Origin of the sequence: Streptomyces albireticuli (genome assembly GCF_021228125.1) — a bacterium.
In the GTDB taxonomy this organism is placed as follows: Bacteria; Actinomycetota; Actinomycetes; order Streptomycetales; family Streptomycetaceae; genus Streptomyces; species Streptomyces albireticuli.
On record NZ_JAJQQS010000020.1, the window covers coordinates 56,776 to 170,893 of the forward strand.

The 114,118-nt window shown below is 71.6% G+C and carries 99 protein-coding genes and 8 pseudogenes (2 of these 107 running past the window's edge); 56 read left to right on the plus strand and 51 right to left on the minus strand.

What is annotated here, in order from left to right; genetic code table 11:
- From LUZ64_RS37300 to LUZ64_RS29775, 3 genes are all read left to right on the plus strand, one after another.
- Window positions 1-206, plus strand: the 3' portion of a protein-coding gene (locus LUZ64_RS37300; RefSeq protein WP_269755753.1) for a hypothetical protein. It extends 3,673 nt beyond the left edge of the window; 206 of the gene's 3,879 nt are visible here — the last part of the coding sequence; its start codon lies off the left edge, out of view; its stop codon occupies window positions 204-206.
- Window positions 203-1,711 (plus strand): ricin-type beta-trefoil lectin domain protein, encoded by a 1,509-nt coding sequence (locus LUZ64_RS29770; protein WP_095582677.1) that lies wholly within the window; start codon window positions 203-205, stop codon window positions 1,709-1,711. Before LUZ64_RS37300 ends, LUZ64_RS29770 begins: the two co-directional genes overlap by 4 nt.
- Window positions 1,712-1,904: 193 nt before the next feature.
- Window positions 1,905-2,576, plus strand: coding sequence for a DedA family protein (locus tag LUZ64_RS29775; RefSeq protein WP_095582678.1), 672 nt, complete (start codon window positions 1,905-1,907; stop codon window positions 2,574-2,576).
- Between the two features lie 133 nt (window positions 2,577-2,709).
- Here the strand turns inward: LUZ64_RS29775 and LUZ64_RS29780 are convergent, their stop codons facing one another.
- On the minus strand, window positions 2,710-2,931 hold the full coding sequence (locus LUZ64_RS29780) for a response regulator transcription factor (RefSeq protein ID WP_087930780.1): 222 nt from the start codon (window positions 2,929-2,931) through the stop codon (window positions 2,710-2,712).
- A gap of 313 nt (window positions 2,932-3,244) precedes the next feature.
- On the opposite strand from LUZ64_RS29780, the gene LUZ64_RS29785 reads away from it, so the two are divergent.
- From LUZ64_RS29785 to LUZ64_RS29800, 4 genes are all read left to right on the plus strand, one after another.
- Window positions 3,245-4,522, plus strand: a complete 1,278-nt coding sequence (locus LUZ64_RS29785; RefSeq protein ID WP_095582679.1) for an MFS transporter — start codon at window positions 3,245-3,247, stop codon at window positions 4,520-4,522.
- Entirely contained in the window at window positions 4,519-7,881 is a 3,363-nt protein-coding gene (locus tag LUZ64_RS29790) for a type I polyketide synthase (protein ID WP_232390440.1), read from the plus strand. The genes LUZ64_RS29785 and LUZ64_RS29790 overlap by 4 nt, the downstream gene beginning before the upstream one ends.
- The gene (locus tag LUZ64_RS29795; RefSeq protein WP_232390439.1) at window positions 7,878-15,347 is read left to right on the plus strand and encodes a non-ribosomal peptide synthetase; all 7,470 of its coding nucleotides are present in this window, start codon (window positions 7,878-7,880) and stop codon (window positions 15,345-15,347) included. The genes LUZ64_RS29790 and LUZ64_RS29795 overlap by 4 nt, the downstream gene beginning before the upstream one ends.
- Window positions 15,348-15,430: 83 nt before the next feature.
- Window positions 15,431-16,204 carry an acyltransferase gene (locus LUZ64_RS29800; protein WP_095578926.1) on the plus strand — a complete coding sequence of 258 codons (774 nt, stop codon included), beginning with the start codon at window positions 15,431-15,433 and terminating at the stop codon, window positions 16,202-16,204.
- Between the two features lie 398 nt (window positions 16,205-16,602).
- Here LUZ64_RS29800 and LUZ64_RS29805 read toward each other — a convergent pair whose 3' ends face one another.
- Window positions 16,603-17,520 carry a class I SAM-dependent methyltransferase gene (locus LUZ64_RS29805; RefSeq protein WP_095578925.1) on the minus strand — a complete coding sequence of 306 codons (918 nt, stop codon included), beginning with the start codon at window positions 17,518-17,520 and terminating at the stop codon, window positions 16,603-16,605.
- A gap of 77 nt (window positions 17,521-17,597) precedes the next feature.
- Here LUZ64_RS29805 and LUZ64_RS29810 point away from each other — a divergent pair, with 77 nt between their 5' ends.
- Complete coding sequence (locus LUZ64_RS29810; RefSeq protein ID WP_095578924.1) at window positions 17,598-18,224, plus strand: helix-turn-helix domain-containing protein; 627 nt, start codon at window positions 17,598-17,600, stop codon at window positions 18,222-18,224.
- Here the strand turns inward: LUZ64_RS29810 and LUZ64_RS29815 are convergent.
- Window positions 18,121-18,708, minus strand: coding sequence for a GNAT family N-acetyltransferase (locus tag LUZ64_RS29815; RefSeq protein ID WP_095578923.1), 588 nt, complete (start codon window positions 18,706-18,708; stop codon window positions 18,121-18,123). The two genes, LUZ64_RS29810 and LUZ64_RS29815, sit on opposite strands and share 104 nt — an antisense overlap.
- A gap of 86 nt (window positions 18,709-18,794) precedes the next feature.
- On the opposite strand from LUZ64_RS29815, the gene LUZ64_RS29820 reads away from it, so the two are divergent.
- Complete coding sequence (locus LUZ64_RS29820) at window positions 18,795-19,421, plus strand: YigZ family protein (protein WP_232390438.1); 627 nt, start codon at window positions 18,795-18,797, stop codon at window positions 19,419-19,421.
- Window positions 19,422-19,488: 67 nt separating this feature from the next.
- Here the strand turns inward: LUZ64_RS29820 and LUZ64_RS29825 are convergent, their stop codons facing one another.
- Together LUZ64_RS29825 and LUZ64_RS29830 are read right to left on the minus strand one after the other, a co-directional pair.
- Window positions 19,489-20,376 (minus strand): polysaccharide deacetylase family protein, encoded by an 888-nt coding sequence (locus tag LUZ64_RS29825; RefSeq protein WP_170116927.1) that lies wholly within the window; start codon window positions 20,374-20,376, stop codon window positions 19,489-19,491.
- A gap of 98 nt (window positions 20,377-20,474) precedes the next feature.
- Entirely contained in the window at window positions 20,475-21,722 is a 1,248-nt protein-coding gene (locus tag LUZ64_RS29830) for an ATP-grasp domain-containing protein (RefSeq protein ID WP_095584269.1), read from the minus strand.
- Window positions 21,723-22,201: 479 nt separating this feature from the next.
- On the opposite strand from LUZ64_RS29830, the gene LUZ64_RS29835 reads away from it, so the two are divergent.
- The 6 genes from LUZ64_RS29835 (at window position 22,202) to LUZ64_RS29860 (ending at window position 27,586) form a co-directional block, all read left to right on the plus strand.
- Window positions 22,202-24,031 (plus strand): hypothetical protein, encoded by a 1,830-nt coding sequence (locus tag LUZ64_RS29835; protein WP_170116926.1) that lies wholly within the window; start codon window positions 22,202-22,204, stop codon window positions 24,029-24,031.
- Between the two features lie 83 nt (window positions 24,032-24,114).
- On the plus strand, window positions 24,115-24,390 hold the full coding sequence (locus LUZ64_RS29840; protein WP_170116925.1) for a Rieske (2Fe-2S) protein: 276 nt from the start codon (window positions 24,115-24,117) through the stop codon (window positions 24,388-24,390).
- A gap of 49 nt (window positions 24,391-24,439) precedes the next feature.
- Entirely contained in the window at window positions 24,440-24,703 is a 264-nt protein-coding gene (locus tag LUZ64_RS37595; protein ID WP_095584268.1) for a ferredoxin family protein, read from the plus strand.
- Window positions 24,700-25,272 carry a cupin domain-containing protein gene (locus LUZ64_RS29850; RefSeq protein ID WP_232390437.1) on the plus strand — a complete coding sequence of 191 codons (573 nt, stop codon included), beginning with the start codon at window positions 24,700-24,702 and terminating at the stop codon, window positions 25,270-25,272. The genes LUZ64_RS37595 and LUZ64_RS29850 overlap by 4 nt, the downstream gene beginning before the upstream one ends.
- A gap of 74 nt (window positions 25,273-25,346) precedes the next feature.
- Complete coding sequence (locus LUZ64_RS29855; protein WP_095583200.1) at window positions 25,347-26,174, plus strand: DUF3050 domain-containing protein; 828 nt, start codon at window positions 25,347-25,349, stop codon at window positions 26,172-26,174.
- Window positions 26,171-27,586 (plus strand): aldehyde dehydrogenase family protein, encoded by a 1,416-nt coding sequence (locus tag LUZ64_RS29860; protein ID WP_095583199.1) that lies wholly within the window; start codon window positions 26,171-26,173, stop codon window positions 27,584-27,586. Before LUZ64_RS29855 ends, LUZ64_RS29860 begins: the two co-directional genes overlap by 4 nt.
- Before the next feature lie 66 nt (window positions 27,587-27,652).
- Here the strand turns inward: LUZ64_RS29860 and LUZ64_RS29865 are convergent, their stop codons facing one another.
- The gene (locus LUZ64_RS29865) at window positions 27,653-28,423 is read right to left on the minus strand and encodes a class I SAM-dependent methyltransferase (RefSeq protein WP_170116854.1); all 771 of its coding nucleotides are present in this window, start codon (window positions 28,421-28,423) and stop codon (window positions 27,653-27,655) included.
- A 68-nt stretch (window positions 28,424-28,491) separates the two neighbouring features.
- Window positions 28,492-29,733 carry an ATP-grasp domain-containing protein gene (locus tag LUZ64_RS29870; RefSeq protein WP_107426664.1) on the minus strand — a complete coding sequence of 414 codons (1,242 nt, stop codon included), beginning with the start codon at window positions 29,731-29,733 and terminating at the stop codon, window positions 28,492-28,494.
- Between the two features lie 317 nt (window positions 29,734-30,050).
- Between LUZ64_RS29870 and LUZ64_RS29875 the strand changes: the two genes are divergently transcribed.
- The 4 genes from LUZ64_RS29875 (at window position 30,051) to LUZ64_RS29895 (ending at window position 37,749) form a co-directional block, all read left to right on the plus strand.
- Window positions 30,051-31,334: an MFS transporter gene (locus tag LUZ64_RS29875; RefSeq protein ID WP_095583196.1), complete on the plus strand. Its 1,284-nt coding sequence runs from the start codon at window positions 30,051-30,053 to the stop codon at window positions 31,332-31,334.
- 327 nt (window positions 31,335-31,661) lie between these two features.
- Window positions 31,662-32,810, plus strand: a complete 1,149-nt coding sequence (locus LUZ64_RS29880; protein ID WP_095583195.1) for a L,D-transpeptidase family protein — start codon at window positions 31,662-31,664, stop codon at window positions 32,808-32,810.
- 686 nt (window positions 32,811-33,496) lie between these two features.
- Window positions 33,497-34,663 carry an exonuclease SbcCD subunit D gene (locus LUZ64_RS29890; RefSeq protein WP_095582085.1) on the plus strand — a complete coding sequence of 389 codons (1,167 nt, stop codon included), beginning with the start codon at window positions 33,497-33,499 and terminating at the stop codon, window positions 34,661-34,663.
- A complete protein-coding gene (locus LUZ64_RS29895) occupies window positions 34,660-37,749 on the plus strand; it encodes an AAA family ATPase (RefSeq protein ID WP_232390436.1) in 3,090 nt (1,029 codons plus the stop codon). The genes LUZ64_RS29890 and LUZ64_RS29895 overlap by 4 nt, the downstream gene beginning before the upstream one ends.
- Window positions 37,750-37,919: 170 nt before the next feature.
- Here LUZ64_RS29895 and LUZ64_RS29900 read toward each other — a convergent pair whose 3' ends face one another.
- Window positions 37,920-38,366 carry an Lrp/AsnC family transcriptional regulator gene (locus LUZ64_RS29900; protein ID WP_095580877.1) on the minus strand — a complete coding sequence of 149 codons (447 nt, stop codon included), beginning with the start codon at window positions 38,364-38,366 and terminating at the stop codon, window positions 37,920-37,922.
- 94 nt (window positions 38,367-38,460) lie between these two features.
- On the opposite strand from LUZ64_RS29900, the gene LUZ64_RS29905 reads away from it, so the two are divergent.
- Window positions 38,461-38,964: a rhodanese-like domain-containing protein gene (locus LUZ64_RS29905; protein ID WP_170116714.1), complete on the plus strand. Its 504-nt coding sequence runs from the start codon at window positions 38,461-38,463 to the stop codon at window positions 38,962-38,964.
- 38 nt (window positions 38,965-39,002) lie between these two features.
- On the opposite strand, the gene LUZ64_RS29910 is transcribed toward LUZ64_RS29905, so the two are convergent.
- On the minus strand, window positions 39,003-39,626 hold the full coding sequence (locus tag LUZ64_RS29910; protein ID WP_095580879.1) for a LysE family translocator: 624 nt from the start codon (window positions 39,624-39,626) through the stop codon (window positions 39,003-39,005).
- A gap of 110 nt (window positions 39,627-39,736) precedes the next feature.
- On the opposite strand from LUZ64_RS29910, the gene LUZ64_RS29915 reads away from it, so the two are divergent.
- The 4 genes and pseudogenes from LUZ64_RS29915 (at window position 39,737) to LUZ64_RS29930 (ending at window position 42,058) form a co-directional block, all read left to right on the plus strand.
- Window positions 39,737-40,750: a LysR family transcriptional regulator gene (locus LUZ64_RS29915; protein ID WP_095580880.1), complete on the plus strand. Its 1,014-nt coding sequence runs from the start codon at window positions 39,737-39,739 to the stop codon at window positions 40,748-40,750.
- 99 nt (window positions 40,751-40,849) lie between these two features.
- Window positions 40,850-41,220: pseudogene (locus LUZ64_RS29920) on the plus strand (IS5/IS1182 family transposase); the annotation flags it as partial.
- 147 nt (window positions 41,221-41,367) lie between these two features.
- Window positions 41,368-41,692, plus strand: a pseudogene (locus LUZ64_RS29925) (IS110 family transposase); the annotation flags it as partial.
- Between the two features lie 123 nt (window positions 41,693-41,815).
- Window positions 41,816-42,058 carry a hypothetical protein gene (locus LUZ64_RS29930; protein ID WP_170116713.1) on the plus strand — a complete coding sequence of 81 codons (243 nt, stop codon included), beginning with the start codon at window positions 41,816-41,818 and terminating at the stop codon, window positions 42,056-42,058.
- Window positions 42,059-42,403: 345 nt separating this feature from the next.
- Here LUZ64_RS29930 and LUZ64_RS29935 read toward each other — a convergent pair whose 3' ends face one another.
- Window positions 42,404-42,691 (minus strand): hypothetical protein, encoded by a 288-nt coding sequence (locus LUZ64_RS29935; protein ID WP_095580881.1) that lies wholly within the window; start codon window positions 42,689-42,691, stop codon window positions 42,404-42,406.
- A gap of 302 nt (window positions 42,692-42,993) precedes the next feature.
- Between LUZ64_RS29935 and LUZ64_RS29940 the strand changes: the two genes are divergently transcribed.
- Together LUZ64_RS29940 and LUZ64_RS29945 are read left to right on the plus strand one after the other, a co-directional pair.
- On the plus strand, window positions 42,994-43,362 hold the full coding sequence (locus tag LUZ64_RS29940) for a hypothetical protein (RefSeq protein ID WP_095580882.1): 369 nt from the start codon (window positions 42,994-42,996) through the stop codon (window positions 43,360-43,362).
- A 378-nt stretch (window positions 43,363-43,740) separates the two neighbouring features.
- On the plus strand, window positions 43,741-44,136 hold the full coding sequence (locus tag LUZ64_RS29945) for a transposase (protein WP_107426597.1): 396 nt from the start codon (window positions 43,741-43,743) through the stop codon (window positions 44,134-44,136).
- A gap of 72 nt (window positions 44,137-44,208) precedes the next feature.
- Here the strand turns inward: LUZ64_RS29945 and LUZ64_RS29950 are convergent.
- Window positions 44,209-44,608: pseudogene (locus tag LUZ64_RS29950) on the minus strand (transposase); the annotation flags it as partial.
- Here LUZ64_RS29950 and LUZ64_RS29955 point away from each other — a divergent pair.
- Window positions 44,561-46,054 (plus strand): hypothetical protein, encoded by a 1,494-nt coding sequence (locus LUZ64_RS29955; protein ID WP_143593082.1) that lies wholly within the window; start codon window positions 44,561-44,563, stop codon window positions 46,052-46,054. The pseudogene LUZ64_RS29950 and the gene LUZ64_RS29955 sit on opposite strands and share 48 nt — an antisense overlap.
- A gap of 114 nt (window positions 46,055-46,168) precedes the next feature.
- On the plus strand, window positions 46,169-47,332 hold the full coding sequence (locus LUZ64_RS29960) for a hypothetical protein (protein ID WP_095580885.1): 1,164 nt from the start codon (window positions 46,169-46,171) through the stop codon (window positions 47,330-47,332).
- A 15-nt stretch (window positions 47,333-47,347) separates the two neighbouring features.
- Here LUZ64_RS29960 and LUZ64_RS29965 read toward each other — a convergent pair whose 3' ends face one another.
- Entirely contained in the window at window positions 47,348-48,394 is a 1,047-nt protein-coding gene (locus tag LUZ64_RS29965) for an aldo/keto reductase (RefSeq protein ID WP_095580886.1), read from the minus strand.
- A gap of 99 nt (window positions 48,395-48,493) precedes the next feature.
- Window positions 48,494-49,582, minus strand: a complete 1,089-nt coding sequence (locus LUZ64_RS29970; RefSeq protein WP_095580887.1) for an isoaspartyl peptidase/L-asparaginase family protein — start codon at window positions 49,580-49,582, stop codon at window positions 48,494-48,496.
- Window positions 49,583-49,741: 159 nt separating this feature from the next.
- Between LUZ64_RS29970 and LUZ64_RS29975 the strand changes: the two genes are divergently transcribed.
- Both LUZ64_RS29975 and LUZ64_RS29980 read left to right on the plus strand, forming a co-directional pair.
- A complete protein-coding gene (locus tag LUZ64_RS29975) occupies window positions 49,742-49,972 on the plus strand; it encodes a type II TA system antitoxin, ParD family (protein WP_087929195.1) in 231 nt (76 codons plus the stop codon).
- The gene (locus LUZ64_RS29980) at window positions 49,972-50,343 is read left to right on the plus strand and encodes a toxin Doc (protein ID WP_087929196.1); all 372 of its coding nucleotides are present in this window, start codon (window positions 49,972-49,974) and stop codon (window positions 50,341-50,343) included. The genes LUZ64_RS29975 and LUZ64_RS29980 overlap by 1 nt, the downstream gene beginning before the upstream one ends.
- Before the next feature lie 128 nt (window positions 50,344-50,471).
- On the opposite strand, the gene LUZ64_RS29985 is transcribed toward LUZ64_RS29980, so the two are convergent.
- The 9 genes and pseudogenes from LUZ64_RS29985 to LUZ64_RS30025 form a co-directional block, all read right to left on the minus strand.
- On the minus strand, window positions 50,472-52,157 hold the full coding sequence (locus tag LUZ64_RS29985) for a DUF885 domain-containing protein (protein WP_095580939.1): 1,686 nt from the start codon (window positions 52,155-52,157) through the stop codon (window positions 50,472-50,474).
- A 75-nt stretch (window positions 52,158-52,232) separates the two neighbouring features.
- On the minus strand, window positions 52,233-53,624 hold the full coding sequence (locus tag LUZ64_RS29990) for a GNAT family N-acetyltransferase (RefSeq protein ID WP_095580888.1): 1,392 nt from the start codon (window positions 53,622-53,624) through the stop codon (window positions 52,233-52,235).
- A 346-nt stretch (window positions 53,625-53,970) separates the two neighbouring features.
- Window positions 53,971-54,588, minus strand: a complete 618-nt coding sequence (locus tag LUZ64_RS29995) for an MFS transporter (protein WP_095580889.1) — start codon at window positions 54,586-54,588, stop codon at window positions 53,971-53,973.
- Window positions 54,585-54,818: a hypothetical protein gene (locus LUZ64_RS37600; protein WP_095580890.1), complete on the minus strand. Its 234-nt coding sequence runs from the start codon at window positions 54,816-54,818 to the stop codon at window positions 54,585-54,587. The genes LUZ64_RS29995 and LUZ64_RS37600 overlap by 4 nt, the downstream gene beginning before the upstream one ends.
- Before the next feature lie 176 nt (window positions 54,819-54,994).
- Window positions 54,995-55,135 (minus strand): annotated as a pseudogene (locus LUZ64_RS37605) (MFS transporter); the annotation flags it as partial.
- A 168-nt stretch (window positions 55,136-55,303) separates the two neighbouring features.
- On the minus strand, window positions 55,304-55,441 hold the full coding sequence (locus LUZ64_RS30010) for a hypothetical protein (RefSeq protein ID WP_232390434.1): 138 nt from the start codon (window positions 55,439-55,441) through the stop codon (window positions 55,304-55,306).
- A gap of 26 nt (window positions 55,442-55,467) precedes the next feature.
- Window positions 55,468-56,265, minus strand: a complete 798-nt coding sequence (locus tag LUZ64_RS30015; protein ID WP_232390433.1) for a thioesterase II family protein — start codon at window positions 56,263-56,265, stop codon at window positions 55,468-55,470.
- A gap of 23 nt (window positions 56,266-56,288) precedes the next feature.
- On the minus strand, window positions 56,289-63,758 hold the full coding sequence (locus LUZ64_RS30020; protein ID WP_232398984.1) for a type I polyketide synthase: 7,470 nt from the start codon (window positions 63,756-63,758) through the stop codon (window positions 56,289-56,291).
- Between the two features lie 288 nt (window positions 63,759-64,046).
- On the minus strand, window positions 64,047-64,748 hold the full coding sequence (locus tag LUZ64_RS30025) for a hypothetical protein (protein WP_170116715.1): 702 nt from the start codon (window positions 64,746-64,748) through the stop codon (window positions 64,047-64,049).
- 53 nt (window positions 64,749-64,801) lie between these two features.
- On the opposite strand from LUZ64_RS30025, the gene LUZ64_RS30030 reads away from it, so the two are divergent.
- Entirely contained in the window at window positions 64,802-65,206 is a 405-nt protein-coding gene (locus LUZ64_RS30030; RefSeq protein WP_232398986.1) for a hypothetical protein, read from the plus strand.
- A 250-nt stretch (window positions 65,207-65,456) separates the two neighbouring features.
- Here the strand turns inward: LUZ64_RS30030 and LUZ64_RS30035 are convergent, their stop codons facing one another.
- Complete coding sequence (locus tag LUZ64_RS30035) at window positions 65,457-66,086, minus strand: type III effector protein (RefSeq protein WP_095580894.1); 630 nt, start codon at window positions 66,084-66,086, stop codon at window positions 65,457-65,459.
- 128 nt (window positions 66,087-66,214) lie between these two features.
- Between LUZ64_RS30035 and LUZ64_RS30040 the strand changes: the two genes are divergently transcribed.
- From LUZ64_RS30040 to LUZ64_RS30055, 4 genes are all read left to right on the plus strand, one after another.
- Window positions 66,215-66,646 (plus strand): Hsp20/alpha crystallin family protein, encoded by a 432-nt coding sequence (locus tag LUZ64_RS30040; RefSeq protein WP_095580895.1) that lies wholly within the window; start codon window positions 66,215-66,217, stop codon window positions 66,644-66,646.
- A gap of 109 nt (window positions 66,647-66,755) precedes the next feature.
- Window positions 66,756-67,151, plus strand: coding sequence for a DUF2267 domain-containing protein (locus tag LUZ64_RS30045; protein WP_095580896.1), 396 nt, complete (start codon window positions 66,756-66,758; stop codon window positions 67,149-67,151).
- Window positions 67,152-67,211: 60 nt separating this feature from the next.
- Window positions 67,212-67,655 carry a DUF2267 domain-containing protein gene (locus tag LUZ64_RS30050; RefSeq protein ID WP_095580897.1) on the plus strand — a complete coding sequence of 148 codons (444 nt, stop codon included), beginning with the start codon at window positions 67,212-67,214 and terminating at the stop codon, window positions 67,653-67,655.
- Between the two features lie 386 nt (window positions 67,656-68,041).
- A complete protein-coding gene (locus LUZ64_RS30055; RefSeq protein WP_170116716.1) occupies window positions 68,042-69,754 on the plus strand; it encodes a hypothetical protein in 1,713 nt (570 codons plus the stop codon).
- 301 nt (window positions 69,755-70,055) lie between these two features.
- On the opposite strand, the gene LUZ64_RS30060 is transcribed toward LUZ64_RS30055, so the two are convergent.
- Window positions 70,056-70,559, minus strand: coding sequence for a hypothetical protein (locus LUZ64_RS30060; RefSeq protein ID WP_143593083.1), 504 nt, complete (start codon window positions 70,557-70,559; stop codon window positions 70,056-70,058).
- A gap of 214 nt (window positions 70,560-70,773) precedes the next feature.
- Here LUZ64_RS30060 and LUZ64_RS30065 point away from each other — a divergent pair, with 214 nt between their 5' ends.
- The 3 genes from LUZ64_RS30065 (at window position 70,774) to LUZ64_RS37610 (ending at window position 72,523) form a co-directional block, all read left to right on the plus strand.
- Window positions 70,774-70,974 carry a hypothetical protein gene (locus tag LUZ64_RS30065; protein ID WP_143593084.1) on the plus strand — a complete coding sequence of 67 codons (201 nt, stop codon included), beginning with the start codon at window positions 70,774-70,776 and terminating at the stop codon, window positions 70,972-70,974.
- A gap of 22 nt (window positions 70,975-70,996) precedes the next feature.
- A complete protein-coding gene (locus tag LUZ64_RS30070) occupies window positions 70,997-71,170 on the plus strand; it encodes a hypothetical protein (protein ID WP_170116717.1) in 174 nt (57 codons plus the stop codon).
- Between the two features lie 237 nt (window positions 71,171-71,407).
- Entirely contained in the window at window positions 71,408-72,523 is a 1,116-nt protein-coding gene (locus tag LUZ64_RS37610; RefSeq protein ID WP_232390430.1) for a barstar family protein, read from the plus strand.
- A gap of 274 nt (window positions 72,524-72,797) precedes the next feature.
- On the opposite strand, the gene LUZ64_RS30080 is transcribed toward LUZ64_RS37610, so the two are convergent.
- The gene (locus LUZ64_RS30080; RefSeq protein WP_095580901.1) at window positions 72,798-73,376 is read right to left on the minus strand and encodes a suppressor of fused domain protein; all 579 of its coding nucleotides are present in this window, start codon (window positions 73,374-73,376) and stop codon (window positions 72,798-72,800) included.
- 320 nt (window positions 73,377-73,696) lie between these two features.
- On the opposite strand from LUZ64_RS30080, the gene LUZ64_RS30085 reads away from it, so the two are divergent.
- The 3 genes from LUZ64_RS30085 (at window position 73,697) to LUZ64_RS30095 (ending at window position 76,327) form a co-directional block, all read left to right on the plus strand.
- Window positions 73,697-73,924 carry a hypothetical protein gene (locus LUZ64_RS30085; protein WP_095580902.1) on the plus strand — a complete coding sequence of 76 codons (228 nt, stop codon included), beginning with the start codon at window positions 73,697-73,699 and terminating at the stop codon, window positions 73,922-73,924.
- Window positions 73,925-74,218: 294 nt separating this feature from the next.
- A complete protein-coding gene (locus LUZ64_RS30090) occupies window positions 74,219-75,847 on the plus strand; it encodes a C40 family peptidase (RefSeq protein ID WP_232398988.1) in 1,629 nt (542 codons plus the stop codon).
- Window positions 75,848-76,027: 180 nt separating this feature from the next.
- On the plus strand, window positions 76,028-76,327 hold the full coding sequence (locus tag LUZ64_RS30095; protein ID WP_095580904.1) for a hypothetical protein: 300 nt from the start codon (window positions 76,028-76,030) through the stop codon (window positions 76,325-76,327).
- A 341-nt stretch (window positions 76,328-76,668) separates the two neighbouring features.
- Here LUZ64_RS30095 and LUZ64_RS30100 read toward each other — a convergent pair whose 3' ends face one another.
- From LUZ64_RS30100 to LUZ64_RS30140, 9 genes are all read right to left on the minus strand, one after another.
- Entirely contained in the window at window positions 76,669-78,753 is a 2,085-nt protein-coding gene (locus LUZ64_RS30100) for an NACHT domain-containing protein (RefSeq protein ID WP_170116718.1), read from the minus strand.
- A 632-nt stretch (window positions 78,754-79,385) separates the two neighbouring features.
- Entirely contained in the window at window positions 79,386-79,643 is a 258-nt protein-coding gene (locus tag LUZ64_RS30105) for an IPT/TIG domain-containing protein (protein ID WP_143593085.1), read from the minus strand.
- 719 nt (window positions 79,644-80,362) lie between these two features.
- Window positions 80,363-80,746, minus strand: coding sequence for a phosphotransferase (locus LUZ64_RS30110; protein WP_308251460.1), 384 nt, complete (start codon window positions 80,744-80,746; stop codon window positions 80,363-80,365).
- A gap of 628 nt (window positions 80,747-81,374) precedes the next feature.
- Complete coding sequence (locus LUZ64_RS30115; RefSeq protein WP_095580908.1) at window positions 81,375-81,782, minus strand: hypothetical protein; 408 nt, start codon at window positions 81,780-81,782, stop codon at window positions 81,375-81,377.
- A gap of 455 nt (window positions 81,783-82,237) precedes the next feature.
- Window positions 82,238-83,281, minus strand: coding sequence for an iron-containing redox enzyme family protein (locus LUZ64_RS30120; protein ID WP_095580909.1), 1,044 nt, complete (start codon window positions 83,279-83,281; stop codon window positions 82,238-82,240).
- Complete coding sequence (locus LUZ64_RS37860; protein WP_095580941.1) at window positions 83,278-83,394, minus strand: CDGSH iron-sulfur domain-containing protein; 117 nt, start codon at window positions 83,392-83,394, stop codon at window positions 83,278-83,280. The genes LUZ64_RS30120 and LUZ64_RS37860 overlap by 4 nt, the downstream gene beginning before the upstream one ends.
- Before the next feature lie 238 nt (window positions 83,395-83,632).
- Entirely contained in the window at window positions 83,633-84,331 is a 699-nt protein-coding gene (locus LUZ64_RS30130; protein WP_232390429.1) for a HemK2/MTQ2 family protein methyltransferase, read from the minus strand.
- Window positions 84,332-84,402: 71 nt separating this feature from the next.
- Window positions 84,403-85,227: a 2OG-Fe dioxygenase family protein gene (locus tag LUZ64_RS30135; protein WP_170116719.1), complete on the minus strand. Its 825-nt coding sequence runs from the start codon at window positions 85,225-85,227 to the stop codon at window positions 84,403-84,405.
- A 73-nt stretch (window positions 85,228-85,300) separates the two neighbouring features.
- Window positions 85,301-86,533: a carboxylate-amine ligase gene (locus LUZ64_RS30140; protein WP_095580911.1), complete on the minus strand. Its 1,233-nt coding sequence runs from the start codon at window positions 86,531-86,533 to the stop codon at window positions 85,301-85,303.
- Between the two features lie 776 nt (window positions 86,534-87,309).
- Here LUZ64_RS30140 and LUZ64_RS30145 point away from each other — a divergent pair.
- Window positions 87,310-87,639 carry a hypothetical protein gene (locus tag LUZ64_RS30145; RefSeq protein ID WP_095580913.1) on the plus strand — a complete coding sequence of 110 codons (330 nt, stop codon included), beginning with the start codon at window positions 87,310-87,312 and terminating at the stop codon, window positions 87,637-87,639.
- A gap of 189 nt (window positions 87,640-87,828) precedes the next feature.
- Window positions 87,829-87,981: pseudogene (locus tag LUZ64_RS37865) on the plus strand (NF041680 family putative transposase); the annotation flags it as partial.
- A 49-nt stretch (window positions 87,982-88,030) separates the two neighbouring features.
- Here LUZ64_RS37865 and LUZ64_RS37310 read toward each other — a convergent pair.
- On the minus strand, window positions 88,031-88,162 hold the full coding sequence (locus LUZ64_RS37310) for a hypothetical protein (RefSeq protein ID WP_267897168.1): 132 nt from the start codon (window positions 88,160-88,162) through the stop codon (window positions 88,031-88,033).
- A 219-nt stretch (window positions 88,163-88,381) separates the two neighbouring features.
- Here LUZ64_RS37310 and LUZ64_RS30150 point away from each other — a divergent pair, with 219 nt between their 5' ends.
- The 3 genes and pseudogenes from LUZ64_RS30150 to LUZ64_RS37870 form a co-directional block, all read left to right on the plus strand.
- Entirely contained in the window at window positions 88,382-88,810 is a 429-nt protein-coding gene (locus LUZ64_RS30150; RefSeq protein ID WP_095580914.1) for a hypothetical protein, read from the plus strand.
- Window positions 88,811-89,114: 304 nt separating this feature from the next.
- Window positions 89,115-89,441, plus strand: a complete 327-nt coding sequence (locus tag LUZ64_RS30155; RefSeq protein ID WP_211304986.1) for a hypothetical protein — start codon at window positions 89,115-89,117, stop codon at window positions 89,439-89,441.
- Between the two features lie 123 nt (window positions 89,442-89,564).
- Window positions 89,565-89,849: pseudogene (locus tag LUZ64_RS37870) on the plus strand (transposase); the annotation flags it as partial.
- Between the two features lie 333 nt (window positions 89,850-90,182).
- Here the strand turns inward: LUZ64_RS37870 and LUZ64_RS30165 are convergent.
- The 7 genes from LUZ64_RS30165 to LUZ64_RS30195 all read right to left on the minus strand — a co-directional run bounded on the left by LUZ64_RS30165 (window position 90,183) and on the right by LUZ64_RS30195 (window position 95,615).
- The gene (locus LUZ64_RS30165; RefSeq protein ID WP_232390427.1) at window positions 90,183-90,389 is read right to left on the minus strand and encodes a hypothetical protein; all 207 of its coding nucleotides are present in this window, start codon (window positions 90,387-90,389) and stop codon (window positions 90,183-90,185) included.
- 97 nt (window positions 90,390-90,486) lie between these two features.
- Window positions 90,487-91,848, minus strand: a complete 1,362-nt coding sequence (locus tag LUZ64_RS30170) for a UDP-N-acetylmuramoyl-tripeptide--D-alanyl-D-alanine ligase (protein ID WP_248288990.1) — start codon at window positions 91,846-91,848, stop codon at window positions 90,487-90,489.
- Window positions 91,826-92,497, minus strand: a complete 672-nt coding sequence (locus LUZ64_RS30175; protein ID WP_095580918.1) for a C39 family peptidase — start codon at window positions 92,495-92,497, stop codon at window positions 91,826-91,828. The genes LUZ64_RS30170 and LUZ64_RS30175 overlap by 23 nt, the downstream gene beginning before the upstream one ends.
- Before the next feature lie 16 nt (window positions 92,498-92,513).
- Window positions 92,514-93,482 carry a D-alanine--D-alanine ligase family protein gene (locus LUZ64_RS30180; RefSeq protein ID WP_095580919.1) on the minus strand — a complete coding sequence of 323 codons (969 nt, stop codon included), beginning with the start codon at window positions 93,480-93,482 and terminating at the stop codon, window positions 92,514-92,516.
- Between the two features lie 178 nt (window positions 93,483-93,660).
- Complete coding sequence (locus LUZ64_RS30185; protein ID WP_170116720.1) at window positions 93,661-94,188, minus strand: NUDIX hydrolase; 528 nt, start codon at window positions 94,186-94,188, stop codon at window positions 93,661-93,663.
- 287 nt (window positions 94,189-94,475) lie between these two features.
- Window positions 94,476-94,658, minus strand: a complete 183-nt coding sequence (locus tag LUZ64_RS30190) for a hypothetical protein (protein WP_095580921.1) — start codon at window positions 94,656-94,658, stop codon at window positions 94,476-94,478.
- Between the two features lie 543 nt (window positions 94,659-95,201).
- Window positions 95,202-95,615, minus strand: a complete 414-nt coding sequence (locus LUZ64_RS30195) for a DUF6415 family natural product biosynthesis protein (RefSeq protein WP_095580922.1) — start codon at window positions 95,613-95,615, stop codon at window positions 95,202-95,204.
- Window positions 95,616-95,942: 327 nt separating this feature from the next.
- Here LUZ64_RS30195 and LUZ64_RS30200 point away from each other — a divergent pair, with 327 nt between their 5' ends.
- Both LUZ64_RS30200 and LUZ64_RS30205 read left to right on the plus strand, forming a co-directional pair.
- Window positions 95,943-96,845, plus strand: coding sequence for a helix-turn-helix domain-containing protein (locus LUZ64_RS30200; protein ID WP_095580923.1), 903 nt, complete (start codon window positions 95,943-95,945; stop codon window positions 96,843-96,845).
- A 53-nt stretch (window positions 96,846-96,898) separates the two neighbouring features.
- Window positions 96,899-97,048 carry a DUF397 domain-containing protein gene (locus LUZ64_RS30205; protein WP_232390426.1) on the plus strand — a complete coding sequence of 50 codons (150 nt, stop codon included), beginning with the start codon at window positions 96,899-96,901 and terminating at the stop codon, window positions 97,046-97,048.
- Window positions 97,049-97,237: 189 nt separating this feature from the next.
- Here LUZ64_RS30205 and LUZ64_RS30210 read toward each other — a convergent pair.
- Both LUZ64_RS30210 and LUZ64_RS30220 read right to left on the minus strand, forming a co-directional pair.
- A pseudogene (locus tag LUZ64_RS30210) lies at window positions 97,238-98,237 on the minus strand (NAD(P)H-dependent glycerol-3-phosphate dehydrogenase).
- 52 nt (window positions 98,238-98,289) lie between these two features.
- Window positions 98,290-98,862 (minus strand): class I SAM-dependent methyltransferase, encoded by a 573-nt coding sequence (locus LUZ64_RS30220; RefSeq protein WP_170116721.1) that lies wholly within the window; start codon window positions 98,860-98,862, stop codon window positions 98,290-98,292.
- Window positions 98,863-99,007: 145 nt separating this feature from the next.
- Here LUZ64_RS30220 and LUZ64_RS30225 point away from each other — a divergent pair.
- Window positions 99,008-99,397 (plus strand): annotated as a pseudogene (locus LUZ64_RS30225) (transposase); the annotation flags it as partial.
- A gap of 116 nt (window positions 99,398-99,513) precedes the next feature.
- Here LUZ64_RS30225 and LUZ64_RS30230 read toward each other — a convergent pair.
- The 6 genes from LUZ64_RS30230 to LUZ64_RS30255 all read right to left on the minus strand — a co-directional run bounded on the left by LUZ64_RS30230 (window position 99,514) and on the right by LUZ64_RS30255 (window position 105,648).
- The gene (locus LUZ64_RS30230) at window positions 99,514-100,611 is read right to left on the minus strand and encodes a hypothetical protein (RefSeq protein ID WP_095580925.1); all 1,098 of its coding nucleotides are present in this window, start codon (window positions 100,609-100,611) and stop codon (window positions 99,514-99,516) included.
- A 66-nt stretch (window positions 100,612-100,677) separates the two neighbouring features.
- Window positions 100,678-100,992 carry a hypothetical protein gene (locus LUZ64_RS30235; RefSeq protein WP_095580926.1) on the minus strand — a complete coding sequence of 105 codons (315 nt, stop codon included), beginning with the start codon at window positions 100,990-100,992 and terminating at the stop codon, window positions 100,678-100,680.
- Window positions 100,993-101,184: 192 nt separating this feature from the next.
- Window positions 101,185-103,251, minus strand: coding sequence for an ATP-binding protein (locus tag LUZ64_RS30240; protein WP_095580927.1), 2,067 nt, complete (start codon window positions 103,249-103,251; stop codon window positions 101,185-101,187).
- Between the two features lie 20 nt (window positions 103,252-103,271).
- Window positions 103,272-103,772, minus strand: coding sequence for a hypothetical protein (locus LUZ64_RS30245; RefSeq protein ID WP_095580928.1), 501 nt, complete (start codon window positions 103,770-103,772; stop codon window positions 103,272-103,274).
- A 2-nt stretch (window positions 103,773-103,774) separates the two neighbouring features.
- A complete protein-coding gene (locus LUZ64_RS30250; protein WP_095580929.1) occupies window positions 103,775-104,308 on the minus strand; it encodes a hypothetical protein in 534 nt (177 codons plus the stop codon).
- 1,037 nt (window positions 104,309-105,345) lie between these two features.
- Window positions 105,346-105,648: a helix-turn-helix domain-containing protein gene (locus tag LUZ64_RS30255; RefSeq protein ID WP_232390425.1), complete on the minus strand. Its 303-nt coding sequence runs from the start codon at window positions 105,646-105,648 to the stop codon at window positions 105,346-105,348.
- 163 nt (window positions 105,649-105,811) lie between these two features.
- Here LUZ64_RS30255 and LUZ64_RS30260 point away from each other — a divergent pair, with 163 nt between their 5' ends.
- Together LUZ64_RS30260 and LUZ64_RS30265 are read left to right on the plus strand one after the other, a co-directional pair.
- A complete protein-coding gene (locus LUZ64_RS30260) occupies window positions 105,812-105,994 on the plus strand; it encodes a hypothetical protein (protein WP_095580931.1) in 183 nt (60 codons plus the stop codon).
- Window positions 105,995-106,287: 293 nt separating this feature from the next.
- Window positions 106,288-108,072: a zeta toxin family protein gene (locus tag LUZ64_RS30265; RefSeq protein ID WP_232398990.1), complete on the plus strand. Its 1,785-nt coding sequence runs from the start codon at window positions 106,288-106,290 to the stop codon at window positions 108,070-108,072.
- On the opposite strand, the gene LUZ64_RS30270 is transcribed toward LUZ64_RS30265, so the two are convergent.
- On the minus strand, window positions 108,030-108,338 hold the full coding sequence (locus tag LUZ64_RS30270; protein WP_143593086.1) for a hypothetical protein: 309 nt from the start codon (window positions 108,336-108,338) through the stop codon (window positions 108,030-108,032). The two genes, LUZ64_RS30265 and LUZ64_RS30270, sit on opposite strands and share 43 nt — an antisense overlap.
- Before the next feature lie 215 nt (window positions 108,339-108,553).
- Here LUZ64_RS30270 and LUZ64_RS30275 point away from each other — a divergent pair, with 215 nt between their 5' ends.
- The 5 genes from LUZ64_RS30275 to LUZ64_RS30295 all read left to right on the plus strand — a co-directional run.
- Entirely contained in the window at window positions 108,554-111,247 is a 2,694-nt protein-coding gene (locus LUZ64_RS30275) for an ATP/GTP-binding protein (RefSeq protein WP_095580933.1), read from the plus strand.
- Window positions 111,248-111,702: 455 nt separating this feature from the next.
- The gene (locus LUZ64_RS30280; RefSeq protein WP_211304987.1) at window positions 111,703-112,434 is read left to right on the plus strand and encodes a hypothetical protein; all 732 of its coding nucleotides are present in this window, start codon (window positions 111,703-111,705) and stop codon (window positions 112,432-112,434) included.
- On the plus strand, window positions 112,431-112,973 hold the full coding sequence (locus tag LUZ64_RS30285; RefSeq protein ID WP_095580934.1) for a flavoprotein: 543 nt from the start codon (window positions 112,431-112,433) through the stop codon (window positions 112,971-112,973). The genes LUZ64_RS30280 and LUZ64_RS30285 overlap by 4 nt, the downstream gene beginning before the upstream one ends.
- A gap of 140 nt (window positions 112,974-113,113) precedes the next feature.
- Entirely contained in the window at window positions 113,114-113,911 is a 798-nt protein-coding gene (locus tag LUZ64_RS30290) for a hypothetical protein (protein WP_095580935.1), read from the plus strand.
- A gap of 139 nt (window positions 113,912-114,050) precedes the next feature.
- Window positions 114,051-114,118: the 5' portion of an IS1182 family transposase gene (locus LUZ64_RS30295; protein WP_095580936.1), read on the plus strand. The gene runs 1,582 nt beyond the window's last position; 68 of the gene's 1,650 nt are visible here — the first part of the coding sequence; the start codon lies at window positions 114,051-114,053; the stop codon falls past the right edge of the window.

Here is a 114,118-nt window from a genome sequence, read left to right on the forward strand (position 1 = left end):
CCTGGGTGGAGAGCGCCACCGGCGATCAGTGGACCGAGGCCGGCACCCACGCCACCGACGGCGAGGCGCACCACCCGCACCCCGTCCCCGCCCTGCGCACCGGCCGCCTCACCCTGCGCCCCACCCGTGCCGACGAGACCGCCGCCGAGCCCGCTGACGAGACCGCCGCCGAGACCGCGGCCCAGACCCAAGGAGACCGCCGATGACCGACGCGCCCCGAGCGGACCAGGCCACCCTGCTCACCTACGCCCTGACGACCGTCCCCAACCCGCTCACCACCAGCCCGCCGGACGTCAAGCCGGGCAACGAGGACGAGAACTCCTACGCCGACATCGACCTCGTCATCTCCAACAGCGGCAGCACCCCCGTACGGTGCAGCAAGATCGCCATCGTGCTGCCGGTCGGCACCCTCGCCCAGGACCTGGCGCTCACGGGCGAGGGTATCTCCGCCTACGTCGAGCCCGACTCGGGCTGGACCGTCGTCGACGTCCAGTCGGACGTCCTGCTCGCGGTGCCGACGGCGGAGACCGCGGTGTTCCCGGCGGCCGGTGCGGAAGGCTCCTCGAAGGTGCGGTTCAGTCTCGCGCCGCAGAGCGGGGAGAGCGAGGTCACCGTCGACGGGCTGTACCTCACGCTCCGCCGGATCATGGTCAGCGACAAGGCGGGCGTCGCCCGGATCGGGATCGAGGAGTGGGCGACGCAGGAGGGGCCGATCCCCGGTACTCCCAGCACCACGACCCTGGACGTCGCGAAGTTCCCCTTCCGCAGCGGGGCCGACCCGGCCCCCGGCATCGGCCGCGCCCTCGTCGCGCTCACGAGCCAGGGCGGCCCGCCGGCCACCCGCGTCGCCGCGAACGCGCCGGTCCGCCTGGAATGGCACCACCTCCGGGGCGACAGTCACGAGCTGTACATGGACGGCAGCCGCGTCACCGACGCCGGGATCGCGGGCGGCAGCAAGTACGACGTCCCGGCCGACACCGTGCGGCGCGACACGGCGTTCGCCCTGAAGACGGTCACGCCCACCCCGGACGGCGGCTTCGTGGTGCGCTGGGACCACCTGACCGTGTGCGTCACGGACCAGACGCTGGACGCGCTGACGGTGAGCGGGGCCTTCCAGGCGAACGGCAGCCTGACGACGGGCAGCGCCGGTGAGACGAAGTTCAACCACCCGGTCTCCGTCCTGAACGCCAAGAAGCTCACCGCGACCGGCGAACTGCGCGTCGACGGGAACGCCTCGGTCGGCGGCACCGTGGGGATCACCGGGAAGCTGACGGCGGACGGGGACGTCCAGGTCAACAAGACGTTCAAGACGGGCACCGCCGGGGAGTCCGTCTTCTACCACAACGTCACGGTCTATACGCCTGCCAAGCTGATCGTCGGCAAGGACATGCAGGTCAACGGCAGCGTCACCGGGACCCTCAAGGTCACGGGCGCGGTGAACGCCGGTGGCGACATCACCCGGGGCGGCAAGGGGGTGCTCGCCCACTACGACACGATCAGCATGAGCAATACGGAGAAGGGGGGCTATCTCTACGCGCCGGTCATGGACTATGACGGTGACCGCGGGTACATCTTCCGCTGGAAGCCGGGCGGTCCGGTCAGCAACGGCTACTGGAAGATCGAGCGGAACCGTACGACCGCCGAGGCGGCCCCGGACCTCCCCTCCGCCGAGGACACCCCCGCCGCCACGGAGCCCCCGGCCGGGGGGTGAGCCGTATCCGTGTGGTCACGGTGAGTGTTCGGTTCCGCCCGCAAGGTCACCGTACCGACTTGTGACCGAACCGTCGCCACCACGATCGCAACCCACGCGCCACTGAGGGAGTCCTCCCCTCCAGTAGGCTTCCCGGCGTGCGTCCCCGAGGGGCGCGCGCCGGGCAGAGGTCGTCAATCGGGAGGAACCGGCGTTGCACATCCAGGAATGGCTAGAGACAGTACCGGCGGTCGCCGTCTACCTTCTGGTGGGCGGGGTCATCGGACTGGAGAGCCTGGGCATCCCGCTCCCCGGTGAGATCGTCCTCGTCAGCGCCACGCTGCTGGCCGCCACGCAGGACCACATCAACCCCTACGTGCTCGGCGCGTGCGCCATCGCCGGCGCGATCATCGGTGACTCGATCGGCTATCTGATCGGCCGCAAGGGCGGCAAGCCGCTGCTGGAGTGGCTCGGCCGGAAGTTCCCCAAGCACTTCGGCCCGCACCACGTGGCCACCGCCGAGCGCTCCTTCCAGAAGTGGGGCATGTGGGCGGTCTTCGTCGGCCGCTTCATCGCCCTGCTGCGGATCTTCGCCGGCCCGCTGGCCGGTGTGCTGAAGATGCCGTACTGGAAGTTCCTCATCGCCAACGTCCTGGGCGGCATCGTCTGGGCCGGCGGCACCGTCGCGGTGATCTACAGCGTCGGCAAGGTCGCCGAGGAGTGGCTGAAGAAGTTCTCCTGGCTCGGCCTGGTCGCCGCCGTGCTGTTCGGCCTGGGCTCGTTCGTCGTCATGCGGGTCAAGGCCAAGAAGGCCGCCCGGGCCGCCGAGGCCGAGGCCGCGGTCGCCCCGCGTCCGGAGACCGAGGCGGTCGCCGCCGCCGAGTGACGGCGGAGCGCGGTCGTCCGGCCGTAGGAGAAGGCCCCCGGGTCTCCCACGTGGGAGACCCGGGGGCCTTCTCGTGTGCGGGCGTGTACGTGGGTCCGTGAGCGGGCTCGTATGCGGGAGAGGAAGCTCCGGTTCAGCCGTTCGCCTGGGTGATGCTCAGCCGGACCAGGTCGGCGAGGGTCGGTGCCGAGCGCTTGGCCCGGATGCGCCGGGTGTACGTGCCCACGGTGTGCACGCTGATGCCGAGCCGCCTTGCGATCTGGTGGTAGGTCAGACCGGCGCCGATGTGCGCCAGCACCTCGCGCTCGCGGGGTGACAGGCTGGGCGGCCCGCTCTGCGCGGTGTGGCCGGGCATCATCTCTCTCCATGGGTGTGGGGGTGGAGCCGGCGCGCCGTGCCGGGCGGCCCGCCCGGCTTGTGGCCCGGCCCGGCCGTGTGCACAGCGCAATCCCCTTGTGACACACAACGATCTAATCACGAGACCGGTGAAAAGCAAGCAAAAAGTGGCGCCGCCCACTTCTCACCGGCCAACTCCCGTGAGATAGGCCAAAGGGAGGATGTCAAGTCCCCAACTCGCGTGGCTCCAGACACGCTTCGAACCGGGCGACTGTGGACGCGGCCTCCGCCGACCGCGGCGCCCATCGGAGGCCGACTGGAGGGGGACGCGCGTGGGGCACTTCCGGCTGCTCGTCGTCGGGAACGGAATCTCGGCATACGGCAGCTACCTGAACATGGTGGCGCTGAACGTCTTCGTCTACCACGTGTCGGGCAGCGCGCTCGTCGCCGGCCTCTTCATGGCCGTACGCCTGGTGACGAACGTGCTGGCGGGCTTCGTGGCCGGGCGGCTGGTCTCCGGGCACGACCGCAAGCGCCTGATGGTCGGCGCCGATCTCACCCAGGCCGCCGCGCTGCTGCTCCTGCTGCTGTCCCCGGACGCCGGCCGGGTCCCGCTGCTCTTCGCGCTGGCCGTGGTGACCGGTGCCTGCTCGACCCTGTCCCAGGTGGCGCTGCGCAGCAGCGTCCCGGAGATCGTCGGCCCGGACCTCCGCACCAGGGCCAACGGCCTGCTGGTCACCGGACGTTCGCTCGCCATGATCGCCGGATTCGCGTCCTCCGGCGTGGTCGTCGCCGGGCTCGGCTACCACTACGCCTTCGCGCTCGACGCCGCCACCTTCGTCGTCTCGGCCACGGTCCTCTTCCTGCTGCCGATCCGCACCCGCGCCACGGCGGAACCGGATGTTCCGGAATCGGAGGGCAAGGGCGCCGCCGAGTGGGGCGTCCGCTTCCTGCTAAGGACGGCACCGCTGCTGGCGGTCATGATCGCCGTCCGCGCCGTCGACGGACTGGGCTCCTCCTCCCACAACGTCGCCCTGCCCATCTACTCGGACAGCCTGAACCCCGGGCATCCCGCCACGTTCGTCAGCCAGTTCTGGGCCACCTGGGCGCTGGGCAACATCGTCGCCCAGCAGCTGTGCGGCCGGTTCATGACCAAGGGCCGCCGCTCACCGGGGGAGCGCGCCTTCGCCGTCGGCTCCTGTGTGATGTCGGCCGGGTTCATCCTCGTCTTCTGCGGGCTGCCCACCGTTCCCGCCATCGCCGCCGCGCTGATCGCCGGGGCGGCCGACGGCTTCACCGAGATCGTGTACGTGACCCGGCTCCAGGCGGCCCCCGACGCGCAGCGCGGCCGGCTCTTCGGACTCTCCGCCTCCGCGGAGAACACCGGCTTCGGCCTCGGCATGGTCGTCAGCGCCTTCCTCCTCGACCACTTCGCCCCCCTGCCGGTGGTGTCGGTCTTCCACGGCTGCGCGATCGTCCTCTGCCTCGTCCTCCTCGCCGTGCTGTTCCGGCGCGGGCCCGAGCTCGCACGGCGCGGGAAGAACGGCGACGGCGCGCGGGGGACGACGGCCGGCCGGGACCTGCCCACCGCGGAAGGACACAGCGCATGAGCACGACCACCCCTCCGGCCGCCGCCGACCCGGCCATGGCCGTCGTCGGCATGGCCTTCCGCCTTCCCGGCGGGGCCGACACCCCCGAGGCGTTCTGGCGCGTCATCCGCGACGGCACCGACTGCGTCACCCGCTTCACCGAGGAGGAACTGGCCGCCGCGGGCATCCCCGAGGAGAAGTACCGCGCCCCCGACTTCGTCGGCGCCGCCGGGATCCTGGACGACCTCGCGGGCTTCGACGCCGCGCACTTCGGCATGAGCGCCCGCGAGGCACAGCTCACCGACCCGCAGCACCGGATGTTCCTGGAGTGCGCCCAGCACGCGCTGGAGGACGCCGGCTACCCCGGCGAGCGCGACGGCACCCGGATCGGCGTCTGGGCCACCACCGGCTACCACCTGTACTCCATGGAGAACTACCTGCTCAACAACGTCCTCACCGGCGCCACCGGTGACGACTGGCTCTCCCGGATGCAGATCATGGTCGGCAACTACACCGACTTCACCGCCACCCGAGTCTCCTACCGGCTGGGCCTCACCGGACCCTCCGTCAGCGTCCAGACCGGCTGCTCCGGTTCGCTGGTCGCCGTGCAGCAGGCCGCCCAGGCGCTGCTCCTCGGCGACTGCGACGTCGCCCTCGCCGGCGCCACCGCCGTCCACGTGCCGCAGGTGCTCGGCTACCGCTACGTCAAGGGCTCCATCCTCTCCAGGAGCGGCCGGCTGCGGGCCTTCGACGCCGCCGCGGACGGCACCGTCGGCGGCACCGGCGTCGTGGCCGTCGTCCTGAAGCGCCTGGAGCGGGCGGTCGCCGACGGCGACACCATCCACGGAGTGATCCGCGGCTGGGGCGTCACCAACGACGGCGCGGGCAAGAAGGCGTACGCGGCGCCCAGCGCCGAGGGCCAGCGGGCCGCGATCCGCCGGGCCCTGGACCGGGCGGGCGTCGGCGCCGACACCATCGGCTATCTGGAGACCCACGGGACCGGCACCCTCAAGGGCGACCCCATCGAATTCGACGCCGCCACCGCCGCGTTCCGCGAGGACACCACGCGGACCGGCTACTGCGCGCTCGGCTCGACGAAGGCCAACATCGGCCACCTCGACGTCGCCTCCGGCCTGGCCGGCCTCGTCAAGACCCTGCTGGTCCTCCGGCACGGCGTCATCCCGCCGATGGCGAACTTCAGCACCCCCAACCCCCTGCTCGACCTGGCCGGGAGCCCCTTCCACATCCCCCGCGCCGCCACCCCCTGGCCGCGGGGCGCCACCCCCCGCCGCGCGGGCCTCACCTCCCTCGGCGTCGGCGGCACCAACGTCCACCTCGTCCTCGAAGAGGCGCCGGAACCCGCGCCCCGGACCGGCCGTACCCGGCCGCCCGGCGTGGCACTGGTCTCCGGCAGCGACGCACAGGCCCTCGCCGACGGCGCCCGCGCCCTCCGCGACCACCTGCGGCGGAACCCCGGCACGGACCTCGCCGACCTCGTCACCACCACCGCCCTCGGCCGCGTCCACGGCCGGCACCGGCTCGCGGCCCGGGGCACGACCACCGCCGAGGTCGCCGACGCCCTCGACGCGTGGCTCACCGACCCGGCCGCCGCCCGGGCCGTCACCGGCACGGCGCCCCGCGAGGGCGCCGCCCGCGTCGGCCTGATGTTCACCGGGCAGGCGAGCCCGTACCCCGGCATGGCCACGGCGCTGTACGAGCGGTTCCCCGCCGTGCGCGAGGTCCTCGACACCTGCGAACGCCTGTACGGCGAGCTCCACGGGGGCTCGCTCCTCGACGGGCTGCTCGGCACCGGCGCCCCGCCCGGGGACGGGGTGTGGCCCACCGACACCGCGCAGCCCGCCCTCTTCGCGCTCCAGTGCGCGACGGTCCGGCTGTGGCGCGACGCCGGACTCGTCCCGGACGCCGTCACCGGACACAGCGTCGGCGAGTACGCGGCCCTGCACGCGGCGGGCGCCCTCTCGACGGAGGACGGCCTTCGCCTCACCGCGGAGCGCGGCCGGCTGATGCGCCGCCTCTGCGCGCCCGGCGGGATGGTCGCCGTGCCCCTGGACCGCGCCGCCGCGGCCGCGCTGGCCGCCGAGGTGCCCGGCCTGGAGCTCGCCGTCACCAACGGCGAGCGCGGCCAGGTGCTCGCCGGGCCCGTCGCCGCCGTGGAGAGGCTCCTCGCCCTGCTCGACGCGCGCGGGATCCGGGGCGAACGGCTGGCGGTGGACCGCGCCTTCCACACCGCGACGACGGACCCAGCCCTCGCACCCTTCCGGGCGGCCCTCGCCGAGGTGACCTTCCGGCCCGTGACCGTCCCCTTCGTCAGCGGGCTCGACGGGCACGTCCACGCCCCCGGCTGGACCCCGGACGCCGGCTACTGCGTACGCCAGACCCGCGAACCGGTGCGCTTCGACCTGGCGCTGCGCGCCCTCGGCGAGCGGGACCTCGCCGCCGTCGTCGAGGCGGGGCCGCACACCACGCTCAGCGGCCTGGCCCGGCGGGCCCTGCCCGGCGTACGGGCCCTCCCCACGCTGCGCCGCGGCGCCGGGGCGGAGGCGCTGTGGTCGGCGGCCGCGGAGCTGCACTGCGCGGGCGCGGACCTCGACTGGCGCCCGCTCGTCGCGGGCAGCGGGGGCCGGAGGGTCCCGCTGCCCGGCTATCGATTCCAGCACAAGCACTACTGGACGGGGCCGGAGCCGACGGCCCCGCGTACCGGAACACCAGCGACAAATGGAGCCACAGTGGTACAGCACGAGGCAGCGGTCGAACGGGTTCTCCGCAGCATCATCGAGTCGACCGCCCGGCATCTCGGCCATGACCCGGCCGCGATCCACGGCGGTACCTCCTTCTTCGACCTCGGCGCGGACTCGCTCCAGATGATCAGCGTGCTGCGGGAGCTGGAGCAGGAGCACCGGGTCAAGGTGTCGATGCGGGAGCTGTTCGAGGAGACGGGCACCCCGCGGCAGCTCGCGGAGCTCATCACGGGGCGGATGCCGGCGCCGGAGGGGAGCCCGTCGCCGGCCGTGGCGCCGGTCCCGCCGGCCCTCTCGGTCCCGCCGGTCCCGGAGCCCGCCGCGCCGGAGCCGCCGGTCGTGGCACCGCCCGTGCCCGCGCCCGCGCCCGAGCCGGCACCGGTATCGGCATCGGCCGCGCCCGAGTACGCCACGCGGGGCGAGCTGGAGGACCTCGCGCACAAGCTCCACCAGATATCGCAGATACAGCTCCAGATGATGTCCCAGCTGTCGCAGCTGCTCGCGCTCCAGACGGCGGCCGCGACGTCCGGGCTCAACGGGCTCAACGGTCTCAACGGCCTCGGCGCCGTCAACGGGCACGGCGGCCTCAACGGTGCCGGCAACGGCAAGGCCGCCCGGTGACCGGGCTCGGCGCCGCATCCGCGGCCCTCGACCAGGACCTGGCCGCGATGGCCGAGCTCTCGCGGCGCATCGCGCGCCAGCTGGGCGCCCCGGAAAGCCCGGAGGCCGCCGCTCCGGAAAACCCGGCGGACACCGGCTCCTCAATCTCCCAGGAGGCGGGCCCGCAACGCTCGCACGGCCCCCGGGTGAACGTCGCGCGCTCCTCCGGCATGGTCCGCGGCGCCTCGCCGAGGTCACAGCAGGACCACCTCGACGACCTCGTACGCCGCTACACGGCCAAGTCCCCGACCTCCAAGAGCATCGCCCAGCGCCACCGCCGGGTGCTCGCCGACAGCCGGGCCGTCGTGGGCTTCCGCAGCGGGACCAAGGAGATGCTGTACCCCATCGCGGGCCGCCGGGCGGGCGGTGCGCGCCTGGAGGACGTCGACGGAAACGAGTACGTCGACATCACCATGGGCTTCGGCGTGCTCCTCTTCGGTCACGAGCCGGACTTCGTGAGCGAGGCGGTCCGCGAACACCTGTCGCGCGGCATCCAGCTCGGCCCCCGGACGGTCGAGACGGGCGAGTCCGCCGAGCTGCTCGCCGGGCTGACCGGCATGGAGCGGGTCGCCTTCGCCAACTCGGGCACCGAGGCCAACTCCGGGGCGATCCGGCTGGCCCGCGCGGCCACCGGCCGCGACAAAATGGTCATCTTCAACGGCGCGTACCACGGCCACGCCGACACCGTCCTCGGGCGCGCGTCGGGCGCCGGGGCCGGCCGGCCCACCGTGCCCGTGTCCAGCGGGATCCCGCACAGCGCCGTCGCCGACCTGCTGGTCCTCGACTACGGCAGCCAGGACTCGCTGGACACCATCGAGCGGCTCGCGGGTGAGATCGCCGTGGTCGTCGTCGAGCCCGTGCAGAGCCGGCACCCGTCCCTCCAGCCGGTGGAATTCGTCCGCGCGCTGCGTGAGCTGACGCGACGTCATGACATCGTCCTGATGTTCGACGAGATGCTGACGGGCTTCCGGCCGGCCGCGCGCGGCGCCCAGGAGCTCTACGGCGTCACGCCCGACCTCGCCACCTACGGCAAGCTGCTGGGCGGCGGCTTCCCGATCGGCGCGATCGCCGGGCGGGCGGACATCATGGACGGGGTCGACGGCGGATACTGGTCGTACGGCGACGACAGCTACCCGCCCGCCGACACGACCTTCTTCGGCGGCACGTACATCCAGCACCCGGTGTCGATGGTCGCGGCCCGGGCCGTGCTGACCCACCTCAAGGAGCACAGCCCCACGCTCCAGCAGCGTCTCAACGCCCGCACGGACGAACTGGCCGCGACGCTCAACGCCTTCTTCGAGGCCGAGGAGTACCCCCTGCGGATGAGCCACTTCGGCTCGCAGTTCCGCTTCGACCACCGCGCGGACATGGAGCTGCTCTACCACCATCTGATGCTGCGCGGCGTGCACGTCTGGGAGTGGCGCAACTTCTTCCTGTCGACCGCGCACTCCGACGGCGACCTCGAATTCGTCGCGGACGCCGTCAAGGACTCCCTGCGGGAGCTGCGCGGCGCGGGCTTCTTCCCGGGCGGCCCGGCGGTGCCCCCGAGGCCGGCACCGGCGGCACTCCCGGAGGCCCGCCCGACGGCGCCGGCACGAGCCGCGGCGCTCGCGCCTGCGGTGAGTGCCGGGCCTGCGGCGAGTGCCGGGCCTGCGGCGAGTGCCGGGCCTGCGGCGAGTGCCGGGCCTGCGGCGAGTGCCGGGCCTGCGGCGAGTGCCGGGCCTGCGGCGAGTGCCGGGCCTGCGGCGAGTGCCGCGCCTGCGGCGAGTGCCGCGGGCGTCGTCCCCGCCATGGCGCTCAACGCGGCCGCCGCCCGCCCGGCGGTCCCCGCGCCCCTCGTCCCCCCGGTGGCGGAAGCCACCCCCCGTACCACCGACTTCAGCATCTACTTCTTCGGCGACTACCCCCAGGACGACGACACCCCCCGCCAGGGCAAGTACGAACTCCTCATGGAGACGGCCCGCTTCGCCGACCGGCACGGGTTCCACGCGCTGTGGATGCCCGAGCGGCACTTCCACTCCTTCGGCGGGCTCTTCCCCAACCCCGCCGTGCTCGCCGCCGCGCTCTCCCGCGAGACCGAGCGGATCCGGCTCAACGCCGGTTCCGTCGTGCTGCCCCTCCACGACCCCGTCCGCGTCGCGGAGGAGTGGTCGATGGTCGACAACCTCTCCGGCGGGCGCGTCGGGATCGGCGTCGCCGGCGGCTGGCACGCGCACGACTTCGTCTTCTTCCCCGAGCGCTTCGGACGCCACCGGGAGCTGATGTACGAGCAGCTGGAAGACGTCCGCAGGCTCTGGCACGGCGAGGCCCTCACCCGCACCACCGGTGACGGCGAGACCGGTGTCCGGCTCTTCCCCCGGCCCGTGCAAGCGACCCCGCCGATGTACACGGCGGTCGTCGGCAACCCCGCCTCGTACGAGCTCGCGGCCCGGCACGGCCTCGGCATCGTCACCAACCTGATGACGCAGAGCGTCGAACAGCTCCGCGACAACGTCGCGCTCTACCGCCGCACCCGCGCCGCCCACGGCCTCGACCCGGCCGCCGGCCGGGTCGCCGTCCTGCTGCACACCTACCTCGCCGCCGACCACGACACCGCCCGCGCCGAGGCGTACGAACCCCTGTCCCGCTACATGCGCGCGTCCCTGTCCCTCTTCGGCGGCGTCGCCAACAGCCTCGGCCACAACGTCGACCTGGCCGCCCTCAGCGAGGACGACCTCGACACCCTCTTCCGCCGCGCCTACGACCGCTACTGCGACCAGCGAGCCCTCATCGGCTCGGTGGACAGCGTCTCGGCCGTCGTCGACGCCGTCACCGAGGCCGGCGCCGACGAGATCGTCTCGCTCGTCGACTTCGGCGTCGCCCCCGACGCGCTGCGCGCAGGACTCGTCCACGCCGACGCGCTGCGCCGCCGCCACCAGGAGCGGCGCCCCCCGGTCGCCGCGCCGAAGGACGCCCCGCTCTCCCCGGGCCAGGAGCGCATCTGGTTCCTGGAGCGGATGCTCCCAGGCCGCACCGCCTACAACGAGACCAAGGCCGTCCGCCTCGACGGACCGCTCGACGTGCCCGCCCTGCGCGCGGCCCTGCGCGGCCTCGTCGCCCGGCACGAAGGGCTGCGCACCGTCTTCCGGGAGACCGGCGGCGAGCCCCGGCAGCTCGTCCTGCCCCCGGGCGAACCGGACTTCGCCGTCGTCGACGGCACGGAATCCGGCGAGGCCCTGCGGGACGTCCTGGACGCGGAGAGCGCCCGCCTCTTCGACCTCGCCGACGGGCCGCTGTTCATCACCCGCCTGGTGCGCGAGGCCGAGGACCGGCACGTCCTGGTCCTCTCCCTGCACCACATCGTCGTCGACGCGGCCTCGGCCACGGTCCTGGCCCGCGACCTGTCGGCCCTCTACCGGGCCGAGCGCGACGGCACCCCCGCCGCCCTGCCCGCCCCGGCCTGGACCTACGCCGACTACGCCCGTGAGCAGCACGAGCACGTCGCGGCCGGCGGCGGGGACGGCCACGGCGCCGACCTCTCCTACTGGCTCGACACGCTCGGCGGCGGCCTGCCCGACCTGGAGCTGCCCACCGACCGCCCGCGCCCCGCGACGATGACCTCCCACGGCCGTGCCGTCTTCCGCACCCTCGACCCCGCGCTGTCCGCCCGCCTGCGCGACCTGGGCCGCGGCCACCGCGCCACCCTGTTCATGACCCTGCTCGCCGGCTACGCGGCCATGCTGCACCGGGTCACCGGGCAGGACGACCTCGTCATCGGCACCCCGATGTCGAACCGCCCGGAGCGGGCCGCGGACATCCTCGGCTTCTTCGTCAACACCCTCGCCCTGCGCCTCGACCTCTCCGGCGACCCGGCGTTCGGCACCCTCCTGGAGCGCGTCCGGACCGCCGCCCTGGACGCCTACGACCACGCCGACGTGCCCTTCGAGACGGTGGTGCGCGCCCTCGCGCCGCGCCGGGTCACCGACCGCACCCCGGTCTTCCAGGTCCTCGCCGAGTTCCAGCGCGACGAACCGTTCCGCTTCGAGCTGCCGGACATCACGGCCACCCCGCTCGACGCCGGACCCGACAAGGCCCTCACGGACCTCACCGTCTACTTCACCGACCAGCCGCAGGGCATCCGCTGCCACCTGGAGTACAACACCGACCTCTTCGACCCGGAGACCGTCGACCGCTTCTTCGCGACCTTCCAGGACATCCTCCGGGCCGCCGCCGACGCGCCCACGACCCCGCTGTCCCGGCTCGCCGCACCGGTGACCGACGGCGACCCCGTCCCCGCCGCCTGGCAGCGCGGCCCCGTCCGACCGCCCGCGGGGGACCCCGCCGGCACCACCCTCCACGAGCTCGTCGCCCGGCAGGCGGCGGCCGGCCCGGACCGCACCGCCGTGCTCTCCGGCGCCACCGTGCTCACCTACCGCGAACTGGAGGAACGGGCCGAACGGCTCGCCGCCGTCATCCGGGAGCGGTCCGGCGCGCCCGGCACCGACGAGACCGTCGCCCTGTGGCTGCCGCGCTCGGCCGACCTCGTCGTGGCCATGCTCGCCGTCCTGAAGTCCGGCCGCGCCTACGTCCCGCTGGACCCGTCCCTCGGCCGCCCGCGCGCCGAGGCCGTCCTCGCCGCGTGCGGCGCCCGGACCCTGATCAGCACCCGGGCCGCGGCGGCGGAGCTCGACCTGCCCGCCGGCCTGGCCGTGGTGACCCCCGACGACGTCCCGGCGGGCCCCACCGGCGGCCCGGCCGCCACCGGCGCCGGGTCACTCGCCTACGTCGTCCACACCTCCGGCAGCACCGGCCGCCCCAAGGGCGTCGCCGTACCGCACCGCGCCGTCGTGGACCTCTGCCACTGGCACCACCGCCGCTTCGGCACCACCCCCGACGACCGGTCCGCGGTCGTGTGCGGCCAGAGCTTCGACGCCGCCGTCCTGGAGGTCTGGCCCGCCCTGACCGCGGGCGCCTCCGTCGCCGTCGCCGACGAGTCCGTACGCAAGGACCCGCTCGCCCTCGCCCGCTGGTACACGGAGCGCGGGGTCACCTTCTCCATCCTGCCCACCGCGCTCGGCGAGGCCGTGCTGGAGCTCCCGGCCGGCGTCCAGCCGCCGCTGCGCCACCTCCTGACGGGCGGTGACGTCCTGCGCACCCGGCCGAGGCCTGAGGCGCCGTACGAGACCGTCAACGTGTACGGGCCCACCGAGGTCACCGTGCTGTGCACCGCCGGGACGGTCCTCCCCGGCCCCGACGGCGAGGAGATCGGCATCGGCCGGCCCGCCGACAACGTCCGGCTGCGGGTGCTGGACGCCTCCGGCGCGCCGGTCCCGGTGGGGACCGTGGGCGAGCTGTACGTCGGCGGCCCAGGCGTGGCCCGCGGCTACCTCGGCCGGCCCGCCGAGACCGCCGAGCGCTTCCTGCCCGACCCCGACGGCGGCCCGGACGACCGGCTCTACCGCACGGGCGACCTGGTGCGCTGGGCGCCCGACGGCGGCCTCCGCTTCCACGGCCGGACCGACGACCAGGTGAAGATCCGGGGCTTCCGGGTCGAGCCCGAGGAGGTCTCCCGCGCGCTCAACGCCCTCGACGGCGTCCGCGAGGCGGTCGTGCTGGGCCGCCGCGACGGCCGGGGCGAGGCGTTCCTCGCCGCGTTCGCCGTACCGGCGGACCCGGTGGGGGAGACCGCCGCCGACCGGCAGGCGTTCGCCGACCTCATGGCCGACGAACTGGCCGCCCGGCTGCCGGAGTACCTCGTGCCGCGCGCCTGGGCGGTGCTCTCCGGTCTGCCCCTGACCGGCAACGGCAAGCTGGACCGCGCCGCCCTGCCGCAGGCCCGGCTCGTCACCAAGGCGACGGCCGCCGTCGCGGAAGCCCCCGTCCGGACGGCCGCCGAGGCCGTTCCCGCCGGGCGGGGCGTCGAACGGCGGCTCCGCGAGCTGTGGGCGGACCAGTTCGGCACCGACCCCGGGGCCCTCGACCCCGACGCGTCGTTCTTCGACCTCGGCGGGCACTCCATCACCGCGATCCGGCTGATCAACCGGGTGCGGGACGCCTTCGGCACCGAGTACCCGATGCTCGCCTTCTACCAGGAGCCCACCCTGCGGGCCATGACGGACCGGCTGGCCGCGTCGGCGGGCGGCGACGACGTCGAGGGCCGGGCACCGGCGACCTCCCAGCAGATCCGCTTCGTCACCGCGCACCGCGCCCACGCGCTGCCCCAGGTGTTCAACGTGGCCCTGCGGATCACCCTGTCGGGGACGCTGGACGCCGCCGCGCTGCGGACCGCCCTCACCCGGCTCGTCGAACGGCACGAATCCCTGCGCACCCGCTACGTCCAGGAGGGCGGCGAGGGCGGCGAGTGGTACCAGGAGGTGCTCCGGGCCCGCCCGGTGGACCTCCCGGTCGTGGAGGCGCGCGGCGACGAGGCCGCGCGCGTCGCCACCGAGCTCGCCAACACCCCCTTCGACCTGGACGGGGGCACCACCGCACCGGTCCTCCGGCTGCTGCGGACCGGGGACGCCGACTGGGCGCTGCTGGTCGTGCTGCACCACTCCATGTGCGACGGATGGGCCGTCAGCCTGCTGCTGAAGGAGCTCGCCGTCCTCTACGGGGCCGCCGTCACCGGCACGCCCGACGGCCTCCCGACGCCGCCGCAGCCCTCCGCCTTCGCCCGGTGGCAGCGGGAGCACACGCCCTCGACGTCCGTGGAGGCCAGGCTGGAGCACTGGACGCGCGAGCTGGACGGCGCCGCCTTCCGGCACACGCTGCCGCTGGACCGGCCGCGCCCGGAGACCCTCAGCGGGCACGGGGGAGCCGTCATGTTCACCGTCCCGGCCAGGGTTCGGGAGGCCGTGGAGGCCCTCGCCCGGCGGCGCGGCACGACCCCGTACGCCGTCACCGCGGCGGCGCTCGGCCTGCTGTTCTCCCGGAAGTCCGGGCAGCCCGAGACCGTCCTCAGCGTGCCCTACGCGGGCCGCGACCGGCAGGAGTTCGAACAGCTGGTGTCCTGCACGACCGCGGCGTTCGTGCTGCGCGTCCGCGCCGCCGGGGCCGCGTCCTTCGGCGACCTCGTCGATCAGGTGGCCCGTACGTCGGTCCGGGCCGTCGAGCACGTCGTGCCGCCCCGGGACCTCGCCCCGGCGCTCCGCGAACGGCTGGGCGTCGAGATGCCGGCCCCGCTGCCGCTCGGCTTCGCCTACCAGAACTCCCTGGAGGCGGACATCGAGCTGCCGGGCCTGACCGCGTCCGTGGAGGACCTCGCCCCCGCCGCCAGCCGGACGGAGTTCAGCCTCGGGCTCGTCCCCGCCGGGGACATGTACACCGGCTATGTGGAGTACGCGGGCGACCTGTGGGACCGCTCCACCGTCGAGGGCTGGGTCCGCGACTACGCCGCGCTGCTGGAGGAGGAGACCGGCCGGGCCCTGCGCGAGGCCCTGCGCGACTGAGCCCGTTCCCGCCGCGCCGGGGTGGGGCGAAGATCACAGCACCCGCCCCGGCCGCCGGGGCACCCGCTGAGTACCGTGAGCGGGTGCCCAAGGACCAGAACACGTTCTCCCGCGACGCCTCCGCCGCCCTCGCGGCCTGGGGGCGTCGTGCCGCCTCGCGGGCCGTGCACCGGGGCTGGGGGTGGGTCCAGCGGGCGGGCGCGGTGACCGCCGAGCGCCCCGGCCCGTACCGCTTCCGCAGGATCGGCTCCGGCACCCGGCTCGCGTTCCCGCTGGGCACCGTCTTCGGCGAGCGGTGGATCGAGCTGGGCGACCACTGCATCATCGGCGAACAGGTCACCTTGACCGCCGGCATGATGCCGGGCCTCGACCTCGGCCCGGACCCGGTGCTGCGGCTCGGCAACGGTGTGGTCCTCGGCCGGGGCAGCCACGTGGTCACCTCCGCGCCGGTCACCTTCGGCGACGACGTCTTCTGCGGCCCCTACGTCTACGTCACCAGCGATAACCACTCCTACGACGACCCCGACCAGCCCATAGGCCGGCAGTGGCCGCGCAGCGCGCCCGTCACCATCGGCTCCGGGAGCTGGCTGGGCACCGGCGCGGTGATCCTGCCGGGCGCCCGGCTCGGCCGGAACGTCGTGGTCGCGGCCGGGTCCGTCGTCCGCGGCGAGGTGCCCGACCACGCGGTGGTCGCGGGCGCCCCCGCGAAGATCGTCCGCCGCTGGGACGCGGAGGGCGGCTGGGTGCCGCCGCTGCGGACACCGGCGCCGGTGCCGGTCCCCGGCGGTGTGACGCACGAGGAACTGCTGTCGGTGGTCGACCTGCCGGCGGATCCGGGGGACCGGGGCGGGGCCTGAACCCGCCCCGGCCACTGCCGGGAGAGCCGCCCCCGACCGGGAGGTGCCCCCGGTCGGGGCCATGGGCGAGCGGCCGCGCCGGACGGGGCGGGAGAGCGGCCCGGCGGATGCCGCCGGGTGCCGAGGGCCGGGCCCCGGCGAAGCCCCGCCGCGTCGGCGCGCCCGTCGACGGGCCTTCAGGTCCGCCGGGTGGGTGATGTCCGGCGAGGGCTGGGCCCGTCAGGTGCTGAGGGCCGGGCCCCAGCGGTGCACCCGCCGCTGCGGTGTGTGGCCGTCGTACGAGCCCCTCGGGCTCTCCGGGCGGGTGACGCCCGCCGGGGGACCAGCCCGTCGGGTGCCTGGGGCCGGGGTCCGGGGGAGCCCCGCCGTGTCGGTGTGACCGACCGCCCTACCCGCCCTCAGGCGCGGCGCCCGACGTGCACCGTCAGTGCCTCCAGGCAGAAGACGTCCGGCCGCTTCCGCACCCCGGTCTCCGACTCCTCGTCGAGCAGCCGGTCCAGGACCTCCAGATCCTCCGCCGGAAGCACGTCGGCGAGCCCCTCCCGCATGCGGTTCAGCCGGTCGTACGCGTAGCCGCGGCCGAGGGCGTCGAGCGGGGCGGGCGCGTCCACCAGGAACGTACGGCTGCCGGCCGGGGTGAGGCCGGCCGCGGTGAAGAGGGCCGGCCAGTCCTCCGGCACCGGGACGGAGCCCGGCAGTCCGGCGCGCATCGCGGTGAAGGCGTCCTCCATGCCCGCCTCCAGCCGGGCCTGGAGCCCCGGCCGGCCCATGCCGATGTCGCGGGGCAGGAAGCGCGGGGCGAGCCCGCCCTCGACGACGGCCAGCAGACCGCCCGGGCGCAGCGAGCGGCCGAGCGCGGCCAGGGCCGCCGTCTGGTCGCCGAGGTGGTGGACGACCTGGCCCGCCCAGACCAGGTCCGCCGCGCCGAGCGGCTCCAGGCCGTCCGGAAGGTCGGCGCGGTGGGTGGTCACCCGGTCGGCCAGGCCCGCGTCTTCGGCCAGTTCGGCGGCCCGGGCCAGCAGCTCCGGCGCCGCGTCGACGGCGACGACGCCGGCCCCCGGGAACCGGCGGGCGAGGACGAGGGAGGCGAGGCCCGGCCCGCTGCCGACGTCGAGGACGCGCCGGGCCTCCCCGTCCGCGAGGGCGGCCAGCCAGTCCGCCGCGCCTTCGAGGAACGGCGTCCGTACCCTCGCCGAGCGCTCCAGCTGATCGCCGATGGCCGCCCAGTCGCGGATCCCGGCGCCGTGGCCGCAGTGGTGTGCCGTGCCGTGTCCCGCGCGGTGGGCGGTGTCCTGTGCGGTGTGGTGTGTGGTCATGGCCGCAGACTGCGCCCGCCGGTGCGGGACCGGCAACGTTTGTTGCCGTTTCCGGGACGGCGCGGTGAACTGGGCGCATGGAACACCCACCCGAGATCGCCGAGACCCTGTCCGAGGTCGGCCCCCGGCTCCGCCGCCTCCGTACCCGGCGGGGCGTCACCCTGGCCGCGCTGGCCGGGGCCACCGGGATCTCCAAGAGCACCCTGTCCCGCCTGGAGTCCGGGCAGCGCAGGCCGAGCCTCGAACTCCTCCTGCCGCTCGCCCGGGCGCACCAGGTGCCGCTCGACGAGCTGGTGGGCGCGCCGGAGTCCGGCGACCCCCGGGTCCGCCTCACGCCCCGGGAGGTGAACGGCACGACCGTGGTGCCGCTGAGCAGCCGGCCCGGCCCGCTCCAGGCCCTCAAGATCGTCATCCCGGCGGACCGGTGCCGCCCGGACCCGCGGGTCCACGAGGGCTACGAGTGGCTGTACGTCCTCTCCGGCCGGCTGCGGCTGGTCCTCGGCGATCACGACGTGACCCTGGGGCCGGGCGAGGCCGCCGAGTTCGACACCCGGCTGCCGCACTGGTTCGGCAGCGCGGGCGGGGAGCCCGTGGAGATCCTCAGTCTGCTGGGCCGTCAGGGCGAGCGGATGCACGTACGGGCCAGACCCCGTCCCGGCGGGGCTCCTGGACGGGACCCTGAGGGGGAACGGCCCGAGGGCTGACCGCCGTCCGGCGGGAGACGTCGAGGGACAGGGCGAGGGAGTGCTCGGCGAAGCCGAGGCCGCGGTAGAGGGGCTCGGCGTCCTCGGTGGCGTGCAGGTCCACACGGGTCACGCCCCGCTCCGCGAACCAGTCGAGCAGCGCCTCCGTCGTCGCCCGCGCCATGCCGCGGCCCCGGTACCGGGGGTCGGTGCACACATTGAAGACGAACCCGAACAGGCCGGCCGGGTGGCCGGGCGCGGGCAGCCGCTCCTCGACGCGGCCCACGGCGCACGCCGCGAGGTGCGCCGGCCCCGCGGCGTCCCCGTCGACGACGAACGCCCCCAGCCGCGGCACCTCCTCCGCCAGCTGCCGGCGGGCCGTCTCCCGTGCGGCGTGTTCCCAGTCGCCGGGGGAGTCCACGCCGCTCATGTCGGCGAACATCAGGCGGCGCAGCCGGACGATCTCGGCGGCGTCCTCGGGCCGGGCGGAACGAATCGTGATCATGGCTTGATGCTAAGCAGGGCCCGGTCGGCGCGCGTTCCCGTGGTGGCCGGGGGAAGACCCCGGCGCACGCGAACTAGGCTGGGCGGATGCACGAGCAGTACCGCACGGTCACACGCGAAGGCGTGCACGAGATCGAGATCAACAAATCGCGCTTCCTCTGCGCCCTCGCCCCCGCCGCGACCGAGGAGGAGGCCCAGGCGTTCATCGCCCGGGTCCGCAAGGAGCACCCCACCGCCCGCCACCACTGCTTCGCCTACGTGCTCGGCGCCGACGGCTCCGTGCAGAAGGCGAGCGACGACGGAGAGCCCGGCGGCACCGCCGGGGTGCCCATGCTCCAGATGCTGCTGCGCCGCGAGGTCCGGTACGTCGTGGCCGTCGTGACCCGCTATTTCGGTGGGGTCAAGCTGGGCGCGGGCGGCCTCATCAGGGCGTACGGAGGGGCCGTCGGCGAGGCGCTCGACGTGCTCGGCACGGTCACCCGGCAGCGGTTCCGGCTGGCCACGGTCACCGTCGACCACCAGCGCGCCGGGAAGCTGGAGAACGACCTCCGGGCGACCGGGCGGTCCGTGCGCGAGGTGAGTTACGGGGCGGAGGTGCGGATCGAGGTCGGCCTGCCCGAGGCGGACGTCGAGGGCTTCCGGGCCTGGCTCGCGGACACCACCGCCGGCACGGCCCGCCTCGCCCTCGGGGGCGAGGCGTACGGCGACGCGTGACGCGTGACGCCTGACGCGGTCAGCGGCCAGCGGCCAGTGGCCGGTGTCGGCGGCCGGCGCCCGGCGGTCAGATGTAGTCCTCCAGCCGGGCCAGGGCGAAGCCCTGTTCCGTGACCTCGCGCAGCACCAGGCGCAGCATGTCCGTGATGGGCGCCCCCCAGGTGTGGGGCCCGTTGAAGTGGCTGAGGATGATGTCGCCGGGGTGGAGCTTCGCGTCGTCCCTGCTGTACTCCATCCGGTCCGGGAACGCCTCCTCGCTCCACAGCGGCGCGGCGCGGGCGCCGCACTCCTCGGCGACGATCAGGGTGTCCTCGTCGTAGTCGCCGAAGGGCGGCCGGAAGAGCCACGGCTGGACGCCGATCTCCTCTTCGAGGACGTCCTGCTGGCCGCATATCTCGTCGTACTGCTCGTCGGCCGTCAGCGTGGTCATCTGCGGATGGGTGAGGGTGTGGTTCTGCACCGGGACCCCCAGCTCGTGCAGATCGCGGAAGTAGCCGTAGTCGCTCGCCGCGGACTCGTCCGTGAGGAACGCGCTGAGCGGCACCTTCAGCTCCCGCACCATGTCCAGGAAGCTGTGGTCCTTCGCGGCCCCGTCGTCCACCGTCAGGAAGACGACCTTGTCCGTGGTCGGCACGCGGGAGAACACGGGTATCAGGTCCGGCCCCCGGTCGAGCGACTCCGGGGTCTCCGGCCGCAGCTTCTCCTTGGGAGGTGGCGGGGCCTCCAGCGGCGCCCGGTCCAGGCCCCACTTCTTCGCGGCGGCCGTCCGCTGCTGGAGCGTGGAGGCCGTCCCGGCCAGGGCCCGCCCGTCCTCGGAGTCCCGCGGCTCCCAGGTGGAGCACGCGCCGGCCGTGAGGACGAGGAGGAGGGGCAGCAGCCGGGCGGTGTGCCGGCGCCGGTGCCCGCGCGGACGGGGCGCACTGGACCCACGGCAAGGGCGACGTATGAGGTGCATATTCCGGATCCTGGCAGCGGATTCCGGCCCCCGCTCGCCCGGTACGCCCATCGGGGCGGCGGCCCCGGCGGTGCCCGGAGCCGCCGGCCGACGGCACGTCACCCGGTCTCGAACGTGACCCCCGCGGCGAGCCCGGTGGTGAGCTCGTCGATGTCGTCGGCGGATTCGCTGCCCGCCACGAAGACGGCCGAGCGGTTGAAGGAGTCCTTCACCGCTCCGATCACATCGCCGGGCGCCACCTGGAGGTGGGCGGCGATGACGGCCGGGTGGCGGGTGAGCTCCTCCCAGCCGCGCACGGCGCGCAGCCGTCCGGCGGGCGCGAAGAGGAACTCGACGCGGGCGGCGCCCGAGGGCGCGGGGACGGGCCGCGGGGTGCGGCCGAGGAGGTCGTCGACGAGGGTGCCGTAGAGCTCCAGACCCGGCCGGGTGTGCTCGACGAGGGCGTGGATGTAGTCACCGGCGCCCCGGCAGTGGAACTCGCCGAGTACGACCCCGGAGGCGGTCACCCAGAGCTCGATGTGGAAGATGCCGTGCGTGACGCCGATGGCGGTCAGCGCCCGCTCCACCGTGTCCCGGGCCTCGTCGGCCGTCGTCTTGTCCAGGCCGGACGGCACCTGCTGGCTGGTGGAGATGAACCCGTCGGTGACGCGCTTGCGGGTCAGGGCGAGCACCTGCGGCACCCCGCCCAGCACGATCCCCTCCGCCGAGTACTCGTCGCCCTCCACGAAGGTCTCGACCAGGAAGCACGAGGAGGGCGGCTCCAGGGGGCTCATCGCCGGGGCGGGCTCGGCCAGCTTCCGCAGCGCCGCGTCCAGTTCGCGGGGACGCTCGATCCGGGTGACGCCGATGCTGGCGAGACCGTCCCGGGGCTTGACGATCCACGGGCCCGGGCCGGTAGCGCGCAGGAAGCGCTCGGCCTCCTCGGCGCTCCGGCACACCGCGGAGTCCGGCTGCGGGAAGCCCGCCTCGCGCAGCCGCCGCCGGCACAGGTCCTTGCGGCGCACCCGCAGGACCGCCTCCGGGTCGTTGCCCGCCAGCCCCAGCTCCCGGGCCACCACCGCCGTCGGATGCACCGACAGCTCCCGGACGGTCAGCACCGCGTCGACCGGCGGCCGTGCGGCGGCCGCCCAGGCCCGGCACGCCTCGGCGTCGTGCACGTCCAGCGCCACCACGTCGTCGACGAGGGCCAGTTCCTCCGGGGGCGCCGCGCGCAGCGCCTCGGGGGTGTCGGCGCCCAGCACGCGCACCCCCCGCCGCCGTGCCTGTGCGCTCAGCCGCCGGATCTGGTCCCGGCCCCAGGCGGGCATCCCGGCGTTGCCCAGAACGAGGAGCGTCGCATCTGCCATATCGGCCAACCCTCTTCCTCCAGCTGTCCAGGTGACGAAGAGTAGCGGCTCGTGCGCGCGGCGGAGGGGAGCCGGCCGGGGGCGTCCGGGTGACGGCGCCCGGACGCCCGCCGACCGGGTGGGTCAGGGGCGGCGGCCCGCCGGCGTCCCCCGGCGGGCCGCCGCCCGTGGCATGTGCCCGCCGGCGATCCCTGACGGACCCTTGACGGACTAATCAGCCATGCGCCGGACGTCTCCCATTGACAACCACATCGATTCCTCTGACGCTTGGCTCGGGCCCGCATGTGCCGCGGCCCGTTATTCCCCCGAGGAATTCCCACCCCCGAAGCTCACTCCCCAGGCTCCGCTCCATTGAGTCGTCGTCATGCTCTGGAGGCGCCATGGCACTGTCGATCTCGCCGCGATCCCCCTTCGATTTCCTGGGCGCAGCCGAGACCGAGATAGCCGGAGTGGAGAGAGATCTCTTTCGCCGACTGGAAATGCTGACCGATGACGGAGATCTCGTCGTGGTGGCGGGCATGGTCGCCGCGGGCAAGGCGGACGCCACCGTCCTCGACGCGCTGACCGCGGACACCCCCCGGGGTCAACGTCCCTTCGAGCCGGGCCGGTTCGGTATTCCGCCGGAGGAATTCTCCCGTTTCCAGCGGCTCTGGTACCACTTCAAGGTGCCCTACGCGCGGGCCTCGTTGGTGTGGTGGCACCTCTTCTGCCTGGCCCTCCGGCACGACGACCGGGTGGACCGCGCCCTGTTGCGGATGACGGAGCGGCTCGGCGCCCTGGCCGACGGCACCGGGGCCGCCCTGCCCCGCGCCGCCGGGGCGCCCGGCCCGGCCGGCGTCCCGGGCGGCACCGTGGTCGTCACGGACGACGAGAGCGCGGACCTCGGCGCCCTGACCGCCGCCGTCCGGCTGGGCGTCCCGCTCCTCGCCGTCGCCGACGCGGCGGCCGCCCGCGAGGCGGGCCGCGCGCGCGGCCTCGATGTCAGGACCGCCGGCGCGCCCGCCGCCCCTGGCGCCGCGGACCGTCCCGGGCTGTGGCTCGGCCCGCCGCCCGCCCTGGGGCACCTGCCCCGGACCGCGGCGCTGGCCTGGGCGGGGCTGCCCGCCGGGGAACGGGACGAACTGCTCGCCACCTTCGAACGCCGGGTCTCCTCCATCGAGCGGGTCAGGTTCCTGGCCGACGAGACGGCCGTCGACAACCGCGGCGTCGTCGCCCTGGTCGCCGAATGCCGGAAGGCACCGGTCGAGGACTGGCCGGACACCTCCCTCGTGCTGATGACCCTGCTGTGGTGCTGGCAGGAGGCCGGCTTCGTCCTCCAGGAGCTGAACCAGTCCTTCCTCTCCTTTCCCGCGCTCGCCCTGTTCCTGGTGCGCAAGTCCCGGGAGTACGCCGCCCGGCTGCCGGACGGCGTGCCCGGCGACCCGGCCGCCGACGCCGGCCGGGACCCCGAGGGGGTCGTCGGCCTGGCCCGCGGGCTCGCCCGGCTGCGCACCGCGGTCGAGGAGAGGTACGAGCGCTGTCTGCATTTCGACGGCAGCAACTGGGAGCGCCGCGAGTTCCTGCTGCCGCTCTCCGAATACCGGCGCGTCAGGCCCGTACCGGAGGAATTATGCGCCCATCTGCATGACCGGATCGGCGCCGAACTCCCCGGTCGCAGCGGAAATCCGGCCGAATGGGACCGATTCCTGGAACTCGCCCTGGAAGCGGGCAGCAGCCCCACCCGGGTCATACAGGAAATCGCCCACTGGGCGGCCGACGCCGAGGACCTCCCGGTGGATCTCGCCATCTTCACCGTGCCGCACGGCCGGAAACTCGATCAGCCGTGGACCATGGAGTTCACCGATCTGTTCTGCTATACGGGCTTCCGTACCGGATTCCGCCCCGAGGACTTCGGAATCGCGGCGAACCGTGTGGTGATGTACAACGTCATCGCCCAGCGCATGCGCTACAACGCGGTGAAAAAGGCCCAGAACTACGCGCCCGTCATGCGGTTCCCGCCCCAGGGGTTCAACCTCCCCGACATCGCCGTCGCCGAGGACGCCAACCACGGCGGCCACACCGCCGCCGGCATCCGGCTCGCCTGCCGGCTCCCGATCACCGTCACGCGCGCCGGCACCGACTGGAACGGTCTGGCGGACGTCCGCCTGAACCGGTCCGCGTACCACCGGGACAACCGCTTCCTGCCCCGCGACATGATCCTCGGCCACCGCTACACCCAGTGGGCCAAGGGCGTCGCCGACGCGACGTACCGCAGGGGCCTGCACTTCGAGGAGAAGTGGACCGACAAGGTCAAGGATCTCGACATCTGACCGGCACCCGAATCCGACCGGCACCCGATCGGAAAACCGACCGCCGCCGGCCCGCGGCCGGCCCGGGAACGCACGAGGGACGCATGAGCGACAGGACCCACGGCTCCATCGAGGAACTGCCGGGCGGGGCCACCCTGGCGGTGCGGGTGGGCGACCGCACCGTCCAGGTGCCGGCCCGCTGCCCGCACCGCGGCGCCCCCCTGGTGAAGGGCGTCGTCAACGGCACCTTCCTGGAATGCCCCTGGCACGGCGCCACCTTCGACCTGCGCACCGGATGCCGGGTGCGCGGGCCCGCCTGCGCCGACCTGACGATCGCCGGGGACGGACCGGGCGGGGCCGGGCGACCAGGGGCCGGATGACCGGCCGGCGGCCCGGGGCAAGGGCCGCGCACCGAGGAGAGGACCGCACGTGACATATGTGATCACCCAGCCCTGTATCGACGTCAAGGACGGCGCCTGCGTCGACGTCTGTCCCGTGGACTGCATAGGGGGTGAGAACGAGGACCGGCAGTTCTACATCGACCCCGAGCGGTGCGTGGACTGTGATCTCTGCGCCACCGTGTGCCCCGTCGACGCCATCTTCAGAGAGGAGGAACTGCCACCGGAGTGGGAGCACTTCACCCGGGTCAACGCCGAGTACTTCACGGAGAGCGGGAAGGACGGCGCGCCGTGACCGGGGGCCTGGAGCGCCCGGGACAGGAGGAGCTGTCGATCGTCCGGTGGGCGGACGCCACGATCGGTGACACCGCCACCTCGCTGCACATCCCGCACGGCGAGCGCCCGGTGCCCATGCACGGCGCCGCCGCCAGCGGGCTGGGCCTGGTGAGCAACGGCACCATCGGGGCGGACATCATCCGGCTCCCCGCCGGCGCGGGCTTCCCCCCGCACACCCACCCCGGCCACCATGTGCTCGCGGTCCTCGGCGGCGAGGGCACGATCACCTACAACGGGCGGGTGCACCGCACCGGGGCCGGTGAGATCTACCTCGTGGAGGGCGCGGTCTCGCACGCCGTCGGCGCCATCACCGACCATGTGATCCTCGCGATCGGCGCCCCGCACATGCCGGTCGACTCCGACCGCCGGATGGAGGTCGTGGCCTACGAGGAGGTGCTGAGCGAGATCGGCGGCCTGCACTGCCTGATCTGCGACAGCAAGTCCCAGCCCCCCGACTACCTGCACGACGTCGGATGCGCGCACTGCCCGTGCCAGTCGTGCGCCCGGGCGGAACGCACGCCGCACTGAACCGCGGCCCCCCGCCCGCCCCGCCCCCCGAGCCGCGTCCCGACGCGGCCGCGCGCCGACACCCGGAGCACACCATGGCACTCTCCCGCTACCACGCCCCGATCAGCCACCCCGGCCTGACCGTCCTCAAGAAGCGGATCGAACCAGCCCGCACCGAGGTCGTCCGCCACCCCGTCTACCGGAGCATCACCACCGCGACCGCCGCGCGGGTCTTCATGGAGCACCACGTCTTCGCCGTCTGGGACTTCATGTCGCTGCTCACCAGCCTCCAGCGGCTCCTCACCTGCGTCCGCGTGCCCTGGGTCCCCGAGGGCCCGGCGGCCGGCCGGCGCCTGATCAACGAGATCGTCCTGGTGGAGGAGAGCGACGAGCTCGGGGACGGCTACCTCAGCCACTTCGAGCTCTACCGCGCCGGCATGGCCGACGCGGGCGCCGACACCGGACCGATCGACTCCTTCGTCCGGGCCCTGCGCGAGGGCGTCCCCGTCGGCAAGGCGCTGGAGGAGGCCGGGGCGCCCCGCGCCTCCGCCGACTTCCTCTCGGCCACCTGGACCGTGCTGGAGCACGAGCCCGTGCACTGCCAGGCGGCCGTCTTCGCCTTCGGCCGGGAGGACCTGATCCCGGAGATGTTCGAACAGGTCGTCCGCATCGAGGACCCGCACGCCGCCCTGGCCCGGTTCAAGGACTACCTGTCCCGGCACATCGAGGTCGACGCCGACGAACACACCCCGATGGCCATGCACCTGCTCGTGGACCTGTGCGGCGACGACCCCGGCCGGTGGGACGAGTGCGCCCACGCCGTCGAGGACGCGCTCCGCGCCCGCGCCCGCCTGTGGACCGCCGTCCTCGAAGCGGTCCACGACACCGCCCGCACCGGAGGCGGGCCCCCGCCCCGACGATGAACCCCGTCCCCGAGGGGGTGCGCCGGCCCGGCCGGCGCACCCCCGCCACCTGTCCGGAGGCCGAGAACGTGCTCACCGACCCGAGGAACGGCCGCGACCGGCCGCGTCCCACCGTCGCCGGCCGTCCCACCGTCGACGCGACCGTCCGCGCCGCCCGTGCCGCGCTGCCCGCCTGGGCCGGGCTGACGACGGGCGAGCGCTCCCGCCGGCTGCTGCGCCTGGCCTCGGCCATGGAGGACGACGCCGAGCGGTTCGTCCGCGCGGAGCGGGTCGGCACCGGCAAGCCCGCCGCCGAGGCGGCGGGCGAGCTCGAACAGTGCGTCGACCTCGTCCGGTTCTACGCGGGGGCGGTCCGCGCCGACCTCGCCCCCGGCGGCGGGCACCGGCTGCCCGGCCGGGAGAGCTGGGTGCGCTGGGAGCCGCTCGGCGTCGTCGCGGCGGTCGTCCCCTGGAACTACCCGCTCCTGATGGCGGTGTGGCGGTTCGCGCCCGCGCTCGCGGCGGGCAACACCGTCGTCCTCAAACCGGCCGGGACCACCCCGGACAGCGCGCTGCTGGCGGCCGCGCACGCCCGGGAGACCCTCGGCGCCGACGTCCTCACCGCCCTGCCGGGCGGCCGCGCCACCGGCCGGCTGCTCGTCGGCCACGACGGGGTGGACGGCATCGCCTTCACCGGCAGCCGGGCGGGCGGTCTGGACGTCGCGGCCCGGGCCGGGCTGCGCAGGGTGAGCCTGGAACTCGGCGGCAACTGCGCGGCGCTCGTCCTCCCCGACGCCCCGGCCTCCACCTACGAGCGGCTGGTGCGCGCCGCCACGTACAACGCCGGCCAGAGCTGTGCCGCCCCGGCCCGGGTGCTGACGCTCCGGGAGTCCTACGAGCGGACGGTCGCCGGTCTCGCCACGGCGATGGGGAGGCGGCGGGCGGGCCGGGACTTCGGGCCGCTCAACAACCCCGAGCAGCTCAAGCGCTTCGACGGGATCGTCGACGCCAGCCGGGCCGGTGCCCGCTACGTCGGCGATGTGGCCACGGCCGAGGACGAGGGCGGCGGCTACTGGCGGCCCGGCACGATCCTCGCCGACCTGCCCGACGACGACCCGGCCGTCGTGGAGGAGGTCTTCGGGCCGGTGCTCACCGTCCAGGCGTTCGACGGCCCGGACGCGCTGGTCGAGGCCGCCAACGGGGTGCCGCACGCGCTGGCCGCCAGCGTCTGGGGCCGGGCGGTGCCGGAGGTGCTCGGCCTCGCCACCCGGCTGGACGCGGGGGAGGTGTGGGTCAACTGCCATCTGGAGCAGACCGGGGAACTGCCGCACGGCGGGCGCCGGCAGTCCGGCAACGGCACGGACCTGAGCGTGCTGGCCGTCACCGAGTACCAGCGGCCCAAGACCGTGACCGTCAACATCGAGCAGGAGTAGGCAGGAGTAGGCAGGAGTAGGTAGGAGGAGTGGGCAGGAGTGGGGCGGCGTGGGCCGGCGGGGCCGTCACGGACGCGCGGCGGCCCCGGTGCCGTCGAAGCGGGCGAGGACGTAGAGCGCCTCACCGGTCAGCTCGCTCGCGGCCGCGGCTGTGTTGTCGTACATGGCGAGCACGGTGAATCCGTGCGCCGTCAGATAGCCCTCCAGTTCCTTGGGGAAGAGCAGCCGGAACCGTACGTGGTCCCGCAGCGGCGCCCGGCCGGGGATGCGCCAGTCGCGGGTGCGGACGAGGAGCTGGTTGCGGCGGTCGAGCCGGTAGTCGGCCTCCGCCGTGGCCCGGAAGCCGGGTGTGTCGATGCTGAAGCGCTGCTGGAAGGCGTGCCCTTCGGGGGTGGCGATGGCATTGGGCACGTGCAGGAACAGCAGGGTGCCGGGCGCGGAGTGCGCCGCGAAGGTCTCCGTCGCGCGGTGCAGGTCGGCGTTGCTGTGGACGTTGGATAGCGCCCAGCCCAGACAGGTGACGGCGGTGAACGTCCGGCCGAGGCGCAGTGTGCGCATGTCACCGGCGCGGAAGTCCAGGCCGGGCCGGCGGCCCCGGGCGAAGGCCACCATGGGCTCCTGGTAGTCGACGCCGACGCAGTCGTAGCCCGCCCCGGTGAAGTACTCCAGGTGCCGGCCGGTGCCGCAGCCGATGTCGAGCAGTGTCCCGGGCGCCGGGGCGCCGTGCTCGGCGAAGAGCCGCCGGCACATGCCCGGGATGTCCGTCTCGGTGTCCGGGTAGATCTCCTCGTACAGCTCCGGGTGGTCGTAGAGCAGATTGCTGAGCAAGGGGTCCATGGGGTTCCCTTCGCGGGCCCGTGGCGCCGGTGCGTGGCCGGCGCCCCTTCCCGGCCGTCGGCCGCGGTTCATTCGGTGTCGAAGACGATCCGTGAGGCGAGGGCCGCGGCCAGGGTGTCGACGCCGTCGGGGGTGTCGGCGGTGGCGACGAAGACGCCCGAGCGGCTGTAGGAGTCGTTCGCCCGTCCGAGGACGTCGCCGGGGGTCACCTGGAGGTGCGCGGCGACGACGGCGGGGTGCCGGGCGACCTCCTCCCAGCCGCGCACGGCGCGCAGCCGTCCGGCGGGGGCGAGGAGGAATTCGGCGCGGGCGCTGCCCGCGGGCTCGGGGACGGGCCGGGGGGCGTCGCCGAGCAGGTCGTCGATGAGCGCGCCGTAGAGCTCCAGGCCGGGCCGGGTGTGTTCGACGAGGGCGTGGATGTAGTCACCGCCGCCGCGGTCGTGGAGTTCGCCGAGGACGATCCCCGAGGAGGTGACCCAGAACTCGACGTGGAAGATGCCGCGGGTGACGCCCGCGGCGGTCAGGGCGCGGCCGACGGCGTCGCGCGCCCGGGCGGCCGTCGGCCCGTCCAGGCCGGCCGGCACCCGCTGGCTGACCTCGACGAACCCGTCGGCCGTGCCCTTGCGGGTGAGGGCGAGGACCTGGGGTTCGCCGCCCGTCACGACGCCCTCCGCGGAGTACTCGTCGCCCTCCACGAAGGTCTCGGTCAGGAAGTACGGGGAGGCGGGCAGCGGGCCCATGGCCGGTGGCGGCGCGGCGAACCGCGCGAGGGCGGCGGGCAGTTCCCGGGGGCCGTCGACGCGTGAGACGCCGATGCCGGCCAGGCCGTCCCGGGGCTTGACGATCCAGGGGCCCGGCCCGGTGTCGCGCATGAAGCGGGCGGCGTCGGCCGCGTCGCGGCACAGGGCGGTGAGCGGCTGGGGGAGACCGGCCTCGCGCAGCCGCTTCCGGCACAGGTCCTTGTTGCGGACGCGCCGCACGGCGTCGGGATCGTTGCCGGGGAGCCCCAGGGCCTCGGCGGTCAGGGCCGCCGGGAGGACCGAGAGCTCCCGGATCGTCAGCACCGCGTCCACGCGCGGCCGGCCGGCCGCCCAGGCCCGGCAGGCGTCGGCGTCGTAGACGTCGAGCGCCACCACCTCGTCGACGAGGGAGAGCTCCTCGGGGGCCGCCCGCCGCAGGTTGGCCGCGGTGTCGGCGCCCAGCAGCCGCACCCCCCGGCGCCGGGCCTGCTCGCTGAGCCGCCGGATCTGGTCCCGGGCCCAGGGCGTCATCGCGGTGTTGCCCATGACGAGGAGCGTCGCCTCCGACACGTCCCCCACTCCCTCCGCTCGCGCTTCCGGATCGGGCAACCCGAGTATGGCCCAGCCGTCCGCGCGCGGCGAGAGCCCCGGCGGGCACGGCCTTCCCACCATCAAACTAGACCAAATGGTGTTTATTTGGACATATCGATTGTTTCGATCTTTCCAGGCGTCAAGCATGGGGTGACGTGACCGAAACGACTGATACGTCTGATGTACCCGGCGGAGCGCGCGCACCTGACGGCGCGCCCGTACCCGACGGCGCGTGCGAGAAGCCCGGGGCCGCCGCCCGTGCCGTACGGTCCGTCCGGCCGATCGACCCCCGCCGGATGCGCGCGCTCCTGCCCGACCTGACGCCCTGGCGGGCCTCCCGTGACTTCCGGCTGCTGTGGCTGGCGGGCCTGGTGACGGTCTTCGGTAGCTTCCTGACGTTCGTCGCGGTGCCCCTCCAGCTCAAGGAGCTGACCGGCTCGGCCCTCGCGGTCGGCGCGGTCGGCGCCGCCGAGCTCGTCCCCCTGATCGCCTGCGGACTGTACGGCGGCGCGCTCGCCGACGCCCTCGACCGGCGCCGGCTGATCCTCTGGACCGAGGCCGGCCTCGGCGTCCTGACCTGTGTCCTGTTCCTCAACACCCTGCTGCCGCACCCGCTGGTCTGGCCGCTGTACGTGGTGGCCGCGCTCGTCAGCGCGCTGACCGGGCTTCAGCGCCCCGCCCTCCAGGCGATGGTCCCCAGGATCGTCCGCCACGAGCAGCTGCCCGCCGCCACCACCCTCAACCACATGCGCTGGCAGGTCGGCGCGATCGCCGGCCCGTCCCTGGCCGGGGTGATCATCACCTTCGCCGGGGTCCGGCCCGCCTACGCCCTGGACACCGCGACCTACGCCGTCTCGGCGGCCCTCACCCTCGGCCTGGCCCCGTCACCCGCCGCGCCCGGCGCCGAACGGCCCTCGCTGCGGGGCGTCCTGGAAGGCGCCCGCTACGCCTGGAGCCGCAAGGAACTCCTCGGCACCTACACGGTCGACCTGGCGGCGATGTTCTTCGCCTACCCCACGGCGGTCTTCCCCTTCCTCGCCGACGACCTGGGCGCGCCCTGGGCGCTCGGCCCGATGTACGCGGCCGGCGCCGTCGGCTCCCTTGTCGTCAGCCTGACCAGCGGCTGGGCCTCCCGCGTCCACCGGCACGGCCGGATGGTCGTCGGCTCGGCGCTCGGCTGGGGCCTCGCGATGACCCTCGCGGGCTGGACGCACGACGTCCGGCTGGTGCTGCTGTTCCTCGCGGCCGCCGGCGGCTGCGACATAGTGAGCGGCCTCTTCCGCTCGACCATGTGGGATCAGAGCATCCCGGACGAACTGCGCGGCAGGCTCGCGGGCATCGAGCTGCTCTCCTACTCCGTCGGGCCCCAGCTCGGCCAGGTCAGGGTGGGCGCCACGGCCGCGCTCACGGGCGCCCGCGCCTCGGTGTGGGCGGGCGGGCTCGCCTGCCTCGTCTCCGTGGGGCTGCTCGCCGCCGCGCTGCCGAAGCTCCTCTCGTACGACCAGCGGACCGACGAACACGCCGTGCGCGTACGCGAACGCAGGGCGGCGGAGGCGACCGCCGTGGCCGAGGCGGCCTGAACCGGCCCGCGCCCGGACCGATCTGACGCGGACCGGCCCGAGCCTGGACCGGCCTGACGCGGACTCGGCCTGACGTGGACTCGGCCTGACGTGGACCGGCGCCGGGGCGGTGCCCGCTGACACCGGCCTGACGTAGACCTGACGTAAAGAAAGGGTGCGCACAAATGTTTCTATTTCCGTGCAACCGTACAAGCGTGCAGGTCATCTGTAGTGACGTGACGGGAAAGCCCGTCGCGCAGGGCGGGCACCGAGGCCGGGGTCCGCCGCACCGCAGCCGTAGAAAGGCCGACTCACGTGCACGTCGTATCGGGTCGTCGCTCCGCCCTGATGGCAACCGCTCTCCTCGGTTCCCTGGCGCTCTCCGCCTGCTCGGGCGGCTCGGGGGGTGACTCCGGCGACGCCAAGGCCGAGGCCAAACTGACCGTCACCCCGGGCAGTGGCACCGACGTCGCGCTCGGCACCCCGATCACGGTGAAGGCCGACGGCGGCCGGATAACCAAGGTGGAGGCCAAGGACGACAAGGGCAACGAGGTCACCGGCAAGGTGGCCGAGGACGGCGCGACCTGGACGTCCGACGGCAAGGCCGGCCCGAAGACCACCTACACCGTGCGCGCCACCGCCAAGGGCGGCAAGAACGGCAAGGGCAAGGAGACCTCCTCGACCGCCACCTTCACCACGCAGCAGGCGCCGAGCGTCAACAAGCTGACGAACGCTCCGGCCAACGGCCAGACCGTCGGCACGGGCATGCCGGTCTCGATCCTCTTCGACCACCCGGTCGACAAGAGCAAGCGCGCCGACATAGAGAAGTCCCTGACGGTCACCTCCACGCCGAAGGTGGAGGGTGCCTGGGGCTGGGTCAAGGACTGGTCGGGCCTGGACCGCATCGACTGGCGGCCCAAGGACACCTGGCCCTCCGGGACCAAGGTGAAGGTGAAGGGCCTGCTGTCCGGTGTGAACTCCGGCGAGGGCGGCTGGTTCGCGAAGAACTACGACTTCGGCTTCACCATAGGCGCCGACCACAAGGCCGTCATCGACGTCCCCTCCCACACCCTGACGATGCTGGAGGACGGCAAGCCCGTCGGCACCATCAAGGGCTCCGCGGGCTCCCCCGTCGACCCCACCCGAGGCGGCATCCACACGGTCCGCAGCAAGAACGCCGACGAGACCATGGACTCCTCCACCATCGGCCACGGCAACGAGTGGATGCTCGAATCGAAGTGGGTCACCCACCTCACCGCCTCCGGCACCTTCCTGCACTCCGCACCCTGGAACCAGTCGATCGGCGTCGAGAACAACAGCCACGGCTGCTTCGGCATGACCACCTCCGACGCGAAGAAGGTCTACGACTTCCTGCCGATCGGCTCCACGGTCGAGGTCAAGAACACGACCAGCACGAAGGTGACGGACCCGGGCAACGGGCTGTCGGTCTGGATGGAGACGTGGGACCAGTGGCAGAAGCGGTCGGCGCTGAAGTAGCGCCGTAGGTTGCTGCCGGGGCAGGCCGGGGCAGGCCGGGGCAGGCCGGGGCAGGCCGGGGCAGGCCGGGGCAGGCCGGGGCAGGCCGGGGCAGGCCGGGGCGGTGCGGCCCGGTGCGGGCCGGGCTGGGCCGGGGCGAGACCGGTGCGGCGCCCGGGGCCGGTGGGCGCGGCGCGTGGGTTTCCGTCCGGCCGGGGAGGCCGGTCCGGGGCCCGGGCCTGGTGAGCGCGACACGTGGGTTTCCGCCCGGCCGGGGTGGGCTCGGTTCGGCTCCCGGACCCGGTAGGCGCCGCAGCTGCGTTCCCGCCCGGCTACGTTCCCGCCCGGCCGGGGCGTGCGCTGCCGCCTTCCGCGCCCTTCGCCGATCCCGGACGTCCCCCCGGGCGTCCCCGGCGTCCCCCCCCGGGCGTCCCCGGCGTCCCCCCGGGGCGCCTTCCGTGCCCCGCGCGGTGGTCCCGAACGCCGGGTGGGCCGGGACCCGGCTCACCCGGCCCACGCGGGGCGCCCCCGGCGACAGCCGAATACGCGGCCGGGGGAGGTCGAGGGCCGGCGTTCCGAGGAGCGGGCCGGCAGCGCCCTTCCGCCCGCTTCCGGCCTCCTCCGTCACTCCCATCGAGTACCGTGCAGGGTCGGTGTCGACCCGGAACACTTGAGGAGCGGAGCAGCATGCAGGGCGGAGCCCCCTCGTGAGAATCCTGCACACGTCCGACTGGCACCTGGGCCGCTCCTTCCACCGGATCAGCCTCCTCCGTGCCCAGCGCGACTTCGTCGAGCACCTCGTCGCCACCGTCCGCGAGCACGAGGTCGACGCCGTCCTCGTCGCCGGGGACGTCTACGACCGGGCCGTACCGCCGCTCGCCGCCGTCGAGCTCTTCGACGACGCCCTGCACCGGCTCGCGGACCTCGGCGTGCCCACCGTGATGATCTCCGGCAACCACGACTCGCCGCGTCGCCTCGGCGTCGGCGCCGGACTCATCGAGCGGGCCGGGATCCACCTCCGCACCGACCCGGCCGGCATCGGCACCCCCGTGCTGCTCGCCGACGCCCACGGCGACGTCGCCTTCTACGGGCTGCCCTACCTGGAGCCCGCCCTCGTCCGCGAGGAACTCGGCGCCCGCCGCGGCGGCCACACGGCCGTACTGGAGGCCGCCATGGAGCGGGTCCGCACCGACCTCGCCGCCAGGCCCGCGGGCACCCGGTCCGTGGTCCTCGCGCACGCCTTCGTCGCCGGCGGCGCCACCAGCGACAGCGAGCGCGACATCACCGTCGGCGGCGTAGCCTCCGTACCCGCCGAGGTCTTCGCCGGCGTCGACTACACCGCCCTCGGCCATCTGCACGGCTGCCAGACGCTCACCGAGCGCGTCCGCTACTCCGGCTCCCCGCTCGCGTACTCCTTCTCCGAGGCCGACCACCGCAAGACCATGTGGCTGATCGACCTCGACGCCCGGGGCGACGTGACCGGCGAACGCCTCGACTGCCCGGTGCCCCGGCGCCTCGCCCGGATCCGCGGCCGCCTCGACGACCTGCTCCGCGACCCCGCGCTCGACCGCCACGAGGACGCCTGGGTCGAGGCCACCCTCACCGACCCGCACCGCCCCGACGAGCCCATGGCCCGGCTCGCCGCCCGCTTCCCGCACGTCGTGAGCCTCGCCCTGGAGCCCGACCGGGCACCGGAGGACCCGCTCGCCTCCTACGCCCAGCGGCTCCGGAACCGCAGCGACCAGCAGATCGCGGAGGACTTCGTGGCCCATGTGCGCGCCGGGCGTGGCCCCGATGAGGAGGAGCGCGCCGTGCTCACCGCCGCACTCGACGCCGTACGGCTGGACGACACCGCCCGCGAGGCCGCCCGGTGAAGCTCCACAAGCTCACGGTCACCGCCTTCGGGCCCTTCGGCGGCACCCAGCACATCGACTTCGACGAGCTGTCGGCGGCCGGCCTGTTCCTGCTGCACGGCCCCACGGGCGCGGGCAAGACCTCCGTCCTCGACGCCGTCTGCTACGCCCTCTACGGCGGCGTGCCCGGCGCCCGCCAGGGCAGCGGCCTCACCCTGCGCAGCGACCACGCGGACCCCGGCACGCCCACCGAGGTCGTCCTCGACCTCACCGTCGGCGGGCGCCGTCTGGAGATCACCCGGCGGCCGGAGCAGCTCCGCCCCAAGAAGCGGGGCACCGGCTCCACCCGCGAGAAGGCCGCCAGCACCCTGCGCGAGCGGACCGACGGCGGCCCCTGGCAGGGCCTCAGCCGATCCCACCAGGAGATCGGCGAGGAGATCGGCCAGCTGCTCGGTATGAGCCGGGAGCAGTTCTGCCAGGTCGTCCTGCTGCCGCAGGGCGACTTCGCCCGCTTCCTGCGCGCCGAGGACACCGCACGCGGCAAGCTTCTCGGCAAGCTCTTCGACACCAGCCGCTTCGCCGCCGTCGAGGAGCGCCTCGCCGAGCTGCGCCGCGCCGCCGAGCAGCAGGTCCGCACCGGCGACGAGCGGCTCCTCGCCCTCGCCCACCGGATGCACCAGGCCGCCGGCGACCCCACGCTGCCCGAGCCGGGCACGGCCGCCCCGGGCACCGCCCCCGGCGCCCCCGCGGCCCTCCCGGCACAGCGCGCCCCGCGCACGGCCGCCGCCCGCAAGGACCCGCAGCCCCTGGCCCCCGGCGACGCCGGCCTGGCCGACGCCGTCCTGGAGTGGGCCGCCCTGGCCCGTACGGGCGCGCGCGAGCGGCGCGACATCGCCGCCCTGGCCGTCCGCACCGCCGAGGAGGCGCATCGCGCGGCCCAGGGGCAGGCCGACGCCGCCCGCGAGCTGGCCGGGCTCCAGCACCGGCACGCCGAGGCCCGGGAGCGCGCCGCCGCGCTCGACGCCCGGCGCGACGAGCACCGCGCGACCGGCGCCCGCCTGGAGCGGGCCCGCGCCGCCGCGCCCGTGGGCCCCGCCCTGGAGCTGTACGACGAGGCCGGGCGCGCCCACCGCGCGGCCGCCGCCGCCGAGCGCGCCGCCCGCGAACGGCTCCCCGACGCCCACCGCGACGCCACCGGGGAGCGGCTCGCCGCCCTGGAGCACGGGCTCCGTGAGGACCTCGGCTCGCTGTCCGCGGCCCGCCGCGCCGAACAGCGGGCCGCCGCCCTCGCCGCCGAACGGGCCGGACTGGACCGCGACGCCCTCGCCGACGAGGACACCCTCGCCGACGCCGCCGACTGGCTCGCCGGCTGGGAGACCCTGCGCGCCGCCCACGAACGGCGCGTCGAGGACGCGCGCGAGGCGGCCACCCGCGCCGCCCGCCTCGAAGGCGAGATCGCCCCCGCCCGGCGTCGGCTGGAGGCCGCCCGCGAGCGCGACCGCCTCGCCGGAGCCGTCGGCACGGCCGAGGCCGGGCTGCTGAATGCCCGGGAGCGCGCCGCGCGCGCCCGGGAGCGGTGGCTCGACCTCAAGGAGCGCCGCCTGCTCGGCATAGCCGCCGAGCTGGCCGCCGGCCTCGGGCCCGGCGAGCCCTGCAAGGTATGCGGCGCCACCGAGCACCCGGCCCCCGCCCGCGCCGCCGCCGGGCACGTCGACCGGGCCGAGGAGGAGCGGGCGCTGGACGCCGCCCAGAAGGCGGACACCGCACGCGAGCACGCGGAAGGCGAGCTCCGGGCGCTGCGCGACGCCCTGGAACGGGCCGCCGCCGAGGCGGGCCCGGACACCGCCGAGGCCCTCGCGGCCCTCCTCGACACCACCCGCCGCGCGTTCGCCGAGGCCCGGGAGGCCGGTGGGGACGCGCACGCCGCCCGTGAGGCCCTGGAGCGGGCCGAGCGCGAGCACGACCTGCGCGTCGAGGCCCGGCAGGCCGCCCAGCTGCGGATCACCGCCCGCACCGCCCACCGGGAACACCTCGACGCCGAACTGCGCGCGCTGGAGGAGGAGCTCGCCCTGGCGCGGGGCGGCGAGGAGACCGTCGCCCGCCGCGCCGCGCTCCTGGAGCGGGAGCTGGCCGCTCTCGGCGCCGCCCTCGACGCCGTACGGACCGCGGCCACGGCCGCCGACGACCTGGAGAAGGCGGCCGCGCGGCTCGACGACACCGCCCTGCGGGCCGGCTTCGACAACCCCTCGCTCGCGGCGGAGGCCCTGCTCCCCGCCGGTGCCCAGCGCGAGCTCCAGGACCGTCTCGACCGGTGGCGGAGCGAGGCGGCCGGGGCCGCCGCCGAGCTCGCCGACCCCGGGGTCGCGGCCGCCGCGGCCCTGCCGCCCGCCGACCCGGCCGCCGCCGACGGCCTGCTGGCGGCCGCCACCCGGCGGCTGCGCGAGGCGTCCGCCGCGGAGTCCGCCGCCCGCACCCGCTGCGAGGAGCTCGACCGGCTCTCCGCCCAGGCCGTCACCGACGCCCGCCGGCTGGCGCCGCTGCGCGAGGAGCACCACCGGGTGGCCGGCCTCGCGGGGCTCGCCGCCGGCACGTCCGCCCTCAACGAGCGGAAGATGCGCCTGGAGTCCTACGTCCTCGCCGCCCGCCTGGAACAGGTCGCGGCCGCCGCCACCAGCCGCCTGCGGCGCATGTCCTCCGGCCGCTACACCCTGGTCCACTCCGACGCCCGCGCCGGCTCCCGCCGTTCGGGCCTCGGCCTGCACGTCATCGACGCCTGGACCGGCAGCGAGCGCGACACCGCGACGCTCTCCGGCGGCGAGACGTTCTTCGCCTCCCTCGCCCTCGCGCTCGGCCTCGCCGACGTCGTCACGGAGGAGGCGGGCGGGGTGCGGCTGGACACCCTCTTCATCGACGAGGGGTTCGGCAGCCTCGACGCGCAGACGCTGGACGAGGTGCTGGACGTGCTGGACGCGTTGCGCGAGCGGGACCGGACGGTGGGGATCGTGAGCCATGTGGCGGATCTCCGGCAGCGGGTTCCGGCGCAGTTGCAGGTGGTGAAGGGACGGTCGGGGTCGGAGGTGCGGCACCGTACGGCGGGTGCGGGGTAGGGGTGCCGCGGCGCGGGGCGTTTTCCCCAGCCCCGCCCCTTCCCGAATGTCCTCAAGCGCCGGACGGGCTGGTTTTCAGCCCGTCCGGCGCTTGAGGACCGGGGTCCGGGGCGGAGCCCCGGTTACGGGAAGGGGCGGGGTGGGGACAGGGCCCCGCGCAGCGGCGAGCGTCAGCGGCCCAGCGCACGCCGTGGCAGCGGTGACGAATACACCACGCTCGTCGTCACCGACCCCAGCCCCCCGATCCGCCCCGCCACCTCCTCCAGATGCCGCATCGACCGCGCCGCCACCTTGATCACGAAGCAGTCGTCCCCCGTGACGTGATGCGCCTCCAGGATCTCCGGCGTCGTCTCCACGAGATCGTGGAACGGCTTGTAGTTGCCGTTCGGATAGCGGAGGCGGACGAACGCGAGCACCGGCATGCCCAGCTTCTCGGGGTCGACGACGGCGGTGTAACCGCCGATGACGCCCGCCTCCTCCAGCCGCCGGACCCGCTCGGTCACGGCACTGGGGGACATGTTGACGGTGCGCGCCAACTCGGCGAAGCCCGCGCGGCCGTTGGCCTGGAGGGCGTCGAGAATGCGCCAGTCGGTGGCGTCAGGGGAATAGCCGGTCATGTGCGATGTCTAGCAGTGAAATCACCGGTTGAACAAGGGTTTTGCCGGGGATCACATGTTCACGGCCCGTCGGCGGGTCCGTAGATTTGCCGCCATGAACACCGCCACCGCGCCCCACGATCTTCCCGGAACGCCTCTGACCAGCAGCGTCATGGCCGTCCCCGCCGCACCGCCCGCCGAGGCCGCGGCCTACTTCGCCGCCCGGCTCGCCTTCCACACCGATGTCGCCGATGTCCGTAAAGCACTCACCGGCGGTGCCGCGGACTTCGTCGTCGTGGACAGCCGCTCCACCGCGTCCTGGGACCAGGGCCACGTCCCCGGCGCGCTCCACCTGCCGACCGCCCGGATCCCCGGGGACGCGCCCCGGCTCCTCGACCCGGCCGTCCCGGTCGTCGTGTACTGCTGGGGTCCCGGCTGCGACGGCGCCACCCGCGCGGCGCTCGCCCTCGCGCGCCTCGGCTACCGCGTCAAGGAGATGCTCGGCGGCATCGAGTACTGGATCCGTGAGGGCTATGACGTCGAGACCTGGGAGGGCACCCGGCGGCTCCCGGCCGACCCGCTGACCGCGCCGGTGGGAGCCGACGACTGCGGGTGCTGACCGGCCGCCGGGCACTGGAAGGAGTAGCGGCCCGGCCCTCAGACACCTGCTGCCACCGTGGCGCCCAGCCCCAGCAGGACGACACCGGTCGTCATACTGAGCCCCCGCAGGACCGCCGGCCGTGAGATCAAGGCGCGTCCCCGGCCGACGGCCCAGGTGAACAACATGTACCAGGAGGCGCTGACGAGCGCCCACAGGGCTCCCAGGGCGACGGTCGACAGGAACACCGGGCCCTTCGCCGTCACGAACTGGGGCAGTACCGAGACGGCGAACACGCCGGCCTTCGGGTTGCCGAGGTTGGTGCTCAGGCCGGTGAGGTATCCGCCCGCGAAACCGGTGCGGCGCCCGCCCTCGTGGGGCGGACGGGTGGAGGCGGCGGTGAGCGCGGTCCGTAGCGTCTTCACTCCGAGGAACATCAGCACGATGCCGCCTGCGATCCGGAGCGCCGCGTACGCGGTGGGGCTGGCCAGCAGGACGGCGGACAGCCCGGCCGCGGCGGCCGTGGACCACAGCAGGAAGCCGGTGGCGTTGCCCGCGAGCGTGCCCCGGACCGTGCGTCGGCCGCCTTCCAGAACCTGCCGGATCAACAGGGCTTGACTCGCGCCTGGCAGCATCGCCAGCAGCAAGGTGGTGGCGAGGAAAACGGGCACATGCGTGGGCATGGGAAAGGAACCCCTTCCGGGGATTGCGGCTGATGGGTGCACCACCAGGCTTCCTGCCCCGCGCCCCTAAGAGAAGTTAAAAGAGAAGGGTGCAGCATTAAGATCAGTGAATGGTGACGGACCCGGGACAGCTCCGCCTTCTCGCGCTGATCGAGCGGCACGGCTCCCTGACAGCGGCGGCTCGCGCCCTCCAGCTCACGCCCGCGGCGGTCACCCAGCAGGTGGTCAAGGCCGAGCGCGACTGGCAGGTGCCACTGGTCGTCCGTGGTCCTCGCGGGGCGACGCTCACCGCGGCCGGCGCGCTGCTGGCCGCCCACGGCCGGACCGTGGAGGAGGCCTCGGACAAGGCCGAGGCGGAACTGGCCGCACTCCTCGGCCACCTCTCCCTACGGCTGCGGATCGGAACGTTCCAGGCAGCCGCCCTGCACCTGCTGCCACCCGCTCTGACGGCGCTGCGCCACCGCCATCCGGACGCCGACGTCTCGGTCGTGGACGTGGTGTCCGGACGCGGAGTGGAGGAGATCGGCGCGGGGCGCCTGGACATGGTCATCGTCGCGTCCTGGGGCACGCCGCTCGTGCCGCCCCCACACATACGGGCCCACTCGCTCCTGCTGGACCCGATGGTCGTGGTGCTCCCCGACGACCATCCACTGGCCACCGGGCAGCCCGCGGACACCGAACTTCACCTGGAGCAACTGCGCGACGAATCGTGGGTCTCCATCCTGGCCGGCCATGCCGCCCGCGAACAGTTCCACGACGCCGCCCGCGAGGCCGGCTTCACTCCCACCGTGCGGTTCGAGACCGAGTCCTACGATGTCGCCCAGGCCCTCGTCGGCACAGGCAGCGCGGTGGCCCTGGTCTCGCGTCTGGCCCTGGCCCGTGCGCCCGGCACCACCCATCGCGAACTGGCCCACCCCAGGCCCTACCGCCATCTCTACGCCGTGACCAGAACGGACGCCAGCCTCACACCACTCGCGGACATGCTCATCGACCTCCTACGCGATGTCGCCCGCGACATCACGGCCACCTGGGAGGCTCCCCCGCGAGAAAGACGACGCCCATCGAACTCACGGCACGGAGCCGGCAGCCGGATCGCGGCACCGAAGCGATGGGCGAAACCCTGAACGATCCACTGCGACTTCGCCCGCTCCCGCCCACTGAGAGCCGCCAGGGGCCCGGCCGCCGAACCCGGCCGACATCCTCCACGCATGACCCGGTGAACGGCCGATCCGATCCGCGGTCGGCGATGGGCCGACCACCGCCGAACCTGGGCAGCCGTTGCGTGGAAGTACCGCACCTGCTCGCCCTGGCGGGATCGTTCCAGACCGCTCACAAACGGCTGATCAGGCGGGCCGTGGCCGTGGACGGCACCTGGGAACGCATCCTCGCCGCGGTCCTGGCAGCGGCCGACGGCGCTGACGACATCGGCTGGACCGTGTCGGTGGACTCCACCGTCTGCCGGGCCCACCAGCACACCGCCGGCGCCAGGGAAAAGGGGCTTCAGGCCGGGCCGAACCCGAGGGCGCCCCGCGCCGCCGCGGTGGGACGGCTGCGGGAAGCGGTCGACATCGAGCCCTCCTTCCGCGCGATGGGCATCGACGGGATTGTTTTCATCGGCGCGTTGCCGCGACAGGCCCTGAACGCCTTCGAGGGCCGGAACGTCCGGCCGGCCTGCGCACGCTGACAACGTGTTCTACGTTTCAGGGGCGGGTCCGGGCCGGTCAAGGAACACCACCACCGCGTGGTGATCGCCGCGGCAGGAGAACGCCTTCTGCCGCGGCGGGTCCTGAACGACGAAACGCAGCTCCTGGAGCTGATCGGCGACGTCCTGGCCCTTCTCCGAGGACGTGCTGTGGGCGGTGGACATCAACCGCGGCGGCGCCGCCCTGGTCATCGGCCTGCCGCTCGACCACGAGCAGCCGTAGGTCTACCTTCCCGGCCTGGCCGTGCACCACGCCTCCGCTGCCTACCGGGGCCTGGGCAAGACGGACGCCAAGGACGCACACGTCATCGCCGACCAGGCTCGGATGCGCCGTGACCTCGGCGTCCTGCGGCCCGGCGATGAGGGATGCCCTGCCTCTCCCCCGAACGGCCTAGTGCCGCTGGCTGTGCGGCCTCTTCGCCGTCATCGTGGGCATGCCGCCGTGTCCGCTGTCCGGAGGACAGGCAACGAGTGTGAGGAGCCCCTCATGCGCATACGTACGCGCTACGCCCTCGGCGCCGCGGCTTCCGCCATGGTGCTCGCCGGAACGCTCGGCGCGGGAGACGCCAGGGCCGCTGATCTCCCACCGGTGTCCACCGAGCAGTGCTTCAGCGGGGGCGGAACGCTCGACGTCACGATCGGGGACGACTACGAGCCTGTGCTGGTGTGCGAGGGCGGGTCGTACGACGGCAGCCCCATCGGCGACGCCGACGGCATTCCGGTTGGCTGACGAAGCAGCCTTTTCCTCCGCATCGTCGATGGCGATGCGGAGGAAAAGGCTGAGTGCGGTGGGCGGTCAGGCGTTGACTGGCGCCGGATTCCTCGGCCGGAGCCGCTCACCACACGCCCGGCAGACCCTCTCCTCGGCCGGCTCCGCGTCCTCGGACACGGGCCCGGATCAGGCCGCCTTCCCACCCTCGGACCGAGGATCGGGAACACCCACCTGATGCTCGATGACATGCGAGAGATCATGCGGACCGCTTGCTACGGGGGCCCCGGCCCCCGACCGGCCGGTGGTGTCCGCCGCCTCGCGCTCGGCGACGGGCACCACCGGTCTCGCGTACGCCCGTGGGCGTCAGGTCTGGGACGCCTGGGAGCAGGCTCCGTCCGCCCTCCCCGCGCTGACCTTGGAGACCTGGGTGAGCCCGATGTTGCACACCTTGGTGCCCACCCCCGGAAGTTCGCCGAGCCCGCAGAAGACGTTCAGGTCGACGCTGCTGCGGGACGGATCCGCGCTCGCGATGTTGTTGGCGCAGTCCACGCCGTCGGCGTGGGCGGCCGGTGCGGCGATGACGACCCCTCCGGCGGCCAGGACCAGAGAGCTCAGGGCGACGGCGAGACGGGGACGGATGCTGTCGGTCATGAATGTCCTCACTGAGTGGGGCAAGGCCGAAAACAGGTGAACCGGATTATCTGAGTCCGGTCGCTTCGGGAAGGTAACCACACGAGAGGACTGCCGGTCATGCCCCGCGAGGGTGAAGCCGAGGCGCGCGCGATCGGCTCGGTGCGACCAGGGGTGCGTCCTCAACCGCCTTCTCGGGCAGGTGAGTTCACTCCCGGGAGTGGAATGCGCTCCGTGAACAGTGCGATCGGTGCGTTCCCGGCGCGCGCGCCGTCACCATGGGAGGCGGTCCGGCCCGGACCCACCCCGCCGAAGGGACATCCATGCGCCTGCGTACCACCCTGGTCACCCTCGCGAGTGCTCTCGCCCTGGTCTTCTCGGTCTCCGGCCCCGCGTATGCGAATGCCAGGGGCACGCTCGCCTATAACTACTACCCGGAAGGGAACGGCGAAGCGGCGGAGACGGGAGGTATGCCCAATCCGCGCCTCAACGAATGTCTGAACGTCCCTGAGATCGCGCATATCCACAGCGATGAAGGGGTGTTCGCCTTCGCCCCGCAGAACGGCACTGACGCCCAGGCCGCCCTGTACGCGGAACTCGACTGTAAGGGCGCCAGCGTGAGCCTTGACCCGAACAGCCCCAGGCAGTCGGACGACATCCACTTCCGGTCCGCGAAGTTCACCAAAAATTGAGCGGCGCTCGGGCCCCACGGTGACGGCCGCGGGGCTCAAGCACGTGGCTCAGCCGTCGTGCGCCCCGGCGGCAAGACGCCGGGCCTGACGTCGGCCGGTGCAGCGGGACCTGCGGTTGCCGGCCCTGGCCTCTTCCTGGCGCTCCTCTACGCAGCCGCGCACCCCGCAGCCGAGTAACCGGTGTGGCCGAACAGCGGCACGCTGGGATGCTCCCGCCGGCAGTGGGTGTCCGCCTCCTCGCGCGCCGGGCGCGGCGGCAGATCGCAGGGGCCGAAACGGTGATCGTGCACCGGTCGGGGACATTATCCCCGTTGACGGGGCGACCGTGCAGTCGTCCGGTGGGGCCTGATGTAGGGGCCACATGCCGGGAGTTGATCCATGCCCGGGAGCGTGTTCGCGTTCCTGGCCGAGCACCGGGAGGCGGTTTTCCCGGAGGCGATGTTCGCGGATATGCACCCGTCGCCGGACGGGCATCCGTCGGTGCCGCCGGGCGAGCCGGCCTGTGTGGTCGTGCTCCAGGTGCTGCACGGCTTGCCGGATGTCGAGACGGTCCGGCACCTGCGGTGCGATCTATGGTGGAAAGCCGCGCGCGGGCTGGGGCTGAACGACCGGGCATTCGATCCTTCCCTGCTGGCGTACTTCCGGCGCCGCCCGACCCGCTCCCGGAAACCGGACCGGACCTTCGAGGCGACCGCCGACTGCCCTGCCACGGCACCACCAAAGGTGAACGCTGGATCCACCACCGGGCCGCCGCCCTCAACCTCCGCCGACTGATCAACCTCGGACTCAACCACCACAACGGAACCTGGACCCTGGCCCCCACCAGCCCCTGACCAGACGGAACAGACCGCGTCGCTTGCGATGTGCCTGCTGGTCGGTGGGAACGGGGATCACGGCCCGGGTTCCGCGCCGTCGTAGGTGTTCGCGGATGGCGCGGGATGAGTACGCCTCGCCGGCCAGGACCGCATCCGGTCTGATGCGGGGTCTACCGAGGAGTCGGGGTACCCGGATCGGGGCCATGACGTGCTCGAAGGCGGGTGCGTCGCCGGTCTGGCCGGGCGTGAGGATGAAACACGGCGGGTGGCAGCGGCCGTCGGCGGCCAGGTGGATCCTGGTCGTCAGCCCGCCGCGTGACCGCCCGGGGCATGGCCGCCGGGCTCACCGGCCGGGGCCCCCCTTTTTTACGGGCCCCGGCCGCGTGCTGGTGCGCGCCCACGATGGCCGCGTCGACCGCGACCACCCCTTCCGCGAGCGCGGCATCGCCCCCGCCTCCATGCGCTGGTCCGGCGTCGGCGTCGACGAGATCGCCGCCGCCCGCACCGCCATCAACGCGATCATCTGGGGAGACCAACTGGTTGCGGTATCAAACAATATGAAGCGGTCATGGCCAGTATGCACTGATCCTGAAAAACAATGGTTGTTATCCGTCACGCGCACGAGCATCATGTCCGAGCCGATTATCGCGGCGGCAAAGAACCGATCACGGCCAGCAAAAGGAACTCTTCATCCCTCGGCCCGTCCGGCGTCCATGAAAGGGAGTTGCCCCATGCCGTTCATCACGGTTCAGAACCAGCTCTACAACGCGCTGATCGAAGGGCTGGGCCAGTCGAGTCACACCTTCCAGATCCTCCAGCCGGCTGCCCCTATCACCCCGGAGAGCGGGGACAGATTCCTCTGGTCCTTCCTCAACAACATCCCGCCGTTCTCACTGGACCAGAACTACACGCAGAGCGGCGGAAACCAACTCTTCTCCGACTACAAGGGGGTCCTGTCCGCGCTGAGGCCGGCGACCAAGGTCGACATCAAGCAGGAAATCGGCCAGGAGAACTTCGAGAACTTCGTGAGATACCTGCAATCACTGAGGCCGATACCCCCGGCGAACCAGTTCCCTGACATATTCTTCAACTGGGCGATGGTGTACGCGCCCGACGTCGCGCAGCAGGGAGCGTCGGCGTACGCGGCGATCATCCTCGACCCGATCGGCGGCGCGCAGCAGTCCCTGATGCCCTACATGCAGAGACCGCCCGCACCACCGGACTGGGTCCGGGGCTACGACGCCCTGGTGCAGGACCTCTCGCAAGCGCCCCGGCGGGCTTTCGAGATGCGCAGCACCAGCACGAGCTCGGACGTGAGCAGAACGTGGAGCTCCGGGCGGCGCTCCGTGCTGTTCGGCCTGTGGAGAAGCAGCGAGAGCACCGAGCGTCTGAGTGAGCACTTCTCGCAGAGCGAGCTCACCGTCAGAGCCTCCTTCGGGCACCTGCTGAGCTTCCAGACCAACGCGGGAGCTTGGTACAGCTCGTCCGCCCTCGGTACCGCCTACACCAAGAAGGGCGACCCGCCGTGGCGTAGCGGCAGCGCGATCACATGGGACAACACGTTCGGAGCATCAGGGAATATCCAGCGGGTCGCGATCAATCTGCTGGTGGCCGACACCATGGAAATCAGTGTGACGGCCAGGACATTATTCGGAAATCAGGACCAGCAAATCATCCGGGGGAACGCGGGCTTGGGGCTCTGGCCGTTCTACAACGGCAGCGGAGAGTACGGAATCAAAACGACCACACAGTTCAGCGAATCAGGCGGGACCACGATCACCACCACGTCCTCTCCGGGCGTTCCGGTGCTGATCGGGGTCAACGTCCTGCCGATCGGCCGTTTCCTCGGCTATACGTCGGCAGCGCGCGAGCGGTAGCACCCGGGTCGGCGTCGACGCCGATGGCCGGGGCAGGCCAGTGAGCCGGCGGCCGACCGCCGGCTCTCTGGCCGTTCAGGAATGCCCAGAGGAATCCGACGGAAGGTCAGCGCCATGCCAGCCGTGCCGCCGCCACCCAACCCGATGGCCGATCTCCAGAACCGCTGGTACAACGCCGTGCTGAAGAGCTTGTCCGCTTCCCCCTCGACCACCCAGCTCATCCAGCCCGCGCCCCCGGTGGAACTGTCCGACACCGCGCTGTGGGCCCGGGAGAACATCGTTCCGCCCGCGTCTCTCACGTTCAACCGGCAGCTGGTGGAGAGCACGTCCTTCTTCGACGAGTACACCACCGTGATTCAGGCACTGTCCGTCCCGGAGAGCACTTTCGTGGCCGCGATCGGCTCGGGCGTCCATCAGGAATGGCTCGCATACGTCGGAGGATTGACGCCCCGGCCGGACGAGGAGAGGCTGCCCGATGTCTTCTACGCCTGGGCCATGACACACCACCCGGATATCGCCAACGAGGGCGTTTCCGCGCTGCGGGACATCGTACGCCTGAGGACCCTGCAGAGGCTTCTCCGCTCGTACCAGGGACCTCACCCGAAACCCGTCGAGTATCTGGGCGGCATCAGGGAGTTGCTGAGCGTGCTCAAGAACTCCTCATCCGCGATGATCTCCTTCGACAGCACGACAACGAGCGGGGATGTTTCCGGCACTTGGACCAGAGGGGTGAACAAAGACTTCTCGGGCCTGTGGACCGGCGCCGATCAGCTCGAGACAACGACCACCAGATTCGCTCGGAGTGCGGTGACGGTCAAGGCCGAACTCGGTGCGTATGCGCTCTGGACGGTCAATCCTGACCCCCGTTGGTACGATTCCAGTCAACTTCACCTGGCATACACGAAGCAGACGAGTCCACCCTGGGCCTCGAATCCCCGCCTGCGCTGGGACATGGCGTTCGGCGAGAAGTCCGGGAGGCTCCAGCGGGCGATCGCCTCACTGATCACGGTGGAAAGGGTTACGAGTGTGGTCACCTCGGACGCCGTGTTCTCCCCCGAGGACCAGCAGGCCATCAAGGCCAAGGCGGCTGCCGGCCTGTGGCCGTTCTTCGTTCCGACCGGCGACGGCGTCACCAACAAGGCCGACTTCGACGGTGGAAAGCTGAGGCTCGAAACCATCACCTCAACGGACAGACCGCTGGTCATCGGCGCCCATGTTCTCCCCATCGCCAGGTATCTCGGCTCTTCGAGTACCGCCCCTCGGGGAACCGATCGCTAACCACGCACGAGGTCGTCAGAGGACGTCCGTCACCGTCCGGCGGTACGTCGAGCGCCGGTCCTCGACGGCCGCCCAGCGGTCACCGTAGACGTTCTCCACGATGCCCGGCTCCCGCAGGAAGTCGTGCGGGAACCCCAGCGGCACCGCGCTCACCGCGTCCAGCCGGGCCACGGCCTCCGCGTCGAGCGTGACGCCCAGGGCCGCCAGGTTGTCGGCGAGCTGGCTCTCCCGGGTCGCGCCGACGATCGGGACGATGTTGCCGGGCCGGCCGCGCAGCCAGGCCAGCGCCACCTGCGCCGGGCTCCAGCCGCCCTGCTCGGCGATCTCCAGGACCGCCGTGACGACCGCCTCCTCGCGCGGGTCCACCGCCGCCTCGCCACCCCCGGAGGTCAGCCGGCCCGCCTCGCCCCGCCGGTACTTGCCGGTCAGCTTGCCGCCCGCGAGCGGGCTCCAGGCGAACACCGCCTGGTCGAAGGCGCGCGCCTGCGGGAGCAGTTCGCGCTCCGGCGTCCGCTCCAGCAGGCTGTAGCGCAGCTGCGAACCCGCGAAGGACGTCCAGCCGCGCAGCTCGGCCAGCGTGTTCGCCTGCGCGATCTCCCAGGCCGGCCAGTCGGACACCCCGACGTAGAGCACCTTGCCCGCTCGTACGACGTCGTCGAGCGCCCGCATGACCTCCTCGACGGGGGTGAAGTTGTCGCGCGCGTGCACCCACAGCACGTCCAGGTGGTCGGCGCGCAGTCGGCCGAGGCTCGCCTCGACCGACCGGACCAGGTTCCTTCGGTGGTTGCCCGCCGCGTTCACGTCCCCCTGGCGGGTCGCGCAGGTGTACTTGGACGCGAGGACGAAGTCGTCCCGGCGGCCGTCGAGCAGCTCGCCGAGGATCGTCTCCGAGTCGCCGCCCGCGTAGATGTCGGCGGTGTCGAGGAAGTTGCCGCCCGCGTCCGCGTAGGCGTCGAGGATCCGTCCGGCGGTCTCCTTGCCGGCGCCCCAGCCCATGGTCATGGCGCCGAGGGCCAGCTCGCTCACCCGCAGGCCGGTCCTGCCGAACAATGTGTACCGCATGGTGCTCCCCGTTCGCCTGTGCCCTGTCCGCCTCCCGGCAGGTGCGCCTCCGACGCTACGAGCTGGAGCGCGCTCCAGCGCAACCCGCGGGCCCGCGGGTCACCGGTGGCCCGGTGACTCGTCGGGGAACACCCGGGTGACGATCCGGCCGTCCTCCGTGAGGAAGCCGTGCAGCATGCCCTCGCTGCTGAACGGCGCGGACAGCACGCCCCGCGGGTCCAGGGCGATCACCCCGCCCTTGCCACCCAGCCGGGGCAGCCGTTCCCCGACGACCTCGTGGGCGGCCGCCACCACGTCCTTGCCGCCGAACTCGATCAGGTGGGCGAGCGTGGCCGTCGCGGCGCCCCGGACGAACACCTCGCCGGCGCCGGTGGCGCTGGCCGCCACCGTGCCGTTCCTGGCGTACGTGCCGGCGCCCACCAGCGGGGAGTCGCCGACCCGGCCCGCCATCTTGTTCGTCATGCCGCCGGTCGAGGTGGCGGCGGCCAGGCCGCGGTCGCGGTCGACGGCCACGGCCCCCACCGTGCCCAGGGCCGCCTCGCCCGGAGCGGATCCCCCGACGGCCTTCCCGCCCTTGCGCGCCCGCTCCTTGGCCTTCATCAGGCTGTCCCACCGGGCCTGCGTCCAGAAGTAGTCCTGCGTCACCGGCGTCAGGCCGTTCCGCGCGGCGAAGGCGTCGGCGCCCTCGCCCGCGAGCAGCACGTGCGGCGTCCTCTCCATCACCAGCCGGGCCGCCGATACGGGGTTGCGCACGTGGCGCACCCCCGCGACGGCCCCCGCCGCCTGGTCCGAGCCGCGCATGATCGACGCGTCCAGCTCGTGCCCGGCGTCCTCGTTGAACACCGCGCCCTTGCCCGCGTTGAACAGCTCGTCGTCCTCCAGCACCCGCACCGCGGCCTCGACCGCCGCCACGCTGTCGCCGCCCTCGCGCAGCACCTTCCGGCCGGCGCGCAGGGCGCCGGCCAGGCCGTCGCGGTACGCCTTCTCCGTCCGCGCGTCGGTGTCCTCCCGGCGCAGCGCGGTGCCGGCGCCGCCGTGCACGGCCAGCACCACGCCGGTGGCGTCGGGCCGGTGCCCGCCGCCGGGCGCGCCCGCCCGGTCCGGGGCGGGCCGCGACAGCGCGGGCAGCGCCGCCGCCACGGCCACCAGCACGGTGAGCACGGGAACGATCCACAGTCTCGAACGCACGCGTCCGTCCTTTCCTCGTCACCCTCGTGGCCCCCCGCCGTCCCCTCGTACTCTGCCGAGCCGGGCGCCCCGGCGGAACGGCGCGCGGCGGAAACGGCCGGGAACGGCGCGCGCCCCCGGCCACTGCGGACGGCGGTACTGTGCCGGTACCTTGGTGGCATGCCGGCACTCAACATCGAATTCACGGAAGAGGAACTCGCGGCCATCCGCGAGGCCGCCGCCGCCGACGGGAAGAGCATCAAGGCGTATGTGCACGACCTGTCGGTGCGCGAGCAGCAGCGCCGCCGCTTCGTGGAACGTGCCGCCAAGTTCTGGAACGAGCACATAGAGGAATTCGACGCCGCCTTCCCCGAGGAGGCGCCGACGTCCGAAGGCGGTGCGGCCGCCTGATGTCGCTGCTCATCGATCTGCCCTGGCTCCTGGGCGTACAGGAGCAGAAGCTGTACGAAGAGCCCGCCGTGCACGACTACACCGCCCTGGCCGCGGCCGTCTCCCGGCACGCCTTCGACGTCGCGAAGTTCGACCACGAACCCGACGCGGCCTGGCGGGCCGCGGCCCTGATGCACACCCTCGTCCGGCTCCAGCCCCTCCCGGTGCGCAGCAGCCTCTACGCGTGCATGGTCGTCGTGGCCTACATGGCCGCGGCGGGCGAGGGCATCGACCCGCCGTACGGCTCCATAGTGGACCTGGCCCGGGACATCAAGGAGTACCGGGTCGACGTCTACGAGTGCGCCGACCGCATCCGCGCCTGGCGGATCTGACGGATCTGACGGATCCGGCCTGGCGGCACGGACCGCCCCCGGCACCGCCGGGCGGGCCCGTACCGCCGTACGGCCCGCCCGCCGTGCCCGTACCGCCGTACGGCCCGCCCGTCCGCCGTGCCCGTCCGTCAGAGCGCCGACAGCTCGGCCACCAGGTCGTCCAGGCCCAGCGAACCCTGCGACAGGGCGGCCATGTGCCACGCCTTCGCGTCGAACGCGTCGCCGTGTGCCTTTCGGGCCGCCTCGCGCCCGGCCAGCCAGGCCCGCTCGCCCAGCTTGTAGCCGATCGCCTGGCCCGGCATGCCGAGGTAGCGCACCATCTCGCTCTCGACGTGGTGCGCGGGGCGACCGCTGTGCATGCCGAAGAACTCCTGGGCCAGCTCCGGCGTCCAGCGCTCGCCCGGGTGGAAGGGGGAGTCCGCCGGGATCTCCAGCTCCAGGTGCATGCCGATGTCGACGATCACCCGGGTGGCCCGCATCATCTGGGCGTCCAGATAGCCCAGCCGCCGCTCGGGGTCGGTCAGGAAGCCCAGTTCGTCCATCAGCCGTTCCGCGTAGAGCGCCCAGCCCTCGCAGTTCGCGCTGACCCCGCCGAGCGTCGTCTGGTAGCGGGAAAGCCGGTCCGCCACGTGCACCCACTGCGCGAGCTGGAGGTGGTGGCCCGGCACGCCCTCGTGGTACCAGGTCGAGACCAGGTCGTAGAGCGGGAAGCGGGTCTCGCCCATGGTCGGCAGCCAGGTGCGGCCGGGGCGGGAGAAGTCCTCGGACGGCTCCGTGTAGTACGGGGCCGCGGCGCCGCCGGGCGGGGCGATGCGGGACTCCACGCGCTTGACGCGCTCCGCCAGGTCGAAGTGGGTGCCGTCCAGCGCCTCGATCGTGTCGTCCATCATCTTCTGGAGCCAGACCCGCGTCTCCTCGACGCCCTCCAGATGCGTGCCGTGCGCGTCCAGGTGGGCCATCGCCTCCCACGGCGTCCGCGCGCCCGGCAGGACCTTCTCCGCCTCCTCGCGCATCTCGCCGAGGAGCCGGTGGAACTCCGACCAGCCGTACGCGTACGCCTCGTCGAGGTCGAGGTCGGCGCCGTTCCAGTAGCGCGCCCAGCGGGCGTAGCGCTCGCGGCCGACGACGTCGGGGGCGCCCGCGACGCCCGGGGCGTAGACGTCGCGCAGCCAGTCGCGCAGCGCGGCCAGGCCCTCGGTCGCCACCCGCGCGCTGCTCCCCAGCTCGGCGCGGAGCTCCTCCGGGCCGGGGGCGACGAAGTCGGCGAACCAGCCGCCGTCCGTGCCGATCCACTCGCCGAGCTGCTCCAGCACGGTGGCCACCTGGCGGGGGCCGCCCGGCAGGCCGCGCCGCAGGCCCTCGGCGAGGGAGACGCGGTAGCTCTCCAGCGACGCCGGTACGGCACGGAGCCGTTCGGCGATCGCGGACCAGTCCTCGGCGGTGTCGACCGGCATCATCGCGAAGATCTCGCGCACCGAGTGCAGCGGCGACTCGATGTTGCTGACGTTGCGCAGCGGCTCGCCCGAGTCGCGCACGGCGAGTTCGGCGGTCAGCCGCTCGCGCAGCAGCCGGGCGCAGCGCCGTTCGATGTCGCTGTCGGCGCCCGGTGACTTCTCGGCGTCGTCGAGCCGGGCGAGGGTCTCCCGTGCCAGGCCGGCCAGGGCGGCGCTGCCCTCGGGGGAGAAGTCCGGCAGCCGCCGCGCGGATGCGGGCACGCCGAGGAAGGTGCCGGTGATGGGGTCGAGCTCGATGACGGCGTCGACGTAGGCGTCGGCGACCTGGCGGGGCAGGAGGTTACTGGTGTCGTTGGGCATGCGGACATCCTCGTACGCGGGGTGCGGCCGCGTCATGGGCATTCATGGTTCGAACCCCTGACACGCGGGGTTATGTCAGGGCTTGGGCGATACGGGCCACGCCGTGGCGGCACCGGGCGCGGTGGCCGGGAGGACCGGTACGCGCGGCCGGGCGAGCCGGGCCGTGATGACGAGCGTGCCCTCCTCGACCTGGTAGTCCAGCGGGAGGTCCAGGGCGCGCATCGCCGCGACCATGCCGGTGTTGGAGGACTGGGTGACGGCGTAGACGCTCTCGCAGCCCGCCTCGGCGGCCAGGGTCACCAGCCTGCCGAGGAGTTCGCCGCCGACGCCGCGGCGCTGCCAGGCGTCCTCGACGAGCAGTGCCACCTCGGTCTCCTCGCCGTCCCACAGCAGATGGCCGAGGGCCACCAGTCGGCCGGAGGAGGTGTGGGCGGCGAGCGTCCGGCCGAAGCGGGGGCTCAGCAGGTGGCGCAGATAGCGGTCGGCGTCGCCGACCGGCCCGTGGTAGCGGCGGGCGAGCGTGGTGGCGGAGCAGCGGTCGTGCATCTCGCGGGCCGCGGCCAGGTCGCCGGTGCCGGCCCGCCGGACGGTGATCTCGTTGCCCTCGGGCAGGGTCAGCACGTCGCTGCGCGGGGGCACTCGCGGGCCCAGCCGGGCGTCCAGCTCGACGAGCGCGCGGGCGCGGGCGAACTCGGTGGGGGTGAAGGGGAGGTACGGGCGTTCGATAGTGATCGTCCCGCCGGAGGGGTCGGGCAGGCGCAGCACGGTCTCCTCCCAGAGGCCCTCGGCCGGCACCGGTTCGGCCTGCCCGCCGCCGCGCGGGGAGCGGGCCGGGGTGGAGCGGATGGTGCAGCGGCCGAACAGCTGCCGCAGCGCGAGGGGGAGCTCGGCGGCGTCGAGGGCCGTGCGGGTGGCGAGGGTGAGCGCCCGGGTCGGGGCGTCTACGAGGTCGTGGGCGTCGGCCCGCTCCAGCCAGGTCGCGCTGCCGCCACCGGCGGCCGCGGCCTCCTTCAGCTCGGCGTCGGTCAGCGTCTCCGGGGCGCGGAGCAGCAGTTCGTCCACGGCGCCGTCGGCCAGCGGGTGGGTCTGGAGGGCGAGGATGTCCACCCGGTGCCGGGCGAGGGCCAGGCACAGCGCGGCCAGGCTGCCGGGCTCGTCGCGCACGGTCGTGCGCATCCGCCAGAGGGCGGTGCCGACCTCGGGTGCGGTGGCCTTTTGGGAAGGTGCCTCCTGGGCGGCCGGTTTCCGTACGGCGGGGCGCCGCGCCCACCAGGTGTGGAAGCCGGTCGTGGCCAGCAGGGCGGCGGCGGAGGCGACGAGGAGGGCCGGCCCGTCCGGGCCGTGCGCCACCGTGTTGGCCACGCAGTCGGCGGTGGCGACCGCGGTGAACAGGGCGGCCAGCTCGACCGCGTCCCGGCGCCAGTGAGGAGTGCCGTGGGATCGCTTCGCGCGGGTCTCGTCGGTCATGGACCCACCTTGACCGAGCGGTGTTGCGTGATCACAAACAGCTTGTGACCGATGGGTAAAGCACGGCTCTTGTCGGTATCCGTCCGGTTTCCGGCCTGTTATCCGGGCGGGCTTCCCGCCCGGCGCACGGCCTTGAACGCCGCTGTGACCACTGGTGTCGGCATGCTGTACGCCATCGTCGCCTCGCTGCCCTGCGTCCGGCCGGCGTGTCCTGGTCGCGGGCGGGCGCGCTTCCACCCGACCGCACCGAGAACCGAGCGAGTTCGGCTCACGTGCGAGCGCAGACCTGGCCGAGGACCTCGCCGAGACCGGCTACCCGCAGCCGGCCTGGGACGAGACCTGAGCTTCAACCGTCGGTGACCGCGGACCGCTCCTGCGCCGCACCCGGAGCCCGGCTGCGGAGTGCCTTCGCGGTGTTGTGGTGGGACCGCGCGGGCTCCGGTGTAAGACGAAGGTGCAGTGCGGCGAGCGCCGGACAGAGCGCGGCCATCACGGACCAGAGGGTGGTCGTTCCCGCGTGGGCGAGCAACTGGGTGCCGAGGACGGGTGCGAGCGTCGCCGCGAAGCCCCAGCTGGTGCCGAAGACGGCCAGGTAGCGGCCGCTCGCGCCGGGCGGCGCGAGGTTGGTGACGAGCGCGTAGAGGCGGCCCATGACCAGCAGGTCGCCGACGCTCCACACGGCGGTCGAGAGGAGGAGTGACGGCAGGCCGCTCGCGAGGGCGTAGCCCGTCAGCCCCGCGGCCAGGAGAAGATGGGCGAGGGCGAGCGTGACGGGGGTGGTGAGCCGACCCGTCCATCGCGGTCGGACCAACGGCTGGGCCAGCACCGTGGTGGCCGCGGCAGCGGTGAACAGCGGCCCCGCGTCGGCGGCGGGCAGACCCTGCCGCGCGAGCGCGAGCGGGAGGGTCATCACGGTCTGCTGGTTGATCAGAGCGTAGGCGGTTCCGGTGGCGAGGACGCTCAACAGGGCGCGGTCGCGCAGCGGTTGAACCGGGGGGTCGTCCCGGTTCGGTGCGGGGGTGCCGGTCGGTCGTGGGGGAGGGCGAGGCGGATCAGTAGTGCGCAGGCCAGGCAGGTCGCGGCGTCGGCGACGAAGAGCCGGCGCAGGTCCCAGCGCCCGAGCAGGGCGGCGAGCAGCCCGGCGCCCATTCCGCCCGCCGCGAGCGCGGCGCTGAACAGGATGAAGGCGCGCACCCGTTGCCGCTCCGGAACCCCAGCCACCTCGTCTCGGGATAACAGGGAGGAGTTTCCGGACTCGCACCGCTACCGTCTTGCGTGGCGGTGCTGGTCCAGCCTCGGGACGGGCTTTCGATGACGGCCCACAGCATGGCCAGCAGCCCGGTCGTGCAGAGCAGGGTGCCGGGCACGTCGATGGATTCGGGGCGGCCGGACCGTGAGTCCGGCACGACGAGCAGGGCGAGTACGACGGCCAGTGCGGCGAGGGGGATGTTTACCAGGAAGGCGGCGCGCCAGGAGTACTGGGCGACGAGCCACTCGCCGATCACGGGGCCGGTGAGTCCACCGCTGAGCTTGGGCTCCCAGGGCGGAGGCGAGGGCGCAGACGATGAGGCCGGTGAGGAACGACCGGCGGCGGCCGAGGCGGTCGGTGGCTGCGCCGGCTGCCAGGACGAATCCGCCGAGGACGAGGGCGTAGCTGTCGACGATCCACTGCAGCTGCTTCATCGAGCTGACAGGTCGTTGTTGAGGTCGGGCAGGGCGACGTTCAGGATGGCCAGGTCCATGCCGAGGAGGAACAGGCCCAGACACAGGGTGAGGGTTGCCGCCCGACGGCGGACAGGGGCAGTGCGTGCTGTCACCTGCCCGCCGGACGGCTGCTGGGTTCTCATGGCGCGCTTGCGTAGCGCGTGGCGACGCGCAGGTCTCTGCTAAGCCGGTGGGTCAGGGCATGCGTCTGATCCGCCGTGTACATGTGGGAACCGGGGAAGAGCTGTGGGGTGACGGGCTGGGTGGTCAGGTCGTTCCAAGCGTGCAGGTCTTCAGCGGTGGCCACGGGGTCGCTCTGGCCACCGTAGATTGCGAAGGGGACGTCGAGAGGCGGTTCGTCCTGGTGTTTGTAGTGGAGGCTCAGCAGCATGTCGGCGATCAGGGGGGTGCACACACGGGTCAGTAGGCCAAGGTCCTGCGCGATGTGGGGCGGGAGGTCCCCGATGGTGCCAAGAAGGTCGGCCAGGGCACTCTGCCCGTCCAGAAGGCGGGGTGCGAGTTCGTCGGAGAGGGTTTTGACATGAGGTGCCGGCAGTGCGGATAGCGCCAGGAGAACCGGCTGGCGCTGGTGGGTGCGGCGCATGCGGCGGGCGGTCTCGTAGGCGAGGAGGGCGCCGATGCTGTGCCCGAACAGAGCGAAGGGGCGGCTGTCGCCGCTGCCGGCGATCTGTTCGGCGAGGGCGGTGGTGACCTGCCGGGGGTCGGTCAGAGACGGCTGGGCGCTGTAGGTCTCCCGGCCCGGTAGCTGGACCGCGTACAGGTCCACGTCGTTGAGGAGCGGTGCCCAGGGCAGGTAGAAGCTGGGTCCGAGCCCGGCGGGGGGCAGGCAGACCAGGCGCACGGGGGCGTCGGGCCGGTGGTTGAGCGCTGTAAGCGAGGGCTGCCCGTGGGGGTTGGCAGCGCGAGGAGGGTGCAAGGCCGCGTGTCCTTCCGGGCGGGTCATCGGTCGGCGGGAGCGAGGCGGGTGTGGATGCGCTGGGCCAGGGTTTTGAGGTTCCCTGCCTGTGCGAGCTCCACGACGGGCAGGTCGATGCCGATGCGCTGGTGAACGAGGACGGCGAGTTCGGCGGCCATGAGGGAGTCCATGCCCAGCAGGTCCAGGCGCCGGGTGCGGTCGATGCGTTCGGGGGTGCTTTGCAGTACGTCGGCCAGCAGCTGGGCGAGTGTGTCTTCGATCAGGGCAAGAGCTCGTTCGGTGGAGGCGCGAGTAAGGGCAGTGTGGAGGACGTCGGCGGCCTGGGTGTCGCTGCGCTCGGGCATGAGGTGTGCGGTGCGGGGTGCGTCCAGGATGGGCAGGAAGCGCCGCAGGTGGCTCCAGTTGAGGGTGCCGGCGGCGATGACGGGGTGCGTGGAGTGAGTGATCAGGTCGAGTTCGGCCAGGGCCTCGTGCGCGGTGAGTGATCCGAGACCGTAGGAGGCCAGTTCCTCCAGTCGTTCTGAGCGATGGACGTAGCCGGCGTCGGAGATGACACTCCACTGGATGGCCAGTGCGGCCGCTCCGCGTCGGCGGCGGTCACGGGCCAGCGCCTCCAGGGCTTGGTTGGCGGCGACGTAGGGCGCTTGGCGCCAGTTGCCGGCGAGCGTGGCCATGGAGCTGTAGAGGATGAAGAAGTCCAGCTCGTGCTCGCGGGTGAGGTCATCCAACAGGTGCCCGGCGGTCATCTTGGGGGTGAGGACGGCGCGTACGCGCTCGTCGGTTAGCTGGGTCAGCGGTGCGTCGTCCAGGACCATCGCGGCGTGCAGGACCCCGGCCAGTCGACGGCCGGAGTTGTCGATGTCGTCAAGGATGCGGCGCAGGACTGCTTCGTCAGCGGCGTCAGCGGCGTAGGTGGCGACCTCCGTGCCCAGCGCGTGCAGGTCCTCCAGGAGAGCCGGCGCCTCGGGAGATGTGGTGCCGCGACGGCTCACCAGCGTGAGGTGGCGGGCTCCACGGGCGGCCAGGTGGCGTGCGGTTTCGGCGCCGAATCCCCCGAGCCCTCCGGTGATCAGATAGGTGGCCCGCGGGTCCAGGACGACCTGCTCGGGCGGGAGCTGTACGGGCACGTCCTCGTCGAAAGTGATCACGACCTTGCCGACGTGCCGGGAGTGCTGAAGGCAGGCAAAAGCCTCGTCGATACGGCGGGCGGGATAGGCGCGGGAGGGCAGAGGCCGGAAGTCGCCCTTGGTCACCGCTGCGGTGAGCTCGGCGAATTGGGCCTCGGCCACGGGGGAGGCTTCAGCCAGGGCCATGACGTCCACGCCGTGGAAGGACAGGTTGTTGATGAACGCTCCCAGAGGGAGCGAGGTGTCCGCCAAGAAGTCCCGCTTGCCCAGTTCCACGAACCGGCCGAAGGGCTTGAGCAGTCCCAGACTGCGTACGAGGGGCTCGCCCGCCAAGGAGTTGAGGACCACGTCGACGCCTTGGCCGCCGGTCAGGTCACGGATCTGCTCGGCGAAATGGAGGCTGCGGGAGTCCAGGACATGCTGGACGCCCAGGAGCCGCAGCAGGTCGCGCTTGGCGGGCGTTCCGGCTGTGGCGATGACCTCGGCGCCCGCCCGGCGGGCGTACTGCAGTGCGGCCAGGCCCACCCCGCCGGCCGCGCCGTGCACCAGCAAGGTTTCGCCGGCGGTAAGGCGGGCGACTTGGCCCAGGCTGTACTGGACGGTGAGGAATGCTGCGGGCAACGTGACCGCCGCCTCGAGCGGCATCTCCGGGGGCACCGGCAGGAGCCGGTCGGCGCGGGTGATCACATGCGAGCCGAAACAGCCCTGCGCCATACCTGCGACGCGGTCGCCCACTCGGAAGCGGGTGACGCCGGGTCCTACGGCACTGACTACGCCGGCGAATTCCAGCCCGACATCGGCGACCTCGTCATGGCGGTACGTGGGCGGGATCATGCCCGTGACGATCATGATGTCGCGATAGTTCAGGGCGGCCGCGGCGACCTCGATGACGGCCTGTCCTTGGAGCGGCACAGGGGTCTGCCGGGGTTGCCAGCCCAGCCGGTAGCGCAGTCCGGGGTCTTTCACCGTAAGGGTGAAGCTGCTTCCCGCGCTCGGTCGGGTCGGTTGCGGCACCGGCCGGACGACGGTGGTGAACCGGCCGCTGGAGGTCAGCAGAACCTCGTCCTCCGGTGGGCATGACAGCATCTCCGCGACGAGGCGCTCCAGCAGGGACGCCTCCTCATGCGGGGGTTGCGCAGGGGCCAGAGCGATTCTGCGCACGGCCAGCCCAGGTTGTTCGTTGGCCAGTGTCCTGGCGGCCCCCCACATCGCGGCTGCAGCCCCGGAGGCAGGTGGCGGGCACAGCGCACCAGGGGCGCCAGGGGTGACCACCCACACGTTCAAGGGCGCTCTGTCGTCGACCGAATCCGCTGAGGCGGCAATCTGTTCATTGGCTGTGCTCAGATCCTTCAGAACGGCGAGATGCGCGACGGCTTCCTCCGTCTCGTCCTGGGCTCGGGCCCTGCTGGCGGACCCGGCCATCAGCACGATGTCGGTCGGTGCGGATGGGGCACTCAACCACCTCGACCACTGCGCAGGCCCGACGTGGGGATCCACGGTGCGGACGGTCCCCGCTGACACCAAGTCCAGCGCTTTCGCGACCTCGTGGGCCGGGACGGGCTCCCTGCCTGCGGCGGAGAGGAGGCCCACCATCCACCGTCGCACCGTGGGGTCGCCTGCGCCGCCTTGGTTGGGAACCGGTCGTTTCATCTTGTTGAGAGACCGAGGCTGGCGTGCGGTGTGGATCACAGACATGCCCTCGGGCGTCTCGCCTTCGCAGGTCTGTACGGTGCCGGTGAAACCGCAGGCGTGCAGCAGCTCGGGCCACTGGTCCTGCGGGAGGAGGGGACCGTCTGGACGCAGAGTGGTGTCGGTCGCGGTCCAGAAGGAGTCCAACAACCCGAAGACGGGGGCCATTACGTCGTGCCGGTGCGATTCCAGGGCGAGCAGATGACCGCCGTCGGTGAGCAGGTCCGCGGTCCGGCGCAGGCTGGCGGACAGGTCCTCGGTGGCGTGCAGCACGTTGGCCGCGATCACCAGGTCGAAGGAGGCCGGGGTGAAGCCCTGCTCAGAGATGTCCTTGTTCAGATCCAGTACCTGGTAGTCGACGAAGTCGTAGTCGGAGAAGCGCTGCTGGGCCTGGCGGAAGAAGGCTGAGGATACGTCGGTGAAGGTGTACCGGGTGAGGTGGGGTGGCAGGTGGCGCAGCAGTAGGCCGGTGAGGCCGCCGGTTCCTCCTCCGACTTCCAGGATGCGCAGGGGTCGGTCCTGTGGCCAGCTGGCCAGAGCTGAGGTCAGGAGTCGCTCGGCTAGGGAGCCGAGGTGCTGCAGGGCGTGCAGGGCGTCGTAGAACCGCATGGCGAGCGCGTCGGTCTCGGAGAACAGCAGTTCCAGCGGGTCGGTTCGGCCCTGAAGTACGGACGCCAGGTTCTGGCCGCAGACGCCGTAGATCAGCGCCCCGGTGACTTCGCAGGACACGTGGCGCAATGCGGCGGCGAACACCTGCTGGGGTGCGGGCTCTCGCGCCAGGCGCCACCGGCCCTGCTCTTCGGTTTGCAGCAGGCCCGTTTTTACCGCCGTAGCCAGAAGGATGCGCAGCAACCGGGTGTACTTGACCTCGACACCGGCCGTCAGGAGGTCGTCCACGCTGAAGCTGCCGCGTCCCGGCAGCAGCTCCACGACGGCCGCCGCCGTGAAGTGTCCCACGATCTCCAGCACTCGCTCCGCGGCCTGCGCGTAGGGGCTGGCCAGCCATGCCGTGGTGAGGCGGGCGAGTTCCTCCGCGCAGGCGGTGCGCACCACCTGGGGAGAAGGCAGGGGTGAGCTGCCAGATGTCTCGCCGACAAGGGGCGTGGCGCGCAGGACTTCCGTCAGCCGTTGGGGCCCGAGGCGGGCGTCGATGTCGAAGCGGCGCATCCGGCAACCCAGGAGTTCCAGTACCACGTGCCCGTCGGAAGTGGTGACCGTCGTGTCCCACACGGCGTCCCGGTCGGTGACCAGGCGGGCCCGCACGTGGATCCGGCCGGATTCCGGCATCGGCTGCCAGCAGCGGACGGTGTCGATGCCGGCGGGCAGGAAGGGCATCGGTTGTGGGGCAGCAGCCGCAGTGGCGAGCAGGGGCACTCCGGCCTGCAGGGCACCGTCCAGGACCGTGGGGTGCGCCTGGTGCCCTGGTGTCCCTTTCATCGTGGTCCGATAGGTGGCCAGGACTTCTCCTTCGCCGGTTTCCAGTGAGGCCAGCGTCCGGAACGCGGGCCCGTAGGGCAGACCGGCATCGGCGCAGGCCGCGTAGTGGTCCTCGGCTGTGAAGCGGCTTGTGAGTCTGGAGCGGATGTCGTCCAGGTCGAGGGGGGCAGGCTGCTCGCGCAGGAGGCGGCGTACCCGACTGCGGGCGTGCTCGTTCCAGTCGCTTCCGTCGCTGCCACGGCTGGCGACGGTGAATACCCCCTCAGCAGTCAGGGTCGTCGCCACGGCGACATGCGCGTCCGGGCTGTCGAACGACAAGGTCAGTGCCCTGCCGATCGACAGGTTCATCACCTCGGCCGGAGCTTCCAGGACCGCCCGGCCAGCGCTCAGCGCCATGTCGACATAGGCGGCAGCCGGGAACACCACAGCGCCCGCTACGGTGTGGTCGGCCAGCCAGGCGGTGGTGTCCGCGTCGAACTGCTGGCGCCATGTCGGCGCGGCGACCGGCTGCCGGGCGCCGAGCAGGGGATGCCGCCCCGCCGCAGGCTCCTGGTCGTGATTGTCCTCCAGCCACCAGTCGGGGCCGCCGCTCCAGTGCCGCTCACGCTGCCACGGATAGCCGGGCAGATCCCTCACCCGGCCCTGGCGGGGGAAGTGGACGTTCCAGCGGACCTGCGCGCATACGGCCAACAGGTGGGCTTGGGCCGCGTCCAGCGCTGCGGTTCCCGCTCCGGTACGAGAAAGCGTCGGAACCACAGCGATCGGTCCGCCACCCGCAGTAGCGCGCCTCAGGTAGGCGCCGAGCACCGGATGGGGACCGATCTCGACCAGGACGTCGCAGCCATTCTCGCCTTCCGTGAGCCCGGCGACGGCATCGGAGAAGCGCACCGGTTCCCGCACGTTGCGCCACCAGTAGGTGTGGTCGAGGTCACGGCCGTCGATGACAGCACCGGTGACCGTGGACACCATCGGGATACGGCTCTTCGCCGGGGTCAGAGCGGACAGGGCCCGCTTCAGCGGCTCACGCAGAGCGTCCATGGCAGGACTGTGGAAGGCGTAGTTCAGGCCTAGGTCGCGGAAGAAGATCCCTTCCGCACCCAATTCGGCCCCCAGCCGACCCAGCGCTTCGGCGTCACCTGCGACCGTCACGTCCCGGTCAGAGTTGACTCCGGCGATCACCAGCCGCCCCTCGAAGGCCGCCGCGGCCAGCCTGGTTCGCGCCGCGTCCGGGCTGAGACCGACGGCCACCATCCGCCCCATGCCGGCTGTCGATGCCTGAGCCCTGCTGCGGGCGGCAACCACCTGGCATGCCTGTCCCAGGTCCAGTGCTCCCGCGCAGTAGGCAGCGGCGACCTCGCCCACACTGTGGCCCGTCACCGCTGACGGCTCGACGCCCCGAGCCACCAGAGCAGCCATCAGTCCAGCCTGCAGGGCAAACAGGACCGGCTGTGCCACCTCGGTGTGATCCCACCGGCCGGGATCCGATGGTGAAGCCAGTTCCTCCAGCACCGACCAGCCCAGCAAGGGTGTGAGCACAGTATCGACAGCAGCTACCTCGTCAGCGAACGCCGAATCCTCACGCAGCAGTTCGCTCCCCATGCCCGCCCATTGGGAGGCGTTGCCACTGAAAACAAACGCGATACGACCCCGTTTCACTGCACTGCCGGAGAACGCGCCCGGCGCAGACTCGCCTGCGGCTACGGCGCGCAACGCTGAAGCCGCAGCCTCGGGACCGTCGGCCAAGACCGCGATTTGGTGGTCGTGCCTGGCCCGGCGTCGGCAAGCGGTGAACGCCGCGTCGTAGAAATGCTCCTGCATTCCACCGCCGACCTGGGACTCGAACGCGTCGGCCCACGCCTGGGCCGCCTCCGTCAGAGCCTTCGGCGTGCGGGCCGAGACGACCACCGGCAGCCTGCCACCCCCGTTCGGGCCCAGCGCCGACTCGTCGCATGCCACCTGAGCACGTCGCGCCGACCGATCTCCCGGGGCGGGAGCCAGAACAGCATGTGCGTTGGCACCGCCGAAACCGAAGGAGTTCACCCCGACCAGACCACCGCCGACCGGTAGAGGCCGCTGCCGGCCCACCGGCTCCAGGCCCAGCCCGTCGAAGTCGATGGCAGGGTTCAACGACTCCATGTGCAGCGTGGCGGGAATGGTCTTCTCACGCAGTACGAGCAAGCCTTTCAGCAGGCCCGCGATCCCTGATGCGGCTTCCAGGTGACCGATGTTGGCCTTCACCGATCCGATCGGCAGCGCCCCGTTCTCGCGCCGTCGACCCAGGACCTGCCCCAGCGCCTCGCACTCGACGGGATCACCGGCCTGCGTCCCTGTACCGTGCGCCTCCACGTAGGCGACGTCCTCAGGAGTGACGCCGGCCTGGGCGTAGACCTGCTCCATCAGTTCCGCCTGCGCGGCGGTACTGGGCAGCGCCAACCCCGCGGTGCGGCCATCGGCGTTGACCGCGCTGGCGGCGATTACACCATGGATGCGGTCGCCGTCCTCAAGGGCCGCAGACAGTGGCTTGAGTACCAGTACCCCGGCCCCCTCCGCCCGCACGAATCCATCGGCTGCGGCAGAGAAGGGCCTGCACCGCCCCGTCCGGGACAGCATCGACGCGTGGGAGAATCCCACGAAGTTCAACGGGCTCAGAAGCACGTTCGCACCTCCGGCCAGCGCCAATCTGCTGCGTCCTGACCGCAGTGCCTCACACGCGTGATGCACAGCCGTGAGCGCAGAGGAGCACGCCGTGTCCACAGCCTGCGAAGGCCCGCGCAAGTCGAAAAAGTAGGACAGGCGGTTGGCGGCGTTGCAAGCCGCGGAACCAGACATGACGTAGGGGTTAGACGTGCGAATCCGTCGCTGCTGCAAGTCGCCGTAATCGTGGGAGGAAAGTCCCATCATCACGGCTGCATCGCTGCCAGCCAAAGCTCCCGGGTTGATGCCGGCGTCGTCGAAAGCCTCCACCGCGCTCTCCAGCAGTAGCCGGTGCTGCGGATCGATCCGCGCGGCCTCCTTCGGAGAGATACCAAAGTAGTCGGCATCGAACGAGACCACATCGTCCAACAGAGCTGCCGCCGCGGTATAGGACTTGCCCGCCCGAGCAGGACCGTCGGCTACGAAAGCATCTGCCGAGAAGCGGTCGGAGGTGATCTCTCCCACCAGATCGCGTCCGTCGACCAATGCGGCCCACAACGAATCCAGAGTCCGGATGCCACCCGGCAACCGCAGGCCGATACCCACCACAGCAACCGCATCTTGGCAAGCGTCTCCGGACTCGCAGATCGGACGGGAAGGACGCGCAACAGCCGACAAAGCGAGCTCCATGGTCAGGACAGGAAGGCGCGGCAACGGTCTCTGTCAAAGCCTGGTGGACGCTTGCGCGTTGATCATGCGGATCAGGGAGAACGTACCCGAACGGAACCGTTTCCGGGCGGAGCGCTGACCCTTGGAGCTGACGGGTACCCGGCCGCGCTGCGAGGAAGGCTGCCTGGAACTGAGTCGGGTCACGTGGGGACGGCCCGCCGAGTGTCAGAAGAGCCAACCCTGAACCGAATCCACCAGGAATGGCGCCCGAGACTGTCCGGGCCCCGCTCGCTGGGCGCGATCACTTTTGCGGCTGGTGTCTGAGCCGGGACAGCGGGCCGGAACATGTTGTGGCGCTGCTCGGCATACGGCACAGCAACCTCCGGCCATCGGAGGCCGATCCTGGAGTCCAGGTCGGGTGACGGTGCGGGCTGAGCGGGTGACTTCGATGAGGGAGAACGGGGGCACGATGGGCTTCTTCAGGACGGGTCTGGTCGGCGTCGCGGTGGGACGGCGGGCACGCAGAGGGTTGATCTGCCGGGTCATGCCGGCGAGCTTGTGCTCGGCCGCGGCGATGGTGATCTCCAGCCCTTCGACCTCGCCGAGCCAGCCGCGCTCGTGGGCCTCGGACAGGCGCTCGCGGAGGTTGACGATGATCTCGTCGAGCCGGTGCTTCTGGGCGGGGTCGGGTTGTATGAGCGGGCACCGCAGGCAGGCATCCGCTGCCCCGTCCTTCGGCCCGACCCCGCGCAGATGCCTCGGTTGAAGGAGAACCACGCCAACCTGCTCGACCGGCTCCGCGAGGCCGAGGAACAGGGATGGCTCGGCGAAGTCGCCGCGATCGAGGCCGGCCTCGCCGCCGCCGAACAGAAGCTCGCCGCCATGCGCGATCTCGCCCCCCCGGCACACCACCGTCCACCTCGGCATGCCCGATTTCCGCAGCGTCTTCGCGCGCGTCGATTCCGAGCAGTCAAACGAAGGTGCGAAGCAGCAGCCCTGAGGACTACAACGAGGGGATGACCGTCTTCCTCTGTTCCAAGTGCGGCACCGCGATCACGCCGGAGCTGGCCGAGCTGGCCGCCGTCCCCAACTTCTCCGACGATGAACGCGACCGGGACAAGGAGACACGCCGGGCACCCTCCACCGTTCCGCGAGGCCGCTACGTGATCGATTCCGAGCCCTGGGGGCCTCCCTACGTCGTGCAGGACGACCAGGAGGACCCGAATCCGGCGCAGTCCCGAGGGCCGCTGGTCTGCCGTGAGGAGGGTTTCGTCATCTCGGCTGGCGTTCAGGGCACGGTGCTGACGCACCCGGAGGACGGCCCCCGACCTTCGACCGCTGCCCAACTGGGAGAACGGCACCGGCTGCTGCGGGCCGACCGGTAACGAAGGGCTCAACCGAGCTTGCCCCTGCGGCGCTGCGGTCGCAACGCTCGCGGCGGACTGCTTCGGGCCCTACGAACTGCACCTCGACCCCGTTCGAACCTACGGGTTCTCCCAGTAGGCTCCCGGAACGGCCGACCTCGGCGGGCGACACGCCCGGGGCGGCCTTTCGCCCGGCGGAGTCCGACCGGTCTGCCGTGTTCGCCCGGGGGCGGAGGCTGACCGGGTTGCTGCCGCGGTGCGCCGGCGGGGGTCAGGGGGGTGTGAGTGTGTCGAGCCGGGTGGCGAGATCGGGATGGGTGGCGGCCAGGTGGGGGCGGGCAGCGGTCAGGGGTGCGATGAGGTCGGCGGGGTTGTCGTGGGCGAGGGCCGCGTGCAGCTCGCTGACGGGGAGGCGGGCCGCGGCGGGCAGATCGGTGAGTGCGGTGATCTGTCCGGCGAGGCGGCGCAGGTCGGCCGCATTCCGACGGGCCCAGACGGCGGTGGTGCGGTCGGCGGCCCGGGCCTGACGGGTGGCCGTCACTCGCTGCTCGCCGGTGGTCCCGGCGGGGCCGGGGCGCCCGCGCAGGTAGCGGCGCTCGGCGGCCTGGCGGCTGGCGACGCCGAGGGGTTGGGCGAGGTCGGCCCAGCTGGCGCCCGCGTCGCGGGCGGTTTCGATCAGGCCGGTCTCCCATCCGGCGAGCTGCTCGCGGACCTGCCGCAACAGCATCAGTGAGGCCAGGGCCTGCTCCGGGCCCGGCCCGGCACCGGAAGCATTCGGGGCCTCCCGCTGGGCTTCGCGCAAGGCGTCGTCTATGGCGTGGAGGGCCGCCGCCGCGGCGAGGAACGACGCCGGGCTGTGGGCGTCGGTGCTGGGTGAGGACGGCTGATCGGCCGGGGTCACGGGCACCTCCCTGGGGTTGTCATCGAACTGACGACATCATGTTTGTCATCCATTGGATGACATGTTACAACGGTGTCAGTGAGGCGCATTGGCAGTAACTGCCTGAACCTGCTGGAGGTGTTTTCACGATGTTGATGCGCACTGACCCCTTCCGTGAGCTGGACCGGCTGGCGCAGCAGCTGATGGGCCCGGGGGCCTGGTCGAAGCCGTCGGCGATGCCGATGGACGCCTACCGCGAGGGTGACGAGTACGTGGTCGCGTTCGACCTTCCCGGTGTCACCGCGGACGCGATCGACATCGACGTCGAGCGGAACATGCTCACTGTCAAGGCCGAGCGGCGGCCGGTGGCGAAGGCCGACGACGTGCAGATGGAACTGTCCGAGCGGCCGCTGGGCGCCTTCTCCCGCCAGATCGTGCTCGCCGACACCCTCGACACCGAGCACATCAAGGCCGACTACGACGCGGGCGTGCTCACCCTGCGCATCCCGATCGCCGAGCGCGCCAAGCCCCGCAAGATCTCCATCGGCGTCGGGACCGGCCACAAGGAGATCTCCGGCTGACACCGGCCGGACAGGGTGCGGAGGACGGCACCTGATCTCCCCCCTTACCCCGCCCCCCGCCCTCCGCACCCCCGTGGGCAGCCCGACCAACGAGAAGGGGTGGCGCCCGATGACTCTGCGACGCGAGGCGTTCCTCGACCACGTCAAGGAACGCGGTAAGTACGGCACTCCGGATGAAGCCGAGCGCGCGGCCCGCGTGGTGCTCGCCCTGCTCGGCGCACACCTGGTCGGCGAGGTCCGCGCCCAGCTCGCGGCACGCCTGCCGGAGGAATTCGCCCTGATCCTCCTCAACCCGCTGCAGAGCGCCGAGCCGCTGCCGCCGGAGCGGTTCGTGAGGGCGACCGCGGCCTGGATCGAGGGCGCCACCGAGCGGACCGCGGCCTGGGACGTCAGCGCCGTGCTGTCCACGGTCGCCGACACCGTCGACGACGACCTGCTGGGACAGATCCTGCTCCAGCTCCCCGCCGGCTACGACCTCCTCTTCGGCCGCCCCCAACCCACCTGACCACCGGTGCCGCACCCCGGCACCCACCCGACCCTGGCTTGACGAAAGGCATCCACCGCAGTGATCACCGACGTGCGCGTACCGCTTGAGCACCAGCAGCCGTACTCGACGGCGTATGAGCAGATGCTGGAGAAGGTCCGCTACGAAGGCGCCTACCCCACCCGTGAGAGAGCCGAGGAAGCCGTCCGCCTGGTTCTCGCGGGGCTGGGACGCCGGCTGATCGGCGACGAACGCGTCGACCTGGCCGCCTGCCTGCCCCTGGAGGCCGCCCGCGTCCTGACCGCACAGATCCCCGACACCCAGCCGCTGACCGGCTGGGCCTTCGTCAAGGACCTCGCCACCCGCTCCGGCGCCTCCCTGGCCACCACCCGCTGGGACACCGGCTCCGTCTTCGCGGCCGTCGCCGCCTACGCCGGCCCCGATCTGATCACCCGTATCCTCCACCAGCTCCCCACCGGCTACGCGCTGCTGTTCGGCCAAGCCGAACTCAACCCAGCCGCGTAAACGGGCCGTGCCGCCGCCCGCTCACGGGCGAACGGCATCGACCCGGGCACCGGAGCCCGGCCGGATGGACATCACCGCTGGTCACGGGTCTCCTGGAGGCATACCCCGCCGCTGACCGGGGCCCCGTGTACGAAACACTGCACGTCGATGTCCATCCGGCCGGACTCGGCCACTGCCGGGTGATTATGGCCGGGGCCCTCGCCGTGGTCACCGCCTCGGCGGGGCGGGCGCCGTGGGCGGAGAGGAGGACGTCGATGACGCCCGGAGCCCGGGGCCAGGGCGCGCTCTCCTTGTGGATCCTCCTTAGGCGGGGAGGTTGATTCCGATGGCCGACGGGCAGGTTGCCCCGACTACAGGTGGTCGAGATGCCAAGCCGGAGGTAGACCGTGGATGATCCGGGCCGGACGCCGCACATGGGCTGTGCTTGTGGTGACGCCGGACGCGCCGAAGGTGCCGGACGCGCCGGGCAGCGGCACTCGGCGCCGCCCGGCGCCGGGTTCGAGGCCCGGTTCACCACCCCTCTCGGCGATGTGGCCGGAGTGGAGGACCTGATCGAGAGGGCGTACGGGTTCTTCCTCGCGCTGGCACGGCACCCCGCTCTCGGGCCGGTCAGGTGGTGCGACTGCGGCACCGACACGAGACCGGTCTGTGAGGGCTGCGGCGGACGCAGGCTGGCAGCGGCGTACCGGGCGGTGGTCCATCCGGCCCGGGCCGGATGCGAGGACTTCCTGGCCGAGCTCGCCTCGGGCCGCTACCGCGATGCCACGGGCGTGGTGAAGGCGGCCCTGCTCGGCGGGGTGATCAAGCTGGTGGGAGAGCTGTTGCGGGCCGAGTACCGGCAGCAGGCGCTCCCGTCCGTGCCGGCTGCGCCGCGGCGGACGGCAGGGCCGCCGTTGGCGATCCTGGGGAAGAACCGGTACCTGCGCTCCGTTGCTGACCTGTGTTCCTCCCACATCGGGGAGTGCGCCGCCCTCGTGATCGGCAGTGGCTCTCCCATTGCCCGCGACCGCACCGAGCTGTGGGCGGCGTCCGTGGAATGGCTCCAGTGGGCCAGCGACTACCGCGGCGAGGAGCACTACGCGTACGCGGACTGGCTCAGCGCCCGGCCGCCCCGTCCTCTGCCCGGCCGCGAGGCACCCTCCCAGGCACAGTGGCTGGTCTGCCAGGCGCTGGGGCGGGGCGTAGACAGCGGCGAGCGGGCGGACGCCCCGTGGCTGTGCGGGGCGTCGTACCTGTCCGGGCTCGATGCCCGGGCCCTGCTGCTGGGAGGCGAGCTGATCAATTTCGGCTCGATCGGGCTGGAGGACGAGACCGACGCGGAAGTCTTCGCCCACTCCACAGTGGCCCGGCTGGCGGTGATGATGCTGAGCAGCAGCGTCGACCTGGTCGCCGAAGCCGTGGCGGAGGAACGGAACGTCTTCGACACGGTGTGCGGTACCGCCCGCCGGCGGCTGCTCGCCTGGGGACTGGAAAACCTCCGGGCCCCCTGGCCTACCCCGGCGGTATCCGATGTGTGGGCCGTGTGGAGCGGCTACGTGTGGCTGAACCCACGCCACCGCTTCGCCTTGTGTGCCCTCCCGGCCACCGTGCAGCGGCAGATGACGGCCCTGTGGGCACAGCCGGTCCAGCTGTCTGCCCTGCGCCAGGCACAGGAGGCGTGGCACGCCGGGCTGGAGGTCGACCAGGAGCTGGACGTTCCCTGCGCGTGCTGCGACCACGCGGCACTGGCCCGGGAGATGACCGCCTGGTCGGCGGTGGTGATCGACGGGCCCGACCTGGCGGACTCCGGCCAGCTCGCTTTCCTCCAGTTGCTTGATGCCTGCGGGATCGACGCCTGCGACACGTGGCATCGCAGCATCCTGGACCGGTGCCCCTCCCTGGCCGCCCGGCACGAAGTCCTCTACCGCCGGTTCACGGATCGCGCGGACATCTTCACCGCGGGGCTGGACGCGTACGACGCGTACCTGGCAGGCGCCGAACCCGTGCTGCTACCGACCCGGCCGACGGAATTCGCACAGCAGGCGGCGGACGACCTGTGCGCCCGCTACCACGGCCGGCTCGCCCGCGCGGCCGGGGTACCCGTGGCCGTACATGCCTGACACCCACCGGATATCCGTCAGGCATGTGGCTTTCAGCCCCGCTTGCGGTACGTGTCTGACGGCTCCGAGGACCCCTGGATAACCACCGGCCGGTCCGTATGGTGCGCTGTGCGGCGAAGGCCCGCCTGGAGCAGACCCAGGTCATCGCAGCCGCAGGCAAGGCGGCGGGCCGCACCCGTAGTACTAGTACATGCTCTGCGGATCCTGCCCCCCCCGGTTCCATCCCCGATCCTGAGCCCCGGAGGAACGCCCTTCAGACGTGTCTCGTCCAAGCACTTTCAGTGCTGCACGTCTATCCGCTTCAGTGCTTGATGAACATTTCAAGGTCGTTGTGCCCGTCGCAGAAAATATGCTCGAACTGCTCATTGAACAGCTCGTGCCAGTAGTTGTTTGTGTCCAGCGCCCAGATTCCGAATCTGTTGACACTCACGCACTTCTGCCGCCCCGGCGGAGTGTTCGGAGTGATCACAGTCAACGTCAGGCTCGTGAGGTCTTTCCAGTACAGGTGCTGTCCCGGCTTCGGCCCGCCCAGCAGGTTGACTTTGCTCCAAGTGTTCTGGAAGTCGCCGAACTTCTGAAGATGCTCCGGGTCGGTCTCGCAGCCGTTGTTGTTGGTCCGGACGAGCCTGGTCCATGTGTCGCTGCCGGACACCGGGTCCCGGTAGCGTGCTGTGACCCACGAGGGAATGCACTCATTGGTGTTGGACAGGCTGGTGACCTCGAACCACATGTTGAACGCTTTGAGATCTTCGTTTCCGGCAGCCGAGGCGGGTACTGCGCCGATCAGGAAGGCGCTTAATGTCATTCCCAGCAGTATTGTGAACGCTCTTCGGCAGGACCGAAATGCGCGTCTGCCCATAGTGATCCCTTCCTTCCTCACCGTCCGGAACGACCTGGGCCTTTGATGATCGAGATCTTCGGGGAGATTCGTGGTGACTGCTTTTCGCGGCGCCTTCGTCGTTATCCCGAAGAGGCGATCACGACCCTCACTCTCCTGCCCTCCGAGAGTTCCTACAAGTGTGAGATCTGGACACCTCGGCGACCGTTGGCAGACCGGGAACACCATCAGTCTCGGCCCATGCCGTGCCGTGCGGCGCGCCGACCGGGACCCGGTGGGCCTGGGCGAGGTGTTCACCGGGCTGTCACGGACCGGGTCTGGGGCTCTGGTCCTCCTGCTCCAGCAGCTGGAGCGGGCCACCGAGCAGCGCAACGTCAGCTGAACGAGACCGCCGGGAGCTCGTGGTGACCGACGGCGCCGACCACCCGTTACGGGCCGCGCTGGCCCTGCTCGCCCTCGAGCTCGTGGGCCCGGCCGCGGCGCTGCACCAGCAGGCCGACGCGCTCCTCGACTCCGTCGGCAGATCTGCCCGCAGCCGGCCCGCCCACGCCTCCGTGAGCGCCTTGCCGTTGGCGTAGAGCTCTCCGTCCCGGCCACGACCGCGACCAGCACTCCGGTGGCGTTATCGCTCTGGACTGGCCGCACTGCTCCGGCTTGAGTTGGGCCCATATGGAGATCGTGGCGGTGGTGCTTCCGGGCTGAAGCGGCCCCTGGCTTGCGGCTTGGTAAGGCCCCGACCGACCCGATATGCCCGAGCCGGATCTGTGAGCCGGTGTTTCAATACTTCCTCGATTGATTCTGGTTCGGGGGGATGTGTGCGGTTCGATTTCGAGGTGGCGTATGTGGACGCCGAGGACGAGGTGACGCCCTGGGGACGCTGCGTCGGGGTGGCCGGTCTCTTCAGGGAGCCGATGCCGCCGACGAGGGAGCTGCTGACGTTCGCCGGGTGTGTGTCGGCCGGACCACTGGCCGAAGGGGGCAATCGGCTGGGCGGCATGTGCGTCGAGGTGTGGAACGACGAGCGTCCGGTGCAGTGGTGGGAGCTGGCCGACGTCGTCGTTCTCGTCCGACGCCCTCATACCGCTGACGCCTCGCTGGTCGACATCGTCGTCGAGGCGGCGGTGAAGCCGGACGACGGCTCCCACACGCTGCCCCGCCCCGCGCGGTTCAAGCTGTTCGGGGGCCCGGGCGCCTCCGTGCCGTACGGCACCTGCACGAGTGTGAACGGCCTGTACGCGGAGCGTCCGTTGCCGGCGGAGATCCCGATGACGCTCCTTGGGTGCGAGCCCGCAGCCCCGATGCTGGCCGCGCTCACAGACGGAGAGGACGAATTCCTTCTTATCGGCGCCCGGGATCGTGCGGGGCGGTCCATGACGGGATACTCGTTCTACTGGCGTGTCGAGCAGACGCGCCCCTCCGTCCTCGGCGGCACTCTGATCGACGTCGTCCTGAGCAACGGCGTGGACGAACCACCGCCGCCGGCCGCCCGCCCGGCCTGGGACGAGTGGTACGAGGGCGGCAGGCCGAGCACCCCGAATACGTGGGTGAAGCACCTGGCGGAGGGCCGGAAGGCGTGGCTCACGTTCGGCGGCGAACCCCGGTTCGCGTACAAGGGCAAGAAGACCGACCGGACAGGGGGCACGTACCACCTCGACGGCAGGTATGTGACGGACGTCGAAGGGCTCCACTGTGCGATGGGTGAGGCACTCATGGGCCCCGGCGGCTACTTCGGCCGGGACTGGCACTCCTTCAGGATGTACCTCGAGGGCGGGTACGGGGTGGGCCTGCCGTTCACTCTCGTCTGGCACGAGTCGGAGGTCGCGTGCGAGGCACTGGCGGACGTCGTCCACGACCTGGAGAACGGCCTGCCGTACTTCGAGGAGATCGTGGACCTCATGCGACGGTGGGGAGTGACGGTGGTCCTCGAATGAGATCTCCGGGACGGACCGCACCGGAGAGGCGATCTCGCCCCCGATAGACACGCGAACTTCCTTGGGCAGCGACACCGACCTCACCCCAGGGTCCGCCGCGACCGCCCCGCACACCGGGGCCACTTCAAGCCGGAACAGCCCTCGCACATGAACCAACCGGCCCACGCCCGGTGCCGGCTACCACCCGCCTGGCCACCGAAGCCGACGGAACCCGGAGCCGATACGCCCCTGGTGATCACAAGCGGTGGTTGCCGGAAGCGGTCCGACCGACGTCTCACACCACCGATGCCCGGAAAGGATCAGTGGGAATGATCTCCGCCTCGTCGAAGAGTTGCTCCAATGCCTTATGACCCTCGCGCCTGCGGAACTCGATTTCGGCGGCCGTCACAGGCAGGGTCCACAAGATGCGGGCGCGCCCGCCGGGCAGCGGACAGTGCTCAAGATCAGGTCCGTGGAGATAGGGCAGACTGATCAACAGGTGATCGCAGGTCGAGCCCGGCACCCATGGTCCACCGATCGGCATGCTGTGCTCCAGACCGAGCTGCTGCCCTCCGCAGTGGTAGTAGGCGATCATGGCTATCAGGTCGATGAACCGCTGGTCTCGGACATGAGCGGTCATGACGAACTCGAGCCCGTGACCGTCCTTCTCCATCACGGCCCAGCACCCGGCGGTTACGTAGGCCCAACTGTCGCTGCGCGGACCGGGGCCCACAACGAGAACCCGCAGGTCGGGCACAGCCTCGCGCCGGTCCGAGCCAAGGTCGCGGACAACGACCTCCACGGAATGCCCCTCGAAGAACGCCCGGACATGTGACTCAACGGCCTCCGCGGCCAGCAGCCTCGCATCACTCACCGCGCGATCATGCCAGACCTCAATAACCGGCCCGACTACTTACCCAGCGTCATGACTCGGTGGCATTCGCCCCGAAGACACGACACCGGAACATACGGGCCTGCCAGTCCGAGGCCGGTCATGACCGGATGCGGTAGCCCGCGCCGTCCGGCTGCTTCCCCGTGTAGTGCGTGATCCAGTCGATGTAGGACGAGACGCGGGTGTAAGCGTCGTCGTTCCCCTCCCCGCCTCATGTCCCGGCAACGGCGCTGGCGATTCCGACCGTCATCGGGGCGAGCCCGTTGAGCGGCCCGGCGCCATCGTGACCGTCCGCCGCCACCATGGCCGCCGACCAGGCCGAGGAGTTCGACCGTGAGGTCGAGCAGGATCTGCCTGCCGCTCTGGTCCGATGGGTCCGGGCCAGTGCCGGTGTCGGCGCGAGCCTGCCCGACGGCGCCGTACAGCGGTTCTGCGACGAGCTCGACCGCGTCGTCGCTGACCGCTTCCCTGGTGATGTCCTTGGTGTTCCTCACCGCGTTTGGGCCGTCGTGGCCCGCTACTCAGGCTGACGCGAGGCAGGCTTCCTGACGCGAACGCCGGTGGTTTGGGGGTTGTGGCACCGGAGGCGGGCGCTCCGGGGGTTGGTGTGGATGATGTGATGCGTGACCGATACTTCTCGCCGTGTTTTCCTCGGCGCCTTCGGCGCCCTTACCGTCTCGGCCGCGGTTGCGCCGGGCTCCGCGGCCGCTTCTCCGGTCCGCGTCGCCCCCCGCACACCCGCCACGCCCGCTACTTCGCCCGCTACTTCGCCCATTCCGGCGGTCGCACCGGCGGTCGCGTCCACGACCGGCCCGCGCTCCTCGATGACCTTCACCGGGACGCCGTACGACACAGCGGCCTTCGCCCGTGCCTCCCTCGGCGAACTGAGCGCGACGGTGCTGCCGGGCACGCCCGTGCGTACCGAGGTCCTGTACGGGCGGCAGCGGGTGGCGGTGCTGACCAAGGGGGCGCGTACGGTTCTGGTGTCCGGGCCGGAGCGGACGTTCACCGAGAACAAGCAGCCGTTCACCGACGCTTTCGTCCGGCTGGTCCCCGACCCGGCGCTCGAACCCGGCCGGCGACTGAAGCCCGGCTGGGGTAACTCGCCGGCCGGTGGCACGTGGAGCGTGTACGGCGGGACGCCCGGCGATGCCGACTTCGCCGTTCGCAAGGGTGCGGCGACCATGCTTCTCAAGGACACGGAGGCGGGCCGCTACGCCACCTTGACCGATGACGGGATATCCGACGTCGACGTCACCTGCGAGGCCGCTTTCGACAAGGTGCCCGTGGGTAATGCTTGTTCGTTCGCGCTGCTCTTCGGCTACCGGGGCGGTGGCGCCCACTGCCGGGCGCGGCTCTCTTTCACTACGAAGGGGGAGGTCGATCTGCGCGTGGAGAAGGTGTCGGACGGCAGGACGGTAGTGCTGGCCGAGGCCGGTCCGCTCGCCACGGGGGTGCGGGCCGGTGACGCGTGGCGGATCCGGGTGCGCCGCCAGGGGGCGAAGGCGCAGATCACGGCGTGGCCGGCGGCCGGTGCGGAGCCGGCGCGGCCCACCGCCGAGGTCGAGGACGTTGGGGCCGGGTCGCGTAGCGGGCGGGTGGGTGTCCGCGGTTTCGCCTCCCCGGGCTGTACGAATCTTCCCGTCACCTTGACCGTCAGTCGTTTCGAGGTGGTCTCGGGCACGTGGGAGACGCCGCCGTCGGTCACCCATCGTGACTGGGTGCGGCTCCTGGAGGTGCCGTTCGACGGTGAGTGGACGCCGGCCGTCGAGGCGACCGTGCGTGGCTGGGCCGGTTCGATGGCTCCGGACGTCTTGTCGTACGCGGCGATGTTCCTGCCCGGTGCCCCGCGCGTGCGGGGCGCGGACCCGCGGGTGGCAGGTGCGGACGTCCTGGGCGAGGCAGGATACGGAAAGCCCGACAGTCAGGGGCTGCTTCCCGTCGGCGCGGATTTCCACGACTACATGGAACAGCCGTGGACCTTCCCCGATGCCACGAAACGGCCGGAGGAGGGCCAGCGCGGGAAGCTGGACTGCTCGGGATACGTGCGGATGGTCTACGGCTTCCACATGGGCGTGGGCATGGTCGCCGGGAAGGACCCGGCGAAGGAGGCCCTGCCCCGCAAGTCCGGGGCGATGGTGGACTTCGCGCCCGGGGTCCGCGTGGCCCAGCGGGCGGAAGGCGGCGGTTCCGCGCCGGACCTGCGGCAGCTGCAGCCGGGCGACCTGCTCCTCTTCGACGTCAACGACAGAGAAGGAGACCCCGTGGACCCGGACGCGTACGCCGTCGACCACGTGGCCGTCTACCTCGGCCCCGACCAAGCGGGGAAGCGGCGCTTCCTCTCCAGCCGCAAGAGCGCCGACGGCCCGACCATGGCAGACATCTCAGGTGCGTCCACCCTGGAAAGCCCAGGAATCTACGCGGACTCCCTGCACACCATCCACCGCGTCTGAAAGAGCGATTGGTCCGCTGATTCGCGTTTGGTCTCATAGCGTGGGTCCCACGCCCAGTTCGGGGTGGATTCGTTGACGAGTCGGCGGGTCATGAGGTCGACCAGCCTCCCTGCTCCAGCAGGTGGAGCGGGCCACCGAGCTGCGCAACCGTCAGCTGAGCGAGACCGCCGGGAACTCGTGGTGACCGACGACGCCGACCACCCGTTACGGGCCGCGTTCGCCCTGCTCGCCCTCGGGCTCGTGGGCTCGGCCGTGGCGCTGCACCAGCGGGCCGGCGCGTTACCCGACTCCGTGGAGCTGTCCGGCGTCGGCCTCTCCAGGCCCGCGCTACATCAGGTCCGCGAGGCCGCCAAGAAGCGCGGGCCGGCGCCCCGCGTGCCGTCGCCGTCAGCGCGTCGTGCGGCGCGACGGATGGGAGCCGCCCCGGTGCGCCGCCGTGCTCCAGGGCCTGATCACCGGGCCCCGAAGCACCGCACGTGACGGTTCCGGGCGCTCCGTCGTTGTTGGACGTGAGGCCTTCTGCTTCGGTACGGGCCCCGGCCATGAACCGGAGCTCCTGCGGACGAGGGCAGGTTCACGGCCGTGAGTGCACACGGTGCCCGCCCTTCGGAATGGAACCCCCGGGGACGGGCCTCATGCGTGGCCGACGCGGGGCACCTGTGCGAAGGCGCGTGCCGAACCCGTCGCGCAGTCGGCTATCGACGTTCTGGCCGCGCTGGTAGCCCTGGGTGACGGGGGGCGACCTGACAGATGATCTTGTTTCCGTGCTGGCCGGCGGGCGCTCCAGACCAGCGAGGTGGGTTCCAGGAAGCTGGACTTGGCTACGGGCGGGGGTGGGTGTGGAGCCAGTCCTGTAGTTCTTGGTGGCGGAACTGGTAGGCGAGGCCGGAGACGCGGAGCAGGCCTGCTTGGTAGGCCCAGTGGAGGAAGGTGCCGAGTCGCCAGGGCAGGCGGCCTCGGGAGCAGCAGAGGAAGACCAGGTAGCGGCGGCCGGCCCCGGTTCCGAAGTACAGCCCGGTTGCTGTGCAGATCACGAGTCCAGGCGCGAGCAGGACCCCGAGCTGGGCCAGGGGGAGGCCGGCGAACGCGTTGAGGATCAGTGCCATGAGGAAGGCCCCTTGCCCGATCACGAGGCTGGCCAGGAGGTCGTTGCGTACGGGGGAGCGGGGGTCGGTGGGGGGTGCCTCGCTGAGCTGGGCGTCCATGAGCCAGCCCAGGATCCCGATGAGGAGTCCGATGCCGATGGCTGTCCATCCGCCGGCGGAGAAGATGCCCACGGTCCAGGCCGCGAGGCCGAGTCCGAATCCGTAGTGGACGGCTTTGCTCCAGTCTGAGGTGATCCTTCCTGTGATCACGACGGCGGCCCCGATGGCGAGGGCGCCGGGCCAGCCCCAGAGCTCGGCGACCTGCTGGGCCACGAAGGTGAAGACGAGCCCGAACGCCACACTGGCCGCGAGACCCTGCCAGGCGGCACGGCTGCGCAGACGGGGAATCCGGGGCTTTGCCGGTGCGGACACGCGGGACCTTCCCGCCTGCCAGGTGAACCACAGGGCTATGCATCCCGCGACGATGACGGCGGGCCACGGGATCGGCGAAGGGCCTGCGAGGAGCGGCGGGAGCACGGCGGCGAAGGTCAGGCTGAGCAGGGCGGCGGAGAAGACGTCGGCGGTACGGACGCGGCGGGTGCCGGCCATCGGCCACAGTTCGTGGAGGACGAGGTCGGTCGCGGACACGGTGCCGCGGGATGTGGTGGCCAGGTGGGTGGCGAGTGCGGCCAGCCAGTGGTGGGTGCGCTCGGGCCGGTAGCGGTGGGGACGGGTGGGGTGCTGGCTGATCGCCGCCGGCAGGTAGAGGGCCAGGAGGTGGTCGCGGACGCTCTCGGGGGAGGTGAGGACGAGCAGTCGGCCAGGGTCGCGGAGGTAGGCGTGGGTGTCAGGGTCGCGTTCTTCGTAGGCGGTGACGGCTAGGTTGAGCCTCCAGGGGGTGCTCAGGGCGTCGGTCAGGACGCAGCCGGGTGTGGTGGTCAACGCCTCCAGGACAGGGGCCCACCGGTGGGGGTTCGTGCAGCGGGCGGTGAGATAGGTCGTGGCCTGCCCGGGCGTGACAGGCTGGATTTCGACGCGGGCGGCCTCCCGCATCCGCAGGTCCACGGCCGCGAGGTCGGTGTACTGGGCGGTGCGGCAGGTGAGGATGACCGGGGCGCTGCCGGTGGGGTCCTGGTAGGTGTTGAGCTGCGCCAGTGCGCGGGTGGCGCGTCGTTGGCCGAGGGGTGTGGTGGGGGTGTCCATCTCGTCGAGTCCGTCCAGGACCGGCAGGATCTTGTGTTCCTCCACCAGCTGCCGGGCGTCGGCGGCGGTGATGCCGCGGTCGCGGAATTGGTCGTGGACCTGTTCGGCGAGCCAGTCCCGCAGCGGTCGGCCGGTGTCCCAGCCGGCCAGGGAGAAGCGGACCGGGACCGGGTCGGTGTTACTTCGGCCGGGGTGGGTCAGCAGGCCGAGCAGGAGGTCGAGGGCGAGCAGGGTCTTGCCGGCCCCGGGCTGACCGGTGATCACCAGCCGGGCCGGACGCAGTTGCCGGTAGTAGCCGACGATCCCGGCCAGGTGGCCCTCGGGAGCAGCCCCGGCGGCGTTGTTGGCGGGTTCTCGCCGGTGGGTGAAGGCCAGGTCGATGCGGTGGGTGCCCGGGCCCAGAAGCTGAGCGCGCTGCCCTGCCTCGGCCGCGGCCACCACACCAGCCAGCCTCGCTGCCAGGGCGCCCACGCCCGCTTCCGCCTCCGCCCGCTCGGAACGGTAGGTGGCCCAGCTGAGGTAAGCGGCGGGTGCGGCGAGCACCAAGGCGATGGCGGTCTTCGCCAGCCGCTCCACCTGAAAGTGCTTCGACAGCAGCAACGCCAGTCCGGCGGCCACAGCCAGCAGGAAAAAGTAGATCAACGCTGCCCGACGTGCACGCCCCGGCGCCCCCATGAGGAGCACCTTCCCGACCCCGGCCACCAACCCACACAGCGCCTTGCAGCACGCGACAGCGCACAGGCGCACAACACTCGTGATCTCCCAGACCACTCATGGCCCCGCCTCCCTCGCCCGCGCCCAGGAGTGCGGCTACCAGGGTCAGAACGGTCTCCTGGGTGTACGGCCGTGCCGGGCCAGTTCCACGAGGGAGAGCGTGGAGGCCCGGGCTTCGGTGCCTGCCTCGTCAAACCTGGTACATCTTCCAAAGGTGGGCAGCCCCTCCCCTATAGGCTGAGCCCTCCAGATGAGAGCCGGAGGGCTTCGTGTACCTCTTGGCTGTGGGGCTCAGCCGCAGGCCCTGTGTCAGCTACCGCTCTGATGTTGAGGAGTCCGCCGGAGCGGGGGCCAGCCGCCGGGCCCACTCTCCGTGCGCTGCGCCTCCTCGCCGGCTTCAAGCGCGGTCGGTTGCCCCCCTCTTGAGTGATCCACTCGGCCTTGCAGGCTAAAGCTTGTCTCGTGACGCCGTGATCAGTGGCTGAGTCGAACGCATGACCACGGCGCTACTAAAGCCGCTGCCCGCGACACACGGCTTACACGTACGTGAACTCCACGGCGTTGCTCTGCTCGTCACCATTCACGGCAACAACCTGGATCGTTCCCTCTCCCTCAGGAACCGTGAAATAGATCTCGGCCTCGCCGGGCTTTGAGCCGCCGCCCTCCCATTGGCCCTCCTCCCATTCTTCCTCTCCCCAGCGCAGCGCCTGGGCACGGAGCAACGTTCCAGTCAGAGTGACCTGGTCACCCTGCTTCCCTTGTGCCGGGTCAATGCTGTCGATCTGCAAGCTCATCGTCATCACCTTTTCGCTTCGTGGTCCGGCGCTGTCCGGGCACTCATCCCGGCCAGGCGCCTCGTCCACCCCTGCGGGTGACCCGGTGCGGCGGCCTGCAATCGCTTCCCGCGCCAGGTTCACTCGAATGTTGTCAGAGGCCTTGGCCGTAAGGGCTAAACAGCCCGGTCATGGGCTACGTTGCCTTTTCCGTGAGCACTGCCTTGATGGCCTGCTTGTCAGGTGGAGCCTGCCCAGGGTGGGAAAGGGCAGAGCGCGGGGACCGGCATCACCCCACTGAACCCCGCCTGATCACGTTCCTGCGGACCTCAATGGCCGTTTCCACTGGAAACGGCACAGCCCGGGTCGGCAGGCAGAGCGACCCGGCTGGACGATTCCGTGGACGGCGCGGTCAAGGCGTCTGTGCGGAGGGCGCGGGGTGGTGGGGAGTTCCTGCGGGGTGAGGCTTGTGGGTGGCCAGTTGGTCTTCCTCGCTCGCGGCTACCTGACGGGAAGTCAACTGGTGAGGCGGTCTCGCCGATGGCGTTGGCGTGCGGGTGCTTCATCACGGGACAGCACGTGTAAAACAGTGGGCTGGCTCGGCAGTCAGCCTGAGCGAGTCGGCGTGCGGTGCTCTGTTGGCTATAGGCAGCGCTGTACGCCCGTTTGGCGTCCCGTCAACACAGGTGGCCCCGGTCCCTCGATCTGAGGGATCAGGGCCGCCGGTGGCCGTTCTGGGGTCACGCGGCGCGGTGGGAGGCCCAGCGTCGGGCGGCGTCGAGCGTGCGCTGCGTCCAAGGGTCAGGTTCTGGGCCCGCGATCTCTTCCCACATGTTCGCGTTGGCGTGAGCGAACGCGTTGATGCCGTGGCGGGGGGCGGTGACCCACGAAGGGATACGGGCCGCCCATTGCTCTGCGTTCTCCGGGGGGTGTTCGCCGGCGGCGACAAGCCAGATGACCCAGTACCCGGCGTCGAGCCATGGCGCGCCGCGGGTGGCCCATCCCCAGTCGACGAGCAGGGCCTGCTCGTCCACGATGACGTTCTCGTTGTTCAGGTCGGTGTGGAGCAGAGCGGGGCCGGCGAAGAGCTCGGCGTGCGATGGATGGGCGACGTAGGCGTGCAGTCGCTACTCGGCGCGGCGTAGCTCGATGTCAGGGCAGGGTGTTTCGCCGAGGCGGCGCAGGAAGTCGGCGACCTTGGGTAGGTCGGGGGAGGTGGGGGAGTAGTCGGCGTGGTGGCCGTCGAGGGCCTCAAAGGCGATCAGACCCCATCCTTCGGTTTCTGCGCCAGAGGAGGGCGGGCGCGATGCCGGGGAGGTGGGGGCGATCTGGGCCTCGCGTTGCTGTGTCCATGCCCAGTTGTGGAGGCCGGTGCATGCCGCCATCGTGGCGTCCGCGCGCAGCGGTACCCCGACGAGGTACAGGCGACGGCGACCGGCCTCGCTGGGCGCATCGCCTGGGTGTGGGAGGAGGCGGGCAGGTCGTACGCCCACGCCCGGTGTCCGTAGCCATCCGGCATCCATGTGCCGGGCGGGACTGCGGTCATACTCGGGAGCTGTGACGCGGGCACCTTTCCCTCTGGGCCGAGGGTGGCGACGACCGGGCCGCCGAGGATCACGTCGGCCTCGGGAAAGGTGAGCTGGGACTGAAAGCGGAAGGTCACGGATCCGGCGAGCGGTTGACCTGCGAGACTGAGGAACCGGCCGCGGACCGTGACCGTGGGTATGGACGGGGGGAGCACAAAGCGCCCTTCTACTTGGTAGGGGTGCGCATGCCGTAGAGCATGCGCACGGAGCAGCTGGCGACCCGTCCCTCGGCGGTCGCACGCCCCTGCACCTGGATCTCGACAATCTCGCTGAACTTGAAGTCCGGTAGCGCCTCGCGGAGTTCGAGGACGGTGCCCGGTTTCGACTTGGGGCCGACCTGTGTCCCGTTGACCAGGAGCCGTACCTGCGTGGACCCGCTGAACACGGGGATGTACGCGTAGATGCCGGGGTGCTGCGCGAACGCGTGCCCGCGGTACAGGGTCGTCCACGAGGTGGACGTCGTCTGTGCCCACGCGAGGGTGTCCTCGGGGGTGAGCGAGAGGTAGGGGATGTACGGGCGGGCGAGGCCGCCGAGGGCGTCCTCGGAAAGAGGGTGTTCTCTTCGCGGTCCCACATCTCGATGGACTGCCGCGGCTGCTGCTCCGGTCTGGCTGCCCATACGGCCATGGCGACGGACCCGTCGTCACGGCTGAGGGTCAACCCCATCTGGTTCCGCCCGTCGGGGCGGGCGGGGCCCATGTCGCCGGCGTAGAAGGTGGTGGGCCCGTTCGGGGCGGCGACTTTCAGGCTTCCGCCCTCGCCGATGCTGACCTGTCCGCGGGTGATCTGTGTCATGGCCGGTCGCATCTGGGCGCGGCCGGAAAGGCGTTCTCCGCGTTCTTCGCTGCCACGGTGGCGATCAGCAAAGCCCACGAGATGGGGATCCAGCCGCCCGAGCCCGCCTCGACGGTGAGTAGGGGGTACTGCCCGGTGTGATCCGTCTGCTGGATGGGCCCATGATGCTGCGTCGACGCTGCCCCAGGACGCTGACAGTGGGCGGCGCAGTGATGGTGCTGGTCGTCGCGGCACTCACTCAGGGGTGCGCGGGCGGCCGGGTGATGCTGGTCGATCGAGCGGATGGCGCAGGGCGCTGCGCCCGTTGCGCCAGGCGTTCAGAACGTGGCTGGCCAGTCGGTTCTCCACAAGCACAGTGGCGTCGCATCCGAAGGCCACTTGCTGTTCGAGCCAGGGCTCCTCGGCGAGGAGCCCGCCGACGACCTCATGGCGTGCGAGCTGCTCGTGGACGGCGTCGGCGGTGATGTGCTCGGCGTAGAAGTGGACGGCGGCAGGACCTGCCCCGCATGCCTGGAGGGCCTTGACCATGCGTCGGGCCCCGGGCGAGGAGGCGGTCTCCGCGCAGGCGAAGTGGCCGACGAGGGCTCCACGCCAGGCGCGGTGCAGGCCGAAGAAGGACATCAGGTTGACCGTCGTGAGCGCGGCGGCGGGTGCGTGGTCGAGGTAGTGGCCGTAGTCCGGGTCCAGTTGCAGGCTGGTCATGAGGTTGGCGAACAGTTGGGCGTGCACGGCCTCGGGGCGGCCGGCGCCGAACTCGTCGTACTCGATGGCAGCGAGCGCTGCCTTGGCCCGGCCGGTCAGCCGCGGCAGGGCCCAGGCGTGCGGGTCGGATTCCTTGAGCTGGTAGAACGAGCGCAGCACGGCGTATTCACGCACGAGGTCCAGGTCCGCGCGGTGGGCCAGATGGGCGCTGACGCTGCCGGACAGGTCGGCCGGCTCCTTCAGCAAGTGGTCGAAGGCGTCCGCGACGGTACGGCCGCGGGGGACGTCAGCCTCGAGTGCGGCCAGGAAGGCCTGTTCGAGGCCGGTGCGGACGCGCAGCAGATCGGGGTTCCACTCCAGGTCGTCGGACACGTCGGGCAGACCGCGGTAGTGGAGTTCGTACAGCAGGTACAGGGTCAGTTGGAGGTCCTCTCCCCAGGGGTCCGCGTGCGTGGGGACGTTCAGGGGGCCGTCCGTGGGCACCTTGCCGGTGAGCAGGACAGCGGTGATGGCCTCGCTCAGGGCGCCGCGGGGCCGGGCTCGCCAGGGCGGACGCGAGGCGGTGACGGCGTTCATGGGTGTTCCCTGGGTCGGTGGCTGGTGTCGCACCACGGATAAGCGCAGCTGCGGCGGCAGGTGCACAGCGCGGTCATGAAGCGGTCGCTGCGCCGGACCGTGCCGTCAGGCATGACAACTTCGACGGGGCCTTCGACGAGCACCGGGCCGTGAGCATCGATCAGGACCCGGCGGGCCGGGGGCGGCCCCGGCCCGCGGGCAGGGGAGGGGGTGATGTCGGGGTCAGGAGCATTCGGCACAGGTCACCACCAGTTCTTCTCTTGTGGCGGATGCAGGAACCGGGGTCTGCCGCGGGCGCGGTGGGCCTCGGCACGTGCAACGGCCGAAAGCGGTCGTCTGCGGGGCGGTCGGTCAGGGGAGGGGTTCGGATCCTGGATCGGGTATGTGGTCGGCGCGGATGACGAGCAGTTCTTCTTCTGTTTGGCCGTGTTCGAGCAGGCCTTGTTCGGTCAGCCAGGTGGCCCGGGCCTTGAGGACCGGGCCGAAGGGCTGGTGGCGGCGTGCCACGATCGATGCCTTCAGGCCGGCCTCGCCGAGGAGACGCAGTGTTCTGTCCGGAGCGCACAGGGTGGAATGGACGATGAGTATCGTGCCGCCCGCCGTGAGCAGTTGTGGTGCCATCGCGCACAGCCGGTCCAGGTAGCGGCGGCCGTCGGGGCCGGCGTCCCAGGCCCGGGCCCGGCCGTGTCCGTCGTTCGTGGCGGCGGGGCTGGGAACGTAAGGTGGGTTGGCTGTCACCACGTGGTAACGGTGGTGGGCTGCCCGGCAGGAGCGGAAGTCGCCGTGTTCGACATGTACCGGGAGCCGGTTGAGCCATGCGTTGCAGCGCGCGGTCAGCACCGCGCGGTAGCAGCTGTCCACGGCGCGGACGCGGTGGGCGCCGAGGCGGGCCGCGGCCAACGCGATCAGGCCGGAGCCGGTGCATACGTCCAGGACGTGGGCTCCCTGGGGCAGTGCCGCCCTCTCCAAGGACTCCCGCAGGAGGTAGGAGTCGCCCTGCGGCCCGTACACGCCCCACGTTTTCAGCAGTGTCAGGTTCGTCGTGCCCACGCGTCGTCTCTCCTCGGGTCCGTGGCAGGCCGCGTGTCCGTGCCGCCGGGTAGCCCAGGGGCTCGCGGGGCCTACAGCCGGGGGCCGAAGGGGGCCACGCCGATGATGAGGATGCGGCGCTCGCCTGGTCCCGGTCCCTCGCCGAGGTGTACGGGGGCGACGTGGTGGCTGACCCGGTGGTCGTGTACGGCGTAGCCGTCCAGAGGCTCGGTCAGGGTGAAGCGTGCGTGCACGGCCCCGTGGGGGAGGTCGTCGGGCTGTCGGCCGGCGCTGTCGGGCGTGGCGATGGTGTTCTCGCCGCCGCGGATGTTGGCGCACCCGACCAGGTGGGCGAAGGTGAAGGTGGCGTGGGAGCCGCCGTCCTGGTGCAGGCAATCGGGGGAGGACACCGCGGTGTCGGCGCGGTTGTGCACGGCCAGCTTGAGCAGGTGGACACCGACGTAGACCGGGGCCCTGTGGAGGTCCTCCAGCCACATGGCCTGTGCGAGGTCGGCGTGGATCAGACCCAGCAGAAGGGCGTTGCTCCGCAGCGCGGCGGGGATGTCGGGGAGTTGGCGCCGCATGTCCGGGTACTCCGGGTTGTGGTCGTCCTGCCAGTACTCGGTGACCGATCCGTAGGTGGCGTCCGGTGCTCCGGGTGTGAAGGACAGTTGCCCGGTCCACGGCAGGTACACGGCGTGGGAGTACCGGCGATACCGGTTCGTGTGCGGTGCGTAGGGGTCGGGCGGAAGCCCGGCGAACGCATCGTCGATCTGGCCGAGATCTCCGTTGTGCGCGGCCGGGTGAATTCCCAGGTCTGCGGTGCGGTACCGGGCGTAGCCCTGCCGGCGCAGGGCGTTGGTGACGTCATCGGCCGCCGGAGGTGGCCGGTCATGCACGGTCGAGGTTTCCTTCACGGGTTCCTCCTGTACCGCCCGCCACAGCCGCTACCACTGCGTTGCGGGCAAAACGGCGCCCGGTGCTGTGTCCTCAGGCTGACACGGGGCCGGAAGGTGTGCCGTTGAGCATCCGCCGTCCGGGTGACGCCGGTGCGGAATCCGTCGGGGACGGTTCCTCCGCCTGCGAGGCGGGGGACAGGGCCGTCAGGTCGTCCACCACCGCGACCAGCCCGCCCGGCAGGCGGGCGGCGGCACGCTGGCGGTGCGCCCCCGATCCACGCCTCGCGAGCCGCCCCAGGAAAGCCGCGACGACCTCGACATCGCCGTGTGCCGCCAGTGCGGGACGAATGTGGTCCAGCAGCCGTGCGCCGCGCACCGGCGCGGACAGGATCTCCCCCGTGAGCGCGTCCCTGCCACGTCCCGTCCAGCCGTCGCGCGTCGCGTGCGCGTAGGCACCGCGCAGCATCTCGCTGCACGGCCGCGGTCCCGAGTCACCGCGACGCGCCGACGCCGACGCGGTGACCACCAGTCCGCGGACGATCGCGGCCAGGGCAGCGGAGTCCGCCGGGGTGACCGGGACGTCCATGCAGCGCACCTCCAGGGTCGGCAGGCGCGGGTGCAGGCGGATGTCCCAGAAGGGCAGATCCGCGAAGGGCATGGCCCCCGCCTCCGTCATGGCGGCGGCGGTCCGCTGATAGTGATCGAAAGACTCGGCGTACGGAGGGGGGCCCAGGCACGGGAAGCGGCACCGGATCATTGAGCGCCAGCTCGCGTATCCGGTGTCGCGCCCTTTACAGAAGGGCGAGTTCGCGCTCATCTCCACCAGGAGCGGCAGCCAGGGCCGCAGGTGGTTGCTGACCAGCACGGCCAGTTCCCGGTCGGGCAAGTGGACGTGAACGTGCATCGCGCTGATCACGTAGTCGTCCATCATCGACCCGAACAGTTCCACGCTGGCCCGATAACGCGGATCCTCCCCGATCGACACAGGCCCGGCCGGCCCGAGCACCGGTGTGCCCGACGGGCACGCTCTCAGCCCCTCCGCCGCAGCGGCCCGGGCGACGCCGGCCCGCAAGCGGACCAGCTCGTCATACAGCTGCGCCACCGCCGAACACGGAGGTGTCCTGATCTCAATCTGGTAGTCGGTGAACTCACCGGAGACCAGTCCCCCCAGCGCCGAGGCCGCCCGTGCGACCACACGGCCGCCGGCGGGCTCCACCGCCCGGCTGTCGGCCCCGACCAGGAAGAACTCCTCCTCCACACCCACCGTGGGCAGCTGTCCATCCGGCTGCACGGCGGACACGGCCGCGTTCTCGCTTCCGTTCATCACCACTCCAGCATCAACCGTTGGCCTGATCGTGTCGCCCCAGAAGCACGCACGAGGACACCCTTGCCACCCCCTGCGGGTTGTCCTTGGCGAACCGCTCGGCCTGGACAAGAGCCTCCGGCTCCCAGATGACCTGGTACGTCACGCCTCATCCCTGCCGAAGACGCGGCGGAACGCCTCGTCGTGCGGGACGCCGGGGGACTCGCTGCGGCTCTGCCGCACGCGGTACGCGGCCAGGGCCCGTATGCAGGGCCGCGCCCCGCACGCAACGATCCCTACGGATAGGGCCCCACTGTCGCCTGCGTCAGAGCGTCCGGGGAAACGACCGAACAGGTGCTGTTCGTAGAGCGGGGCGTGGTGCGTGGCGAGAAAGCTGAACTGAACCGACTGCCGAACTGATAAGCCGGAAAACTCATCTACCGGGTTTACGGGCAGCACTCCCACCGGCGTACCAGGGGTCAGCCCCGGGCAGCACAGGCACGAACAGCCGGCCAGGGTAAGGCCAGAGCCTGCGGCAGGCGCGTCACCCCGACCGGGGTGACGCGCCGGGACCTCCTGTCTACAGGTCGGCGACCGGGCCCGGCTGCCCCGCCCGCTCCCCGTCGGTGCCCCCGAGGCAGCGGCAGCAGCTCGGACGGCTCCTCATTCACGCTCCTTTCGATATCGCGCTCCGACAGTGGACTTTCTGTCACATTCCAGTCACATCTGATCATTTGCTTTGATCTAAGGATTTTCGGGGCACTCTCAAAGAGCTGTGAAATCAGGGAGGGGATGGTATGAAACTCGCTGCCCGAAGGCTCGCCGGTGTCGGCACCACGCTCGCCGTGACCATGGTGCTCTTGGCTCCCAACGCTTGGGCTGTCAAGCCGGGTGAGCGGTTCCGCTACGGCAGCCTGGACTGCCTGGCCACCGCGGACACGGCGTGGAACGGGGCGCTGAGCTGCACCGGCACCATGAACGTCACCTGGCGGGCCAAGGTCAAGTGCTACCTCGGTTACACGTACTACGGCCCGTGGCAGAACAACGCCACCGGCGGCACCAAGGAGTCCAAGACCAACTCCAGCTGCAACTTCCACGTCGACGACATCATCATCGACCCCATCTGATCCAGGTCGGCCCCAGGTGACGCCTGCTGCCTCGGTGATTCCGAGAGCCCCAGCACTCCAGGGGAGCAGGGGTTCGCTGGCGTGACGACAACGAGCTGGATGCCGGTCAGGCCGCGGCTCGCACCGGGGTGGGGACGGTCGCGGGCAGTAGAAAGGGTGTCTGAGCTTGAGTTCTATCCCCGTGGGTCGAAACCCGGCCGGTCCGGCCCCGGACGGCCACCCGGCTCGAAGAACAGGCATCCCGCCAACCGCCACGACGTGGGCCGAGTCCTCGCCACCGGCCAGCCCTACCAACGGCCCACCCACCACAAGACCGGCACCAAACCCCGACGAACCGGATAAGAATCAAGCTGACGGACCGTAGTACCCGCGGCCCCTTCAGAGGGGCCGGCTACGGGCCCGCCACCAGCCACAGGATCAGCACGGCCTCGAGCTCTTCGTCGTACCGGTACACCACCGAGATGCCGCGACCGCCGGTCTCTTCCGGCAGCAAGTCGACCACCTGCAGGTCACTGTCGGGCATGGGATGGCCCTGCCGGGGGCCGGCCTCCAGAGCCGCGCGGACGCGTCGACGGCGGCCCGCTCAGCCCGGGTCAGCTCGATACGGGCCTTCTCGGCGGCATCGGAGTGGAACGCATAGGTCACCGGGCCGCTGTCCTCCCTCGCCCTGGTCGCTGCGAGCGCCGGAGCACCGGCGGCCCAGGGCCAGGCCCATGGTGGTGGCCACGGTCATGGTTATGCCGTGGGCTGCTCGGGCCGGGAGGACATCACCTACACCCCCGGGCTCGGCCTCTCCAGCAGCCCCTCGACCGTCAGCGTCGACGGCACGTACCACTGCGCGGACGGCCCGGGCCACCTGGTCACGGCCACATACCACACCGAGGGCACCACCGGAGGCAGTTGCCTGCTCCTCGCCGGGAACCGGTCGGAGGAGACCCTGCACTACGCGGACGGCGGCACGACCGTCATCGCGTACCGCTCCGGTCCCTCCGTCCGGCTCGTGGGCGTCAACACCGCGGTGCTCGACGGCGTGGTCGTCTCCGGACGCGGCAAGGGGTCGGTCGCCGAGAAGACCATCCACACGCTGCCCGCCGGCCTGCCGACCGACTGCGTGCTCGCCGGCGGCATCAAGCACACGATCGCCTTCACGCACCTGAGCATCCACCCGTGAGCAGGGTCGGGGACTGGCGCGGTGGCTTCCGCTCCGTTTCCAGTCCCCGCCGCTTCAAGCCGTACGTGCGGTTCTCCCGCATACGGCACCCAGCTCCGGCTCCTCAACGCCCGCATCGTCACCGCGGCGAACGACGTGGCCGGTACCCAGGCGGTCGGCAGCATCCGAGTCCTGGCCGCCGGCGCCGCGTCCCAGGAGCACACGGTGGAGTCCTCCCGGCGGCCCCAGCCACTTCCACCGGGCCCTCGCCGCGCACCGGTCGGCCACGCCCGCACAGCGGATCGACCCGGGAATCGTGGAGGCGGTGGAGCAGCAGACGAAAGCGATGCGCGAGCTGTCCCGCCGTGCCTTCCCCGAGCCCGACGTCGTCCTGGGCGATGCTCCGGCCCTGATCGAGGCGGCTCGTGCTCAGCGTCGCCGCCAGGCCGCCGCGGCCGAAGCCCAGACCGAAACCTGTGAGGCGGCCGGCCCGAATGTGATCGTTCAGGTCGTCACTCGCCCGGCGCCGGAGCAGGACACCGACGCCCTCGACCTCATCCATAAAGGCCTGGCCCAGCAGGACATTCTGCCGCACGAACACGTCGTCGACGGCGGCTACTCAAGCCCGGACAGTATCCACCTGGCCCAGTAGAAATGGGGCATCACGCTGTTCGGGCCAGTCCGTGCCGATCCCCGGGCCGATAAGCGTCCGGGCTTCACTAGAGAGGACTTCCACATCGACTGGCAAGCCCGCACACTGACGTGTCCGCACGGCATGACCGGCCCGCCCTGGAAGCCCACTCTCGGAGACAGCCATCCCCGCTTGTCAGTCCTCTTCCCGCGCAAAGTCTGCCGAGAATGCGACGACCGGCTCGAATGCACCGGCAACACCGGCGGCAGGGGACGTCACGTCTTCCTGCTTCCCCAGCCCCAGCAAGAGATCCAGACCCGCGTCCGGCACGAGCAGAAGACCGGTCAGTGACAACGGCGCTATGCCATCCGCGCGGGAAGCGAAGCCACGGTCTCCGAGACCGTCCACGCCCACGGACTCCGGCACTGCCGCTACCGCGGCTTGGCCAAGACTCATGTCCAGCACGTGCTGATCGCCGCAGGCGCCAACAGAACACCCTCGTTTCTACTTGCGGCCCTTGCCGCTGAGGAAGCCGTCATCATCGCGGAGGTCGTGGCCACCCTTCGTCTCCTGAGGCGCCTCCCCGCTCCTTGTCGACGGTCTGCTTCTTGTCGTCGTCGGGCATCCCAGGTCTCCTTCGGTCGGGGTCTCACCGTGGGTGCCCCGCGAGCCCTGTCTCCCCGAGGGTGGCCCAGGACACGCGGGCCGGAGGTTGTCGGGAGCCGCACTCCGCCTGCGGTGCGGATCCCGACGACCGGCAGGTCAGGCCCGCAGGATGAGGTACACGGTGTGGCCGTGGATGTAGCGGTGCACCTCAGCCCGTCTCTGCTGTGCGATCGCCTCGATCTGCTCCTCGCGCAGCCCGTTGTGCTGCCAGTGCAGCGCCGGGTTCTCGGTGACGGGCGTCAGGACGAACAGCACCCCGTCCGGTGCCAGCGACTTCTCCCTCACGCGGGCGGCGAACGCCATCCGAGTTCCGTTCAGGCGTGGAGCGTTCTTGTCGGGTGATTGCGGCCCTGACCCTCCGTCACTGGGATACGCCCAAGGCGCCAGGGCCGCACTGACCTCAGTTGAGCAGGCCCTGAGCCACCGCTTCCAGCCCCAGGGCGTTGGCGCCCTTCACCAGAACCACGTCGCCTTCGCGGACGAGCTCCTCGGCCAGGCGCAGCGCCTCCCGCGCGTCTCCGGCCCGGGAGACGTTCACCTCGCTGGTGATGCAGCGTGCTGCCTCGCCGATCGCGTCCGCGTACTTGCCGCCGACCGTGATCAGCTGGAGGACCCCGGTCTTGGCGACCTGGCGGCCGATGCGGTCGTGCCAGGGCCCGGCCTCGCCGCCCAGCTCGGCCATCTGCCCGAGCACGGCGACCATGCGGCGCCCGCCGGCGATGTCCGACAGTGCCACCAGCGCGGCCTCCATGCTCTCCGGCGAGGCGTTGAAGGAGTCGTTGATGACGGTCACGTCGCCGTTGTGGTGGACGTCCATCCGGCCACCGGAGGTGACCTTCGCGCGCTGGAGCGCGGCCGCGATCCGGCCGAACGGCACTCCGGCGGCGAACGCGGTTGCAGCAGCGGCGAGGGCGTTGGTGACGTTGTGGCGGCCGTGCACGGCGAGCTGGATGCGGACGACTTTGGGCCCGTAACGCAGGGAGAACGAGGGGCGGCCCTCGTCGTCGGTCTTGATGCCGTGGGCGCGGACGTCGCAGTCGGGGCCGGTGCCAAAGGTGATGACGCGCGCGTCGGTGGCGTTGCGCATGCCGGCGACCAGCGGGTCGTCGCCGTTGAGGACGGCGACGCCGTGTGCGGGGAGGGCCTCTACGATCTCGGCCTTCGCGGCCGCGATGGCCTCGCGGCTGCCGAACTCGCCGATGTGCGCGGAGCCGATCCCGAGCACGGTGGCGATGGTCGGGGGCGCGATCTGGCACAGGTCGGCGATGTGGCCCTTGCCGCGCGCGCCCATCTCCAGGACGAGGTAGCGGGAGTCCTGCCGCACCTGGGAGACGGTGGTCGGGAAGCCGATCTCGTTGTTGTACGACTTCGGCGTGGCCACCGTCGGCCCGTCCTCGTCGAGGATCCGGCGGAGGAGGTCCTTCGTCGAGGTCTTGCCGGCGGAGCCGGTGATCGCGACGATCGTGCCCGTGTACCGGGAAGCGACGGCGGTGGCGATGCCGGCCATCGCGCCCAGCACGTCGGCGACCAGGACGGAGGGGATGCCGACGGGGCGGGAGGCGAGGACGGCGGCAACGCCGCCTTCGTAGGCCTGCTCGGCGAAGTCGTGGCCGTCGACCTGCTTGCCGGGCAGGCAGCAGAACAGCCCGCCGCTGGCGACCTTCTTGCTGTTGAAGGACAGCGGGCCGGTCACCAGGGAGGCCGGGTCGGCGCCGTCCGTCAGGGTGCCGCCGGTCGCCTCAGCGATCTCGGCCAAGGTCATGGGGATCACGTTGTGCTTCTCCTTCGGTCGGGCCTGCCAGGACGACGCCCCGGCCCGCGTAGAAGCGGTCCAGCGCCGTCCAGGAGACCGGTGCGAATTCCTGGGACCGGCCGGGCAGGCCGGAGGGGTTATGCAGCAGGACACCGCCGTCGCGGGCGCCGACGACGAGCACGAGGTGCCCACCACGGGATGGGGGCGTCACCTCGGGGGTGCGGACACTCTTGTGGACCGACACCATCACCAGGCGCCCGCGGGCGATCTCCGCCCGGATCTCGGTGGCGGGCAGCTCAGCGGCGGCCCGCGCGTACGCGCCCCACCGGGCGGTGACGAAGCTGGCGAAGGGCTGGTAGATCAGGCCCTTCACCTGGTCGCCGTCGCGGATGTAGGCGCCGGCCTCCTGGAGCTCGCCGACCAGGGGTACGGACGGCGGCACCGGCAGGCCCCAGAAGTCCAGCGCCATCCGCAGGCACGCGACCCCGCACATCCGCGGGGCCCAGAACGCGTACTCCTCCGGAGTCGCGGCGCCGGACTTCTGCCACAAAGGATCGGTGGACACCTGCCTGGACCCAGTGATGAACGCGGGGACCAGGTCAGGCGATTCCCACTGCGAGTAGTAGGGAACGGGGTGCGCGGTCGCAGAGGCAGTCATGCCCCCACAGTCTGCTCTACGGCACGTACGCGGGCTTGCTGAACGCCGTGGCGACCAGGTGACGGATCAGCTCGTCGTAGCCGATACCGCCCGCCTGCGCCATCGTCGCGAGGTTCCCTGCCTGCGACAGGCCGGGCACCGTGTTGATCTCCAGCACCGGCATCCGGCCCGACGGCGCGCACAGGAAGTCCACCCGGGAGACGCCGTGCGCGCCCACCAGGCGATGTACCCGGAGAGCCACCTGCTCCATCACCTTCGTCTGGGCCTCGGGGAGGTTCGAGGGGCAGTGCTCGGTGCGCAGGGCCCTGTCGTGCTTGGCCTCGTAGTCGTAGAATGGGCGGCCATTCACCTCGACGTCCAGGAGGGGCAGCACCGTCAGCTTGCCGCCGACCTCGAGGATGCCGGCCGAGCAGGGCGTGCCGGGGATGTACTCCTCGGCCATGTACCGCTCGTAGCTGCGCTGCCGGGCCCGCTCCAGGAGCGCGTCGAGCTCGTTCGCATCGTGCGCGATGCCGGAGGCGAGGCTGCCGCCGCCGGCCACCGGCTTGACGAAGACGGGGAAGCCCAGGCTGTGCTGGACGCTGGAGGTGGCGGTGGCCGTCGACCACGAGGGGTGGATCGCGATGGCCTTCGGGGTGTCGATGCCCTCGGCGCGCAGCAGGTTCTTCGTGGTCACCTTGTCCATGCCGACCGCGGAGGCCAGGACGCCGGAGCCGGTGTAGCTGATGCCGAGCGTCTCAAGCGCGCCCTGGAGTTTGCCGTCCTCGCCGCCGGGGCCGTGGGAGGCGATCAGGGCGACGTCGATGCGGTCGCGCAGGCCGCCGAGGTCGAGGCCGGTGAGGTCGATCAGCTCTGCGTGCAGGCCCTGTGCGGTGAGGGACTTCAGTGCCGCTTCCCCGGAGGCGATCGAGCCGGGGCGCTCGGGGGATTCGCCCCCGCACAGGACGCCGATGCGTTGGCCGGGAAGGGTGGGAGTTTCGAGCATGGGTACGCTCCCTGGTGAATTGGAGTGGTGCTCCAGTTGGGGCGCCCCCGGGTGGTGTGGTTGCCTCGCTCGCGTACGCGGTGGAAGGCTGCGCGAGCTGCTTGGCCACGTGCCAGGGGTGCCCTGGTGGCCGTCCCGGGCCCGGGTGGGTTCCTCCGGTGCCCGGGACGGACGTCTCCTATGCGGTTCGCTCCACCGGCACGGGTCGGCCGAACCGGAGGTTGGCGAACGCCTCGTGCTGCCATGCCTCCCACATCGCGCGGACGCGGCGTGCCTGGTAGGGCTGGGTGTGCTCGGCGAGGTCGTCGAGGGTCATCCAGAGGTAGTCGTCCAGCTCCGGCTCCATGCCGGGCTCGGCCGCCGGCAGCTGGATCTCCGCCGTGGCGGGCACCGGGCGGCACAGGTAGACGAGGTTCTGCCCCATCGCCGAGCCCGTCTCACTGTTCGCGGGCACCCAGTCCTTGCCGAGGAGGCGCACGACGCCCGGCACGATGCCGGTCTCGCGCTTGACGTGCCGGAGCATGGCCTCCCAGTCGGGCTCCAGATGGTCGGCGTGGCCGCCGGGCAGCTGGTAGAAGCCCTTCTTCAGCCCGTAGTTCGCGCGGACCATCAGCACGGCGTCCTCCCGGTCCTCCCCCGGGAGGCGGGGGATCCAGGCGAGACCGCCGATCCGGCACGGCGGCGGGGCGGCGAGGTTTATCGTCATGGGCTTCTCCCTTAGATGTTCGCGTTGATGGGATGTCAGGTGGGCTGGGTGGTGGCCCGCACGCCCCCGGCGATCAAGGTGGGGGCGTGCAGGCCCAGCAGGCCGGCGACAGCCACACTCCGCCCGCGGTGTGGCTGCCCCGCCGCCGGACTCGCAGCGGCAGCAGCGCGTCCCTTCCACGGGGGAGTGCACAGGGACGCGGCCGGCCACAGCCACCCCCGGGCCGCGGTGACCGGACAGTCGCGGCATCGCTGTCCGGCCGGGGACAGGGCCCGGGGACAGCCGGTCTAGGGGGTCGCGGCCCGCGCGGCGCGCTCCTGGGCGGCGACGTTGACGCCCCGGAGGCGGCCGTGGAGGAGCGGCACCAGGTCCTTCGGCCAGTCCAGCGACGGCGACCGGGGGCTGCGGCGGGGGACAGCGGCGGCGCGTCCGTACGGCCGGGCTATGAAGTGCTGCTGCGAGGTGGTCATGGTCTCTTCCGTGTGATCATCCGATTCGAACGGCGGGTCTGTCGCCGGGCTACAGGAGCAGGAACAGCACGGCGCCGGCGGCGGCGCCGGTCACCGCGAGGCCGATGAACAGGTCGATCACCCATTGCGGCTGGCCGTACAGGAGTCGAGGCAGGCGCATCAGGTCCTCCGCGTGGCTGGGGTCGGATGGCCCCGCCCTCGCGCCGAGGAGAGGGGTGAACGAGCTCTCGGCGAGAGGGGCGGGGCCGGTGTTCCGCGCCGGCCCGCCAGCCCTGGCCGAAGGGGCGGGCGGCCCGGCGCGGGTTCCCCCGTTGCGGCCCAGTGAGGTAGGCCGCGGTGGCCACCGTCCCGCCGGGCGTCAGGGGCGGAAACGGGGCCGTCTGGAAGGTCGCGGAGAGCACAGCTTCCCCGGGAGGCTCCCCGCGACCAGCTTGGGGAGGGGGCGTTCGCGATCATCGGCACGCGCGAACGCCCCCGGGTGGGCCGCACCGCACGACCGGCGGCGATGGAACCGGTCGTCGCCATCGGGTACGGCCCAGGTCTCTACGTGGACGCAGCCGATGCCCGCGGGGGCCGGGCGGAAGGGTCGCCGTCCGCCGGGTGGCCGCCGAGCCTGGAGGCCGAGTCGGGGAGCTGGTCGAGTTTCTGCCGGTGACCGCGCAGCTCCCGGACGATCCTGGCCAGGCTCCGGCAGTACGTGAACGCGCTGTCCAGGCCGTCCCCCAGGCTCAGCTCCTGCGCCCGGTAGATGGCCTCGTCAGCGCTCTTCTCGACGGCGACGCGGCGCGGGTCGTCCACCCGAAGCAGGTCCTTCGCGGTGTTCTTGACCCGCGGGGCCTCCTCGTCGATATGCCGGCGGAGCCGCAGCGCCGACGACGCCATGACCCCGTACTCCGGCGGGTCCGCCGCGTCGAGGATCACGGTGGTGACGCGCTCGATGTCCGCGTCCGCGTCCATGACGCGTTTCGCCCGGGACAGAAGGGTCGGCTGAGTCGTGTGTGTTCCTCCGTTGGTCACAGCTGTACCAGGCCAGACAGACATGACGGGGTGCTCCTTAGAGCTGCGCGGGCACGCAGCACGGGGATGGGGCGCGCTGACCGGCACCCGGTGGTACCGCCCAGCGACCGGAGCCTGAAGACGCCGCAGATTGACCTGAACGCTCCCGCTGGCTCACGTGTGGGGCGCCGCAGGGCGGGCATCACGACGGCAGGGAATCGAACACAGCGTCAGGCGCCGAGAACTCCGGGCGTCCGGTTCCGGTGACCAGTATCTGCCCGCGCCCCTATGCTCAACCCCACCCAGGACTTGGCAAACCACATTACTCAAGTGGGGGATACATCTATGGCTGCCCCAGGGCCACTTGACGCGTATCAACGCCGTAAGGAAGAGCTCGCCGCGGCCATCAAGCAGCACCGGCTGGCCAAGGGGTGGACCCAGGTAGATCTCGGCAAGGCCGTCGCGCTCGACCACACCACGGTCGCCCACTTCGAGAAAGGTCGATTCCCACCTCGACGCGACGTCGCCCAGCGCATCGACGACGCCTTGGAAGCCCGCGGGGCCATCTTCAGGCTCCGCGACGAACTCGACGACAACCCCGACTCGGCGACGTTTCAGAAGTACCTGCGCGGCCAGCGGCAGGCTAAGAACATCTGGCAGATCTGCGGCATCACCATGCCGACGATGCTGGAGACGGACGAGTTCGCCACCAAGCAGCTCGTTGCCGCGATGCCCCTTCTGGGCGGAGATCTGAACGACAAGATCGCCTATCGCGCCGAACTGCGCAACATCCTGCACCAGCCATCGGCGCCCACTCTGCACGTCGTGCTAAATGAAGCGGTGTTACACAGGGTGATCGGTGGGCCGGCCATGATGCGTGCTCAGCTCCTCCATCTCGTGGAGCGATCGCGAGCGACAAACGTGGATCTTCGTGTCTTTCCTTCCGAAGGCAATGATTTCAGCGTTGACGCCGGATTCGTTGCAATCTGGGACCGGCCGGGCAAGCATTCGATCGCTTGGCGACCACTTGGCATGCAGGGAACGTTCCATCTACGGCGTGCTGACGTGGAAGAACTCATGCGCCTTTATGATCACATGCGCGGCTTGACGCTCGGACACGAGGAGTCAAGAACGCTCATTCACAAGGTTGTTGAGGAGTCATACCCGTGCGCATCACATGTCCTGACCTGACGACAGCTAAATGGCGCAAGAGCACCTACAGTGGCAACGGCGGAGGCTGCGTCGTGATCGCAGAGCAGTATCCAGGGATCATGCCGATCGGGGACTCGAAGGATCTCTCGCGAGCCCCCATCATCGTGACCCGTGGGGCGTTCAGTTCCTTCGTAGCTGCCGTCTCTGATTCCGATAGTCCCCTGGGAAAGATCCGGGGCTGAAGCGCGCCGCCGGCGCAGGCAACAGTCGCCTGCGCCGGTTGGATAAACGTTCACACCACGTGTGGCCCGACGGCCCGGAGAACCGTTTGCGCCGCATCAAATCCTGAAGCACGGGCTGGCGGAGGCTAGGTAGTCCGCGCCTCCGCCGGCCACGACTACGGATGGAGCCGCCAAGGGCTGAGGCCGCTGCTATTGCTCCGATGTCGTGGAGCGGGCCATCAGCTCTGACAGGGCGCTCTGCGGGGGACTTTCCGTTGTGGATGATGGAGACGACCGTTTCCGTGATGGGCATCTCGACGCCGTGACGGTATGCCAGGTCGAGGACGGAGACGCAGGAGGTGACGCCCTCGGCCGTCTGCTTCACGGCCGCCGCGGCTTCCGTGACGCTAAGGCCCTGGCCCAGGCGGACTCCGAAGCTGTGGTTTCGGGAAAGGGGCGAGGCGCAGGTGGCGACGAGGTCGCCCATGCCGGCGAGCCCAGCGAGGGTGAGCGGGTCCGCGCCCATCGCCTTCCCGAGACGGGTGGTTTCCGCAAGGCCCCGGGTGATGAGCGCGGCTGTGGAGTTGTTGCCCAGGCCCATGCCGTCGGCGATGCCCACCGCGAGGGCGATCACGTTCTTCACCGCGCCGCCGAGCTCGCACCCGATGACGTCCGTGCTCGTGTACGGGCGGAAGTAGGGGGTGTGGCAGGCGTCCTGGAGCCGGGCAGCGACGGCTTCGTCGGGGCAGGCGATGACGGCTGCCGCGGGCTGCCGCGCGGTGATCTCGCGGGCGAGGTTCGGGCCGGTGAGGACCGCGATGCGTCCCGGCGCCGCCCCCGTCACCTCGGCAACGACTTCGGTCATGCGCTTGCCCGTCCCGACCTCGACGCCCTTCATCAGCGAGAGCAGCACCGTCTCGACGCCCAGCAGCGGCCCCCAGGAGGCGAGGTTGCCGCGGAGGGTCTGCGCGGTGACGGCCAGCACCGCGACCTCGGCGCCCTCGGCGGCCTTCGCTACGTCGGCCGTCGCGGTGATGCCTGGCGGCAGGGCGACGCCGGGGAAGTAGTCCGGGTTGGTTCAGGTCTCGTTGATCGCATCGACCAGCTCTTGCCGCCGGCCCCAGAGCGTCACCTGACATCCCGCGTCGGCCAGAACCATCGCGAGCGCGGTTCCCCATGAGCCCGCTCCGAACACGCTCACCCGAACCATGCCCCACCCCTTCCTTCTCCCCCGTCCACGACTGTGGCCGCCAGCCTAGCGATCAGGCAGGTCGGCGGACCGTGGCAACGGAGAACCTGCGATAGTCCATCTCCGGGGCCCTGCGCCGCGCCTCGCCGATCATGCGCTCGGCCTGGGCTTCGCCCAGCACGTTGCGCAGTTCGTCCTCGTGGTCGGCCCACAGCCGGTAGAGGCGCCGCCACATGCCCGGCACGTGCGGCCGCTCGCCTTCGGCTTCGAGCTCCAGGCCCACACGGTCCCACGGCTTGCTGCTGGCCGGGTGGCGATCGGGCGACGTGATGAGGGCGCGGGCTCCCGGTCGCGGGATGCGCCGGAGTTCCTCGAGCGCGGCCCGCCCGTCGGGGGCGAAGCTGAAGGCGTCCGCGCAGATCACACCGTCGGCGCTCGCGCTGTCCAGCCCGGTCTCGCCGAGCGTGCCGACGTGGAACGTCGCTCGTCCGGCGGGAAGGAACTGGTGCGCGCGCCGGTCCGCCAGGCTGACGGCGACGGGGGGGATGTCGATCCCGTCGAGTTCGGCTCCGAGGGCGCGAGCGAGCCATAAGCCGGCGCCGCCGGTGCCGCACCCGAGATCGACGAGCCGCTGCCTGGGGCGCATTCGCAGGCGGCTGACCATGGTGCCCAGCAGCCGACCTGGGCCGCCAGGGCGGGCGAGAGGGCCAGGCGCAGGAGGTAGCAGCCGAGCGCCAGGGGGTCCGTACGTCGGCCGGGGGAGCGGGCGGCGCCGTCGGCCGTTCGCGTTGCCTCCGGGCCCGCGGGCCGGCGCCGGGTGGATCCTTCGCCGCCCGGAGAACCTCGCCGAGACGGAGACACTCCAGCTCAAGGCCGTCCTGGCTCACTGCCCAGAACTCGACGCGCGCACCCGGCACGTTTGGTCCTTCGCGACCATGCTCACCGACCGCCAGGGCCAGCATCTGCCCGACTGGCTCGACCCCGTACGACAGGACGACCTGCCCAGCCTCCACACCCTCGTCGCTGGCATCGACCGCGACCGCGACGCCGTCATCGCCGGACTGACCCTGCCCTGGAAGTCTGGCGTCGTCGAAGGACACGTCAACCGGATCATGCTCAAGCGCCAGATGTTCGGCCGAGCAGGCTTCCAACTCCTCAGGAAACGTGTCCTGTGGTCGTGACGGAGAGTGGCGGCACCACAGGAGTTGGGCCAGAACCGATACTCGTGAACAGGGCCACACGGGTCATCTTCGTCGTCCGGACTGCTCGGGTACCTGACCCACCGATGAGGCGATCCTCATTTCGTGCTGTCGCCCTTCGACTTACCCGGCTTCCGCTCTCCGTGGGCGCTCATGCCGCCGCTCACCGGGTTTGGCGGTCTCTGAGTTCCTGAGCTGCTGCGGCCCCGGGCGTCGCCGTCGCGGCCGCCATGGGCCTGTATGCCGCGCAGCACGCCTGCGCTGGGTGACGTCGGGCCAGTGACGGCCCGGGCGGTGCCGCCTACGGCGCGGGCAGCGCCGCGGGCCACCTTCATCGCGTCGCCGAAGCCGGGGAACTTGACGATGATGTAGATCGCTACGCCGAGCGCGACGACCGTGACGGCGAGCCCGGTGACGACGGGGCCGCGCTCGTCGGTGCTCCGCAGGGCGGAGGCGAGCCCCAGCACGATGATGATGAGGGGCTCGGCGAGTATCAGCGCGACCATGAAGCCGGCCCAGCGGCGTATGTGGCTCCATAGGTTCTTGTCGACGAGCCCGGCGTAGACGACGACGCCGAGGAGCGCTCCGACGTACAGGCTGAGCGCCCGTAGTACGAGCAGGAGCCACAGTGCGCCGCACAGTGCGATCGTCGCGAGGGAGACGAGGGTGAGCATGAGCGGTCCGCCGCCGACCTTGCCGTTCTTGAGGTCGCCGCCGAGGCTCGCGAACAGGCCACCAGGCTCGGAGCCGAGGGCGCTCACCATGACGTCCGTGACGGCACTGGTCGCGCCGATCACGACGTACAGGATCAGGGGAGTGAAGGCGGCGGCGAAGACCGCCAGCCAGAGGAAGCTGATCGCCTCGCTCATGGCTGTGACCATGGGCACGCCGCGCACGGCGCGCTTGGCGACGGCCAGGAGCCACAGGATCAGGACCAGCACCGTCGAAGCGGCGAAGATGACCGCGTACTGCTTGAGGAAGCCGGTGTTGGTGAAGTCGACCGCGTGGCGGTCGGCGACGACCTTCCCGAGCTGGCGGGCGGTCCAGTCGGCGGCGTTGGCGACCTCTTTGGCCAGGGTGGAGAGCGGGTCGAGGCCGCCGGCCGGAGCCGTGCCTCCGCCGCTCGTGCCCCCGCTCTCGCAGGATTGCCGGGCCGGGCCGGGGAGGCTGTCGCAAGGCCCATCGGCGAGCAGCATCAGGCCCCCCGTTGGTGGTGGTAAGTGGTGTGCGGGCACAAGGGTGTCCCCCTCGGATGGTTACGGTCAGTGCATGGTGCGGCGAGCCTGGCGGAGCTGGTTTGCTGCGGTAGTGGTGTGCTGGCCGGCCAGATGCAGTGCGCCCGCGGTCTGCTGAGCCTGGGCGGCCTGGGGCCCGGGCTGACTCAGCTGGGCGAGCACGCCGGTCATCTGATGCAGGGCGGTGGCCATCGCGGCGGAGAGCCGGGTGAGGTCATCCACGGCCTGGCGGACGTTGGTCGAATGGGTCCACTGGGCTCTGCCGGACTGCACGTCCCGGACAAGCCGCTCAAGAGCGTCGGCGGCGATCTTGGCGTGCTGTGCGGGATTCTGCGGGGTCATCGGCCCTCCGGGCGGGGTATCGGATTGATGTGTCTGATGTGTCATCGCAGGTCAGCATGGATTCGTGATACGTCGGGCGGCGACGTATCGACACATCAACGCCCAGTCCGGCAGGGCGCCGAGACGCGTCACCGTCGCATCGCGAGGCACCACTGACACACCCGGACAGAACACTGACACGACGTGGACACATCACGACAGGGCATCCTTGATGTCCGCCAGGCGGTAGATCGTGGGGCGCCTGGGGTCGATGGTGGCGTCGAGACGGCCGGTGGGGATGTCGAGTCCGGCCGCCTTCAGCTGGGATTTCAGAGTGCGGCCGATCATGAGGAGCCGGTTCGTCTGCCCCTCCCACTTGCCCCACACGGCGGGGTCGGCGGCCGTCAGGTGGTCGGCGAGCCGCGCGAGAGTAAGTACCTCGGGGTCACTGTGCGTGGCGAACGCAGCGAGTAGCAGACGGGCGATTGCCGGGACGTTGGCCGTTGCCAGGGCCGTGACGGCCGGATGCGGAGCCAGGGGTTCCAAGCGGGGGAGCCCGGCCGCGACGCGTTCTCCGGTACGGCGGGCGGCTTCCTGCGGGGCGAGCGGGGTGACGTAGCGCAGGACCGGCTGCTGGTGCCGGGGGGTGATGCAGTAGAAGTGGCCCGCGTCCGCGGGGAAGGCCGGGTCGGGGCTGGGCACCAAGAGGTGGGGCAGCCAGCCGCGAGCGACGGCGTCGGCCCGGCCGACCACGAGCGGGACGTCGGCGGCACGGCAGGGCAGCATGATCCTTACTCCGGGCACGTCGGCGATGGCGTCGCCCAGCACATCGCTGGTGGCGTCCTGGGTCATGATCACCAGCGTGATGAGGGCTTCGCGGCCGAGCCGCAGCAGCGCGACGGCCAGCTCCTTGCCGCGCTTGCTGAGCTTGGGGTACTCGTCAAGGAACGCCAGGATCGCCGGGCCGTCCGGAGTGGGCTTCCAGATGTCCTGGGTGGGCGGCATGGAGGCGATACGGGCCTTGGCCCGCTCCAGCAGCTTCTCCAGCACTGCTTCGGCTTCTTCGGCAGTGCGCGCCATCATCACAGCCGCGGGCGCGAGCGCCTTGAGTCCGCGCTTGACCGGGTCGATGTCCACGACAACCGCGTCGCGGCAGGCGGTGACGTACTCGGCGATCGCCTGCACCATGGACGTCTTGCCGCCACCGGTGTCGGCCACGATGATCACGTGCTGCCCGGCGAAGACGACCGGCGTCGTCTCGCCTTCGATGGACACCCCGATGCTGACCGGCTCGAGGATGGAGCAGGAACCGGGAGCCCGCTGCGGATACGGGAGCGGAGTCGCGAAGGGGTCCTGGGTGAGGATCCGTAAGGTGACCAGGGCCGCGTCGTCCGGGTCGGCGGGCTGCGCCAGGATGCGGGACTCGCCCACACGCAGCGTTGTCGCCAGCGGCTTGAGGACGTTCATCAGCTGGCCGGTCGTGCCGGACTGCAGGACGAGCGGAACCTTCCACCCGTACGTCGTCTGTTCCGGTACGAGTACCTCGGAGACCTTCGCGGCCTCCTTCTTCAACGCCAGACGCACTGCCTCCCGAGCCTGCCGGGGATTGGTCCCCGCTTCGCGGATCGGGAACGGCTCAGACTCGGCTTCTCCCGCCAGCTCGGTATGGGCGGGCGCGTTCGGCGGCACGAACAGCAGTCTGGGAACCGCAGGCCGACGCCACGCGGGATTGCGGCTCTTCGCCCAGGCCACTGAGGTGAAGAACAGGGCCGTCATCGCGGTGACCGCGAGGGCGACGAGCGTCGAGACCCACCACAGGCCCGCCCACAGCACCGGGAGTACCAGTATCCACGCGGTGGCGGTGCGATGGCGGCGGGAGCGGACCTGTCCCCGCCCGATGGCCAGCATCGACTCGGTGACCTCGAGGTGCCGGAACTCCTGCTGCCCGAGGCGCATCTGCAAGGACGCCCATTGCATCATCCGGTACGAGATCATCGGGGAAGCGCCGTAGCCCCCTCCGTAGCCGGATCCGCGGCCGTGCTTCTGCATCTGCATACGCTGCATCTGCATGTAGGTCTGCTGCTTCTGCTGGTTCTTGAGCAGGGTGATGTTCTGCTGAACCTCGGCCCGGCCCCGCTGCTGCGCCTGCTGCCACATGCGGTACTGGTCGTTCAAGATCCGGTGGGCGATGTGCGTGTCCGTCAGGTCGTCGGTCCGCCACCAGCGGCCCCACTCGGCGCGCAGATGGCGCACCCCGCCCGCGAAGGTCCCGCTGGGCATAACCGTTCCTCCCCCGGTTCTCAGATGCTGCGGATCAGGATGTCGCCGACCGTGTTGCCGGAGGTCCGGATCAGGCCAAGGGCCATCCCGAGCAGGCCGGCAGAGGCCCCCAGCCAGATCCCGCACAGCGCCCCGCGGATCACCGGTTGTTTCAGGTCGGCGCGGCCGGACTTGATCAGCCCCAGGTACAGCGCGAGCAGGCACAGCCCGGCGATCGCCCCGGACGCGCCGACCTTCTCGCCGCCGGTCAGCGGCCCCTTGTTCCCCGCGCCGGCGGCGGCCCCGGTGGCGTTCTCCAAGGCGTACCGCCCGAGCCCGTCGCCGAGAGCCGCCGCGGCACCACCCATCACGCCGAGGATGCCGCCGCCCAGGAACAGCAGGGCGGCTATCGCGGTCCCGGCAATGAAGTGGATCTTCGGAGTCGGGTCGCCACCCCGCCACCGGCCGATCTGGTAGAAGAGCACAACGAGGCCGAGGGCGACCGCGCCGATCCCGCCGGCGGCGGCTCCCGTGTCGTTCATGGTCACGCTCCTGTCAGGAAGTGGATCACCGCGCGCCCCATCAGGCGTCCAGCGGCGATGAGGAAGGACCACACGGCCACGGCCACCAGCAGGCGTAGCAGGTAGCCGATGTACGGGGTTTTCCAGGCCCGCCCGAAGAGACGGACCATGCCGTGCAGTACCGAGGCGAAGAGCCCAGCCAGCGCCGTGCCGAGCCAACTGCCGATCGGCAGCAGCACTAGGGCGCCCAGGACGAGACCGGCCATCAGGACCCAGCCCAACGGGGCGAAGACACCACCCTCGGCGACGGAGGCCGTCATTCGGTCCACGGTGCTCCGGCCACCCCATGTCACCAGCAGTGCGAACAAAATGGCCGGGACGTTGTACTTCAGCCGCATCCAGCGGATGTCCAAACCGCGCCTGGCTGCAGCCGCATGCGGGTCGGGCAGACGCGCGGAGATGGCCTCCCCGATGTAGGCCCCGATCTCGTGTGCGGCCGCGACGCCTTCGCTGCCGTGCGCCGCCCAGGCATCAGCCTCACGGAACTCTTCACGCACCGCTGACCATCGCCACCACTCCGAGCCCGGAGCACCGTCACCGGCCTCTGCGCTGTCGCCGGCCGTGACCTGGGCCCCGTCGGGTCCCGTGAGGCGGGGCGATTCTGCTGGCATAGGGGGCGCCTCCGGGGGCAGCGGCGCCGCAGGCGCACGCCACCACTCCGGGTCCGGGCCGCCTTCACTGACCGCCGCATCGGGGTCGGGGGTGACAGGAACCTCCGGTGGCAACGGTTGACTGACCGGCCTCGGTTCCGAGTCGCCGCCTATCTCGACGTCTGTCATGCCGCGTCGCCGGAGCCCATGCGTACACGGGCACCGAAGCAACGCCATAACCAGGCCCGCGTCCGTATCTCATCCCCGTGCAGGCCGTGCAGCGGTAGGCGGCTGCCGGCCGTGGAGCACGCTCTCGGCATGGGTGGAACGAGGCAGGTGACACCGCTGCGTCTGCGGACTGTGGATCGGCGTATCGCGTCGCCGACGGCTATGCCCGTCATCCAGCCGGTCCTTCCTCAGGAGGGATTTCCGCAGCGCCCCTCCGCTCCCAGCGGTCCCGGGCGCCACTACTCGATCACTTGTCGCAATCTAAACCTCACCGCAGGTGAGGGGACAGATCTTTCCCTCGCAAAACTCATGCATCTTGCAAGTGCACCGTCCCTCACAGCCGCATCAATGGGTGAATAGGGCTTGGAGCGCATGAATGAGATGTAGCTGGATGTAGCGGGATATAGCGGCGCGACTCAGTCGCGCTGTGCTTCGTCGACGCGGCGCAGCACCGGAGGTGGCGCCATTCGAGCCGTCGCCAGCTCACGGACCGGCTGGCGTGGATGCGTGGCACGCCGGAGTTCCTGCAGGCCCGTCCATGTCTCGTAGGTGAAAGCGTCGTTACGCGCCCGGTAATAGCGGGCGTTCACGCCAGCCGCAGTGGTCGCTCGCCGAGGGGCGGAGTTCATTTCCCTCCTCGGCTGTGACCTCGAGGACAGGCTCGTGCTCCTTCCTGGGAGCGGTCGGCCGAGCGTGCCCCCCCCGCGAGGCCGGAGCTACGAACTCGCGTCACCGTCAGCAGGGCTCTTAGGGCGGTCTTTCCAGGAACCAGAGTGCCCGCGCAGGATGTCCTGCACTGTCCCAAGGGAGGTCCCGACGCGCTCCGCGATCTTCCGGAACGATACGCCGTCTGCCTTGAGGGTGAGTACCATCTCCCGGCGCTCCTTCTGCCAGGTGCGGTTGCGCCTCACCTGATCGGCCATGACCTTGCTCATGGCCCGCACTCGTGCCTCAGGGTCCTCGATCGCTTCAACTCGATCAAGAGCTTCGGACACCTGCCACACCTCCTCGTCGCTCACACCCGAGCCCTTCATTTCGGGCGGGTCACTTCCCTAGAGTGTATGGGTCCCATACGATTCGCTGAAGTAGCCCCGCGCTACGTAGAACGACCCCGGCCGGCGCTCGCAACGCCTGCGGCCGGGGCCAGATCAACCCGAAGCCGCCAAGCACCCGGGAGATCCAATGCCGAACTCTAACGGCGACGTGCGCGACCAGCCCAGCCCCTCGCCGAAGAGCGGGAACCGGATCATCGACGAACCCGCCACGGTTGAGCGCTGCCGCACCGAGTACATCAACCAACCTGGAGCCCGTCTCGCCGCCGTCAAGGACACCGCCCTCCAGAACAGCAAGCGGAGGAACCGTTGATCCACGCCGGCTTCACCGCGGGCCGCTGGATCCGCGCCCGGTACCGCGACGACGAGCGCCTCCACGGCGGGGGCCGGCTCGTAAGTACGCCCGTGCGCCCGGAACCCCCGGCTGCACCGTGTTCCTGCGCATCCCGTAGCCCACATCGTGACCTGTTCGTGGAGGAATCCGTGAGCTCGCCGCCCCAGCCTTTACCGCCGATATCGGCTCCGGAGCCCGCCGCGGATTCGGACGCCGATTGGGCCCAGTCGGTGCTGACAGCGTCGGTGCTCCCGGGCGCTGTGCGGGGCGCGGTGTCCCAGCAGCGACCCGTGGTGGTGTTCGTCGCAGGGCAGCCAGGCAGTGGCAAGACGCTCGTGGCGGATGTGGTGCACGCGGCACTGGGCCGGCGGGGCGGGGCGGTACGGGTAGACCACGATGAGTACAAGGCGGTCCACCCCTACTACCGGGGTTTCCTTGAGGAGGACGTGCGCACCGCCGGAGTCAGGGTGCGACCGCAGACGTACTGGTGGCAGGCCGAAGTCGAGGCTTGGGTAAGGGCGTTGCGGTACGACGTGGTGGTGGAGACGCCCCTTGCCGACCCGGACGCGTTCAGCCGGTCAGTGTGTGCGTACCGGCAGGCCGGCTACCGCATCGAGGTCGTCGCCCTGGCCGTGCCGGAGGCGGTCAGCCAGCTCGGCGTCCTGGACCGGTACCTGCGGCTGGCCGAGAACGGACGGGCCCGGTACGTGTCGTGGGAGAACCACGACCGGTGCGCGGCAGGAATGCTGGCCACTCTGGATGCCTGTGAGGCCGGGCACTTGGCGGACCGGGTAGTCGTCGTAGGGCGTGCCGCGGCGGCGGGGGCCGCCCTGTACGACAACGACCTGACCTCGGCCGGGCGCTGGCGCCGTCCAGCGGAGGCGCGGCAGGCGGTCGCCGCCGAACGGGCACGCCCGTGGAGCGCCACGGAGACAGGCCGGTTCCGTAGCCGGCTGGCTGAGGCCGACCGTCGTGCCCACCGCACCGCGCCGGGCGGGCATCTGCCCGAGGACTGGGGACTGGCCGTGCAGCGGGACGCCGAGCGTGCCGCCGCCCTTGCCGAACCGGTCAGACGCGTGGCCCAGCCGCGGCGGGAGCCGCCCGGGGTCGACTTTCACCGGCTCTCCGCCGACGAACACCGGTGGATCTACGACGAGCTGATCGCGCCGTCCCTGCACATCGCGGCGCAGCAGCGGCCGGTCGCCGTGTACGTCATGGGCCAGCCCGGTGCTGGCAAGACCGGCGCTGCCCGGATGGTCCGGCAGGCCCTGCCTGGGCGGCCCGTGCGGATCAGCGCGGCCCGCTTCACGGAGGCCCACCCGGACTACCGGCAGTTGCTGCTGACCGAGCCGCACAACGCCGAGACGCGGATACGTGCGGACTGCCGTGCTTGGCAGGCCCGCGCCGAAGACGACGTTCGCGCGCGGCACGGCAACTTAGTCATCGAGACCAGCCCCGACAGCGTCGGGGAGTTCCTCACCGGCGCGGCCTTGTACCGGCAGGCGGGATACCGGGTGGAGCTCGTGGTTCTCGCGGTATCCGCGGCGGATTCCCGGCAGGGCAGCCTCGCCCGCTACGCGGAGGTGAGTCGGCGCGGGATCAGACCCGCTCGTGTTGTCCGCCCTGACCGTCACGACGCTTGCTTCGCCGTCCTGTCCCAGGCAGTGGCGGCCGCGGAGAAGAGCGGAGTGGTGGACGCGGTGGTGGTGATGCGCCGGGACGGTTACGCGGTTCACCGCAACGAGCGCGTCGGCGGGGCCTGGCTGTATCCGCCCGGCGCCGCCCAAGCCCTGGTCGCAGGACAGCTACGCCCGTACACAGCCGACGAAGCCGCGCGGTTCTTCGCTGCGCAGTGTCGGCTGCGGGCCGTACTTCCGCAGTACCGGGACGAGCTGCTGGCCATCAGCGCTCTGGCGGCGCCGCTGATGCCGGAGGGGATGCGGCCGCGCCGTCTGTCCTGGTTTGCTGCCCCGGCCGCTCTGCCTCTGCCCGCGCGGTCCGTCCTGGCTGGTCGTCACTGCTCGCTTGACTCGAGCTCGTTCAGCAACGCTTCGTAGGCGGTCACGATCCCGGCGGTCTCCTCACCGCTCGCGTCCTCCAGCCTCTCCTGATCCTTAACGCATGCCTGCCGCCGGGAGATCAGCTCCTGAAGGCGCTGCGCATCCGCCCCCGAGCGGCGTTCGGTCAGGATCCGCGCGCTGTACCAGGCGGTCACCTGGCCCACCAGCTCAAGAGCACTCTCGTAGGCGCTGTCGGCGTCCTGCCCGGCAGGGCCGTGCGGGGATGTGGCCGGGGAAGGAGGTACCTGTTCGCTGTCGTTCACTTCAACCGCCTCGGGCCGGAAAGAGCAGGGCAAAAGGATCATTGTCGGGTGCCTCCGGGTGCCCGGCAAGGTGGACCCCACGGCTCGGGCGCACTGAAGAGGCCGAGGACCAGCCGGGCACCGGCTGGTATGAGTCTGTGTGCGGCGTGCGCCTGCCTTCCAGGGGCCGGGTGGGCATAGGTTGACGCTCACATGATCAATTCTTTGGGGGGCCCGTGGATCTTCGTGCGCTGTTCAGCTCCAACGATCCCATCAACGCCACCGAGGCGTTCACCAACCGTCAAGGCCAGTGGGAGCTGGTCGCGTCCGCGCTTCAGGAGCACCTGCGGAACGCGGCCGGCGATGCCTTCGACGTCGAGGATCTGGAAGCCCCCCGCACCAATGTGATCGTCTTCCACGGGGTGGGTGGCGTCGGCAAGACGACCTTGTCGAGGAAGCTGGAGGCCGCGCTCACCGCAGCAGACCAGCGCCCGGTGCAGTGGGGCGAGCCCACCTGGCCCGGGGAGAAGATCCTGCCCATACGGATCGACCTCTCCCGCTCCGCCGGCACCTCGTTCGAGGATCTGGTACTCACGATCCGCGCCGCTCTGGCCGATCTGGGTCGGCCGCTGCCCGCCTTCGACATCGCGTTGCGTCGCTACTGGGAGGCCCAGCACCCCGGCGAGAGTCTGGAGGAGTACCTGCGCCGTGGCGGCCTGGCTGCCCGCTTCGGCAAGCGCATGCCGCAACAGATGCAGTCCGCGCTCGCCGATGTCGCCCAGGCTCTGCTGCTGCCCGGCACCGTCGGCTCCGCCCTCGGCCAGCTCACCGGCTCCCTGACAAAGGCACTGCGCGAGCGCCGTCAGACCGTCCGGGCACTGGCCGGCTGCGCCCGGCTGGGAGGCATATTGGAGGCCGAGCCGGACCTGGAGGCGCTGTCCTTCTACCCACATCTGCTGGCCTGGGAGCTCACCCAACTGCCGCCGGAACGGCGGCGGGTGCCGGTCGTCTTGCTGGACACCTTCGAAGATGTCGGGGACCGCACCCACCGCGATCTGGAACGGCTCATCCAGCGGGTGGTGTGGCTGATGCCCAACGCCTTCTTCGTCATTACCGGCCGCTCGCGCCTGCAGTGGGCCGATGAGGGGCTGCAAGGACAGCTCGACTACACCGGCCCCACCGCCTGGCCGGGTCTGGCCCTGCCCGCCACGAGCGTCCCGGCCGCACGAGCTTCCCGGCCCGCTCCCGGATGTGGGCGCCAAATCCTCATTGGCGACTTCTCCGACGAGGACTGCGACACTTACCTCGCCCGCCGCCTCACTCACGACGGACAGCCCCTTATTAGCCCGGACATCCGCGCCGTGATCACCCAGCGCTCGCACGGACTGCCGCTCCACTTGGACCTGGCCGTCGCTCGCTTCCTGGAGGTCCGGCGCACCGGCCGTGCCCCCGCACCGGCCGACTTCGACCACACCTTCCCTGCCCTGATCGCTCGCACCCTCTCCGACCTGACCCCGGAAGAGCGGCACGTCCTGCGGTCCGCATCCCTGCTGGACGCCTTCGACCTGGAACTGGCCACGCGTACCGCGGGCCTGGCCCACCAGGCACCGGCCCGCCGACTCACCGAGCGGTCCATGGTGACCGAGGACCCCTACGCGATTTGGCCCTACCACCTCCATGGCGCGATCCGCTCCGCGCTGCGCACCGCCGACGACCACACCGACGACGGCTGGACCCCCACCGACTGGCAGCGCGCCGCGATGCGTGCACTGGCCGCCCTCGGCGATCAGTGGCGCAGTACCTCCACACCGGCCACCGGCCGCACCCTGCTCGTCGCCTGCCTGCGCCAGGGTCTGCGCCTCGCTCGCGACCACCGTCTCACCGACCTGAGCTGGCTCACCGATGCCGCCATCGCCTATGACAGCGACGCCATCTGGGAACCACTCACCCCGCCCGCCCGCGACCAGGCCGGCCTGCACAGCCCTGGCCAGACCGCCAGCCCTCTTCTAGACACCCCGGCCGACGTTCTGGTCGAGTTGCTCACCGCCCTTGCCCGTCGCCAGCGCGAACACCGCGAACACACCGTCGATCGTCTCTCCGCGATCCTGACCACCGGTCTGCTCCCCGGCGAACTCGCCGAGATGGCCGAGTACTACCGGGCCAAGGCCAACCGGGACCTCGGCCGCAACGAGGTATCCCGCCAGGGCATGCAGCAGATCGCAGCCGACGGTGGTCGTCTCGCCCTGCGCGCCCGCCGAGGCCTTGCTGACGCCGCCCGCATCGACGGAGATTTCCCCACCGCCCTCACCGCCGCCCAGGGACTGGGCTTCGAAGGTCGCGAACAGCGCGTCCTGGGCGACATCTGGTGGGCCCACGCCGACTTCGATCGTGCCATCACCGCCTACGAAACCGCACGCAACCAGGCTGAACAGCACGGCAACGTTGGAGAACAGGCCATCACCCAGGCCCGCCTCACTCTCGCCGTCGCCTTCACCGACCCCGCACGCGCCGACGACGAGATCGCCCTCGCCACCCAGCTCCTCAACGGGCTCACCCAGCGCGCCACCACCCTGATCACCCATATCGCAGCCCTCATCCGCGACGCCGGCTCCCCCGACATCACCGACCGCGCCCAGACTCTGCACACCGAACTCACCGTCGCAGGACTCACCTGGCTGGGCCCTTCCTTGGACGTCGCCCTCGCCTTCCACCATGCCGTCCTCGGCGCCCACCACGACCTGGCCGCCACCACCGACCGGCTACGCGAGTCGACGAGCACCGGCGCTTACGCGTACTACGCCCATATCGCTGCCGCCTTCGGCGGGCTGCCCGCACCCCAGCCGTCCGTACGGTGGCTCGAGGACGACCACACCATCCGGCATCGCTGGCACGCCCTCGTCATCACCCGTCGTGGGGAGGCAGGGATTTAGACCCAATGCGTTGTTTTAGGCCTCGGGCGTGGGTTCCTAGGTAGTGGTCCCAGGGGTGGTTCGGGTGTCTCCGCGTGGGTCGGAGTTATCGGCTGATGGTTGAAGGGGCAGCCTCTGGTGGCGCCGGAGAAGGGCATCTCTCACTCCTTCAACTGCAGCGGCCTGATCGTCTTCTGCTGGCGGCTGGCCTGCTCCCGTCATAGGCCACGGTGGTCACGCCCCACACATCATCTGCCGACCGCTGAGCCACCACCCGTGCACCGGCAGGCGCTGGGCCTAGCTCCTCGGAGACCCCGGGCCGGGCGGCCTTTCAGGCGGGGCATTTCGCGAGCCTGGGCCGGCTGGTCCCCGAGCTCCTCATCGACACCAACCGGGCCGCCGCCCGGCACACCAACGACGACCAGCTGGCCGTCTTCCGGCTCCTCGCCCTGGTCCTCGAACTCATCGAGGGCGCCGTGATCAAGTACGGCGCCACCGACCTCGCGCTCCTGGCCTCCCACCGCGCCGTCGCCGCCGCACAACGCTGCGGGGACCCGGTCATCATGGCCTCCGCCGCCCGCCACCTCGCCGACGCCCTGACCCACCACGGCCAGCCCAAGGACGCCTCCCGCTTCGCCCTGGCTGCCGCCACCCGCGTGGAGAACGAACTCCTGACACGTGGTCCGGACGGGCTGAGCGTGCTCGGCATGCTCTACCTCAAAGCCGCCATGGCCCAAGCCACGATCGGCGAGAGCGACGACCGCCACGCGGCGGCCGCGGCGGCCGCGGTGCCCGTGCTCCTCGACCAGGCCGACGAGCACGCCACCCACCTCGGCACCGACGCCAACGCCCTGTGGACCGCGTTCGGGCCGACCAACGTCCGCCTCTACCGCGTCGCCGCCCACGTCCAGCTCTCCCAAGGCACCGACGCCATCGCCACCGCCCAGGACATCCCCGCAACGGCCCGCGCCGGCCTGCCGCGCGAGCGGCGCGCCCACCACCTCACCGACCTCGCCCGCGCCTACACCCAGGCCGGCCACCGCGAGGACGCTGTCGACTCCCTCCTGGACGCCGAACGCGAAGCCGCGGAGGAGGTCCGCTGCCGCCCACGGACCAAGCAACTCGTCGAGGACCTGCGCTTGCTCGGCGCGGGCGCGGCCGAGGGACGGTTGCGGGCGCTGGCTGATCGTTGTGGACTGCCCCGGTGACCACGACCCGAACTTTCTACCTGATCGCCTGCGCGGCTCCGCCCGCCCGGCGCCTCGACGTCCCCATCCGCGCGGCCCAGAAGGTCGGCTGGGACGTGTGCGTCATCCTTACGCCGTCCGCGTACCGGTGGGCGAGCGAGGACGCCGACGGCGAGGTCGAGGCCCTTCAATCTCTCACCGGACGCCCCGTCCGCTGGCAGTACAAGCTCCCCTCCCAGGCGGACGTGCTGCCGCCCCCGGACGCGATCCTCGCTGCCCCGCTGACATCGAACTCCCTCAACAAATGGGCACAAGGGATCAGCGACACCCTCGCTCTCGGACTCCTCACCGAAGCCATCGGCCTCGGCCTGCCCATCACCGCACTGCCCCACTGGAACGACGCCCAGCACCGCCACCCGGCCGTCACCCGCAGCGTCACCACCCTGCGCGAGGCCGGCGTCACCGTACTGCTCGGCGACACCGGCTTCACCCCCCACCCGCCCCGCAAGGGCAACCTCGACACCTACCCGTGGCAGGCGGCCATCAACGCGCTCCCGTGACACCCCGCCGTACGAGCCGCCGTCGCGCCGCTCCGTACAGCCTTGTCGGCCCGCTGCCCCGCGCAGGGGCGGCGGAGTCCTGGCCGCTGGCACCGTGTCCCGGGAGCACACGGTGCAGTCCGCCCCGGCGACCGGATCCGGTGGGCTGGCTGATCGGCTTCGCCCTGCCGCAGCGTCAGGAGTGCGCCAACGTCCTCCACGTCCGGCGCGCGTGGCGGGCCCGCATCGCGGCGGAGGTCCCCGAGCAGCAGCCCGGCCTGGGCGAGGACGAGCGCCGCCGTGTCATCGAGGACCGGCTTCGCGAGCAGGCCGCCGTCGAGGCGACCGTCTTCGTGCGCCGCCGTGAAGAGGCCCTCGAGCGCGAGGCCTGGCGAGCAGCCGCGCGTGCCGCCGCCGAGGCGCAGGCCGTTGTCGAGCGGGAGCGGGCGGTGGCCGCGGAGTCGGCCCGGCAGTGTCTGCCGTGCGAGGACTGCGGCCAGGCACGGGCGGCGGGGCTGTGCGAGGCGTGCGGCTACCGGCGCGAGACCCAGGCCCTGATCGAGCAGGCCGGCCTCGTCGCCGCAGCCCCGTCCGCGGACCCGCGCGACGAGGGCGACGTCGCCGCCGAGGTGCGCGCGAGCGTCGAGGGCGAGATCGCGCGCTCGCGAGGAGTTCCTGCGGATGGTGGACCCGGCCGGCCGGCCTGGCCGCCGAGCCGGTCGCGGGGCGAGACCGCGCTCGCCTACGGCGCCCTCCAGACCGTCCAGCAGGCGGCGTCGGAGTACCACCGCCGCGCCCTGGCGATGCTCGGCCGCACCCAGGAAGCCGAGGCCGAGGCACGCCGGGTGTACGCGACCGAGCAGAACCGCTGGTGGTTCCGGGCTAACCCGACCGGCACGGACTGCGGCCCCGGCGGCGGACACGGCGACGGCAGCCTGACCGAGGACACCACCACGTGAGCACCATGAGCAGCAGCGGGCCCCGGAGCACACACCACCGCGATGCCGTTGGCGAATCCGGGGCGCTTTGTGCGTGACGTCGGTCTCCAAGACCTGGTTGTGGTCTTGGAGACCGACGTTTTGCGTGGGGAGGGTGTCGATGTCGATGCAGCCTGGGGCGTCGGGTGATGTTCCGGCGGAGACGGTCCGGGTGGCGCGGGCGGCTTT

Excerpts from the sequence above, each read along its gene's own strand:
- LUZ64_RS29770 (WP_095582677.1), top strand. The coding sequence starts at position 203 with ATGACCGACGCGCCCCGAGCGGACCAGGCCACCCTGCTCACCTACGCC.
- LUZ64_RS29780 (WP_087930780.1), bottom strand. The coding sequence starts at position 2,931 with ATGCCCGGCCACACCGCGCAGAGCGGGCCGCCCAGCCTGTCACCCCGC.
- LUZ64_RS29790 (WP_232390440.1), top strand. The coding sequence starts at position 4,519 with ATGAGCACGACCACCCCTCCGGCCGCCGCCGACCCGGCCATGGCCGTC.
- LUZ64_RS29805 (WP_095578925.1), bottom strand. The coding sequence starts at position 17,520 with ATGACCACACACCACACCGCACAGGACACCGCCCACCGCGCGGGACAC.
- LUZ64_RS29810 (WP_095578924.1), top strand. The coding sequence starts at position 17,598 with ATGGAACACCCACCCGAGATCGCCGAGACCCTGTCCGAGGTCGGCCCC.
- LUZ64_RS29815 (WP_095578923.1), bottom strand. The coding sequence starts at position 18,708 with ATGATCACGATTCGTTCCGCCCGGCCCGAGGACGCCGCCGAGATCGTC.
- LUZ64_RS29820 (WP_232390438.1), top strand. The coding sequence starts at position 18,795 with ATGCACGAGCAGTACCGCACGGTCACACGCGAAGGCGTGCACGAGATC.
- LUZ64_RS29825 (WP_170116927.1), bottom strand. The coding sequence starts at position 20,376 with ATGCACCTCATACGTCGCCCTTGCCGTGGGTCCAGTGCGCCCCGTCCG.
- LUZ64_RS29830 (WP_095584269.1), bottom strand. The coding sequence starts at position 21,722 with ATGGCAGATGCGACGCTCCTCGTTCTGGGCAACGCCGGGATGCCCGCC.
- LUZ64_RS29835 (WP_170116926.1), top strand. The coding sequence starts at position 22,202 with ATGCTGACCGATGACGGAGATCTCGTCGTGGTGGCGGGCATGGTCGCC.
- LUZ64_RS29840 (WP_170116925.1), top strand. The coding sequence starts at position 24,115 with ATGAGCGACAGGACCCACGGCTCCATCGAGGAACTGCCGGGCGGGGCC.
- LUZ64_RS29855 (WP_095583200.1), top strand. The coding sequence starts at position 25,347 with ATGGCACTCTCCCGCTACCACGCCCCGATCAGCCACCCCGGCCTGACC.
- LUZ64_RS29860 (WP_095583199.1), top strand. The coding sequence starts at position 26,171 with ATGAACCCCGTCCCCGAGGGGGTGCGCCGGCCCGGCCGGCGCACCCCC.
- LUZ64_RS29865 (WP_170116854.1), bottom strand. The coding sequence starts at position 28,423 with ATGGACCCCTTGCTCAGCAATCTGCTCTACGACCACCCGGAGCTGTAC.
- LUZ64_RS29875 (WP_095583196.1), top strand. The coding sequence starts at position 30,051 with ATGCGCGCGCTCCTGCCCGACCTGACGCCCTGGCGGGCCTCCCGTGAC.
- LUZ64_RS29880 (WP_095583195.1), top strand. The coding sequence starts at position 31,662 with ATGGCAACCGCTCTCCTCGGTTCCCTGGCGCTCTCCGCCTGCTCGGGC.
- LUZ64_RS29900 (WP_095580877.1), bottom strand. The coding sequence starts at position 38,366 with ATGACCGGCTATTCCCCTGACGCCACCGACTGGCGCATTCTCGACGCC.
- LUZ64_RS29905 (WP_170116714.1), top strand. The coding sequence starts at position 38,461 with ATGAACACCGCCACCGCGCCCCACGATCTTCCCGGAACGCCTCTGACC.
- LUZ64_RS29910 (WP_095580879.1), bottom strand. The coding sequence starts at position 39,626 with ATGCCCACGCATGTGCCCGTTTTCCTCGCCACCACCTTGCTGCTGGCG.
- LUZ64_RS29915 (WP_095580880.1), top strand. The coding sequence starts at position 39,737 with ATGGTGACGGACCCGGGACAGCTCCGCCTTCTCGCGCTGATCGAGCGG.
- LUZ64_RS29930 (WP_170116713.1), top strand. The coding sequence starts at position 41,816 with ATGCGCATACGTACGCGCTACGCCCTCGGCGCCGCGGCTTCCGCCATG.
- LUZ64_RS29935 (WP_095580881.1), bottom strand. The coding sequence starts at position 42,691 with ATGACCGACAGCATCCGTCCCCGTCTCGCCGTCGCCCTGAGCTCTCTG.
- LUZ64_RS29940 (WP_095580882.1), top strand. The coding sequence starts at position 42,994 with ATGCGCCTGCGTACCACCCTGGTCACCCTCGCGAGTGCTCTCGCCCTG.
- LUZ64_RS29945 (WP_107426597.1), top strand. The coding sequence starts at position 43,741 with ATGCCCGGGAGCGTGTTCGCGTTCCTGGCCGAGCACCGGGAGGCGGTT.
- LUZ64_RS29960 (WP_095580885.1), top strand. The coding sequence starts at position 46,169 with ATGCCAGCCGTGCCGCCGCCACCCAACCCGATGGCCGATCTCCAGAAC.
- LUZ64_RS29965 (WP_095580886.1), bottom strand. The coding sequence starts at position 48,394 with ATGCGGTACACATTGTTCGGCAGGACCGGCCTGCGGGTGAGCGAGCTG.
- LUZ64_RS29975 (WP_087929195.1), top strand. The coding sequence starts at position 49,742 with ATGCCGGCACTCAACATCGAATTCACGGAAGAGGAACTCGCGGCCATC.
- LUZ64_RS29980 (WP_087929196.1), top strand. The coding sequence starts at position 49,972 with ATGTCGCTGCTCATCGATCTGCCCTGGCTCCTGGGCGTACAGGAGCAG.
- LUZ64_RS29985 (WP_095580939.1), bottom strand. The coding sequence starts at position 52,157 with ATGCCCAACGACACCAGTAACCTCCTGCCCCGCCAGGTCGCCGACGCC.
- LUZ64_RS29990 (WP_095580888.1), bottom strand. The coding sequence starts at position 53,624 with ATGACCGACGAGACCCGCGCGAAGCGATCCCACGGCACTCCTCACTGG.
- LUZ64_RS30025 (WP_170116715.1), bottom strand. The coding sequence starts at position 64,748 with ATGCCGAGGTGGACGGTGGTGTGCCGGGGGGGCGAGATCGCGCATGGC.
- LUZ64_RS30040 (WP_095580895.1), top strand. The coding sequence starts at position 66,215 with ATGTTGATGCGCACTGACCCCTTCCGTGAGCTGGACCGGCTGGCGCAG.
- LUZ64_RS30045 (WP_095580896.1), top strand. The coding sequence starts at position 66,756 with ATGACTCTGCGACGCGAGGCGTTCCTCGACCACGTCAAGGAACGCGGT.
- LUZ64_RS30060 (WP_143593083.1), bottom strand. The coding sequence starts at position 70,559 with ATGACATTAAGCGCCTTCCTGATCGGCGCAGTACCCGCCTCGGCTGCC.
- LUZ64_RS30085 (WP_095580902.1), top strand. The coding sequence starts at position 73,697 with ATGGCCGCCGACCAGGCCGAGGAGTTCGACCGTGAGGTCGAGCAGGAT.
- LUZ64_RS30090 (WP_232398988.1), top strand. The coding sequence starts at position 74,219 with ATGACCTTCACCGGGACGCCGTACGACACAGCGGCCTTCGCCCGTGCC.
- LUZ64_RS30105 (WP_143593085.1), bottom strand. The coding sequence starts at position 79,643 with ATGAGCTTGCAGATCGACAGCATTGACCCGGCACAAGGGAAGCAGGGT.
- LUZ64_RS30120 (WP_095580909.1), bottom strand. The coding sequence starts at position 83,281 with ATGAACGCCGTCACCGCCTCGCGTCCGCCCTGGCGAGCCCGGCCCCGC.
- LUZ64_RS37860 (WP_095580941.1), bottom strand. The coding sequence starts at position 83,394 with ATGCCTGACGGCACGGTCCGGCGCAGCGACCGCTTCATGACCGCGCTG.
- LUZ64_RS30140 (WP_095580911.1), bottom strand. The coding sequence starts at position 86,533 with ATGAACGGAAGCGAGAACGCGGCCGTGTCCGCCGTGCAGCCGGATGGA.
- LUZ64_RS30145 (WP_095580913.1), top strand. The coding sequence starts at position 87,310 with ATGAAACTCGCTGCCCGAAGGCTCGCCGGTGTCGGCACCACGCTCGCC.
- LUZ64_RS37310 (WP_267897168.1), bottom strand. The coding sequence starts at position 88,162 with ATGCCCGACAGTGACCTGCAGGTGGTCGACTTGCTGCCGGAAGAGACC.
- LUZ64_RS30165 (WP_232390427.1), bottom strand. The coding sequence starts at position 90,389 with ATGGCGTTCGCCGCCCGCGTGAGGGAGAAGTCGCTGGCACCGGACGGG.
- LUZ64_RS30170 (WP_248288990.1), bottom strand. The coding sequence starts at position 91,848 with ATGACCTTGGCCGAGATCGCTGAGGCGACCGGCGGCACCCTGACGGAC.
- LUZ64_RS30175 (WP_095580918.1), bottom strand. The coding sequence starts at position 92,497 with ATGACTGCCTCTGCGACCGCGCACCCCGTTCCCTACTACTCGCAGTGG.
- LUZ64_RS30180 (WP_095580919.1), bottom strand. The coding sequence starts at position 93,482 with ATGCTCGAAACTCCCACCCTTCCCGGCCAACGCATCGGCGTCCTGTGC.
- LUZ64_RS30185 (WP_170116720.1), bottom strand. The coding sequence starts at position 94,188 with ATGACGATAAACCTCGCCGCCCCGCCGCCGTGCCGGATCGGCGGTCTC.
- LUZ64_RS30190 (WP_095580921.1), bottom strand. The coding sequence starts at position 94,658 with ATGACCACCTCGCAGCAGCACTTCATAGCCCGGCCGTACGGACGCGCC.
- LUZ64_RS30195 (WP_095580922.1), bottom strand. The coding sequence starts at position 95,615 with ATGGACGCGGACGCGGACATCGAGCGCGTCACCACCGTGATCCTCGAC.
- LUZ64_RS30200 (WP_095580923.1), top strand. The coding sequence starts at position 95,943 with ATGCTCAACCCCACCCAGGACTTGGCAAACCACATTACTCAAGTGGGG.
- LUZ64_RS30220 (WP_170116721.1), bottom strand. The coding sequence starts at position 98,862 with ATGCGCCCCAGGCAGCGGCTCGTCGATCTCGGGTGCGGCACCGGCGGC.
- LUZ64_RS30230 (WP_095580925.1), bottom strand. The coding sequence starts at position 100,611 with ATGCTGCTCGCCGATGGGCCTTGCGACAGCCTCCCCGGCCCGGCCCGG.
- LUZ64_RS30235 (WP_095580926.1), bottom strand. The coding sequence starts at position 100,992 with ATGACCCCGCAGAATCCCGCACAGCACGCCAAGATCGCCGCCGACGCT.
- LUZ64_RS30240 (WP_095580927.1), bottom strand. The coding sequence starts at position 103,251 with ATGCCCAGCGGGACCTTCGCGGGCGGGGTGCGCCATCTGCGCGCCGAG.
- LUZ64_RS30245 (WP_095580928.1), bottom strand. The coding sequence starts at position 103,772 with ATGAACGACACGGGAGCCGCCGCCGGCGGGATCGGCGCGGTCGCCCTC.
- LUZ64_RS30260 (WP_095580931.1), top strand. The coding sequence starts at position 105,812 with ATGCCGAACTCTAACGGCGACGTGCGCGACCAGCCCAGCCCCTCGCCG.